109 protein-coding genes, 2 tRNA genes and 1 other RNA gene (2 of these 112 cut by a window edge) are annotated in these 115,343 nt (G+C 33.0%); 56 read left to right on the forward strand and 56 right to left on the reverse strand.

What is annotated here, in order from left to right; genetic code table 11:
• Both RM538_RS00530 and RM538_RS00535 read right to left on the reverse strand, forming a co-directional pair.
• Window positions 1-401, reverse strand: partial view of an amidohydrolase family protein gene (locus RM538_RS00530; RefSeq protein ID WP_311331437.1) — the 5' end (the start) only. The gene continues 2,551 nt to the left of window position 1, outside the view; the window shows 401 of its 2,952 coding nt (coding positions 1-401); the start codon lies at window positions 399-401; its stop codon lies beyond the left edge, outside the window.
• A gap of 164 nt (window positions 402-565) precedes the next feature.
• Complete coding sequence (locus RM538_RS00535) at window positions 566-1,633, reverse strand: DUF3810 domain-containing protein (protein WP_311331438.1); 1,068 nt, start codon at window positions 1,631-1,633, stop codon at window positions 566-568.
• Window positions 1,634-1,713: 80 nt separating this feature from the next.
• Between RM538_RS00535 and RM538_RS00540 the strand changes: the two genes are divergently transcribed.
• Window positions 1,714-3,171, forward strand: a complete 1,458-nt coding sequence (locus RM538_RS00540; protein ID WP_311331439.1) for an aminoacyl-histidine dipeptidase — start codon at window positions 1,714-1,716, stop codon at window positions 3,169-3,171.
• Between the two features lies 1 nt (window position 3,172).
• Here the strand turns inward: RM538_RS00540 and rlmH are convergent, their stop codons facing one another.
• Entirely contained in the window at window positions 3,173-3,646 is a 474-nt protein-coding gene (rlmH, locus tag RM538_RS00545; protein WP_311331440.1) for a 23S rRNA (pseudouridine(1915)-N(3))-methyltransferase RlmH, read from the reverse strand.
• 87 nt (window positions 3,647-3,733) lie between these two features.
• Between rlmH and nadC the strand changes: the two genes are divergently transcribed.
• The 4 genes from nadC to priA all read left to right on the forward strand — a co-directional run bounded on the left by nadC (window position 3,734) and on the right by priA (window position 8,529).
• Complete coding sequence (gene nadC / locus RM538_RS00550) at window positions 3,734-4,591, forward strand: carboxylating nicotinate-nucleotide diphosphorylase (protein ID WP_311331441.1); 858 nt, start codon at window positions 3,734-3,736, stop codon at window positions 4,589-4,591.
• On the forward strand, window positions 4,591-5,559 hold the full coding sequence (locus tag RM538_RS00555) for a YihY/virulence factor BrkB family protein (RefSeq protein ID WP_311331442.1): 969 nt from the start codon (window positions 4,591-4,593) through the stop codon (window positions 5,557-5,559). The genes nadC and RM538_RS00555 overlap by 1 nt, the downstream gene beginning before the upstream one ends.
• 16 nt (window positions 5,560-5,575) lie before the next feature.
• On the forward strand, window positions 5,576-6,004 hold the full coding sequence (locus RM538_RS00560) for a DUF2147 domain-containing protein (RefSeq protein ID WP_311331443.1): 429 nt from the start codon (window positions 5,576-5,578) through the stop codon (window positions 6,002-6,004).
• Window positions 6,005-6,081: 77 nt separating this feature from the next.
• On the forward strand, window positions 6,082-8,529 hold the full coding sequence (priA, locus tag RM538_RS00565; protein WP_311332150.1) for a replication restart helicase PriA: 2,448 nt from the start codon (window positions 6,082-6,084) through the stop codon (window positions 8,527-8,529).
• Here the strand turns inward: priA and RM538_RS00570 are convergent.
• Window positions 8,526-9,242: a LytR/AlgR family response regulator transcription factor gene (locus tag RM538_RS00570; protein ID WP_311331444.1), complete on the reverse strand. Its 717-nt coding sequence runs from the start codon at window positions 9,240-9,242 to the stop codon at window positions 8,526-8,528. The genes priA and RM538_RS00570 overlap by 4 nt on opposite strands.
• Before the next feature lie 230 nt (window positions 9,243-9,472).
• On the opposite strand from RM538_RS00570, the gene rpsF reads away from it, so the two are divergent.
• From rpsF to RM538_RS00590, 4 genes are all read left to right on the forward strand, one after another.
• Complete coding sequence (gene rpsF, locus RM538_RS00575) at window positions 9,473-9,814, forward strand: 30S ribosomal protein S6 (RefSeq protein ID WP_311331445.1); 342 nt, start codon at window positions 9,473-9,475, stop codon at window positions 9,812-9,814.
• A gap of 3 nt (window positions 9,815-9,817) precedes the next feature.
• On the forward strand, window positions 9,818-10,114 hold the full coding sequence (rpsR, locus tag RM538_RS00580; protein ID WP_311331446.1) for a 30S ribosomal protein S18: 297 nt from the start codon (window positions 9,818-9,820) through the stop codon (window positions 10,112-10,114).
• A gap of 13 nt (window positions 10,115-10,127) precedes the next feature.
• A complete protein-coding gene (gene rplI / locus RM538_RS00585) occupies window positions 10,128-10,583 on the forward strand; it encodes a 50S ribosomal protein L9 (RefSeq protein ID WP_311331447.1) in 456 nt (151 codons plus the stop codon).
• Window positions 10,584-10,665: 82 nt separating this feature from the next.
• Complete coding sequence (locus RM538_RS00590; RefSeq protein ID WP_311331448.1) at window positions 10,666-11,139, forward strand: DUF6495 family protein; 474 nt, start codon at window positions 10,666-10,668, stop codon at window positions 11,137-11,139.
• Here the strand turns inward: RM538_RS00590 and RM538_RS00595 are convergent, their stop codons facing one another.
• On the reverse strand, window positions 11,140-12,381 hold the full coding sequence (locus RM538_RS00595) for an ABC transporter permease (RefSeq protein WP_311331449.1): 1,242 nt from the start codon (window positions 12,379-12,381) through the stop codon (window positions 11,140-11,142).
• Window positions 12,382-12,480: 99 nt separating this feature from the next.
• On the opposite strand from RM538_RS00595, the gene hisS reads away from it, so the two are divergent.
• Window positions 12,481-13,851, forward strand: a complete 1,371-nt coding sequence (hisS, locus tag RM538_RS00600; protein ID WP_311331450.1) for a histidine--tRNA ligase — start codon at window positions 12,481-12,483, stop codon at window positions 13,849-13,851.
• 133 nt (window positions 13,852-13,984) lie between these two features.
• Here the strand turns inward: hisS and RM538_RS00605 are convergent, their stop codons facing one another.
• A complete protein-coding gene (locus tag RM538_RS00605) occupies window positions 13,985-15,004 on the reverse strand; it encodes a M28 family metallopeptidase (RefSeq protein ID WP_311331451.1) in 1,020 nt (339 codons plus the stop codon).
• 10 nt (window positions 15,005-15,014) lie between these two features.
• The gene (locus tag RM538_RS00610; protein ID WP_311331452.1) at window positions 15,015-15,347 is read right to left on the reverse strand and encodes a hypothetical protein; all 333 of its coding nucleotides are present in this window, start codon (window positions 15,345-15,347) and stop codon (window positions 15,015-15,017) included.
• A gap of 141 nt (window positions 15,348-15,488) precedes the next feature.
• On the opposite strand from RM538_RS00610, the gene RM538_RS00615 reads away from it, so the two are divergent.
• Entirely contained in the window at window positions 15,489-16,871 is a 1,383-nt protein-coding gene (locus RM538_RS00615) for an MBL fold metallo-hydrolase (protein WP_311331453.1), read from the forward strand.
• A gap of 59 nt (window positions 16,872-16,930) precedes the next feature.
• Here the strand turns inward: RM538_RS00615 and RM538_RS00620 are convergent, their stop codons facing one another.
• Both RM538_RS00620 and RM538_RS00625 read right to left on the reverse strand, forming a co-directional pair.
• Window positions 16,931-17,407 carry a ferritin-like domain-containing protein gene (locus RM538_RS00620; protein ID WP_311331454.1) on the reverse strand — a complete coding sequence of 159 codons (477 nt, stop codon included), beginning with the start codon at window positions 17,405-17,407 and terminating at the stop codon, window positions 16,931-16,933.
• A 168-nt stretch (window positions 17,408-17,575) separates the two neighbouring features.
• Window positions 17,576-20,116: a DUF5916 domain-containing protein gene (locus tag RM538_RS00625; protein WP_311331455.1), complete on the reverse strand. Its 2,541-nt coding sequence runs from the start codon at window positions 20,114-20,116 to the stop codon at window positions 17,576-17,578.
• Window positions 20,117-20,364: 248 nt separating this feature from the next.
• Here RM538_RS00625 and RM538_RS00630 point away from each other — a divergent pair.
• The 5 genes from RM538_RS00630 to RM538_RS00650 all read left to right on the forward strand — a co-directional run bounded on the left by RM538_RS00630 (window position 20,365) and on the right by RM538_RS00650 (window position 24,775).
• Window positions 20,365-20,449 (forward strand) — tRNA-Ser (locus RM538_RS00630).
• A gap of 241 nt (window positions 20,450-20,690) precedes the next feature.
• A complete protein-coding gene (locus RM538_RS00635; protein WP_311331456.1) occupies window positions 20,691-21,911 on the forward strand; it encodes a site-specific integrase in 1,221 nt (406 codons plus the stop codon).
• A gap of 37 nt (window positions 21,912-21,948) precedes the next feature.
• Window positions 21,949-22,950 carry a hypothetical protein gene (locus RM538_RS00640; RefSeq protein ID WP_311331457.1) on the forward strand — a complete coding sequence of 334 codons (1,002 nt, stop codon included), beginning with the start codon at window positions 21,949-21,951 and terminating at the stop codon, window positions 22,948-22,950.
• Between the two features lie 84 nt (window positions 22,951-23,034).
• Window positions 23,035-23,328, forward strand: coding sequence for a helix-turn-helix domain-containing protein (locus tag RM538_RS00645; RefSeq protein ID WP_311331458.1), 294 nt, complete (start codon window positions 23,035-23,037; stop codon window positions 23,326-23,328).
• Window position 23,329: 1 nt separating this feature from the next.
• A complete protein-coding gene (locus tag RM538_RS00650; RefSeq protein ID WP_311331459.1) occupies window positions 23,330-24,775 on the forward strand; it encodes a hypothetical protein in 1,446 nt (481 codons plus the stop codon).
• Window positions 24,776-24,991: 216 nt separating this feature from the next.
• On the opposite strand, the gene RM538_RS00655 is transcribed toward RM538_RS00650, so the two are convergent.
• Window positions 24,992-25,195: a hypothetical protein gene (locus RM538_RS00655; RefSeq protein WP_311331460.1), complete on the reverse strand. Its 204-nt coding sequence runs from the start codon at window positions 25,193-25,195 to the stop codon at window positions 24,992-24,994.
• Between the two features lie 112 nt (window positions 25,196-25,307).
• On the opposite strand from RM538_RS00655, the gene RM538_RS00660 reads away from it, so the two are divergent.
• The 3 genes from RM538_RS00660 (at window position 25,308) to RM538_RS00670 (ending at window position 30,627) form a co-directional block, all read left to right on the forward strand.
• Window positions 25,308-27,323: a DNA methyltransferase gene (locus RM538_RS00660; protein WP_311331461.1), complete on the forward strand. Its 2,016-nt coding sequence runs from the start codon at window positions 25,308-25,310 to the stop codon at window positions 27,321-27,323.
• 2 nt (window positions 27,324-27,325) lie between these two features.
• Window positions 27,326-29,866, forward strand: coding sequence for a DEAD/DEAH box helicase family protein (locus RM538_RS00665; protein ID WP_311331462.1), 2,541 nt, complete (start codon window positions 27,326-27,328; stop codon window positions 29,864-29,866).
• A 263-nt stretch (window positions 29,867-30,129) separates the two neighbouring features.
• Window positions 30,130-30,627, forward strand: coding sequence for a tyrosine-type recombinase/integrase (locus RM538_RS00670; protein WP_311331463.1), 498 nt, complete (start codon window positions 30,130-30,132; stop codon window positions 30,625-30,627).
• 65 nt (window positions 30,628-30,692) lie between these two features.
• Here RM538_RS00670 and RM538_RS00675 read toward each other — a convergent pair whose 3' ends face one another.
• From RM538_RS00675 to RM538_RS00725, 11 genes are all read right to left on the reverse strand, one after another.
• Window positions 30,693-30,902: a hypothetical protein gene (locus RM538_RS00675; protein ID WP_311331464.1), complete on the reverse strand. Its 210-nt coding sequence runs from the start codon at window positions 30,900-30,902 to the stop codon at window positions 30,693-30,695.
• A 318-nt stretch (window positions 30,903-31,220) separates the two neighbouring features.
• Window positions 31,221-32,126 carry a DUF5655 domain-containing protein gene (locus RM538_RS00680; protein WP_311331465.1) on the reverse strand — a complete coding sequence of 302 codons (906 nt, stop codon included), beginning with the start codon at window positions 32,124-32,126 and terminating at the stop codon, window positions 31,221-31,223.
• Entirely contained in the window at window positions 32,126-32,977 is an 852-nt protein-coding gene (locus RM538_RS00685; protein ID WP_311331466.1) for a DNA-methyltransferase, read from the reverse strand. The genes RM538_RS00680 and RM538_RS00685 overlap by 1 nt, the downstream gene beginning before the upstream one ends.
• 5 nt (window positions 32,978-32,982) lie before the next feature.
• The gene (locus RM538_RS00690; protein ID WP_311331467.1) at window positions 32,983-33,471 is read right to left on the reverse strand and encodes a DUF7004 family protein; all 489 of its coding nucleotides are present in this window, start codon (window positions 33,469-33,471) and stop codon (window positions 32,983-32,985) included.
• A 3-nt stretch (window positions 33,472-33,474) separates the two neighbouring features.
• The gene (locus RM538_RS00695) at window positions 33,475-34,005 is read right to left on the reverse strand and encodes a hypothetical protein (protein WP_311331468.1); all 531 of its coding nucleotides are present in this window, start codon (window positions 34,003-34,005) and stop codon (window positions 33,475-33,477) included.
• Between the two features lie 40 nt (window positions 34,006-34,045).
• Complete coding sequence (locus RM538_RS00700; protein ID WP_311331469.1) at window positions 34,046-35,128, reverse strand: hypothetical protein; 1,083 nt, start codon at window positions 35,126-35,128, stop codon at window positions 34,046-34,048.
• A gap of 1 nt (window position 35,129) precedes the next feature.
• Window positions 35,130-35,789, reverse strand: coding sequence for a hypothetical protein (locus RM538_RS00705; protein ID WP_311331470.1), 660 nt, complete (start codon window positions 35,787-35,789; stop codon window positions 35,130-35,132).
• 5 nt (window positions 35,790-35,794) lie between these two features.
• The gene (locus tag RM538_RS00710) at window positions 35,795-37,270 is read right to left on the reverse strand and encodes an ATP-binding protein (protein ID WP_311331471.1); all 1,476 of its coding nucleotides are present in this window, start codon (window positions 37,268-37,270) and stop codon (window positions 35,795-35,797) included.
• On the reverse strand, window positions 37,263-38,186 hold the full coding sequence (locus tag RM538_RS00715) for a type II restriction endonuclease (protein ID WP_311331472.1): 924 nt from the start codon (window positions 38,184-38,186) through the stop codon (window positions 37,263-37,265). The genes RM538_RS00710 and RM538_RS00715 overlap by 8 nt, the downstream gene beginning before the upstream one ends.
• Window positions 38,186-39,076 carry a DNA adenine methylase gene (locus RM538_RS00720; protein ID WP_311331473.1) on the reverse strand — a complete coding sequence of 297 codons (891 nt, stop codon included), beginning with the start codon at window positions 39,074-39,076 and terminating at the stop codon, window positions 38,186-38,188. The genes RM538_RS00715 and RM538_RS00720 overlap by 1 nt, the downstream gene beginning before the upstream one ends.
• Before the next feature lie 28 nt (window positions 39,077-39,104).
• A complete protein-coding gene (locus tag RM538_RS00725; RefSeq protein WP_311331474.1) occupies window positions 39,105-39,992 on the reverse strand; it encodes a protein rep in 888 nt (295 codons plus the stop codon).
• 122 nt (window positions 39,993-40,114) lie between these two features.
• Here RM538_RS00725 and RM538_RS00730 point away from each other — a divergent pair, with 122 nt between their 5' ends.
• The 15 genes from RM538_RS00730 (at window position 40,115) to RM538_RS00800 (ending at window position 59,391) form a co-directional block, all read left to right on the forward strand.
• Complete coding sequence (locus RM538_RS00730; protein ID WP_311331475.1) at window positions 40,115-40,519, forward strand: hypothetical protein; 405 nt, start codon at window positions 40,115-40,117, stop codon at window positions 40,517-40,519.
• A gap of 63 nt (window positions 40,520-40,582) precedes the next feature.
• Window positions 40,583-42,385 (forward strand): DUF6119 family protein, encoded by a 1,803-nt coding sequence (locus RM538_RS00735; protein WP_311331476.1) that lies wholly within the window; start codon window positions 40,583-40,585, stop codon window positions 42,383-42,385.
• Between the two features lie 104 nt (window positions 42,386-42,489).
• On the forward strand, window positions 42,490-42,810 hold the full coding sequence (locus RM538_RS00740) for a DUF6660 family protein (protein WP_311331477.1): 321 nt from the start codon (window positions 42,490-42,492) through the stop codon (window positions 42,808-42,810).
• A gap of 49 nt (window positions 42,811-42,859) precedes the next feature.
• Window positions 42,860-45,046 (forward strand): TonB-dependent receptor, encoded by a 2,187-nt coding sequence (locus RM538_RS00745; protein ID WP_311331478.1) that lies wholly within the window; start codon window positions 42,860-42,862, stop codon window positions 45,044-45,046.
• 2 nt (window positions 45,047-45,048) lie between these two features.
• The gene (locus RM538_RS00750) at window positions 45,049-45,462 is read left to right on the forward strand and encodes a Fur family transcriptional regulator (RefSeq protein ID WP_311331479.1); all 414 of its coding nucleotides are present in this window, start codon (window positions 45,049-45,051) and stop codon (window positions 45,460-45,462) included.
• 56 nt (window positions 45,463-45,518) lie between these two features.
• Window positions 45,519-45,881, forward strand: coding sequence for a DUF3703 domain-containing protein (locus RM538_RS00755; RefSeq protein WP_311331480.1), 363 nt, complete (start codon window positions 45,519-45,521; stop codon window positions 45,879-45,881).
• A complete protein-coding gene (locus tag RM538_RS00760) occupies window positions 45,878-47,830 on the forward strand; it encodes a heavy metal translocating P-type ATPase (RefSeq protein WP_311331481.1) in 1,953 nt (650 codons plus the stop codon). The genes RM538_RS00755 and RM538_RS00760 overlap by 4 nt, the downstream gene beginning before the upstream one ends.
• Before the next feature lie 71 nt (window positions 47,831-47,901).
• Window positions 47,902-48,315: an HYC_CC_PP family protein gene (locus RM538_RS00765; RefSeq protein ID WP_311331482.1), complete on the forward strand. Its 414-nt coding sequence runs from the start codon at window positions 47,902-47,904 to the stop codon at window positions 48,313-48,315.
• A 109-nt stretch (window positions 48,316-48,424) separates the two neighbouring features.
• The gene (locus tag RM538_RS00770) at window positions 48,425-52,141 is read left to right on the forward strand and encodes an efflux RND transporter permease subunit (protein ID WP_311331483.1); all 3,717 of its coding nucleotides are present in this window, start codon (window positions 48,425-48,427) and stop codon (window positions 52,139-52,141) included.
• Entirely contained in the window at window positions 52,138-53,355 is a 1,218-nt protein-coding gene (locus tag RM538_RS00775) for a TolC family protein (RefSeq protein ID WP_311331484.1), read from the forward strand. The genes RM538_RS00770 and RM538_RS00775 overlap by 4 nt, the downstream gene beginning before the upstream one ends.
• 4 nt (window positions 53,356-53,359) lie before the next feature.
• The gene (locus RM538_RS00780; protein WP_311331485.1) at window positions 53,360-55,864 is read left to right on the forward strand and encodes a heavy metal translocating P-type ATPase; all 2,505 of its coding nucleotides are present in this window, start codon (window positions 53,360-53,362) and stop codon (window positions 55,862-55,864) included.
• A gap of 17 nt (window positions 55,865-55,881) precedes the next feature.
• Complete coding sequence (locus tag RM538_RS00785) at window positions 55,882-56,364, forward strand: DUF305 domain-containing protein (protein ID WP_079738446.1); 483 nt, start codon at window positions 55,882-55,884, stop codon at window positions 56,362-56,364.
• Window positions 56,354-58,132 carry an efflux RND transporter periplasmic adaptor subunit gene (locus tag RM538_RS00790; protein WP_311331486.1) on the forward strand — a complete coding sequence of 593 codons (1,779 nt, stop codon included), beginning with the start codon at window positions 56,354-56,356 and terminating at the stop codon, window positions 58,130-58,132. Before RM538_RS00785 ends, RM538_RS00790 begins: the two co-directional genes overlap by 11 nt.
• Before the next feature lie 32 nt (window positions 58,133-58,164).
• A complete protein-coding gene (locus RM538_RS00795; RefSeq protein WP_260096168.1) occupies window positions 58,165-58,605 on the forward strand; it encodes a heavy-metal-associated domain-containing protein in 441 nt (146 codons plus the stop codon).
• A 498-nt stretch (window positions 58,606-59,103) separates the two neighbouring features.
• Window positions 59,104-59,391 carry a helix-turn-helix domain-containing protein gene (locus RM538_RS00800; RefSeq protein ID WP_311331487.1) on the forward strand — a complete coding sequence of 96 codons (288 nt, stop codon included), beginning with the start codon at window positions 59,104-59,106 and terminating at the stop codon, window positions 59,389-59,391.
• A 284-nt stretch (window positions 59,392-59,675) separates the two neighbouring features.
• Here the strand turns inward: RM538_RS00800 and RM538_RS00805 are convergent, their stop codons facing one another.
• Window positions 59,676-60,425 (reverse strand): hypothetical protein, encoded by a 750-nt coding sequence (locus RM538_RS00805; protein WP_311331488.1) that lies wholly within the window; start codon window positions 60,423-60,425, stop codon window positions 59,676-59,678.
• Window positions 60,426-60,634: 209 nt separating this feature from the next.
• Here RM538_RS00805 and RM538_RS00810 point away from each other — a divergent pair, with 209 nt between their 5' ends.
• Entirely contained in the window at window positions 60,635-60,823 is a 189-nt protein-coding gene (locus RM538_RS00810; RefSeq protein ID WP_035325018.1) for a hypothetical protein, read from the forward strand.
• A 254-nt stretch (window positions 60,824-61,077) separates the two neighbouring features.
• On the opposite strand, the gene RM538_RS00815 is transcribed toward RM538_RS00810, so the two are convergent.
• Both RM538_RS00815 and RM538_RS00820 read right to left on the reverse strand, forming a co-directional pair.
• On the reverse strand, window positions 61,078-61,305 hold the full coding sequence (locus RM538_RS00815; protein ID WP_311331489.1) for a hypothetical protein: 228 nt from the start codon (window positions 61,303-61,305) through the stop codon (window positions 61,078-61,080).
• A 104-nt stretch (window positions 61,306-61,409) separates the two neighbouring features.
• Window positions 61,410-61,796 (reverse strand): acyl-CoA thioesterase, encoded by a 387-nt coding sequence (locus RM538_RS00820; RefSeq protein WP_311331490.1) that lies wholly within the window; start codon window positions 61,794-61,796, stop codon window positions 61,410-61,412.
• 97 nt (window positions 61,797-61,893) lie between these two features.
• On the opposite strand from RM538_RS00820, the gene RM538_RS00825 reads away from it, so the two are divergent.
• A complete protein-coding gene (locus tag RM538_RS00825) occupies window positions 61,894-62,529 on the forward strand; it encodes an NAD(P)H-dependent oxidoreductase (RefSeq protein ID WP_311331491.1) in 636 nt (211 codons plus the stop codon).
• Between the two features lie 129 nt (window positions 62,530-62,658).
• Window positions 62,659-62,850 (forward strand): CsbD family protein, encoded by a 192-nt coding sequence (locus RM538_RS00830; protein ID WP_311331492.1) that lies wholly within the window; start codon window positions 62,659-62,661, stop codon window positions 62,848-62,850.
• Between the two features lie 77 nt (window positions 62,851-62,927).
• Here the strand turns inward: RM538_RS00830 and RM538_RS00835 are convergent, their stop codons facing one another.
• Both RM538_RS00835 and lysA read right to left on the reverse strand, forming a co-directional pair.
• On the reverse strand, window positions 62,928-63,119 hold the full coding sequence (locus tag RM538_RS00835) for a cold-shock protein (RefSeq protein ID WP_311331493.1): 192 nt from the start codon (window positions 63,117-63,119) through the stop codon (window positions 62,928-62,930).
• 71 nt (window positions 63,120-63,190) lie between these two features.
• Entirely contained in the window at window positions 63,191-64,396 is a 1,206-nt protein-coding gene (gene lysA, locus RM538_RS00840) for a diaminopimelate decarboxylase (RefSeq protein WP_311331494.1), read from the reverse strand.
• A 192-nt stretch (window positions 64,397-64,588) separates the two neighbouring features.
• On the opposite strand from lysA, the gene sucC reads away from it, so the two are divergent.
• A complete protein-coding gene (gene sucC / locus RM538_RS00845) occupies window positions 64,589-65,779 on the forward strand; it encodes an ADP-forming succinate--CoA ligase subunit beta (RefSeq protein ID WP_311331495.1) in 1,191 nt (396 codons plus the stop codon).
• 60 nt (window positions 65,780-65,839) lie between these two features.
• Here sucC and RM538_RS00850 read toward each other — a convergent pair.
• Window positions 65,840-65,913, reverse strand: a tRNA-Met gene (locus tag RM538_RS00850).
• Window positions 65,914-66,399: 486 nt separating this feature from the next.
• On the opposite strand from RM538_RS00850, the gene RM538_RS00855 reads away from it, so the two are divergent.
• Both RM538_RS00855 and RM538_RS00860 read left to right on the forward strand, forming a co-directional pair.
• Window positions 66,400-66,786 (forward strand): START-like domain-containing protein, encoded by a 387-nt coding sequence (locus RM538_RS00855; RefSeq protein WP_311331496.1) that lies wholly within the window; start codon window positions 66,400-66,402, stop codon window positions 66,784-66,786.
• 54 nt (window positions 66,787-66,840) lie between these two features.
• Window positions 66,841-67,686, forward strand: a complete 846-nt coding sequence (locus RM538_RS00860) for an aminotransferase class IV (protein ID WP_311331497.1) — start codon at window positions 66,841-66,843, stop codon at window positions 67,684-67,686.
• On the opposite strand, the gene RM538_RS00865 is transcribed toward RM538_RS00860, so the two are convergent.
• From RM538_RS00865 to RM538_RS00885, 5 genes are all read right to left on the reverse strand, one after another.
• Window positions 67,683-68,243, reverse strand: a complete 561-nt coding sequence (locus RM538_RS00865; RefSeq protein ID WP_311331498.1) for a YqgE/AlgH family protein — start codon at window positions 68,241-68,243, stop codon at window positions 67,683-67,685. The two genes, RM538_RS00860 and RM538_RS00865, sit on opposite strands and share 4 nt — an antisense overlap.
• A 98-nt stretch (window positions 68,244-68,341) precedes the next feature.
• Window positions 68,342-68,614, reverse strand: coding sequence for an HU family DNA-binding protein (locus tag RM538_RS00870; protein ID WP_311331499.1), 273 nt, complete (start codon window positions 68,612-68,614; stop codon window positions 68,342-68,344).
• Window positions 68,615-68,798: 184 nt separating this feature from the next.
• Window positions 68,799-69,722, reverse strand: coding sequence for a methionyl-tRNA formyltransferase (gene fmt, locus RM538_RS00875; RefSeq protein ID WP_311332151.1), 924 nt, complete (start codon window positions 69,720-69,722; stop codon window positions 68,799-68,801).
• A gap of 39 nt (window positions 69,723-69,761) precedes the next feature.
• Entirely contained in the window at window positions 69,762-71,660 is a 1,899-nt protein-coding gene (locus RM538_RS00880; protein ID WP_311331500.1) for a RecQ family ATP-dependent DNA helicase, read from the reverse strand.
• Window positions 71,657-72,202, reverse strand: coding sequence for an AAA family ATPase (locus RM538_RS00885; protein ID WP_311331501.1), 546 nt, complete (start codon window positions 72,200-72,202; stop codon window positions 71,657-71,659). Before RM538_RS00885 ends, RM538_RS00880 begins: the two co-directional genes overlap by 4 nt.
• A 72-nt stretch (window positions 72,203-72,274) precedes the next feature.
• On the opposite strand from RM538_RS00885, the gene RM538_RS00890 reads away from it, so the two are divergent.
• From RM538_RS00890 to murA, 3 genes are all read left to right on the forward strand, one after another.
• Window positions 72,275-72,565, forward strand: a complete 291-nt coding sequence (locus RM538_RS00890; RefSeq protein WP_311331502.1) for a DUF493 family protein — start codon at window positions 72,275-72,277, stop codon at window positions 72,563-72,565.
• A 95-nt stretch (window positions 72,566-72,660) separates the two neighbouring features.
• Window positions 72,661-73,296: a DUF4290 domain-containing protein gene (locus tag RM538_RS00895; protein WP_311331503.1), complete on the forward strand. Its 636-nt coding sequence runs from the start codon at window positions 72,661-72,663 to the stop codon at window positions 73,294-73,296.
• Between the two features lie 17 nt (window positions 73,297-73,313).
• Window positions 73,314-74,624, forward strand: a complete 1,311-nt coding sequence (murA, locus tag RM538_RS00900; RefSeq protein WP_311331504.1) for a UDP-N-acetylglucosamine 1-carboxyvinyltransferase — start codon at window positions 73,314-73,316, stop codon at window positions 74,622-74,624.
• Here the strand turns inward: murA and RM538_RS00905 are convergent.
• The 10 genes from RM538_RS00905 to RM538_RS00950 form a co-directional block, all read right to left on the reverse strand.
• Complete coding sequence (locus tag RM538_RS00905; RefSeq protein ID WP_311331505.1) at window positions 74,621-75,676, reverse strand: proline iminopeptidase-family hydrolase; 1,056 nt, start codon at window positions 75,674-75,676, stop codon at window positions 74,621-74,623. The two genes, murA and RM538_RS00905, sit on opposite strands and share 4 nt — an antisense overlap.
• A gap of 102 nt (window positions 75,677-75,778) precedes the next feature.
• Complete coding sequence (locus RM538_RS00910) at window positions 75,779-76,210, reverse strand: DUF3291 domain-containing protein (RefSeq protein ID WP_311331506.1); 432 nt, start codon at window positions 76,208-76,210, stop codon at window positions 75,779-75,781.
• A gap of 2 nt (window positions 76,211-76,212) precedes the next feature.
• The gene (locus RM538_RS00915; protein WP_311331507.1) at window positions 76,213-76,878 is read right to left on the reverse strand and encodes an ATP-binding cassette domain-containing protein; all 666 of its coding nucleotides are present in this window, start codon (window positions 76,876-76,878) and stop codon (window positions 76,213-76,215) included.
• 339 nt (window positions 76,879-77,217) lie between these two features.
• Window positions 77,218-77,613 carry a VOC family protein gene (locus RM538_RS00920; protein ID WP_311331508.1) on the reverse strand — a complete coding sequence of 132 codons (396 nt, stop codon included), beginning with the start codon at window positions 77,611-77,613 and terminating at the stop codon, window positions 77,218-77,220.
• A gap of 40 nt (window positions 77,614-77,653) precedes the next feature.
• A complete protein-coding gene (locus RM538_RS00925) occupies window positions 77,654-80,947 on the reverse strand; it encodes an amidohydrolase family protein (RefSeq protein WP_311331509.1) in 3,294 nt (1,097 codons plus the stop codon).
• Between the two features lie 97 nt (window positions 80,948-81,044).
• Complete coding sequence (locus RM538_RS00930; protein WP_311331510.1) at window positions 81,045-82,313, reverse strand: MFS transporter; 1,269 nt, start codon at window positions 82,311-82,313, stop codon at window positions 81,045-81,047.
• Window positions 82,313-82,882 carry a YdeI/OmpD-associated family protein gene (locus RM538_RS00935; protein ID WP_311331511.1) on the reverse strand — a complete coding sequence of 190 codons (570 nt, stop codon included), beginning with the start codon at window positions 82,880-82,882 and terminating at the stop codon, window positions 82,313-82,315. Before RM538_RS00935 ends, RM538_RS00930 begins: the two co-directional genes overlap by 1 nt.
• A complete protein-coding gene (locus tag RM538_RS00940; RefSeq protein ID WP_311331512.1) occupies window positions 82,882-84,531 on the reverse strand; it encodes a M1 family metallopeptidase in 1,650 nt (549 codons plus the stop codon). Before RM538_RS00940 ends, RM538_RS00935 begins: the two co-directional genes overlap by 1 nt.
• A gap of 5 nt (window positions 84,532-84,536) precedes the next feature.
• Window positions 84,537-85,868 (reverse strand): M28 family metallopeptidase, encoded by a 1,332-nt coding sequence (locus RM538_RS00945; RefSeq protein WP_311331513.1) that lies wholly within the window; start codon window positions 85,866-85,868, stop codon window positions 84,537-84,539.
• 43 nt (window positions 85,869-85,911) lie between these two features.
• Window positions 85,912-87,438, reverse strand: a complete 1,527-nt coding sequence (locus tag RM538_RS00950) for a nuclear transport factor 2 family protein (RefSeq protein WP_311331514.1) — start codon at window positions 87,436-87,438, stop codon at window positions 85,912-85,914.
• Between the two features lie 66 nt (window positions 87,439-87,504).
• On the opposite strand from RM538_RS00950, the gene RM538_RS00955 reads away from it, so the two are divergent.
• Complete coding sequence (locus RM538_RS00955) at window positions 87,505-87,951, forward strand: hypothetical protein (protein ID WP_311331515.1); 447 nt, start codon at window positions 87,505-87,507, stop codon at window positions 87,949-87,951.
• Here the strand turns inward: RM538_RS00955 and smpB are convergent.
• Both smpB and RM538_RS00965 read right to left on the reverse strand, forming a co-directional pair.
• Window positions 87,948-88,415 (reverse strand): SsrA-binding protein SmpB, encoded by a 468-nt coding sequence (smpB, locus tag RM538_RS00960; protein WP_311331516.1) that lies wholly within the window; start codon window positions 88,413-88,415, stop codon window positions 87,948-87,950. The genes RM538_RS00955 and smpB overlap by 4 nt on opposite strands.
• Before the next feature lie 96 nt (window positions 88,416-88,511).
• Entirely contained in the window at window positions 88,512-89,483 is a 972-nt protein-coding gene (locus tag RM538_RS00965; protein ID WP_311331517.1) for a peptidoglycan DD-metalloendopeptidase family protein, read from the reverse strand.
• Between the two features lie 79 nt (window positions 89,484-89,562).
• Here RM538_RS00965 and RM538_RS00970 point away from each other — a divergent pair, with 79 nt between their 5' ends.
• Window positions 89,563-90,303 (forward strand): DUF6503 family protein, encoded by a 741-nt coding sequence (locus tag RM538_RS00970; protein WP_311331518.1) that lies wholly within the window; start codon window positions 89,563-89,565, stop codon window positions 90,301-90,303.
• Here RM538_RS00970 and RM538_RS00975 read toward each other — a convergent pair.
• From RM538_RS00975 to clpB, 4 genes are all read right to left on the reverse strand, one after another.
• Complete coding sequence (locus RM538_RS00975; protein WP_311331519.1) at window positions 90,300-90,818, reverse strand: SixA phosphatase family protein; 519 nt, start codon at window positions 90,816-90,818, stop codon at window positions 90,300-90,302. The genes RM538_RS00970 and RM538_RS00975 overlap by 4 nt on opposite strands.
• 174 nt (window positions 90,819-90,992) lie before the next feature.
• The gene (locus RM538_RS00980; RefSeq protein WP_311331520.1) at window positions 90,993-91,130 is read right to left on the reverse strand and encodes a hypothetical protein; all 138 of its coding nucleotides are present in this window, start codon (window positions 91,128-91,130) and stop codon (window positions 90,993-90,995) included.
• A 72-nt stretch (window positions 91,131-91,202) separates the two neighbouring features.
• Window positions 91,203-92,954 (reverse strand): redoxin domain-containing protein, encoded by a 1,752-nt coding sequence (locus RM538_RS00985; protein WP_311331521.1) that lies wholly within the window; start codon window positions 92,952-92,954, stop codon window positions 91,203-91,205.
• 112 nt (window positions 92,955-93,066) lie between these two features.
• The gene (gene clpB, locus RM538_RS00990; RefSeq protein WP_311331522.1) at window positions 93,067-95,670 is read right to left on the reverse strand and encodes an ATP-dependent chaperone ClpB; all 2,604 of its coding nucleotides are present in this window, start codon (window positions 95,668-95,670) and stop codon (window positions 93,067-93,069) included.
• 185 nt (window positions 95,671-95,855) lie between these two features.
• Here clpB and ytxJ point away from each other — a divergent pair, with 185 nt between their 5' ends.
• Complete coding sequence (gene ytxJ, locus RM538_RS00995) at window positions 95,856-96,248, forward strand: bacillithiol system redox-active protein YtxJ (RefSeq protein WP_311331523.1); 393 nt, start codon at window positions 95,856-95,858, stop codon at window positions 96,246-96,248.
• 38 nt (window positions 96,249-96,286) lie between these two features.
• Here ytxJ and RM538_RS01000 read toward each other — a convergent pair whose 3' ends face one another.
• A complete protein-coding gene (locus tag RM538_RS01000) occupies window positions 96,287-97,453 on the reverse strand; it encodes a hypothetical protein (RefSeq protein ID WP_311331524.1) in 1,167 nt (388 codons plus the stop codon).
• 56 nt (window positions 97,454-97,509) lie between these two features.
• On the reverse strand, window positions 97,510-98,784 hold the full coding sequence (gene fahA, locus RM538_RS01005) for a fumarylacetoacetase (RefSeq protein WP_311331525.1): 1,275 nt from the start codon (window positions 98,782-98,784) through the stop codon (window positions 97,510-97,512).
• Between the two features lie 110 nt (window positions 98,785-98,894).
• On the opposite strand from fahA, the gene glyA reads away from it, so the two are divergent.
• On the forward strand, window positions 98,895-100,169 hold the full coding sequence (glyA, locus tag RM538_RS01010; RefSeq protein WP_311331526.1) for a serine hydroxymethyltransferase: 1,275 nt from the start codon (window positions 98,895-98,897) through the stop codon (window positions 100,167-100,169).
• Window positions 100,170-100,180: 11 nt separating this feature from the next.
• Window positions 100,181-100,684 (forward strand): GNAT family N-acetyltransferase, encoded by a 504-nt coding sequence (locus RM538_RS01015; protein ID WP_311331527.1) that lies wholly within the window; start codon window positions 100,181-100,183, stop codon window positions 100,682-100,684.
• Window positions 100,685-100,709: 25 nt separating this feature from the next.
• On the opposite strand, the gene RM538_RS01020 is transcribed toward RM538_RS01015, so the two are convergent.
• The 3 genes from RM538_RS01020 to RM538_RS01030 form a co-directional block, all read right to left on the reverse strand.
• Window positions 100,710-102,245 carry a hypothetical protein gene (locus RM538_RS01020; protein ID WP_311331528.1) on the reverse strand — a complete coding sequence of 512 codons (1,536 nt, stop codon included), beginning with the start codon at window positions 102,243-102,245 and terminating at the stop codon, window positions 100,710-100,712.
• 57 nt (window positions 102,246-102,302) lie between these two features.
• A complete protein-coding gene (locus RM538_RS01025; protein ID WP_311331529.1) occupies window positions 102,303-103,430 on the reverse strand; it encodes a carboxypeptidase-like regulatory domain-containing protein in 1,128 nt (375 codons plus the stop codon).
• Window positions 103,431-103,531: 101 nt separating this feature from the next.
• Window positions 103,532-104,584: a glutaminyl-peptide cyclotransferase gene (locus RM538_RS01030; protein WP_311331530.1), complete on the reverse strand. Its 1,053-nt coding sequence runs from the start codon at window positions 104,582-104,584 to the stop codon at window positions 103,532-103,534.
• 88 nt (window positions 104,585-104,672) lie between these two features.
• Here RM538_RS01030 and ffs point away from each other — a divergent pair.
• The 3 genes from ffs (at window position 104,673) to fsa (ending at window position 106,440) form a co-directional block, all read left to right on the forward strand.
• Window positions 104,673-104,771: signal recognition particle sRNA small type (ffs, locus tag RM538_RS01035), an RNA gene on the forward strand.
• A 74-nt stretch (window positions 104,772-104,845) separates the two neighbouring features.
• Window positions 104,846-105,655: an SDR family oxidoreductase gene (locus tag RM538_RS01040; RefSeq protein WP_311331531.1), complete on the forward strand. Its 810-nt coding sequence runs from the start codon at window positions 104,846-104,848 to the stop codon at window positions 105,653-105,655.
• 131 nt (window positions 105,656-105,786) lie between these two features.
• Complete coding sequence (gene fsa, locus RM538_RS01045) at window positions 105,787-106,440, forward strand: fructose-6-phosphate aldolase (RefSeq protein ID WP_311331532.1); 654 nt, start codon at window positions 105,787-105,789, stop codon at window positions 106,438-106,440.
• A 3-nt stretch (window positions 106,441-106,443) separates the two neighbouring features.
• Here the strand turns inward: fsa and RM538_RS01050 are convergent, their stop codons facing one another.
• Window positions 106,444-107,847: a TlpA family protein disulfide reductase gene (locus RM538_RS01050; RefSeq protein WP_311331533.1), complete on the reverse strand. Its 1,404-nt coding sequence runs from the start codon at window positions 107,845-107,847 to the stop codon at window positions 106,444-106,446.
• Between the two features lie 156 nt (window positions 107,848-108,003).
• Here RM538_RS01050 and RM538_RS01055 point away from each other — a divergent pair, with 156 nt between their 5' ends.
• From RM538_RS01055 to RM538_RS01070, 4 genes are all read left to right on the forward strand, one after another.
• On the forward strand, window positions 108,004-109,629 hold the full coding sequence (locus tag RM538_RS01055) for an ABC-F family ATP-binding cassette domain-containing protein (RefSeq protein WP_311331534.1): 1,626 nt from the start codon (window positions 108,004-108,006) through the stop codon (window positions 109,627-109,629).
• 339 nt (window positions 109,630-109,968) lie between these two features.
• Window positions 109,969-111,441 carry a potassium/proton antiporter gene (locus RM538_RS01060; protein ID WP_311331535.1) on the forward strand — a complete coding sequence of 491 codons (1,473 nt, stop codon included), beginning with the start codon at window positions 109,969-109,971 and terminating at the stop codon, window positions 111,439-111,441.
• A 179-nt stretch (window positions 111,442-111,620) separates the two neighbouring features.
• Complete coding sequence (locus RM538_RS01065) at window positions 111,621-112,148, forward strand: GNAT family N-acetyltransferase (protein WP_311331536.1); 528 nt, start codon at window positions 111,621-111,623, stop codon at window positions 112,146-112,148.
• A 75-nt stretch (window positions 112,149-112,223) separates the two neighbouring features.
• On the forward strand, window positions 112,224-112,622 hold the full coding sequence (locus RM538_RS01070; RefSeq protein WP_311331537.1) for a tellurite resistance TerB family protein: 399 nt from the start codon (window positions 112,224-112,226) through the stop codon (window positions 112,620-112,622).
• A 62-nt stretch (window positions 112,623-112,684) separates the two neighbouring features.
• On the opposite strand, the gene RM538_RS01075 is transcribed toward RM538_RS01070, so the two are convergent.
• Window positions 112,685-113,914, reverse strand: a complete 1,230-nt coding sequence (locus RM538_RS01075; protein ID WP_311331538.1) for a DUF2254 domain-containing protein — start codon at window positions 113,912-113,914, stop codon at window positions 112,685-112,687.
• A 163-nt stretch (window positions 113,915-114,077) separates the two neighbouring features.
• Here RM538_RS01075 and RM538_RS01080 point away from each other — a divergent pair, with 163 nt between their 5' ends.
• Entirely contained in the window at window positions 114,078-114,500 is a 423-nt protein-coding gene (locus RM538_RS01080; RefSeq protein ID WP_311331539.1) for an Hsp20/alpha crystallin family protein, read from the forward strand.
• Window positions 114,501-114,571: 71 nt separating this feature from the next.
• Here RM538_RS01080 and rluF read toward each other — a convergent pair whose 3' ends face one another.
• Window positions 114,572-115,343, reverse strand: partial view of a 23S rRNA pseudouridine(2604) synthase RluF gene (gene rluF / locus RM538_RS01085; RefSeq protein WP_311331540.1) — the 3' portion only. The gene runs 26 nt beyond the window's last position; 772 of the gene's 798 nt are visible here — the last part of the coding sequence; its start codon lies beyond the right edge, outside the window — the gene reads right to left on this strand; its stop codon occupies window positions 114,572-114,574.

Raw genomic sequence — 115,343 nt, forward strand, 5'->3', positions numbered from 1 at the left:
GCATTATTTTCTGGCATGATGTGATCGTTCCAGTAAAACCCCTCTCTAGAGGCTTCATATTGTGGGGATCTACCTTGTCCACTTGCACGTTTTGGTTTGTTAACACCAAAGCTGGTGTAGGCATCTATAAAAGAAGGGTAAATATGTTTCCCCTCAAGGTTAATAGTTACCGTGTTCTGCGGAATAGTAACCGATTTTCCAACACTCACCACTTTCCCATTTTGAATGAGAAGTGTCCCATTGTTGATAGTTTCGGTAGGAGTGACGTGGATAGTTGCGTTTGTAAATGCGGTGTAGTTGGTGTTTTTTTCTTTTATCCCATCATTTTTAGGGAAGTAGTCTTGCCCAAAAGCTAAGAGTCCACAAAAGAAAAACACTAATAGTAGTGTATTTTTTTTCATTTAGATTGATATTTATTTTATGTAGTCTTTAAAGATACATAGCCAAGCTTACTTTAGAAATAGAAATAGAGTTCTTTTAACAATTATTTAAGAGTGAGTGAGAAGTAAATAGTGAGTAAGAATTCTTACTTAAATCCTTATTTTATTTTCAAATTAGCTTCTAATTAGAATGGTTTATCCTCAAAATAATTTACTACAAGGGCTACCATATAACTATAACTCATAATTCCTTTAGATTGATTGTTAGCTTTTAAAAATTGATCCCAAAAAGCTTTAGAAATATTCTCAAACGGATTAGAATACGACTGCCAGAACTCACGCATTTCACGATAGCTTTCTAAAATTCCAAAGTTTACGGTTGGAAGTATTTCATGGTATAAGTCAATATCCCTACGAGCAATCTCATTAATGCAGTATCTTAATGCAAAAATATATCCTGAGTATTGAATATAGGAGTCCGGGTTATGTAACGTAGCTAGTGTGGCAATAAAATTGGCTTCGTTCTCTGCTGCATAGCCAATTTGGTGCGCTTGCTCATGACAACTTACCACAGGAAACTTATAGCTTTTAATAAGCCCATTAACTTGAGCTTCTCCAGAAAAAGGATTGTAATACCCACTATATCCCATATAAGTTAGACCTAAACTCCAAGTACTTTTTTTAATACTTTTAGGAGAGTAAGCTAATTCTGGAAATTCTTTTTCTAAGTTTTTATATCCCTCAATAGACTTTTCAAAAACTTCTTGTTGCGTGTAGGGTAAGTCTATTTTTACACTATCTGCGTAGCCCAATTGTCTATGCATTTCATTTGCTTTTGCAATAAGTCTGTGAGTTGTTCCAACCAACTGTTCTGTAGTGTAATCCCTCTCAAGCTCTAATGTTTTATGTAATGGTTCTCTGTAGTAGTTGAGCCCCCATAGCATAGTAAACATAAAATAAACTACAGAAACATTTGCTGCCATTGAAACTAATACCCAAAGTGGCTCGGTTTTAAACCTCGAAAAATTTTTTATAAACCATCTAATAACCATTATCCCAATTAGCAAATAAAAAATATCTCCTACTGAAAAGGGTATCCACCCAAATAGTATCCTAGAAATTTTTGAAATTATGGGGAACAGCCCTTGACTATATAAATTTTCTACTACCGAAGGGAAAAACTGTAAAACCTTTAAAAATATAAATTGTATGGGTAGCAAAATAGCTACGATGAGCTGGGTTTTTTTATTCATGTTTTGAAGAATAGAGTACACTAATCTTTTATAAAAATAGTAAAACCTTGTAACTTTACATTTTAATAAAATATCTATTTATGAACGAAGCAGTTAGAAGTCTAGAACCTAAAGAAGTATGGAATAAATTTGCAGATTTAAATGCAGTACCACGACCTTCTAAAAAAGAAGAACGTGTAATTGCGTTTATGAAAGACTTTGGTAAAAACCTTAACCTTGAAACAATTGAAGATGCTGTTGGGAACGTAATTATAAGAAAACCTGCTACCCCAGGAATGGAAGATAGAAAACCTATTGTAATGCAATCGCATTTGGATATGGTACATCAAAAAAATAACGATACTGTTTTTGATTTTGAAACGCAAGGAATCGATATGTATGTAGATGGTGACTGGGTGCGAGCAAAAGGAACAACTCTTGGTGCCGATAATGGCCTTGGTGTGGCTACAATTATGGCTATTTTAGAAAGTAAGACAATTGCGCATCCCTACCTAGAGGCCTTATTTACAATTGATGAAGAGACTGGAATGACAGGCGCTATGGGACTGAAAGGTGGGCTGCTTAAAGGTGATATTCTTTTAAATCTTGATACCGAAGAAGATGATGAAATAGGAGTTGGTTGTGCAGGTGGTGTAGATGTTACTGCAAAAAAGAATTACAGAGAGATGGATATTCCTGATGACGCAGAGCTTTTGACAATTACTGTAAAGGGATTGCAAGGAGGGCATAGCGGAATGGATATTATTAAAGGTTTAGGAAATGCCAATAAGATAATGAATAGGTTGTTGCATACAGCACACTCACTTATTCATATAGTAAGTATCCAAGGTGGGAGTTTGCGTAATGCTATCCCAAGAGAAAGTGTTGCTACTGTAGCAATACCTACTATAAATATGGAAGCTTTTACTTCAGAATTCCAAAAGGTAAAGCAAGAAATTATTACAGAGTTTACCTTACTTGAACCAGAACTAAATATTAGCGTAGCAAAAAGTACAGAGCAAGCTACAAAAGCAATGACTCAAAAGGAACAATCTATACTTATTAATACTTTGTATGGAATACACAATGGAGTGTATAGAATGAGTCCAGCCATTAAAGATTTGGTAGAAACTTCAAATAACATTGCAAAAGTAACAGTTAAAGATGCTTCTATAAAGATAGAGTGCTTAACCCGTTCATCTGTAGAGTCTTCCAAAGAAAATCTTGCAAATACATTACAAGCTGTATTTGAATTAGGAGGATTTGAAGTAACTTTCTCAGGAGCGTACCCTGGTTGGGCACCTAATATGGATAGCCCCATATTAAAAGTTCTTGATAGTCTATATGAAAAATTGAATGGAGAAAAAGCACATGTAGCTGCCTGCCATGCAGGATTAGAATGTGGAATTTTAGGACAAAATTATCCAGAGATGGATATGATTTCGTTTGGACCTACCATAAAAGGAGCGCATTCTCCAGATGAGCGAGCTAGTATTTCTTCAACAAAAAAATATTGGGAGTTTGTAATCGAGATTTTAAAGAACATCCCTAAGAAGTAACCTAGCGATGGTGGTAGGGTTCGTTTTTTAGTATTGTAAAACCTCTATATAATTGCTCCACAAAAAAGGGGCGTACCATCTGGTGAGAAAAAGTCATAGCAGATAGTGCAATTTTTCCATTTGCACGTTTATAGATGGCATCATCAAACCCATATGGCCCTCCAATAATAAAAACTAAGTTCTTTAATCCGCTATTCATTTTTTTTTGTAGAAAGTTACTGAAACCTTCAGAGGTATAATTTTTTCCTTTTTCATCGAGAAGTATTACAACATCACTTTTCAAAATTTTTGAAAGTAACGCATCACCCTCTGCCTTTTTTTGTTGGGCTTCAGACAGATTTTTAACTTTTTTGATATCTGGTATAATCTCAAAAGAAAAGGAAGTATAGTGTTGTAGCCTATCTACATACTTTTGAGTAAGTATTGTAAGGGTGGTGTCATCTGTTTTACCAATAGCGTAGAGGGTGATTTTCATAATTCAAAGATAGTAGAAGTTTAAAATACATAGCCTGCATTCTTATTACTGCACTAGTTTTTATAACTTAGCTTAAAAATAGCTTTTATGATTTCAGAAAAGAAATTTCAAAAAGAAATAGACCTAATTATTGCAAATGCCATTAGAGAAGATATTGGCGATGGAGACCACAGCTCGTTAGCTTGTATTCCAGAAGACGCCGTTGGTAAAGCAAAATTACTAGTAAAAGATGATGGGATTATTGCAGGAATAGATTTTGCAAAACAAGTGTTTGATTATGTAGATACAGGTCTAGAAATTGATGTAAAACTAGAAGATGGGACACCAGTTAAGTATGGCGATATAGCTTTTTATGTATCTGGGAGTTCACAGTCCATTTTAAAAGCTGAGCGTTTGGTGCTTAATGCAATGCAACGTATGAGTGCTATTGCTACTAAAACCAACACGTTTGTAAAAGAACTTGAAGGAACTAAAACAAAAATTTTAGACACTCGGAAAACTACTCCTGGAATTCGTGCACTAGAGAAATGGGCAGTTAAAATAGGCGGAGGTGAAAACCATAGATTTGCTTTATATGATATGATTATGCTTAAAGATAACCACATTGATTTTTGTGGTGGTATCACTAAAGCTATACAACAAACACAGAAATATCTTAAGGAACAAAGCCTTGGACTTAAAATAATTGTGGAAGCTAGAAATCTTAATGAAATTAAAGAGATATTAGAAAATGATGGAGTGTATAGAATTCTAATAGATAACTTTAATTATGAGGATACCAAAAAAGCAGTCGCTCTTATTGGTAATAAATGTCTTACTGAGTCTAGCGGAGGTATTACATTAGATACCGCAGCAAAGTATGCTGCATGTGGTGTAGATTACATAAGTAGTGGTGCCTTAACACATTCGGTTTATAATATGGACTTGAGTCTCAAAGCTGTTTAATGTCTAAAAGTGATACAACAGGAAAAATTTCATTACTTATAAAACGAATAATTCGTTTTGGAACTTCTGTTTTTAATTTTTTTGCGGGAATTTGTAAAAAAATAATCATTCCGGGTACTAATGGGTTGTCACTTTACGACCTATTGGAGATATATGGTACAGGAATTTTAAAGGGTACTTTTTCTTCTAGAGCAAGTTCTATTGCCTATAGTTTTTTTATGGCGCTTTTTCCTTTTCTACTCTTTATACTTTATTTAATACCGTACGTAGAATATTTTGTTGAAGGGTTTTCAACTCGTTTTATTGTTTTTATTGAAGGATTATTACCTGCGCAAACATCAGAATATTTCTACCCTATTATTGCAGATATTGCTGTAAATCAGCGTGGAGGAGGACTTCTTTCTTTTGTATTTATTTTTGCATTGTTTCTAGCTGCAAATGGTGTTAATGCAATCTTTAGTGCTTTTGAATACTCTTTTCACGTTACTATTAATCGTAATTTTTTTAGACAGTATTTAGTTGCTATCATAGTCTCAATCTTTTTGGCATTGTTGTTGCTTACTACGGTTGGATTGATATTGTATGGAGAATACATTATTATCACATTGAAGGGTAGATCTTATATTGAAAATGATTTATTTTGGATTTCTGTGCTTCAATTTGCGGTCTTTATCATCATGATTTATATTATAATTGCAACCTTGTATTACTATGGAACAAAAGAGGGTAAAGAGTCTCGATTTTTTTCAGTTGGGGCTTTACTAACCACACTATTGTTTATACTAACCACATACTTATTTGGAATTTATATTGATAATTTTTCAAATTATAATGAGTTATATGGTTCTATTGGGGCACTTTTAATCATGATGTTATATATTTGGATAAATTCAAATTTATTGTTGTTAGGATTTGAGCTCAATGTTTCCTTACAACGATTAAAGTTGAGAAACAATAATAAACACTAATTTAATTTTTAAAAAGATGAGAAAAGTAATTTTTACACTTGCATTGATTTTTACAGCGTCACTTACTGTATCTGCTCAGGACGTTATGGGAAAATGGAAAACAATAGATGATGAAACTGGTGAAGCAAAATCAATTGTCGAGATCTATCAAAGAGATGGGAAAGTTTATGGCAAAGTAGTTGAAATTTTAAATAAAGATCGACAAGATGCAAAATGTGAAGACTGTGAAGGAGAAGATAAGGATAAGCCTGTTTTAGGTCTTGAAATTATTAAAGGATTAGAAAAAGATGATGATGAGTATAATGGAGGTAAAATATTAGATCCTCAAAACGGAAAACTATACAAGTGTTACATTACCTTAGAAGAAGATGATAAATTAAAGGTACGTGGTTATATAGGATTTTCATTAATAGGTAGAACTCAATACTGGTACAGAGTTAAATAATATTTGTTTATAACTAAACACTAAGACCGTTTCTTTTGAATACGGTCTTTTTTATTTTTAAACAAAAAACATAATTTATCTATTATATAGACGTCATACTACCTATCCCTTTAAAACAGGCCTTTACTTACCAAGTAAATAAGGATGAGGCATTGTTCTTAAAAAAAGGGATGCGTGTGGCTGTTCCCTTTGGAAAATCTAAAGTATATACGGGTATTGTTTATGAAATTTATAACAATAGAGAGCCTGGTTATGAAACTAAGCCTATAGACCAAATACTAGATGAAACTCTTGTTATTACCAATATACAATTTAAACATTGGGAATGGATAGCGTCTTATTACCTATGTACCTTAGGTGAAGTTATTAGAGCTGCATTACCGAGTGCTTTTTTGTTAGAAAGTGAAACTATTATTTCTCTTACCAAAAAGGAAGTTGATGACGAGTCTATCTTTAGTGACGATGAATTTCTGGTTTTTGAAGCATTGCAACATCAATCTAGCCTCCATATTAATGATATACGCTCCATTTTAGATAAGAAAAATGTTGTAAAAGTAATTCAGAGTTTATTAGAGAAAGGTGTAATTGAAGTACAAGAGGAAGTATATGACCAGTATACTCCGAAAATGAAACGCTATGTGAAACTTGTAAGTAGTTATGCTGAAGAAGAAAAACTCAAAGAATTACTAGATAGTTTAACAAGAGCACCAAAACAACGAGAAGTGCTTATGAATCTTTTTGTGCTTTCTTCAAAAGAAAAAAACGTTGGAACTATACAACTTCAAAAAAAGAGTAATACCACAGCTTCAGTAATTAAAACATTGCTAGATAAGGGCATACTAGAAGAATATTACATTCAGAAAGATAGAGTAGTGTATGAAGGAGCCGATGGTGAAGCAATAAAAGAACTTTCAAAAGCACAAGAAAAGGCATATTCAGAAATAAAAACCGCGTTTAACGAACAAGATGTCGTATTACTTCACGGAGTAACATCTAGTGGTAAAACTGAAATTTATGTACGATTAATCGATGAGATACTCAAAACGGGTAAGCAAGTGCTATATATGCTTCCAGAAATTGCATTAACTACACAGCTTATAACACGATTGCAATATTATTTTGCAGATAAAGTAGCTGTGTATCATTCTAAATATTCGGTTAATGAGCGTGTTGAGGTTTGGAACAACGTACTTCAAAATAAACCTAAAGCGCAAATAGTAATTGGAGCTAGATCTTCTTTGTTTTTGCCTTTTTCAGACCTAGGATTGATATTAGTTGATGAAGAACACGAAACATCTTTTAAGCAATACAATCCCTCACCACGTTATCATGGAAGAGATGCAGCGTTGGTATTAGCAAACCTACACAATGCTAAAACGTTATTGGGTTCTGCTACGCCATCTTTAGAGAGCTATTATAATACAGAAAATGGAAAGTATGGATTGGTAACTTTAAAAGAGCGCTACGGAAAAGTTTTAATGCCTGAAATTGAATTGGTAGATATTAAAGAAGCGCATCGTAAAAAGAAGATGAAAGGCCATTTTAGTGAGCGATTATTAGAAGAAATTAATGAAGCTATAAAAAATAAAGAGCAAGTTATTCTGTTTCAAAACAGGAGAGGGTTTTCTCCTGTTGTAGAATGTACAACGTGTGGAGTTTCTCCTCAATGCCCTAACTGTGACGTAAGTTTAACGTATCATCAATATAGAAAAGAGATGCGCTGCCATTACTGTGGGTACCATACACAAATGTTAGCAGCTTGTTTTGCATGCGGAAGTGAAACTCTGGATACAAAAGGTTTTGGTACTGAACAAATTGAAACCGAATTGAAAACATTATTTCCAAACCATGTAGTTGCCAGAATGGATCAAGATACCACCAAAGGGAAACATGCCTATGGTAAATTAATTGAACGTTTAGAAAATGAAGAGATTTCAATTTTAGTTGGAACACAGATGCTCGCAAAAGGATTAGATTTTAGAAAGGTAAGTCTTGTAGGGGTAATGAATGCAGATAACTTGCTTAATTTTCCAGATTTTAGAGCGCATGAGCGCAGTTTTCAGCTATTACAGCAGGTTTCTGGTAGAGCAGGAAGAACTAAAAAACGCGGCAAAGTTTTAATTCAAACATACAACCCTTATCATCAAATCTTGCAACAAGTAAGTACTAATGATTTTGAAGGTATGTACAAGCAGCAATTAGAGGACAGATATCAATTTAAGTATCCTCCTTTTTATAGAACTATACGTATTACTTGTAGAGATAGGAACTATGATAAAATGCGAAAAGCAGCTACTTGGTTTGCTAGCGCATTACAACTTAAATTAGGAGAAAATGTATTAGGCCCAGAAGCACCTCCCGTAGGAAGGGTTAGAAATCTATTTATTACAAACATTTTAATAAAGATACCTAAGAAACAGTCAATTTCGGGTACAAAAACGGTTATTGAAAAAGTATCAAGAAGTTTTGCGGTAATTAAAGATTTTTCTTCGGTAAAAATTACAATAGATATAGATAATTACTAGCTACGCATATTAGCAGCAAGTGCTTCAACAAGTTGTGTTTTTCTATTTCTACTTAATGGCAGTTGTTCATCATCTTCAAGTTCGATAAACTTACTGTTGTATTTTTCAACCTTGTCAAGATTAATGATGTACGATTTGTGAATTCGTAAAAATCTATTTTCAGGAAGTAGTTTTTCAAAAGCTTTCATTGTAGAAAGTACTACTAGAGCATCGTGTTCTGTAACAAGTTTCACATAATCACCAAGAGCTTCGATGTAGCGTAATTCGTTTAAAAATACTTTACGCTTTTTAAGATTACTCTTTACAAAGATGAAATCTTCATCATCAAATCCATCATCATTTTTAAGACGATAGTTTGTTATTGCTTTGTGTACTGCATTTAAGAAACGTTCTTTAGATATAGGTTTTCTTAAATAATCTACAGCATCATAATTAAATGCTTTAAAGGCATATTTTGTTTTACCTGTTACAAATATAATTTGCGGCTTGTGTGTGAGATCATCTAGTAAGTCAAATCCAGAAAGAATTGGCATTTCAATGTCTAAAAAGATTAAATCAACAGCTGTATTCATTAATCCCATCTTTGCCTCAATGGCATTATTATACTCTGCAACTAAATTGAGAGATGGATGATTCTCAATTAATTTTATTATCGAAAGTCGCTGCAAGGTAGAGTCATCTACAATTGCACATTTTAAGATTGATTTATCCACGAGTAACTTGGTTATTGTTAAACAATATTAAGTAAATAATCGATGAATTACAACTTATTTTAACTTTTAGGGTCTAATATCTAAAAGTTTAACGTTTTTGAGTATTAAAATATCGATAAAACTAAACGTTTTTCTTTTCCAAAAATGTTTGTTTATAGTAAGAAATATAGTATTTTTGCACGCTCTTGGCAAGGTGCTAAGAGTATTTTAAACAATTATAATCGATTTTTATGAATCATTACGAAACTGTTTTCATCTTAAATCCCGTTTTATCTGAAGATCAGATAAAGGAAACAGTAAAGAAGTTTGAAGATATACTTACTTCTAATGGAGCTAAGATGATTTCCAAAGAAAATTGGGGGCTTAAAAAATTAGCATATCCAATTCACAACAAAAAAAGTGGTTTTTACCATTTGTTTGAGTACACCGTAAATGGTGAAGTTATTAATGAGCTTGAATTAACTTTTAGAAGAGACGAGCGTGTAATGCGTTACTTAACTGTTTCTTTAGACAAGCATGCAATTGCTTGGGCTGAAAAAAGAAGAGAGCGTAACAAAAAACAAAAAGCGTAAATCATGGCAACATTACAACAACAAGCAAAAGGAAAAAAGGATGGAGAGATTAGATATCTTACTCCTTTAAATATAGAGACTTCAAAAGCAAAGAAGTACTGTCGTTTTAAGAAATCTGGTATTAAGTATATAGATTACAAAGATCCAGATTGGTTACTATCTTTTGTAAACGAACAAGGTAAAATCTTACCAAGAAGATTAACAGGAACTTCTTTAAAGTACCAACGTAAAGTAGCTGTTGCTATTAAAAGAGCACGTCACTTAGCTTTAATGCCATACGTTACAGATTTATTAAAATAAAAGCAGATAGGATATGGAACTTATATTAAAGAAAGACGTAGAAAATTTAGGTTTTACAGATGACGTTGTTACTGTAAAAAATGGATACGGAAGAAACTTTTTGATCCCTCAAGGGTATGCTACCCTTGCTACTCCTTCTGCAAAGAAAGTACTTGCAGAAACTTTAAAGCAACGTGCATTTAAAGAAAAGAAAGTTATAGAAGATGCTCAAAAGCTAGCAGATAAATTAGCTACTATTTTAGAGCTTAAAATAACTGCAAAAACTGGAGAGAAAGATAAATTATTTGGTTCGGTAAGTAATGCAGACTTAGCAGACGCACTTGAAAAAGAAGGCGTTTCTATTGAGAAAAAATTTATCTCAATTGCTGGTGGACTTATTAAAAGAACTGGACAATACGAAGCAACTATTCGTTTTCACAGAGATGTGATTTCAAACTTTACGTTTGACGTAGTTGCTGAAGCAAAATAATTTTGCAACACATAATTTTAAAGACCTTTCTGAAAATGAAAGGTCTTTTTGTTTAGTATAAAATTTTGATAAATAGAATAGTATGAAATACGCTAGATTAACAAAAGAACAATTTGAAGAATTGCACCAAGAATTCATTAATTTTCTAGCAACACAATCTATTACTGCTCAAGAATGGGAAAATATAAAAACCAAGCAACCTGAAGTTGCAGAAGAGGAGCTAGATGTTTTTAGTGATTTAGTATGGGAAGGAGTCTTGAAAAAAGCAAAGTACCTTGAAAATATTGCGCCACAACAAATGTTCTTATTTAAGTTAGAAGATGTAAATATGTCTTTGATTGGTATAAAAGTGCTTGACCCTACTAAAAATATTAATACTAAAGAAGGCTATCGTTGGTTACAACAAAATTATATGACAGATAATGTGGAGTTTGTTACAGGAACTAAAAAATATAGCAACGACCCCCAAAAAGATATATTTAATTTAATTCAGCAAGGAGCCAGTATTACTAAAGGAGAACTTTATATTTTTTTTGATAAGTTAATTAATAGCTAATTATTCATATCGTAAACTCTCAATTGGATCTAGTTTTGCCGCTTTTGTAGCTGGATACGCACCAGCAATAACAGCTACTATAAATGTAATTATAGTTGCCCAAATCATAGGTGCCCAGGGTAATGAAAAGTCAAAGTTAAATATAGCTGCAAATGCTACTCCGGTAAGTACTCCTAGAAGTATTCCTAAAATACTTCCAAATTGCCCAATTACAATAGTCTCCATAAAAAACTGAGTAGAAATTGTAGAGCGCTTAGCACCTAATGCTTTTCTAACGCCAATCTCTCGAGTTCGTTCTGTTACAGATACCAGCATAATATTCATAAGTGCTATAGAAGAACCCAATATTGTGATAATACTTATTATCCAAGCAGCAACTTCAAGAACACCAGTAATACTTGTAATTCGGTTTATTAAATCTTCACTTCGTTCTATTCCAAAGTTATTTTCTTCAATTGGACTCAGGCCTCTAATATTTCTAAAAGTAATAATAGCTTCATCTTGAGCTGTTTGTAAGTATTGTTTGTCATCTACTTTAATACTAATAGTGTAGTTAATGTTTGGAGAAGTATACATTCCCCTAGCTACTTGAATAGGGATTAGTACTTTTAAATCTTGATTATTCCCAAAGGTAGATCCTTTAGACTCTAACACACCTACCACCTTAAATTTTACGCCACGTATGCTAAGTGTTTTGCCTACTGGGTTTACATCTTTAAAAAGCCCTTTTGTAAAGTCAGACCCAATTAAACATACCTTATTATTGTTCTTTATATCAAAGTAAGTAAACGCTCTTCCAGATTCAACTTCGGTACCTGTGTTTTGTAAATAGTTTTCATTTACGCCATACACTTGTATTTCAGGATCTGTTTTTTCGTTTTCAAATTTTACTTCAGCATTGCTTGTGCATCTAAATGAAACACTTGTGTAAGTGCCAGGAAATTCATACGTGTCCTCAAACTCCCTAATATTGTTGTAACTTATAATAGGATTTATTTTTTCACGTTCTCCGCCACCGCCTCTTTGTACGTTAAATTCATATCGTTGAATATTAAAGGTGTTAGCTCCCATTGAGGAAAAGTTAGTAGAGATTGTATTTTCTAAAGCTTTTACAGCACTCAAAATACCTACAAGTGCCCAAATACCAATTCCAATAATAACAACAGTTAAAATGGTTCTAAGTAATTGACTTCTAATAGAATCTAGTGCAATGCGAACATTCTCTCTAAAAAGTGAAAACATAGGGTGTTGGAATAGTGTTTTATCGTTAGACTATAAACCTTCTATAATGTTACAAGTTAGCTATTATTTTAAGATATTTGTAGCATAAAATTAGCAAACGTGTCAAAAAAACCAAGCATACCCAAAGGAACTCGTGATTTTTCTCCAGAAGAAGTAGTAAAACGTAATTATATTATGGATACCATTCGTAATTGCTTTACTAGCTATGGCTTTCAACCTATTGAAACCCCTTCTTTTGAGAATAGTGATACGCTTATGGGAAAATATGGAGAAGAAGGTGACCGGTTGATTTTTAAGATTTTGAATAGTGGTGATTTTTTGAAGAAAGTAGACGGTAGTGCCTATGCTGAAAAAGATAGCTTGAAAATGACTTCAAGTATTTCAGAAAAAGCTCTACGCTACGACCTTACTGTACCCTTTGCACGTTATGTGGTGCAACACCAAAACGATATTACCTTTCCCTTTAAACGCTATCAAATGCAACCCGTATGGCGTGCAGATAGACCTCAAAAAGGTCGTTTTAGAGAGTTTTACCAATGTGATGCAGATGTAGTGGGAAGTACCTCACTTTGGCAAGAAGTAGAGCTTGTACAATTATATGATACTGTTTTTACTAAACTAGGACTGGAGGGTGTTACTATTAAAATGAATAACCGTAAAATACTAAGTGGTATTGCCGAAGTAATTGACGCGCAAGATAAATTAATAGATTTTACAGTTGCTCTAGATAAGCTAGATAAAATAGGAGAGGAGAAAGTAAAAGATGAAATGCGAAGTAAAGGCATTCCAGATGCTGCTATTGCAAAAACACAACCTTTGTTTGATGCCAGCGGAAGTGCTTCAGAAAAGCTAACTATGCTTCGTGAATTGCTTGCTTCATCAGAAGTTGGAATGAAAGGAGTAGAGGAGCTTGAGTTTATTGTAAATACCATTTCAGAATTAAAACTACAATCGGCTACTTTAGAAATTGATGTTACACTTGCCCGAGGATTAAACTATTACACAGGCGCTATTTTTGAAGTTGCTGCTCCAGAAGGTGTTTCTATGGGAAGCATAGGTGGTGGAGGGCGTTATGATGATCTTACTGGGATTTTTGGTTTAAAAAATATGAGTGGAGTTGGTATCTCGTTTGGATTAGATAGAATTTACTTAGTTCTTGAAGAACTTGATAAATTTCCAACAACGGTTACTGCAAATACAAAAGTACTATTTATCAATTTTGGAGAAACTGAAAACTTGTATGCCATGAAGGCAATTACAAGATTACGTAGTAAAGGTGTTTCTGCAGAATTGTACCCAGATAGTGCTAAGATGGGAAAACAAATGGGGTATGCCGATAAAAGAGCAATTCCTTTTACCGTTCTTGCAGGAGATAAAGAGATGAACGCTCAAACGTATACACTTAAAAATATGAAAACAGGGGAGCAGGAATCGTGTTCTTTTGAGGAGTTGTTGAATAAACTAAATTAGGTTAAACAACTTATCTTGTCATTTCAAGTGTCTAGAACTTGCTTCAGGATGTAGTGAGAAATAAAAAGACGATTATTACAAACTAAAAAGACTGCTTTTTGAGCAGTCTTTTTAGTTATATCTATTTGAATTATTATAACTTATCAGCCGTAATACGCTCATCTCTATTGGCAACTTCCCAAGCTGTTTGGAAAATAAGTTGCGCACGTTTTGCCATTAAATCGTATTCAATTTTATCTGGCGTATCTGTTACTTTGTGGTAATCTTCGTGAACACCGTTAAAGTAAAAGATAATTGGAATATTGTTTTTTGCAAAGTTGTAATGATCGCTTCGGTAATAAAAACGATTTGGGTCATTTTCATCATTGTACGTATAATCTAACTCTAAGTTAATATACTTTGTATTCACTTCTTCTGAAACATTATGCAATGTCTGGCTTAGTTTATCACTACCAATTAAATAAACATAATTTGGGCTGTCCTTTTTGTCTGGGTCAATGCGCCCAATCATATCTGTATTTAGATTACAAACTGTATTTTCAAGTGGGAACAACGGATTATCTGTATAGTACTTAGATCCATACAGTCCAATTTCTTCTCCTGTTACATGTAAAAATAAAATAGAACGCTTAGGGCCATTGCCATCTTTTACTGCTTTTTGAAAGGCTTGAGCCATTTCTAACATAGAAACAGTACCACTACCATCATCATCTGCTCCATTATATACTTCTCCTTTATCGTTTGTACCAACATGATCGTAATGGGCAGAAAGCACAATAATCTCATCTGGTTTTTCTGAACCTTTTATAAAAGCCACTACATTTTCTGAAGCTTTTGGCTCACGGGCTCTTTTAAAATATTCAGCTGGGATATTTTGATAATATCCAGCTTCAGTAGGAGCATCAATCCCTTCTTTAGTGTAGAAGTCTTTTAAATAAGCTGCTGCTTTTTTCTGCCCTTCAGTACCTGTCATACGTCCTTGCATATCATCGCTAGCAAATGTATATAGGTGTTTTTTAAGGTCATCTGCAGTAATAGTATTTGCATAATCTACTCGAGACATAGAAGTCTTCGAAGTTTTGTTGCCCTTGTTTTGAGCAGAGTTGCATGCTACCATGCAAACAGTTAAGATTGATAAATAAAGATATTTCATGAGTGTATTTTTAGTTAAAAGATTTTAATTCGTAATCGTCTGGGGAGAGCCCGCCTTCTCCAATTTTTTCATATTCTAAGGTATGTGTTTTTACCACTTCATTCCCTTCACGATCTTGAGACTTTATGTTAAATGTTACAACATACACAGACTCAATTTTTTCTAATTCTGATTCTTTTTCAGAAACTTTTATGTCTTTTTCGTCAAATTTTGTTCCTTCAGGAAGTTGTAGTTGGATTTGTAAATCTTTGATGGCTAGTGCTCTTACGGTTTTAAGTTGTTGTTCTTCTTTAGAACATGCAAAGAACAAACAAACTGCCAAAAGTGTGATTATTTTTTTCATCTTGATATGTTTTATTTTGTAAATATAGAATTTGTTGTAAGGTATATTGTAAAAGTTATGTGAAAAATCTGATATTTAAATCTACATTTAGAAAGATACTCAAATCACTACAATTAGTATCTTTGCAGAAAAGATTATTACATGACTATAGAGCAAATTTACACAGGTTGTTTATCGCAAGGGGCATACTATATCGAAAGTAACGGTGAGGCTGCAGTAATAGACCCTTTAAGGGAAACAGCTCCTTATTTACAACGTGCTGAAAGAGATAATGCTACCATAAAATATATTTTTGAAACTCATTTTCATGCCGATTTTGTGAGTGGACACATTACGCTATCAGAAAAAACAGGAGCTCCTATCGTGTATGGTCCTAATGCCAATCCCTCTTTTGAAGCCACAATTGCAGCGGACGAACAAGAATTTAAAATTGGTGGTATCACAATTAAAGCTTTACATACTCCGGGACATACTATGGAGAGCACTACCTATCTTTTAGTTGATGAAGAAGGTAATAACAAAGCAATTTTTACAGGTGATACATTATTTCTTGGTGATGTTGGGCGTCCAGATTTGGCTCAAAAAGGAAGCGAAATAACACAAGAAGATTTAGCAGGAATACTTTTTGAAAGTTTACGTACTAAGATTATGCCACTAGAGGATCATATTACAGTTTATCCAGCTCATGGAGCAGGGTCTGCTTGTGGAAAGAATATGATGAAAGAAACTGTGGATACATTGGGTAACCAAAAGAGAATGAATTATGCTTTGCGTGCAGATATGACCAAAGAAGAGTTTATAAAAGAAGTTACAGATGGTTTAACACCACCCCCAGCGTATTTTCCGCTGAATGTTAAAATGAATAAGGAAGGGTATGCAGACATTGATGAAGTGGTTAAAAAAGGAACTAGAGTGCTAACTCCAGATGCTTTTGAAAATTTAGTAAACACAACAGGTGCATTAGTGCTAGACGTTAGACATCAATCTGAATTTATGAAAGCTCATATACCGCGTTCTATATTTATTGGGATTGATGGTGGGTTTGCACCTTGGGTAGGTAGTTTGATAAAAGATGTACAACAAGCTATTGTGTTAGTTACTCCAGAAGGTAGAGAAGAAGAGACTATTACACGTTTATCTCGCGTTGGGTTTGACAATACACTAGGATACTTAAAAGGAGGTATTGAAGCATGGAAGGCGGCAGGAAAAGAAATTGACAGTATGCAATCTGTATCTGCTTCAGTTTTAAAATCAGCACTTGAAGATGATGCCATTGTTATAGATGTACGCAAAGATGGAGAGTTTGAAACAGCGCATATCCCAAATGCAGTCCATGCCTCATTGGAGCATATTAATAGACATTTAGATAAAATGCCAGCAGATAAACCTTTTTATATTCATTGTGCAGGCGGGTATCGCTCGGTAATTGCAGCTTCAATTTTAAAAAGTAGAGGTATCCATACAGGTATTGATGTAGCTGGCGGCTTTAAAGCAATTAAGGAAGAAGGTATTGATATAATATAGCCTTACATAAAAAAAAGGAGCTATATAAGCTCCTCAATATTAAACTAATTTGTCACTAACTATGATACTACGCTCTCTAGTGACTTTACCATTGTTAATGATGCTTGGATATTAGACATCTGGTCTGTGATTGTTTGCTTTACTTCTTGTGGGAAACGATTATTTTCTAATGTTTCTTTATATTCCTCCAAGCTAGCTTTTTCTCCTCTAATGCATTCTTCTAAAATGGACTCATCTGTGTTCTGGCTTAGCAAAGATTTTACGTCCATCCAAGACCTATGCAAATCCCCTTTTACAGTCCCAGTAGCCTGTGGAGCTTCATTAAGGTTTCTTATTTTTTTGTCAAGTTCTGTTGCAAATTGAGCTCTTTTAGAAGCTTGAATTTTTAAAAACTCTTTTAGCTGCTCGTTTTTCACTTCTTTCATTGCTTTTGTATATCCTTTCTCAGCATCATAATTTTTTTCTAGTAGCCCCTGAAGGTTGTTTACTAGGTTATCATGAATATTTTGATCTGCAATTTCTTTTGTTGTTTTCATAGTCTTCATTTTAAAGTTTTTGATTCATCATTAAAATAAGAACTATAATTGGTAATTTATCTTAGTGTTTTCTTAATTGATAAAGGTTTAACGTAGTGTGTTAAAGGATTTGAAAATGATGTTTTAAGATGTTAATTGCGTCCAAAATGCAATTTATAAGGTGATTACTTAAATACTATAGTAAGCCCTGTTACTTTTATTAACACTCCCTTGCCCTATATTTGGAGCTCTATTTTTTCTTTTGAAAAGATTAGATATTTGATTGTAATCTATAAAGTATTGCAAACGCAATGAAAATATATGATTCATATCTTGACTAAATAAGTTATCTAAGCTTCTAAAGAAATCATCGTCCACATTTGTGCCACTTTCAAATAATTGATTTCTGTATAGTGCTGTTAAAAAACTACCAGGACCTACTTGCCAGGTATAATTTAAATCTAGATTCCATGTGTTAAAATTAACGTTTGAATCATCTAATCCAAGCTCCTCATATGTATTAGGTTGTATCTCAAGGCTACCGTCTTCTTGTAAGAAATAAGGTCTTGAGTCGTACACAACTTTTGTCCAAAAATGTCTAAGAGATAAAGAAACACTATGGAATGGATTAAATGTATAGCTACCTGATAAGTTATTCTCTATGGTAGTAATATCTCGTTCACCAAAAACTATTTCACCCTCAATATTATTTGAAGAATTTGCAAAGCCTCTACTACCTTTATTATTGTTATAATTAAAATTATATCCAAACCTAAGTTTGTCACTAGCCAATATAGAAGGTCCAACTCCAAGAAAATAACCAAACAAGTCTCTTTCACTATCAAAGGCATGAAATGTACCCAAGTTAGCGTTTAACGATAATGTTTTATTTGAGTTTGTTTCAATCCAGCCATTAATGTTCCCTATGTTTTTAAACACAAAAAAGCGTTTGTTTTCAAAATCACGAGGTTCAAAAAAATCAAATTGTTTTCCGGGTTCAAAATTAATGTTACCGCCAAACCACATAAGCTTTTTAGTTTGTCCGTTGAGCCAAAACCCAAAATTTGTTCCTGTAAATGTACTGGGTTTAAATAAGCGCCTGTAGTTTACAAAAGTTCCTGTTGAGAAATTATTTAGTTTTTCGGTAGGTTCAAAAATGGTATATGAGGCATCTATTCCAAAATCATTCAGGTTATTCCTAAAGTTTAACCCTAAATCATTTATGTTATAGTTTTCATTAGAAAAACTATGATCAAAACTATATCTAAATTTGCCATGTGCTTTTCGTATAAAAAAGAATGAACTAAACCCAGTTTCTAAATTTTCTGTTCCAGGAAGATTTCGGTTACTCATTTTAACATCTGCTCGAATATTATAAGTATTCCTTTTATTAGAAACATCGGTAACAAGTGCAGTTACGTTGGCATCTCTAAAACCACTTCCCTCGCGGGTTACATTTGTATTTACTAAGCTAATAGAAGAATTGCCATTAAATAGTTGATCTACGACTGCAATATTATAATTGGTAAAAGGTTCTACGACTTCTCTTCTATTAGTAATTATAGTTTCTGTTAGGTTTGAATCTGGATTGGTAAACTCTTCTGTTTTTCGAACAGTTACTTCAGTTTTTTCAGTAATGGCATTAAAAATTCCTATTCCAAGCCCTTTTTTGGTTCTACCAGAAAGCTTAATAGCGTTGAGTACTTTTACTTCATTTGGGAATTCTCCAACAACTTCTTCATTTTCTTCTAGATTTAAATTGCGACTAGGCCTACTACCCACACGTCTTGAGAAAAATAAGTTTCCTTTATTAAATAAATCTACTCCTTCTTTAAAAAATTGACGTTGTTCTCCAAAAGTTTGTTCAAAAGGGCCAAGGTTAAGTGTTAGGTTATCAAAGGCTGCTTGACTAAAATCTGGAATAAGTGTGGCATCTAATGTAAAGTTTTCTGTGAGACCATATTTTACATCTAACCCAATCTTGTAAGTAGGGTTATCAAAGTTATCAAATACCGTAGTGGTAAATGGGTAAAGGTTAAGTCGCACCGGTGGGTCAATATTTTTAATTCCATTTAGTTCACCATGATAGAGTCCAATATTACCTTTTGTCCTGTCAATTGCATTCCATGTATATTGTGTATTGTCTATTCTAAAACGTCTATGAAATTGTAACCCCCACGTTTCTACATCTTTAGAAAAACGAAGCGTTCTATAAGGAAGTTTCATTTCTACAATCCATCCATCATCTACAATTTTCACGGCACTATCCCATACGGCACTCCACCCAAAATCCTCCCCATTCCCAGGAGTTGCAATTGCATCTGCTTGTGTTCCAGAGGCAAAAACAAAAAACTCTACATCGTTTTGTGCATCGTTATTCGGATTTAAGACCACAAGGAAAAAATCTGATTGCCCAAAGTTATCTCTACTTGTAATTTGTTTCTGAATATCTTCAGGTTTGTCTTTTAGATATGCTGAAACATATATAGCATCATCATCGTAACACATTTTTACTAATGTTTTTTGATGCTCTTTAAGAGTAACTCCCATTTCGGGTCTAAATTGAATAAAATCTGTAGCAATTTCTGCATCTTGCCAAGCGGCATCATCTAATACTCCATCAATTTTTGGTGCTTTTGTAACTCTGTCAATGGAAAGTGATTTTTTTTCTTGTGCTGAAATTTGCAATACAAAGACTATTGCAAGTAGGGTTAGCAGTTGATTTTTCATGGATAGGTTTTTGATTGATATTAAAAAGACCTGAGAAATTGTAAAATGTTACACCCTCAAAAGAATGATTAGTTCTAGTCTTTATGGCTTAATCACCTATAACTAGTGGGCTTTTGGCATTAGTTATAGGATGGTTTTTAAGCTAACTTATATTAATAACTAAATAATTTGTGATTTATTTCAAGAAAATAAAAAAGCATCTTATATTTGCATCCGCATTTAAGCAAATAGCTTGATGAGGCACTCAAGGAGAAATGGCAGAGTGGTCGAATGCGGCAGTCTTGAAAACTGTTGAGGGTCACACCTCCGGGGGTTCGAATCCCTCTTTCTCCGCTGATAAAGTTGTCATTAGACACTTTAAAAATCAAAACCCTTTAAACTCAATGTTTAGAGGGTTTTTTAGTTTTTGACGATGTATCAAAATCCACCTTAAACGTCAAAACAGAGTTACCCTTTTGGTTACCCTACAAAATCACCTCATCACAGGGTAACTAAAATCTTAGGGAATCATAGGGAATCCCTAGCTATACCTAGTATTTACTGGCAATTTTGTAACAAATTAAAAAGTAATACTATGATTAGAACTTATTTTTACCTGAAAACTGACAAGGAAAATAGTAATGGTGAATCCGCTATTTATGCTAAAATCAAGTTACAAGGAAAAACCTCCACCCTAAGTACTGGAAAATATATTGATAAAGACCGTTGGGAAGCTACCAACAAACTAAAAAACACCTTACGTGTTACGAGTGAAAAAAACACCCGAACCACTTTAAAACTAATAGAATCGAAGATTGAATCCATTTATTTGGAATTAGTGAAGTTAGATTCAAATGTTACCCTAAACGACATAAAGAATCAGTTAAAAGGTAAAAAGCCTAAACCTTATGAATTGGATGTTCTGGAGCTTTTCCAGAAGCATAACGATTATTTTAAGCGCAAATACGAAGCAGGTGAACGAACAAAAGCATCATTACAGAAGTATAATCGAGCAAAAGACCTATTGTCCAATTTCTTGTATGAGAAATATAGAAAAAAGCACTTTTGCATCACAGAGATAGACAACACCTTTATATATGAATTAGAACATTTTTTAAAGTACGAATCCACATTTAAAAGTATAGTAGGTATCAATCACAATTCAGTTGTAAAATATTTCCAATGCTTTAAAACGATGTGCCGTTTTGGTGTAAGACGTGACCTCATCAATAAAAACCCTTTTTTGGTGTACGATGAAAAGCTAGTGATTAAGGATGCGGTTTTCTTAACGCTTGCAGAGTTACAACGCATAGAAAAGAAAGTATTTGAAACAGAACGATTAAACCGTGTTAAAGACATATTTCTGTTTTCCTGTTATACCAGTTACGCACCTGTTGATGTGGAAAATTTAACCATAAAGAACCTTATTGAAGATAATGAAGGTACATTATGGATTAAGACCAATAGGGCTAAAACAGCTATAAAATCTAATGTACCTGTATTACCACCAGTACAACGGATTATAAAAAAATACGCACATCTGGAAGGTGGTAAACTACTACCCACCATAAGCAATCAAAAAATTAACGAGTACTTAAAAGAAATTGCTATTTTGTGCAAGATAGACAAGAAGCTCACCCATTATGTAGCAAGACACACTTTTGCCACTACGGTAACGCTAGGAAACGGTGTGTCCATTGAAAATGTTTCATCTATGATGGGGCATTCAAAAATTACAATGACACAGCACTACGCAAAGGTTCTGGATAGTAGCGTAAAAAAGGAAATGGGTGTTTTGAGTGCAAAACTCATATAGATTTTTATCTTTATCTATTAAAATCTTATTCGCATTCATGAAGGACTTAAGAAAATTATCAGAAATTGACGCAGTCATAGAAAAGGCTATTAAACTTGATATTAGCTTTAATGCTTCAATTCAAAATTTCACATATAATGACTATTGGGTAAATGAGATACAACGTTCATATTTTGATAAGAGAATTACAAAACTTGATAAAAAAATAGAAAAAGTAATTGACAAAAACGATAAAGGGCATATAGCATATTTGCAAGGTATTACTCAAAATATCAAGACCAAACTAGAAGAATTGTCCGAGCTAAAATTAGATGACCTAAAAGACATAGACTATCAAAAACAGGGTTGGGATGTGTACTTAAACTATCCCCATAACCCACCAGAAGACAGTAGTTTGGAATTATGGTTACCACAACCAGAAACAGGAAAGGATGACCGACACGCTTATGTTTTACAGATAGTAGGTAGTTTTTATGAATTAAGCTACGATGAGGTTTCCACGAAGACACAAGAGGAATTAAATTCTATTTTGGTCGAAAAACACGATTTACAAGATGATGAATTACAGTTAGTTTACTCTAAAGCCCATCTAATATATATCATACAACTACACGGCAAACTGTTAAAAGAGTTATTTCAAAAATTTCAGAGTATTCTGAACTTGATATTTAAGCTTTCAAAATATGAGAATGGAGACTTTAGTTTAGGTAGTAACGAGGTCAGAAAAAAGAAAGGTAAGTTATTTTTTAAAGGCAGAAAGTATCAACTAGCATACATTTTTAAGTTTTTGTACGATTATGACTATATAAGTGGTAGCGTTAATCAGAATAAAGCAGATACACCGATTAAAGAGTTTATCAATGAAAGTGAAACGTATTATTTTGAGAATGATGAGCCTGTAAAAATTGAGAAGTTCGGTAAAGAGTGGTCTAAGGTTGGAAAGCACGCTGAAAACCACGTTTACAAAGAAATTGAGTTTATTGAAGAACTAATGGTTAATCTCGAAAAGCGTATTGAACATCTTAAAAACACAGACTAGAATCTTAGGGAATGTTAGGGAATCCCTAGTGATACCTAACTAAAACCCGAAAATTTGCATCATAATATTTTAAAACCAATAATTATGATGCAAAACGAATCACAGATTTCTATTATTCCATTTGGAGAGCTAAGAAAGCTTTTCTTACCATTACACGACAAGTTATCACAACTTGAAACTAAACTGGATAAAACAAGCCCTAATCCAGTAAAAAAGTACTATCGTAACAAAGATTTGAAGTTACTGTTTGGTATTTCTCAAAATACCATTATAAAGTATAGAAATAATGGTTACATACCATTTACTACCATTGGTGATGTGTACCTATATCCTGTTAAGGAAATTGATAAGATTTTATCTGATAATCTAATTGGGTAAAATGTCGTTAAAGCTCTTTTTACCTCAATTATTACTAGAACGTTTTCACGATAGATTAGATGATATTAAGCCTATCAAAAACATTATTAAGTCTTGGGATGATGAACTAGTACCATTAGAATACAAAGTAGAAAAGTTCTACTTGTTGTTAGCCATACTATTTGACCCAAAAGGTAACGGTTACAATGAAAAAAATATAAACGGTTTTACATTTGTACCACTATCATCAGAACATTTAACTGATATTATAGGGAACGACTATGCAAGCTATCTTAGATATTTACAAAATCAAGGTTTTGTTTTAAGTGATAATAATTATTTAGCTAATAAATGTAGATATTATCATTTGTACAATTCATATATAGATTATAATAGTAATAGTGTATTCTATTGTTATATAGATGAGGTGAACAATACAAGTAAAAGTCCTATAAACATTAGTATTATAACTGATAATAAAAAGGGGAAAGAAAGTAATTGTGTTGAAGTAACTATTACACCAAATTCTAGTTTGTTTAAAAGCAAAAAGAAGAAGTATGATTTACAAACTGATAGGAAGAAAAAGTTAGCAAAGCATATCAAGACTGATATGTGGAAGCATTACACTAAAACAATGGTTCTGGATATAGAGCGAGCAGAAAAGTATTGCTATGATTATCTTAGACAATGTACCGAAGTACTTGAAAGGAAATATCGTAAAAAAGAGATTGACCGCAATACGCTCATTAAAGCAAAAGCAATACTTCAAAATAAATACCTAAACAGGATTTCGTCAGTAAATAATTTAAAGAATCCCAAAAAAGATAAGTCTTGGTTATACAGTAGAAAAGGTAAAAACAGAAGACTAAACACAAACTTGACGATGATGGCAAGCGACCTAAGACCGTTTATCGTTGGTTATGAGAAAATGTCCTATTTAGACCTTTCTAACTCACAGCCTGTGCTTTTTAACGTAACGCTTCAACAACTAAAAGAAAAAGCATCAGAAACGCTTAAAATGGAGATTGACAGATACTTTGACATTACAATCAATGGTAGATGGTATGAAGAACTATGTGATATTTTCAAATGTGATAGAGAAACAGCAAAAAAGAATTGGATGTTAATAGCGTACTCAAAAAATGATGAATGTCTGCGCCTTAAAAGTAAATTCAAAAGGAGTTTTCCGGAGATATATGCAGTCATAGAGCTACAAAAACAAGTTGATTACACAAAATTTTCAATTGGATTACAGAAAATCGAAAGTCAAATTTTTATCGATGTAATATGTAAACGACTAGTGGAAAGTGATATACTACCGTTGTCAATTCACGATGGTGTTTTAGTTGATAAGAACGACACAGAAAAAACCTACCAGATAATGACCGATGCTTTATCTGAATATATTGGTGCTGTTCCTGTTATAGATATCAATGGTTTAAAACGTTATCCAATGATTGCAGGTTAAGAAGTATAATTTTGAAAAATATTCTTGTTTCATTCTTTACATAGAGTGTGAATACCAAAAACACCACTATTGATACCAATACAGCCGTTTTAAGCTCATTTGCAGGTCGAGTTTACCCGTACGTAGAAAATCTATACAAATATTTTTTACCACTCTAAGGACATGCAAAAAGGCATTTGTAATTAACCTATGTAAGAGCGGTGATGCGGTTAGGCTTCAATCTAGCCTTTTACGTTTGGGTTCAAAGTGTTCTATGATGCTGTTATGGATTCGCCAGACGTTATTCTGTTTGGATAATAACGATGGTTGACCCTTGTATTTCTTTTTAAGAGTAGCTAATCTGTAACGTAGTGTACGTTCTGAAATTTGATAATATTCCATCACCTCAACACCAGTATAGTGAGTTTTTAATTTTCGCATAGTTGTATATCTTTATTATAAATATGCAGGTGCATAATAGAAGACAATTAAAAACCACTATTTTTAAAGTTTATTTGAGTTAGAATACCAGCAACCAAGAAAGGACATATACATGAAACTATACCAACAACTAGAAAACCAACTAAAGCAAGAAAATGAATTTATTACCGATGAAGGCGAACTTAAAAAATGGGTAGTCATAAATAAAGCTCAAAACTTTGATGAAAAGCTTATTTCTTTACTACTAGAAGATGCAGAGATAAAAGAAACATTTTTCCTAAGTTTAAAAGATGTACTCGTTTTTAACCAGAATAAGTTTGTTCAGTTTCTAGAACAGAAAAATTATCTCAACGATAGCTACACTAAGTACCGTAACAAAGTAGGTTTAAACATTGATGGTAAGTTTTTGAAACAACGTAATGAGGTTTCACTAGTATGGCCCTTTAAAGATTGCGTTCTGGAAGGTGGTCAAAGTCGTGAGGAAGATAAACGAGAAGAAATTTTCTTTAACGAAATACTAGCACAGGACGAAATAACACAGCTATTAGAGCCAAAAGTATTAACTAACGCAAAAACTTTTGACAAAGATGGTGAACACAATTTTACAGGGTTTACCAGAAATGCAGAGATTAACAAAAAACGAGGTTTACCAGAAGATACCATTACAGATAACTTGATTATCAAAGGAAACAACTTATTAGCGTTGCACTCACTTAAAAAAGAGTTTGCAGGTAAAGTAAAACTTATCTACATCGACCCACCTTATAATACAGAAAATGATAGTTTTACTTATAACGATAGTTTCAACCACTCCACTTGGTTAACGTTTATGAAAAATAGGCTCGAAATTGCTAAACGATTATTGAAAAAAGATGGTGTGATTTTTATTAGTTGTGATGATAATGAATATACTTATTTGAAATCTGTTTGTGATGAAGTATTTGGAATTGAACGATTTGAAAATATTTTTCACGTTAAAGTACGACACGAAAATAGAATTCTAAGAAAAGATATAAGGTATCAAAAAGTTATTGAGCAGTTATTATCGTATGGTATGCCAAATTATAAACCAAATAGAATTTTCGTAGAAGATAATTCAGAAAGGCATTACAGATTTACTGTAAAAATTAATGAAAATGCAAAACCTAAAATTGTAAAAATTGGGAAATATGACGTTGAAATTTATAATGTCAATGAGTATGAATTGCTTAATGAGGACAATGGTGATTTGAAAGAGTATAATATTCGTGGCTCTCTAATTACTCAAAAAGGTTCAGCATCGGAGTATTACGAATTAAATCTAAGAGAAAGAAAAGAAGAAGATGGTTTAGGAGCGTTATATAGAGTTATTGGTATGGGGACGAGAGGTGATGGACTTGGTTACAGATACATTCGTCAACCCTTTGATACTTCTGGAAGTAACGGGTTTTATTATCAAGGCAAACCAATTTCACTAAAAGAGGATGTAGGAAATCCATACCCTAATTACTACGATTTTGAGAAGGAATTTAACTTAGTAGCCAGTGAAGGTGGTGTTACTTTCAAAAACGGAAAAAAACCTGAATTATTTTTAAAAAAGATTATGGAAATAGGTAACATATATCCAGAAGATATTCTGTTAGATTTCCATATTGGTAGTGGTAGCTCAATGGCTACTGCTCATAAGCTTGGTTTTCAATACATCGGTTGTGAACAAATGACAAGTCAAATAGATTTATCATTAGAAAGATTACAAAATGTGATTAATGGCGACACCACAGGTATTTCTAAAGAGGAAGATGTGAATTGGAAAGGTGGAGGTTCGTTTAAATATCTCGAACTTAGAAGATATAATCAAATCTTCGTTGACCAAATTAAAGATTCTAATGACACCAAAGAGCTATTGACTATCTGGGAGCAAATGAAAGCAAAATCTTTCCTTAATTACAACGTAGATATTAAGAAGCAGGATACACATATTGAGGATTTTAAGAAGCTAGACCTCGAACAACAAAAAAAGCATCTGGTTCGCATATTAGACAAAAATCAATTGTATGTAAATCTATCATCACTTAATGATAAAGAGATGAATTGTACGGATGAGGATAAGAAAGTAACGCAAGATTTTTACAAAATAAACAAGGCTTAAGAATGGCGTACTTATATAAAATATTTGATAACCCTTTTGCACGCAAAGCATTAGAACAGGTTGCTTTACCTAGTTTTATTTCAGATAATTTAAAATTTGATGTTAGACCTTATCAAGTCGAAGCGTTTAAACGTTACATCTATTTAGATAAGGAAGACTTTGACGAAAAACCAGATAAGCCGTATCACCTAATGTACAATATGGCAACAGGAAGCGGTAAAACTTTGGTAATGGCAGGTTTAATGCTTTACTTATATGAAAAAGGATATCGCAATTTTCTGTTTTTTGTAAATAGTAACAATATTATCCAGAAAACGAAGGAGAACTTTTTAAATCCATTTGCATCTAAGTACTTGTTCAAGGATAAAATTGTGGTTGATGGTAAAGAGGTACTAGTTAAGGAAGTAGATAATTTTGATGAAGCAGATGAGGTTAACATCAATATCAAATTTGTTTCCATACAAATGCTTACATCTGGACTATTGCTTAACGTGAGAGAAAATGGTTTAAGTTTTGAAGACTTTGAAGACCGTAAATTGGTGCTACTAGGTGATGAAGCACACCATAATAACGCTGATGTTTGGGGTGATTTGGTAGAGAAAATCCATAAGCTAAATTTTGAGAATATACTTTTAGAGTTTACAGCTACATTAGATTATGACAGTCAAGCCATAGCAGAAAAGTATCAGGATAAAGTAATATACAAATATGACCTTGCACAATTTAGGTTAGATAAATATTCTAAAGAGATTAATCTTATTAGGTCGATGTACGATGAGCAGGAACGCATTATTCAAGCGTTAATACTCAATTTATATAGACAAGAACTAGCTACATCAAGAGGTGTGAATCTAAAGCCTGTTATCCTTTTTAAAGCAAAACGTACCATTGCAGAATCAAAGGAAAATAAAGCGAAGTTTCATAAGTTGATAGAAGATTTTTCATCCAAAATGGTTGAAAATATAAGAGATACTTCAACTGTTGAGGTAGTGCAAAATGCGTTCACATTTTTTGCTGAAAATAATCTTACAGATACAGAAATTGCTAACCGTATCAAGTCTAATTTCAAAGAAGAAAACTGTTTAAGTGCTAATAATGATGCAGAAGCAGAACAAAATCAGATAAGATTAAATACCCTAGAGGATATTAATAATCCAATTCGTGCCGTTTTTGCAGTCCAGAAGTTGAACGAAGGTTGGGATGTACTTAACTTGTTTGACATCGTAAGATTATACGAAGGTCAAAACACAGGAGGTACAAATACAAGAGTTGGTAAAACAACACTTTCAGAAGCTCAACTTATCGGTAGAGGTGCGAGATACTATCCGTTCAAACTTGAAGAAGGACACGAAAAATATAAACGAAAATTTGATGATGACCTTACAAATGATTTTAAGGTACTCGAAGAACTATACTACCACACCAAAGACGAAAGCCGATATATTTCAGAGATAAAAAAGGCATTACAGGAATCTGGTGCAATGGAAAATGATGAAAATTCGGTACAACTTCAACTAACGTTAAAACCAGAGTTTAAAGAAACAGATTTTTATAAGACAGGTAAGGTTATCTACAATAAAAGACTAGAAAAGAGCTACGATAATATAAAGTCCTTCGCAGATTTAGGAGTTTCAAAACGTAATATACCGTTTACCTTATCATCTGGTATTGGAAGCAAGAGTGATGCTTTCGCAAAAGAGGAAAAGGAAATAAAGAAAGATAAGATTACAGCTAAAGACATAAAAGTTTCGGAGATACCAAAGCATATCATAAAATATGCTTTAACACAGAATCCATTTTACTACTTTGACAGTTTAGAACGATTTTTCCCAAATGTAAAATCTATGTCAAATTTTATAGATAGTAAGGAATATTTGGGAAGTTTGGAGATTGTGGTTTCTGGAATACAAAGCAGATTAGACAACATTACAAATGAAGATTATCTTTCGGCTATCCAGAAGTTATTACAAACCATTGAGATTGAGATAAAGTCTAATCTTACGGAGTATGAAGGTTCAGAATACATTAACGACTACGTTCACAAGGTTTTTAAGGATAAAGAAATTAGGACTTATAAAGATAATCCCCGAGCCGATGGTCAATTTGATGTAGTAAGTGAGCCTAGTTGGTATGTGTATAATGCAAACTACGGCACAAGTGAAGAAAAAGAATTTGTGAAGATGTTTGCTAGACGTTTTGAGCATCTGGAAAAACAGTTTAAGGACATTTACCTAATACGTAATGAAAGAGAAATCAAAATTATTGATAAACAAGGTCGAGCGTTTGAGCCAGACTTTGTGCTGTTCTGTAAACAAAAAACAGGTGAAGAACTGACCTATCAAATTTTTATTGAACCAAAAGGGAAACACCTTAAAGCTCACGACAAATGGAAGGAAGACTTTTTACAAAAGATAAGAGAAAGTAAAACCACCATCACCCTAAATTCTGACAAATACTTAATTACTGGTGTACCATTTTATAACAACGAGAGCGAAAACGAATTTAAAAAGACGTTGGAAGAAACGTTGGATATAGATTCGTAACCCAACATCATATAATGTAGAGTATAAAAGTTTCACTATTATTAGAAGTGAAACTTTTTATTTTATACTAAGTATTGATTACCAGTTACTTATGTGTTTTTTAATGTTCGCTACTATTATTTAGTTTCACTTTTGATTAAAATCATATAAAAGTGAAACAAATATTTATTATCTTTGAATAGTAAATTTTTAGAGATATGAGTATTAAAGGTTCTGTTACAACAAGTGATTATTTGAATTTTGATTCTACGCTTAATAAAGCGTTGAAACTTATTAAGAATGACAAAAATTACAAATTAGGATTTCTGGTAGTACTTGGGATAAATTCTGGATTACGTATATCTGACATCCTATCGTTGAAGTTTAGTGATTTGGAAGGTGATTCAATTACCTTACTAGAGAAAAAGACTAATAAAAAACGTATTATCAGAATTAACGATAATATCAAAGATGCGTTTGAGCTTTTAAAGACCAGAACAGAAAACCACGAAGGATATATTTTTACTTCAAACCAAAATACCGTTTACAGCAGACAATATGTAAACCGTAAACTCAAAGATTACTTTGGTACTAAAAAACTTTCAGTATCATCACACTCGCTAAGAAAGACTTTTGGTCGTCAAGTTTACCTAAACAACAATGAGACTGACAAAGCATTACTTTACTTGTCTGACTTATTTAACCATTCTTCACCTGCCATTACAAAGAGGTACTTAGGTATCAGACAAGAAGAACTAGACGATATTTATATGAGTCTTTAAATCCAAAGCTGTGAACTGAACACGGTTTATTATATCCAGTTCAAGGCTTTGGCTTCCATTTTATCCTATTCCCTACCCACGTAATAATTAGCTTGCTCTTCCGCTAGAAACAACTCATGTAGCCTATTCTCACGTTCTAACAATAACAGTTCTGCTCTCAAAGAATCGTAACTATAATCAGCATTTTCTTCATATTGAATTCTGATGTAATTAATTAATAATTCTCTAGTTAAAGGTGTTATACCTAAATCCATTAACTCTAAATTTTCATTCATAATATTAAATTTTATTAGTTATTATGATACAAAGGTTTCGTTTTTATCTAGGTATAGATAGGGATTCCCTAGCATTCCCTAAAACTTTGGGAGTATTGGATTTAAAATGTAACTTGCGGAGTATAATAGTGAATCTAGGTAAAGTTACCCTATAGGTTACCCTGTAAAACTGAACCTTTGTAAAGTACCGTAAACAATACGTTTAAAGATATAGGGGAAGAACCTCTTTCTCCGCAAAAAACCCTATAAGCTTAATGTTTATAGGGTTTTGTTTTTTTAGTTGACAGAATAGTTGACAATTCAACTGTTTTTAACTACTTAAATTGCTTGTTTTATTAAGCTCATAATGTATTCTATATTTTTGGTGTCTTTAACTGAAACCTCATAATCACCATTCCCCCAATGACCAGTTTTTGACACATCACGCATTAATCCTTTAGGATCGTCTAAAAGACCTTTAGATAAATTAATGAAGATTTTTAAACCTTTTTTAAGTGTAACTATATCAGCAATATTTTTACCTTTTTTAAATGCTATGTAATGTTTTTTTGGATCAATTTCTATATCGTCAGCAAGGGACAAAATACTATCTTTAAATTGTTCATATAGCTCTCTTGTACTATCAGGGTATGGATCTAAATGGAAATCTTCTGTATATACTTTTATTTCTTTTGTAACTGATTCTAATTGTGAATTTGAAGATGTAATAGGTTTTATACTTTCCGCAGATTTACTTTTCTTAACAGGATTAATACTTATTAAGTTGTTTTCGTATTTTTTTACTTCCCATAATTCAATAGCAATATCTTTAAAGTTAGTGGCAGTTTTTTGATTTTCAGTAAAACTTGATGAAACAAAAATTACTCTTGTTTGACTCCAATCTAAATCTGTACGCTTTAGGGTTGATTTTAAAGTTTCATTATATTCAACTATAAAATCTGCTTTATTTTCAAGCATTAAACTTAAATAGGTAAAACCTTGATCTACAACACTAATGTTTTTACTTCTCTTATATTCAATAATTATAAAAGCTTTAGATTGTGGATCATAAGCTAATGTATCTATTCTTTTATTTTTTATAGTAAATTCCGATTTAACTAAAACTAAACTTAATAACTCTTTTAAATTCTGTTCAAAAACATTTTGAATATCACGTTCAAGTCTAAAAGGGGTTTCCTTTATATGCTTAATAGCATTATTTTTATCTAAACTATATATATTCATTATGTTTTTTGTTTTTCTATAATTTCAAATAATTTGTGCTTTTCACTAAATCCTCTAATTTTACTGCAATACTGTTTTAAATTATCGATTTGGTCAAGTTCTTTTTTTCGTTCAATACCTAAATTTAAGAATTTATTTAATGTGTCTATACCAATAAATTTTCTACTTAAGAGATTTGCAGCTATACCAGTTGTGCTACTACCTGTAAATGGGTCTAATATCAAAGCATCTGGTTTTGTAGATGCTAATATTATTCTTGTTAGTACTGATAAGGGTTTTTGGGTAGGATGTTTTCCAAATTTTTTCTCCCAAGGTGCTATTGCAGGTAAAGTCCAAACATCCTTCATTTGCTTGCCATCGTTAATTTCTTTCATTAAATTATAATTGAAATAATGAGCTTTTTTTTCTTGTTTTCTTGCCCATATTATGACTTCTGTAGAATGTGTAAAATAGCGACAAGCTAAATGAGGAGGTGGATTTGTTTTTTGCCAAGTAACGGCATTTAATATTTTAAAATCTAAATCAGTTAGAATTTCGGCAATATTGAATATATTATGAAATGAACCACTAATCCACAGAGAAGCATCATTTTTCATTACATTTCTTACTTCACTTAACCATTTACGGTTAAAATTGCGCATAATTCTTTTTGTTGTGGTTCTATCCCATTTTCCTTTATCAACTTTCACAATTTTACCACTTTGAATTGTATCACCTCCATTTGATAAAAAATAAGGTGGGTCTGCAAAAACCAAATCAAATTGCTTGTCTAATTTTGGAATAACTTTACGACAATCACCTTTTATAAGTTTGAAATTTTCATCTTTTGATATATGATAGTATTGATTCATTAATATTAAAATCCTTTAGGTTTCATTACAGCATCTAACTCACGCCATTTTTTACCTTTACTGAAATTAGCTGCAATACTTGGAGATAAGTTTTCAATTAAAACTTGGTGCATCCCTAATCTTTTAACACGCTTTTTAAGTATAGCAAATTGTTTGTTTTCTTCTGCTATCATACCAGCATATAAAACTGTTAACCATTGTTCTATGATAATTTGATGTTGTTCTTGATATGTAATAACAATTTTATTAATTTGATTTATAACATTAGCATCAATGCTTTTTGTTGTTAAATTATATATCGTAACAAAATCATCATAAACTTTGTTGCCTATATAATGAGCAGATAATGTTTTTAAATCTGTAAAATAATCTATATCAAAAGGTGCTTTTCTACTTCCATTTTCTTCAACTACATATACACACCAATCATCAAATTTACCTGCATCAAAAACTACTTTCCTATTGTTTTTTAAACCTTTTATTAATCTTGCCATAAATTAAATATTTTGAATTGTTGAATGAAACATACCTCTACCTTGACCAGACCAATAAGTAATATCCTGCTCAATTAAAAACCACCTAATAGTTTTTAGTAATATTTCATAAGAATGACCATTTAGAACTGGTAAATTTTGAATGTACTGAATAGCAATATTATAAGTTTCACAATTATATATACTATTAATAGAATTAAGTAGAGAAGTCCATTCTGCTTGATTTAATAACTGTTTTTTTATTGTTAAATCATTTAAAATATAATTATGATCTGGTGGTCTATCATTACCATTATTCCATAAATGTGTATTTTCAATATATATAACAAAATCACACCCTTTATTTAGCCTTCCTGGTCTTTCTAAATAAATTCTATTACCATTTGCTAATGTTTCAACGAAATACCTGTATTTAGAACCTGAAGCCTCTTGAATCCAATTATTTAATAAAAAGTTACGAATGTCACTTTTGTTATTGAATTGTTCTATGTTATTTAAAATTATTGAAATTGAGTTGTCAGGTCTTATTGCCATTTTAAGCGCATTGTATTTTAAATTTTGATTAACATTAAATCTATATATATTCTAATTTCATTGACAATAATTTTTTTTCCATAACACCAAATTTAGTTTTAAAGTAATCTGTTTTTTCTCCATTAATAAGTTCAATATAGGATGCTTTTTGTATTGAACTCACTGATAAATCTTCGAGTGTTTTAGAACTTGTTAAATCTACTAATGATATGTCCAATAAAGACCAAGATAATGGTTCAGTAAATTGAATCTTTTGAGTTAAAATATCACAGAAGCCATTTTGTTTATTACTTTGTACTGGAATGGCGACATTATTAAAACTACCAACATTCTTACTGTTTGATAGTAACCTATTAGATTTAAATTGAACACCATCTATATTAGGTGTGTCTATAATCCACTGTAAAACCATTTGAGGAATAATATATTCAGGCTTAAAAACATCTTGCTTCTTACTAACATTATAAGAACAAGCAGCTAATAAAGGCCAGAAGCTCAAAAATTTTACAACAATATTTTCATTAACAATTTTGTCTTCTGAAATATACCTTTCTCTTATTTCTCGGGTGGAAGTGTTTAGAAAAAGTAAATTAAAATTCTTTTCTTTAAAATTAAACCTTGAAATATGAATATCATTAAAATTAGGTCTATTCATTTCCTCCCAAGCAGTGTATATAGAATCGGCTATATATAAACAAGGAAGACCTGGTATACTATATCTTTGTGTTGCAACTTTTTCTCTAATTTGAAAAGGAATATGAAATATATCTTTTCTGCTCAAATTATTATTGTTAGCATTTCTAATTCGATAAAAATCACCTTCAATATATCCAACCTCTAAAAATGAATTTTGATTTAAAAGCGTAAGACATTTAGAAATTTTTGAATAAGATTCACTTGTCTTCCCTTTAAAATATAATGTAACAGACTCTTTAATTAAATCTATTTCTTTTTCGATAAGAGGTAACTTAGAAGTAATTAATTTAGAGATATTACCTTTACATAGTTTAATTAATTTCAAATAGTCAGAATATAACTTATCGAGGTGATTTAAAAAATCATTATCCCCTCTATATGTAGGTAAGTTTAATATTTCTGAATTAAGTAAATCAACATTCTTCATATTAATTTTGAGTTTCTATAATTGTAATGATTTCTTTAAAAATTATGTAATCTTCAGGAAAATCTTTTTCAATTATTTCATTAGTAAAAACACTTAATGAGTGAATGTTAGAATGAGTTATAGCCCTAACAACCCAATCAAATTGTTTGTCTGAAACATACTCATCATTTTGAATCTTGCGTCCAATAGAGACTAATAGACCTCTAAAACCTTTATTAATAGTACCTTCTATTATTCCTACTTGTTTTAAATATTGAGCAATTTTAAAATAAGCTTGAGGCGTAATAGATTCTAATTTATCTCTAAATAAGGGTTCGTTATTGCCCTCAATAAAATTCCTTAATGCTTTTATTGGTTGAGTTGTATTTAAAATTATACTTGAATAGTTAGCATAGATATGTTCTCTAATATCCGACTCCTCTTTCAAAATTAGTACTAATGAATCTAAATCAATGTTGAGACTATCTATAGTGTTAAATTCATCAGGGTAGTCTAATTTTCCCATATCTGTATATGCTTCAACATAAGGTGTTGCAATTTCTAAATTTTGTGAAACTACTTGTAAGCTTATAGTTGAATTTTGGCTTTCCCATTCAAGATATTTGTCATACCTATTTAGTAATGGCACACTCTTATTTAAAAGGTCTAATTTATCTGCCATAACTATTAAGATTTGTAAAGTTTAGACAGAATATCATTTCTGATAATTAATGCTTCAGAATTTGAGTAATTATATTCTTTACTTAACAAGAAAAAAACAGAGTCAGAAATAGCCCAATTAGTTATACTACTTAATAAATTATCATCTAATCCTTTATTTTCCGCATCAATATATATAGGTGATGATGTATTAATTATTATTAATAATTCTGATGAAGCTTTTGAAAAATTATATATCCAAGGTGTATTATTCTCGTTAAGTTCTTTAAAAACAGGTGATACAATAGTAAACCATCTACCATCATTTAAGGTAAATGCATCTTCAGGTTTGTTTTTGTCTTCAATATGAGATTTGAGTTTCTCTGAAGCTTTTTTACTTGCTCTTTTATGTTTTTGAATTTTCTTAATGGTTTCAGCTGATTTCTCTTTATTGCTTTTCTTGTAATTTTGAGAAGCTTCCATTATTTTATTTATATGGGATTCAAGCAGTTTTTGAACTTGTGTCCATTCATCACTTGAATGATCGAACCCAACTTTATGAAAAGCAGGTGAACACATACTTAACTCTATTTCACCATACGTTCTTGAAACTTCGGCGTGAGGGTTTTTAGACATTAAACCACCTAATCTGATTGGGAGTTGATGAAAACGTTCAATTATTTGATTGTTTTTATAAAGATGCAAGCCCCAATTACCGCTTGGACTACTTACTTCCATTAAAGCTAACCAGCCTTTAATCTTTTCTTTTTCACCAGAATCAGTATTAGTTACATAAAGTTCAAGTTCGTCTAAATCTACTTTAGAATCTTCAATAATACCAACTTCTTTTCTTACACATTGTAATACTTCATCCCTGTTTTTGTCAATTATTTTGATTTCAATATTTTCAATACCTAATTCAGGCTTGAACACCTCTTGTAATGAATCTCTTACTGAAATCCCTATCAATGAATTATAGGTAAGATCTTCAATTCTTATTGAAGTACCGCTCTCGTAATTAGATAATGGCGAATCACTTGTTGGTTCTGAAGAAGACCCGTTAATATTGTTTCTATAATTTGAAACTTCATCATCTAACTTTCTTGTGTCTAATATTATTTTATGCTCAATATTATCTTCTTCAATGGATTTAGTTCTAAAAGTAATTTTCCATCCAAGTGTTAAGCAGGCTACTTTCATACCCATACCAAACATCCCTTTTCTAATTCTTAAATTAGGTCTTAATTCATCATTTGCAACAGATAACTTAATAGCATTTTTTAAATCATTTACTGTCATACCAACACCATTATCAGTAATATCAATAAATCCTTTACCTATAGTAATTGATATTTCAGTTTTAATCTTGTCAGTTCTACGCCAATCTAATGAGTTTGCAACTAATTCAGCTAAAGCTCTATTAGGATCCATACCTAATGCGCCTAACCCTTTTGGAGTCCAGAATTTGTCACCTGTAGTAAGGTCTATTTTAAAATTACTCATTGATTAATAAACTTTTTAAGATTCCATTTTTTAGCATTTCTAAATTCAATAAATATTCGGCTTTATCAAAATATTCTCTTAATGGTAAAATAGCACTTAACCAACCAGCACCATCCGTAATCCAAACAAAATAAATATTTTGGTTATTCCAATATTGATTCATATTTACATATTCTGTAGCAGTCGATTTTAATTTAGAGCCACCACCATTATAGAAATTTACTTCAAAGAAATAGAGATTTCCATTTTTATTGATAACATAGTCTAATCTTCTTGATGACTTGTCTAAAGTAATATCAATATTCCAAGCATTTTTTATTGCTTTTGCATTAGCTTCTTTTAGGTAAGATAAATTAAGTTCGTCGCATACTTCTTTTATGTAGACTTCAACAGCATCCTCCATTTGATGACCACCTCTGTTTTTTCTGCCATTACTATCTAAACCAACTTCTACCCCTGTGGCATAGTCAACTAAATTTTTAACCTTTTTATCCTTAACTAAATCACCTAAACCACAACCCACAAAGAAAGAAGCAATGTTTTCAGCTTCTAACTTATTAGGCACTTTTATAGATAAATCAAAATGATCGTATTCAAATGTTTTAAGGTCTGTTAAGATATTAATCTTTTGTTCTGCCTTATTTTTAAATCTGATAGCTAATAAAAGTGGTATAATATTAACTACCTTAGGATATTGTAATATTAAGTTGGTTAGTTCTTCTTCAATATTTTCCTTACCAATGAGTACGTTAAGTATGTTTAATTCTACTTCGTAAGGTTTAATATTATTATGAACCTTTTCCCATTTAACAAAATAATCCCATTGTGTTATTCCTTTTAATTTTAAGGTTGAGATTATGTAATCAAATAATTCATTATCAGAGCTAAAGTTTAATAATGTCGTTAGTTTTTTCATTAAAAAAGGTTGGTAATTAGTAGTTCGGTAAGATTTCCTCTTTTGTTTCCTTTAGAGTTAATACTCCTTCTTGCATTTACTCTAAAAATATTAAACTGTTCATATAAATCATCAAAGAAATTATCATCTGGATTTATATTTTTCATATCTGAATTACTTAATATCCATTGGTGACCTAAATCATTTAATTTTTCGCAAAATTCCTTTAACCTTATTTGTTGAGCATCATCAAATACATCTTTTGCATAAGAATTAAAACTTGATGTTTCGCTTAATGGTTTGTATGGTGGGTCAAAATAGAATAAGGTATTAGCATCCGCATATTCTAAAGTATTGGTGTAATCACCATTTAATATGATAGTTCTTTGTAAAATTTCTGAAACAGCTCTCAAATTCTCTTCATTACATATATTAGGTAAAGATTTTGATCTACCAATAGGAACATTGTATTGGTTTTTGCTGTTTACTCTATACAGCCCATTAAAACAAGTTTTGTTTAAAAAGATAAATAAAGCACTTTGGACTGTTCGGGTTGATTTACGAGTATTGAAAAGAGAACGCTTTTCATAATAATATTCTTTTGACTTTTCCTTATCATTAAAAATAGCGTGATATTCAGTTTTATACTTTGATAGAATATTAATTAAATCCTCTAAATCCTTTTTGATTGAAATATAGCAATCTGTTAAATCAGTATTTATATCGTTAATTACTGCCTTTTCAATATTTGGAAATTTATCCATCATCCAGAAAAAAACAGCTCCGCTACCAACAAAAGGCTCTATAAATGTGAATGGTCTATTATTTAAGTTTTCAGGTAAGTTATTCTTTATTTCATCTATAAGCTGTGTTTTACCACCTGCCCATTTAAGAAAGGGTTTTGCAGTCATTTATCTTTATTTTTTTACAATATACAAACTAAAGTATTTCTGAATCAATATTATTATCTAAAATAGCCTGCAAACGAGATGGTATTTTGTACTCTGTAAGTACTTCACCTGTTAGATTATTTATCCAATCGGAGCTTTCAATTCTAAATTCCCATTCATTGTAACTTGATAATAGTTTTGCAGGTGTGAACTTTGGTTTTATATGTTTGGGTGCATCAAAACCAAATCTATCAAAGATACGTTTACCTTTCATTGCCGTTAATATGGTATCTAAGGCTTTTAAGTATATATAAGCTGTATCGGTTTGTTTAGCTTTACTCTTAATGTCTGCTTCTGTAAAAATTTTACTCCCGTATTTAATAATCTCTATTAATCCAGATTCTAAATTTGTGATTGGTCTAATATCTTGACACCAATGAGCAGTATATCCTTTTTTACTTCTTTGCAACCATTCTTTTTTAATCACCTCAGCCATCCATTTATCTTTAACTATAATATGAAAGTGAGGATTATATGTTTTGGTTTTTGGATTGAAATTACTTTCTAAAGATTTAATGCCTATTAACTTTAATCCTGTACCTCTTTGATACCTTTTGCGGTGCTTCTCAGTAATCTTCTGGAAAGTTTTAAGCATAGCCCTTATGTATGCTTTTAATTGGTGAGCTTTACACGCTTTAACAGTCAAAGTAAGAAAGTAAGGTTCTTTCCACTTTTTTAGAATAGGATAGTACCTGTTAATCATATCTGCTTTGCGATTGGCACAGCAGAGTGTGCAAAATCTGTTCTTACAATATTTACTATATAACCTACCATCAGCTGTAAAAATATTTTGTTGGCAGTAATAGGTATTCCAATATGATTTTTCTAATTCGGGTTCTCCATTTTCTTGTGCTATTGAGATGAGATTTAGCATCATAATTTGAGTTATTGTCTTACGCTTTGCTCTTCCCTTTAAAGCCTCTTTTTTGCTGAGGTCTGAGCCATTTCCATTGACAATTATATTGTTTTGTCCTGTTTTGTTTGTCCTGTTATCTGCTAATGTATCAAGTGTTGTTTACATCCAACCAATTTAAGGGGCAAGCAGAAGCAGCACCCAAAAGGTTATTTGAACAAAAGTTTAAAGCGGTGTATGATGTATTTGCCAAAATAAAAAGTAAGGACAAATCTCTACTTCCAAGATTATTACAGAGCATAGAGAGTCATTTAATGATTAACGTCATAGCAAAGCGTGTTTCAGAAGAATATCCATTAGCACCTATATACACTATTCACGATAGTATATCTACTACTGAAGAATTTGTAGATGCAGTTGAACAGATTATGATGGAAGAGTTAACCAAAGCTATTGGTCACCCACCAACAATAAAACAAGAGGTATGGTGTAAAAGCAATATGGTAAAGCATCTTGAAAACTTAAAGGAGAAATCAAAGGTTGTAGCATAAATAATCCAAGATAACCCGAGACAACTAAAGTAGGTTGTATTGAGTTCGTATATCAAAAAACAAATGAGTATAGAAGATTTAAGATTGAGAGCAAACGGTGAATATGAAATCAAAATATTTCAAATTGATACTACGCATAGAGATATTAAAGGCTTAACTAATCATCAAATAGTCAATACCCTTGTAAAAAACCACAAAACAAGAATAGATGAAACAGAATCTATAAATGTAGAATTATTACCCAAGGTAATAGATGGTGTGCACTATTACGCGTACGTATATAACGAAAAAGAAAAAAAAGCGCATTGGGATAGTTTTTTACCTACGACATTATCAGAAAACCTTGACTTCACAGTTCTAAAAATATCATTTGTGTTGTTTGCTTGTATAGATAATAAAATATTTGCTGTTATTGGCGGAGGTGGTACAATGGTTATAAAGGCATTTCAAAATCATCGTTTTGGGTTGGAGTTTTATGAATATCTAACAACTCTTGATGAGGAAATTGTCTCACTTACAACAAGAGGTATTTCTGGAACATTAACTCAAAGTAATAGAATTTTTAAAGAAGGCCAACGATTAAGTGATGTTCTAAATTTTGTAAATATTCCGACGAGCATTAATTTAATTTTAAAAGATGCTATTAGAGATACATATTTTGATTTTATAGATTTTGGTGATAAAAATGTACAGTTAGAAATTGCTTCATATTTTCACATAAAACATAGAATCTCATTTGGAGAATTGCATTTACTATTTAAGAGAATTAATGAAATTATAGATACCCAAACAAGAAGACCATTAACATCATTTGTGGAAATTAAAGAAAGAGGTTTAACAGATAATGAATTTGTAAAAATCTTAATGATTGAGCTTCGTGATGATATGTTAAATAGATTTTCTCAAACAAGAGGGCAAAACCCTAAAAAAGCCGATATAGATTTTGTTCATCCATCTAAAATAAAGCAGTTCTATGAGTGCGATAGGTTTGAGATAAAGATGAAAGGGCAACGCAAAGACTTTTTAGAAGTTAAGGATAGAAATAAAATTTATGAGGATGGTCTAAAATATATTTTTAATCAACTTGATTTAAATGCAAGTCAATTGGATTTTAACAAACTAATGTGGGGATTAAAAGTTGAAGGATTTAAAGGAAATCAAAAAAAGAAATATGTATGGGCAAACTTTTGGCATTATGTAACCTGTGAACTACAGTATGAAAACAAGCCTATATTTCACATAGATTCTAAATGGTATTTTGTAAAAGATGATTTTACAGACTCTATGAATAAATTATGCAGTCAAATGATTAATAGACATCATTCTCAAAGAAATATTTTATTTAACTCTTGGATTTCAAGTAGTGAAGATGCCTATAATTCTCTTTACAGAAATGAGCCTAATTATTGGGTTTTTGATAAAGCGTTAGGTCAGAATATTGAGCTATGCGATATTATGTATGAAAGTGATGATACAATTTATCTTATTCATATTAAAACAGGTTTTGATGCTAAAATTCGTGATTTATGTAACCAAATAGTTATTTCGGCCAATAGGTTTATGATTTCTCGCAATTCTGGAGATAATGCATTTGTCAATGATGTAATAGATAGCTATAATAGAAGAGCTGATAATGTTGGTTATGAGATAGTAGATAAGGATTCATTTATTCAAAAATTTGCTACAGGAGGTAAAGAAATAGTATTTGTAATGGCATTTAAGTCAGATACACAACGTGTTCCTGTCATTAGAAATAATGTCGAAAAGTTAGAATCTAATATTGCTAAATTCTCTTTAATTCAATGTATCAGGGAAATGAGCACTTTTAATTATCCTATTGAAATAATAGAAATAAGTAATTCTTAATATGCATATGGTTCTAAAAAACTTAATAAGGAGAAAGCAAAGGTTGTCGCTTAAATAAAATAATTGCACAACCATTGCATCATTAAATTTTTATCTTTGTAATTGTGAAATTTGTAACAATCATATTATCATTAATTATACTATTGCTTTCAGCAAAGCCTTGTTCTGATGGGCAAAATATAGAAGACCAGCAGCATCAAGACGAGATAAGTACAAATCATAATCATCAAGAAGATAGCGACGATTCTTGTCCTGTAACTTGTATTTGTAATTGTTGCGGTATGACAATTACTTACGAACCCATCAAGACATTTGATTTAAAACTTAATATTGAAATCTCGACGGAGTTAATTTCTACATATCAACCTATTTACGGGTTTAATTTCCTTTCCAATATTTGGCATCCGCCACAAGTAATCAGCTAAAACAAATCGATTTTAAATCAATTATTTAGTTAATTACAAATACAATTCAATGAATAAATACCTATTGAGCATAAAGCTCATATTAATACTTTGCCTATCGTTACAGGCACAAACATCAGACATACAAATAAAAGTCCTAACAGAAGCTGAAAACGAGCCTTTATTGGGCGCAACAGTTTATTTTGAAGCATTAGAAAAAGGAGCAGTAACCGATTTTGATGGTATTGCAACTTTTACAGAAATACCAGATGGTCAGCATCAAATAATAATTTCCTTTTTAGGCTTTGAAGCATTAGAGACAACAATTCAAATTCCAAGTAATACAGCGTTAGTCTTTAAATTAAAAGAAGGTGGTAATCAATTAGATGCTGTAGTACTGCAATCTTCAAGAAGTACGAGAACCGTTAGAAAAATACCGACACGTATAGAGTTTATAGGTGCAGAGGAATTAGGAGAAAAAGCAATAATGAATCCTACTAATATTTCTATGGTGCTTCGAGAAAGCACAGGAATACAAATGCAACAAACATCATTAAGTAGTGGGAGTACCAATATTCGTATTCAAGGTTTAGATGGTAGGTACACACAGCTTTTAAGAGATGGATTTCCATTATATGGTGGTTTCTCAAGTGGGTTAAGTATTTTACAAATACCACCTTTAGACTTACAACAATTTGAAATTATTAAAGGAAGTTCGTCAACACTTTATGGTGGAGGTGCTATTGCAGGATTAGTAAATATGGTATCTAAAACACCAGATGAAGAACCTGCATTAGATATTATGCTAACTCAAACCCAAGCGTTAGGAAGTACTGCCAATGTATTTTATAGCAAACGAAATGAAAAATTCGGTGTATCACTTTATGGTTCTGGTCATTACCAAAAAGCATACGACCCAGAAGATGATGGCTTTAGTAACCTACCAAAAACAACATCAATTTCATTCAATCCAAAATTATTTTATTATCCATCAGATAAAACAACACTTTGGTTTGGATTAAACGGAACGTACGATGATAGAATTGGTGGAGATATTACCAAAATTGAAAGTGGTGAAGAAGGTATTCATCAATATACAGAAGAAAACAATTCAAAACGATTAAGCAGTCAATTGGTATATCAAACACAATTAGATTCCGTTAGTTCAGTAGAGTTTAAAAATAGTGTCTCTTTTTTCGATAGGAATTTAACCGTTCCGGATTTCAATTTTGATGGCAAACAAACAAATACGTTTACTGAAATCACATATAATACAGCATCAGAAAAAACGGATTGGATAGTTGGAGCTAATCTTTATACCTCAAATTTCGATGAAAATGATAACGCACCACTACAGAGAGACCAAAAAGATGTAACCTTTGGCGCATTTGCAAATAATATTTATGATTTATCAGATAATTGGATATTAGAAACAGGATTAAGAGCAGATTATAATACGGATTTCGGTTTCTTTCCACTTCCAAGAATTTCATTACTTTATAAAAACAATAGTGGATTTTCAAGTAGAATTGGTGGAGGTTTAGGGTATAAGATTCCTGATATTTTTACAGAAGAAGCAGAGTATATTAATTTTGAAAATGTCCTCGCCATAGATAAATCAACAATAGATGCAGAACGTTCTTATGGTGTTAATTTCGATGTAAACTATCAAACACGATTATCTGATGAGATTGGTTTTTCTATAAACCAATTATTCTATGTGACTGCAATAAATGATGGTCTACTTTTAAATTCTGTAGATAACGGTTTATTTCAGTTTGAAAATGCACCAGATGAAATCTTTAGCAAAGGAGCAGAAACCAATATTAAATTTACTTACAAAGACTTTAGATGGTTTTTAAACTATGCGCTTATTGATACCAAACTAAATTATTTACCTGGTAATCCACAGAAGCCATTAACCGCAAAACACAACGCAGGTAGTGTATTAATGTACGAATCTGAAAAATGGCGAATTGGTTACGAAACCTTTTATACAGGAAAACAGTTTTTATCTAATGGAACCGAAACTACAGACTTTGTAACTATGGGTTTATTGGTTATGCGTAACTTTAAATTAGGAAGTGTATTTGTAAATTTCGAAAACTTTACAGATAGAAGACAAAGCAGATTTTCACCTTTGGTTTTACCACCACACGACAATCCTGTTTTTCCAGAGATTTATGCACCTACAGATGGTTTTATATTTAGTGTAGGACTTATTATTAAACCATTTGGAAACGAAGACCACGATTAAATATGGAAACAATAGAACAAGTATTTGAGTCAAAAAATATTCGTGTTACAGCAATGCGTATGTTAATTTATAAGTTTCTTGCAGAAAAAGAGATAGCGGTAACATTAAGTGATATTGAAAATGCTTTTGAAAAAGCAGATAGAACTACCTTGTACAGAACTATTAAAACCTTTGAAGAAAAGGATATTGTGCATCAAATTGACGATGGTACAGGGATTACAAAATATGCTTTATGCGAAAAGGGATGTAATTGTGATATAAAAACCGATTTGCACTTACATTTCCATTGTAACAATTGCAATGAAACCGTATGCTTAACAGAACATAAAATACCGCAGATTAAAGTACCTGATGGTTTTGTGTCAGAGAATGTAAATTTGGTGGTAAAAGGTATTTGCGATAAGTGTAGTGGCTAATTATTGCACTTCCATTGCACTTGCTATTAAAGTACATTTATCCAAAATTAGAGGATATGAAGTTTAATACTAAAATACCTAAAAATCTAAAACAGGCGTATAACGAAGAATTAAAAAAACACAGTTCCTGTTTAGAAAATAAACAATTTGGTGATGCTTGGTATCATTTAGAACGCAGTCATATCATAGGTCAATCTTACCCAATAGAACATACCTATTCACATTGGTTAATGCTAAAATTTGGATTTAGACAAAAAGATACGAAAGAAGTAATAGGTCAAATAATTAGATTGCTTTTGGGTGGCTGGAAATCATTTATAAATCACGTTCCACTTGGTAATACAGGTGGAGCAAACGTGCCACCATTAAAACGTATGCCTATTCCAAATGACATTGAAATATTATTAGAAATTAAATGAAAAAAAAGAAAGTCAATTTAAGAGATTTAAAACCAAATTCAGAAGAACAACATTCTCACGATGATGGTCACGACCACGGAGATGGAAGTGCATTCAAAACATACATTCCTGCTATCATAAGTTTTGTAATGTTAATTGTAGGTATCGCTGTAGATTATTTTGATGCGATTCCTCAATTTGAAGGATGGATTCGAGTAGTTTGGTACACTTTGGCATATATTCCAGTTGGATTTCCAGTAATCAAAGAAGGATGGAAAAGTCTTATAAAAGGCGATGTTTTTACCGAGTTCTTTTTAATGTCTATTGCTACTATTGGTGCATTTGTAATTGGTGAATATCCCGAAGGTGTTGCAGTAATGCTATTTTATGCAGTAGGTGAATTATTTCAAAATGCAGCAGTAAACAGAGCAAAAGGAAATATTAAAGCCTTGTTAGATGTTAGACCAAAAGAAGCTAATGTGTTTCGTAATGATGACTATATAAGTGTGTCGCCCGAAGATGTGAATATAGGAGAGAAGATTCAAATAAGAGTAGGTGAAAAAATACCGTTAGATGGGGTTTTATTATCCGAAAAAGCAGCTCTAAACACCGCAGCTCTAACAGGCGAAAGCAAACCAACTTCCATCTTAACAGGAGAAAAAGTGTATGCAGGCACAATCAATTTAGAAAGTGTTATTGAGGTTGAGGTAACCAATAAGTTTGAAGATAGTTCTATTGCGAGAATATTAGACTTGGTTCAAAATGCGACAGCACGCAAATCTAAAACTGAGTTATTTATTAGACAGTTTGCTCGTATCTACACACCAATTGTAGTGTTTTTAGCTATTGGTGTTACTTTTATACCTTACTTTTTTGTAGATGATTATGTCTTTAGAGATTGGTTATACAGAGCATTAATTTTCTTGGTAATATCTTGTCCTTGTGCGTTAGTGATTTCAATTCCATTAGGATATTTCGGTGGATTGGGAGCAGCTTCAAAAAATGGAATCTTATTTAAAGGTGCTTCATTTTTAGATGCAATGACCAAGATAAATACTTTGGTAATGGACAAAACAGGAACCGTAACTAAAGGTGTTTTTAAAATCAAAGAAGTAAAAGCAATTGATTGGAAAGAAACCGAATTTATGCAATATTTAATGGCGATGGAAGAACAATCCACGCATCCAATTGCTAAAGCAATTTTAGAGTATAAATCAGAAGGAGAAGATTTTGAAGCTCAAGACGTTTCTGAAATTGCAGGTAAAGGATTAAAAGGAATTGTAAATAGTAAAACAGTTTTAGTAGGTAATAAAGCATTAATGATTGCGAATAATATTAATGTTCCATCTGAAACGGAATCTATTGTAGAATCGATAGTATTAGTTGCAATCGATAATCAATTTGCAGGTTATATAGTCATAGCAGATGAATTAAAGGAAGATGCAAAAGAAACTATTACATCATTACACAAAGTAGGTATCAAAAATATTATGATGCTTTCCGGTGATAAAGATTCCATCACGCAACAAGTCGCTAAAGAGTTGAATATCGAAAATGCTAAAGGTGGTTTACTTCCAGAAGATAAATTAAACGAAGTTGAAATTTTAAAGAAAAATCCTGAAAACAAAATAGCCTTTATAGGTGATGGTATAAACGACGCACCTGTTTTAGCAGCAAGTAACGTTGGTATTGCAATGGGTGGTTTAGGTAGTGATGTAGCTATTGAAACAGCAGATGTCATTATTCAAACAGACCAACCATCAAAAGTAGTGAGGGCTATTAGGATTAGTCGTTCTACACGTAAAATTGTTTGGCAGAATATCATTTTAGCATTTGGTGTTAAAGTTATTGTCTTGATTTTAGGAGCAGGTGGTTTAGCCACAATGTGGGAAGCTGTTTTTGCAGATGTAGGAGTAGCATTATTAGCAATTTTAAATGCAGTTCGATTACAACGAATGAGTTGGGATTAAGCAGATTAGTCAATTAAACTTCTGTTAAACAAAATCAATAGTTGTTAAAATTTCGTAACTTCGCAAACAGTATGAAGCAATTTTTCCATAAAATAATGTCTTTAGCAATGGCTTTTGTAGTGTTATTCTCTACAATGTCATTTACTGTGAATATGCATTATTGCGGAGAAACTTTAGTCGAAACTGCTATTTTTCAGAAGGCCAAAGGGTGCGGAATGGAAATGGAAAAGCCTTCAACCGAAGGATGTTCTATTACCAAGAAAAATTGTTGTGATGATGAACAATTATCAATTGAAGGTCAAGACGAATTACAATTGCAAGTTGATAAAATTACGATTGATCAACAACTATTTATAACTTCTTTTGTTTACACTTATAGTAACCTTTTTGAAGGGTTAAACACAAAAGTATCTTCATACGAAGCATACAAACCACCACTCGTCGTCAGGCAACTCTATAAGATTGACGAGACCTATTTAATTTGATTTTTAAACTATAGACTCTTTTATCCTATGACTGCAATGTTGTAAGGATAATTTGCTGTATTCGGTGTTTACCAAACATCAATGTCTAATTGTTTAATTATCAAAGCTCATGCTAAATAAAAGCATAAAATATTTAATAGAAAATAAGCTCGTTGCAGTTCTGCTACTCGTCCTTTTTGTAGGTTGGGGAACAGTCAACGCACCATTTAACTGGGACACAGGATTTTTACCAAGCAATCCTGTTGCTGTAGATGCCATACCAGATATAGGTGAAAACCAACAAATCGTATTCACCAAATGGGATGGTCGCTCACCGCAAGATATAGAAGACCAAATCACCTATCCTCTTACCACTTCCCTATTGGGAATTCCAGGAGTTAAAACCATTCGTAGTTCCTCTATGTTCGGCTTTTCAAGTATCTATATCATTTTTGAAGAAGACATAGAATTTTACTGGAGTCGAAGTCGTATTCTCGAAAAACTTAATTCATTACCAAGTGGCTTATTACCAGAAGGTGTTAATCCTGCGTTGGGTCCAGATGCTACAGGATTAGGTCAAATATTTTGGTATACGCTTGAAGGTCGTGATGAAAACGGAAATGTAACTGGTGGTTGGGATTTACACGAGTTACGCAGTATTCAAGATTACTATGTAAAGTATGCGCTATCGTCTGCAAGTGGTGTATCTGAAGTCGCTTCTATTGGTGGTTATGTTCAGGAATACCAAGTGGATGTGAATCCAGAATTAATGCGTCAATATAATATTGGATTGCATCACGTCGTAAAAGCGGTAAAGGAAAGCAACAAAGACATTGGTGCACAGACTTTGGAAATTAACCAAGCCGAATATTTAGTTCGTGGTTTGGGTTATGTAAAATCCATTTCCGACATCGAAAATGCAGTAGTCACTTCCGAAGATTATACAGCAATCAAAATCAAAGATATTGGAAAAGTCTCTTTAGGTCCTGCAACACGACGCGGTCTATTGGATAAAGAAGGTGCCGAAGTTGTTGGTGCTGTTGTGGTGGCTCGCTATGGTGCAAACCCAATGGAAGTCATTAATAACGTAAAGGAAAAAATTAATGAATTAAGTGCTGGATTACCTTCAAAAGTTTTGGCAGATGGAAGAACATCACAAGTTACCATAGTGCCTTTTTATGACAGAACAGAATTGATACAAGAAACTTTAGGTACACTCAATGAAGCCTTAACTCTTGAAATATTGATTACCATTTTGGTTATAATCATTATGGTGTTTAATCTTCGAGCTTCTGTCTTGATTTCAGGATTATTACCAGTTGCAGTTTTAATGGTATTTATTGCAATGAAACTCTTTGGTGTAGATGCCAACATTGTCGCATTATCTGGGATTGCAATTGCTATTGGTACAATGGTCGATGTTGGTGTCATACTATCAGAAAATATTATTCGGCATTTAGACGAGAATCGTTCCCACGAAAGTGGGAATCTCATCCCAATTAACACAGTAGTCTATAACGCAACAGCTGAAGTATCTGGCGCAATCGTAACCGCAGTTATGACAACTATTATCAGTTTCATTCCTGTATTTACAATGATTGGAGCGGAAGGAAAACTATTCAGACCATTAGCCTTCACAAAGACTTTTGCACTAACAGCCTCTATAATAGTAGCGTTATTTTTAATTCCGCCGTTTGCTGCATTTTTATTCAGAAAGAAAAACATTAAAAGCACTTTTAAATATGTTTTAAATGGTGTTTTAATAGCATTGGGAATCGTAGCCATAGTCTATGGGTATTGGTTAGGGTTGATATTAATAGCGTTTGGAATTACAGCACTTCTCAATCTTCAAAATAAGATAACAGACAAGCAAACTAATCTTATCAATATTATTATTTCGGTATCAGCTATTGTGTTCTTGTTAGCCGAATACTGGAGACCATTAGGCGTTGATAAAACCATTTTTTGGAATCTCATTTTTGTTAGTATTATTTGCTTTGGTTTATTGGGTGTTTTCTCATTATTTATAAAATATTACACACGTATTTTAAGGTGGTGTTTAGATAATAAACTATTGTTTTTATCTGTTCCGACTGCTATTGTCATCGCAGGATTTTTTATAATGAAGAATACAGGCAAAGAGTTTATGCCATCTTTAAATGAAGGCTCATTTCTACTAATGCCAACCTCGATGCCTCATTCTGGCGTAGAAGAAAACAAACGTGTTTTACAGCAATTAGATATGGCAGTAGCCAGTATTCCAGAGATTGAAACCGTAGTTGGTAAAGCAGGTAGAACAGAATCAGCTTTAGACCCAGCACCACTATCAATGTATGAAAACATCATTCAGTACAAACCAGAATATATGCTAAATGAAAATGGTCAACGCCAACGCTACAAAGTCAATGATGATGGTGAATATGTGTTAAAAAACGGAATGTCATTGCGAGCGGAACAGAGTGAAGCGTGGCAATCTCTTAAAGCAAAAGAACAACTCATTCCAGACGATGATGGCGAGTTCTACCGTAATTGGCGACCAGAAATACAGTCACCAGACGATATTTGGAATGAAATCGTAAGAGTTACAAAGTTACCAGGTGTTACTTCAGCACCCAAACTACAACCTATTGAAACCCGATTAGTGATGCTTCAAACAGGAATGCGAGCACCAATGGGAATTAAAGTAAAAGGTCAAGACCTAAAACAAATTGAAGCGTTTGGTGTGAAATTGGAAAACATCATCAAAGAAGCTAAAGGGGTTAAAAAGGAAGCTGTTTTTGCAGACCGTATCGTAGGGAAACCCTATTTGTTAATTGATATTGATAGAGAAAAAATTGCACGTTATGGTATTTCAATACAAGATGTACAAGATGTACTTAAAGTTGCAGTTGGCGGAATGGTATTAACCCAAACCGTTGAGGGTAGAGAACGCTATGGTGTGCGTGTACGATACCCAAGAGAATTAAGAGCAAACCCAACCGATTTACAACAGATTTATGTGCCTGTTGAAAAAGGTAGTCCTGTGCCATTAAGCGAATTGGCAACTATAAGATACGAACAAGGTCCGCAAGTAATTAAAAGTGAAGATACCTTTTTGGTAGGTTATGTCTTGTTTGATAAATTAGATGGCTTTGCAGAAGTAAGCGTTGTTGAAAATGCACAAGCATTGATTCAAGAAAAGATAGATTCTGGTGAGTTAATTGTACCAAAAGGAATCAACTATGCATTCACAGGAACTTACGAAAATCAATTAAGAGCAGAAAAAACCTTGTCGGTTGTTGTACCGTTAGCATTGGCAATCATTTTCTTAATTCTGTATTTCCAATTCCGTTCGGTTGGTACGTCCTTAATGGTATTCACAGGTATCGCAGTAGCGTTTGCAGGTGGTTTTATAATGATTTGGCTCTATGGTCAAGGTTGGTTTTTAAACTTCAATGTCTTTGGTGAAAACCTACGCGATTTATTCCAAATGCACCCAATCAATTTAAGTGTTGCAGTTTGGGTGGGCTTTATTGCTCTTTTCGGAATTGCAACGGATGATGGTGTAGTTATGGCAACGTATTTAACGCAAACTTTCGATAGAAACATACCAGATAATAAAAAGGAAGTAAGAGCATCTGTTGTAGAAGCAGGAGAAAAACGTATCAGACCTTGTTTAATGACTACTGCTACTACCATTTTGGCATTATTACCAGTATTAACCTCTACAGGACGAGGAAGCGATATTATGATTCCTATGGCAATACCAAGTTTTGGCGGAATGCTCATTGCCTTAATCACTTTGTTTGTTGTACCAGTATTGTACAGCTGGAAAGCCGAATTTCAACTTAAAAGAACATCAAAATGAAAAATATAATTCTAATAATCAGCATTTTGTTTGTTTCCGCTTTCGCGAAAGCACAAGAGCTTCAATCCTACATTCAAGAAGCAGAATCAAACAATCCAGAAATTCAAAAGTTTAAGTTGCAATATAAAAGAGCTTCAGAAAAAGTAAATGAAGTGAATACCATTCCGAATACCGAATTTGGAGTTGGTTATTTTGTGAGTGAGCCAGAAACACGAACAGGTGCACAACGCTTTAAAGTATATGCTAAACAAATGTTACCGTGGTTTGGGACTATTACTTCGAGAGAAAATTACGTGAGTTCATTGGCAGATGCTAAATACGAAGACATTGTCATCGCAAAGCGAAAACTAATGGCTTCGGTATCACAATCCTATTATAATCTATACGCTAACAAAGCAAAGCAAGAGGTTTTAACTGAAAACATCAAACTATTAGAAACTTATGAAACGTTGGCATTAACTTCTGTAGAGGTTGGTAAAGCATCCGCAGTAGATGTGTTGCGATTGCAAATGCGTCAGAACGAAATGCAACAAGTAAAAGATGTATTGCAACAACAGTTTTTAGCAGAACAAACTAACTTCAATAATCTATTGAATAGAGATAATGATGTTACCGTGAATGTGGTAGATAGTTTAGTTATTCCATCAGATGATTTTGAAGTTAATACTGAAAGTTTAGCATTACATCCTGAATTATTGAAATATGATAAACTATACCAATCCATAGAGCAATCAGAATTATTGAATCAAAAAGAAAGCAGTCCAATGATTGGTTTTGGATTAGATTATATCAATGTTGCTGAAAGACCAAATATGGATTTCAGCGATAACGGAAAGGATATTGTAATGCCAATGGTTTCGGTATCTATCCCAATTTTCAATAAGAAATATAAATCCCAAACCAAACAAAATGATTTGCAACAGCAGGAAATTACTGCTCAAAAACAGGAACGTTTAAATTCATTGGAAACTCTTTTAGACAAAGCGAATAACGAACGCATTTCTGCAAGAATAAGTTATGCTACCCAAACCAAAAACCTACAGCAAGCCAAAGATGCAGAAGACATTTTAATCAAAAGCTATGAAACAGGAACGATTGATTTTAATGATGTTTTGGATATTCAAGAGTTGCAGCTAAAGTTTCAAATGAACCAAATAGAATCTGTGAAGACCTACTATGTGCAAAGTACAATCATTAATTATTTAATTCAGTAAAACAATGACACACACATATCACATACACGGAATGACCTGCAACGGTTGTCGCAGTCACGTTGAGGAAACGCTCTCTAAAGTAGGAGGTGTTTCAAAAGCAACAGTCGATTTAGATAAGGCAGAAGTTACCATAGAAATGGAATCACACATACCTATAGAAACATTTCAAGAAGCCTTAAAAAAAGATAGTGATAGATACACTATCCATAATCAAGGTGAACATCATCATCATCATACCAAAGGTAAAAAGGAAAAGCAACAAAAAGGGAAAGGCACAGGCACATTTTATTGTCCTATGCATTGCGAAGGCGATAAAACTTATGATAAACCAGGCGATTGTCCTGTTTGCGGAATGGATTTGGTGGAAGAACAAAATCTATCAGCAACTTCAAAGGAACAATGGACGTGTCCTATGCATCCAGAAATTGTCAAAGACGAAGCAGGTTCGTGTCCTATTTGTGGGATGGATTTAGTGCCAATGGAAGCAGATAGTTCAGCAGAAGAAAAAACGTATAAAAAGCTATTAAAGAAATTTTGGATTGCCACAGCATTTACCTTGCCCATTTTCTTAATGGCTATGAGCGAAATGCTCAATAACAATCCGTTGTACGATATAATGGAACAGAAATATTGGAACTGGATTCAGTTTGTTTTATCCATTCCAGTTGTCTTTTACGCTACGTGGATGTTCTTTGAGCGTGCTTATAGAAGCATAAAAACGTGGAATCTCAATATGTTTACACTTATTGGAATCGGTGCAGGTGTGGCTTGGTTATTTAGTGTATTTGGGATGTTGTTTCCAGATGTATTTCCTGAACAATTTAAAACTGAATCAGGCGCAGTTCACGTCTATTTTGAAGCAGCAACAGTTATTCTAACGTTAGTGCTTTTAGGTCAGTTGTTAGAAGCTCGTGCCCATAGTAAAACCAATTCGGCAGTAAAAGAACTGTTGAAATTAGCACCTAATAAGGCCATAAAAATAGTAGATGGTGAAGAAGTTGAAGTCAGTATTGACGAGATAGAACTTAATGATATTCTAAAAGTGAAACCAGGTGATAAAATTCCTGTGGATGGTGTGATAACTGAAGGCGAAACAACTATTGACGAATCTATGATTACAGGAGAACCTATTCCTGTAAACAAAACTCAAGAAGATAAAGTAAGTAGCGGAACAATAAATGGCAATCAATCCTTTTTAATGAAAGCTGAAAAGGTAGGTAGTGACACTTTATTATCACAAATCATTCATATGGTGAATGATGCAAGTAGAAGTCGTGCACCTATTCAAAATTTAGCGGATAGAGTTTCGGGTTACTTCGTGCCAGTTGTAGTAATCATTTCGATAATCACATTTATAGTATGGTCTATTTGGGGACCAGAACCAGTTTATGTGTATGCGTTTGTGAATGCAATTGCAGTACTAATCATTGCGTGTCCTTGTGCTTTAGGTTTAGCAACACCAATGTCTGTAATGGTTGGTGTGGGTAAAGGTGCTCAAAATGGTGTATTGATTAAAAATGCTGAAGCTCTTGAAAAAATGGATAAGGTAAATACGCTTATCGTTGACAAGACAGGAACAATTACCGAAGGAAAACCAACAGTTGAAACCGTTGGAGCTTTTAATGATGCTTTAAGCGAAAAAGAAGTGTTACAATACATCGTGTCATTAAATACAAATAGCGAACATCCTTTGGCAGAAGCGACAGTTAAATATGGCAAAGAACACAACGCAGAAATTTTAAAGTCCGAAGATTTTAGTGCAGTCACAGGAAAAGGTGTTGAAGCGACCATAAAAGATAAAAAAGTAGCATTAGGTAATCCTAAAATGATGGAATATGTGAAAGCAGAAATTGCTTCTAAAATGAAAGACGAAGCGAAATCTTACCAAAAACAAGGCAAAACAGTTTCTTATTTGTCAATAGATGGAACCGTCGTTGGATATGTAGTTATAGGCGATAAGATAAAAGAAACAAGTGCTAAAGCCATTAAAGCACTTCAAGATAAAGGGATTGATGTAATAATGCTTACAGGCGATAATCACGATACCGCACAAGCAGTAGCATCAGAACTAAATCTTGCAGATTTTAAAGCCAGTATGTTACCAGAAGACAAACTCAAAGAAGTAGAGAAATTACAAGAAAACGGAAAAGTAGTTGCTATGGCAGGTGATGGTATTAACGATGCACCAGCATTGGCTAAAAGCGATGTTGGTATTGCTATGGGAACAGGAACAGACGTAGCAATTGAAAGCGCAATGATAACACTCGTAAAAGGCGATTTAAACGGAATTGTAAAAGCAAGAAATTTAAGCGATTCTGTAATGAGAAACATTAAGCAAAACCTATTTTTCGCGCTTATCTATAACACATTAGGTGTGCCTATTGCAGCAGGTGTGTTGTTCCCATTCTTCGGAATATTACTCTCGCCAATGATAGCGGCTTTAGCTATGAGTTTTAGTTCGGTTTCGGTTATTGGTAACGCACTACGATTAAGAACGATTAAAGTATAACTATAAATCAAATGATTATGGAAAATCCAAAAGAACACTCAAACAAAGGAAACTACAAAACCTTCTTTATAATGCTGGCTTGCTCATTTGTAGCAATGTACATCACAATGTATTTAAACACCTATTCCATAGACCACGTATGGTTTAGTCTAACACGTTTCTATATGACGTGTTTAGGAATTTCAACAATGGCAGTTATAATGTGGTTTTTTATGCGAAAAATGTATAATGATAAAAAGAAGAATATTGCCATACTTGCAGGTAGTTTTATTCTGTTTGTTGGTGCATTAGGATTGGTAAGAACACAAGCACCCATTATTGGTGATGTCCTTTGGATGAAAGCAATGATACCACATCATTCTATCGCTATTTTAACAAGTGAAAGAGCAGATATTCAAGACCCAGAAGTTAAGAAATTAGCAGAAGACATCATAAAAGCACAGCGTAAAGAAATAGAAGAAATGAAAGCAATGATAAAAAGATTAGAAAATGAAAAATAATAAAATTGTCATATACATAGGCTTACTCGTAGTAGGTGTGTTATTGGGGTGGTTGCTTTTTGGTGGCTCATCAAATAAAGAAACAGACCATAATCACAATGCGGTTGCAGAAACCAATCAAATGTGGACGTGTTCTATGCATCCACAGATTATGAAACCAGAACCAGGTGATTGTCCTATTTGTGGTATGGATTTAATTCCTGCGGAAAGCGGAAGCGATGGCTTAATGGCAGACCAGTTCAAACTAACAGAAAATGCGATGGCATTAGCCAATATTCAAACAACCGTTGTGGGTAAAGGCAATGCAGAAGGCAATACCATAAAACTATCTGGTAAAATTGCTGAAAACGAAGAAGCCAATGCAGTACAAGTAAGTTATTTCGCTGGAAGAATTGAGCGTTTGAATGTGAGTTTTACAGGCGAAGAAGTTCGTAAAGGTCAATTATTGGCAACCATTTATTCGCCAGAACTCTATGCAGCACAACAAGAATTAATTACAGCAGCATCTTTAAAAGAATCACAACCTGCTTTATACAAAGCAGTCCGTAATAAACTGAAATTATGGAAGCTCTCTGAATATCAAATCAATCAGATTGAAGAAACTGGAAAAGTGAAAGAAAACTTTCCTGTTTATGCAACCTTTTCGGGTACTGTTACAGAAAAATTGGTAGAGCAAGGCGATTACATTAAACAAGGTCAACCCTTATTAAAAATTGCCAATCTAAACACAGTTTGGGGAAATTTTGATGTGTATGAAAATCAGATTGACCGCTTTAAAAAAGGACAGGAAGTGATGATAACAACCAATGCTTATCCTAATAAAGAGTTTAAAGGTAAAGTAGATTTCATTGACCCAGTTTTAAACACGAAAACAAGAACAGTAACCTTGCGTGTGGTTCTAAACAACAAGGATGATGTATTTAAACCAGGAATGTTTGTAACCGCAAATATTGAAGGCAGTACAGCTAAAAATGACGAAGTATTAACAATTCCTACATCTTCTGTGTTATGGACAGGTGAACGTTCTGTGGTGTACCTTAAAACAAATCCAGACCAACCTATTTTTGAAATGCGTGAAATTAAATTAGGCAATCAAATTGGTAATGAATATGAAGTTGTAGAAGGTTTATTTGTTGGAAATGAAATAGTGACTAACGGAACATTTACAGTTGATGCAGCTGCACAATTACAAGGCAAAAAATCTATGATGAATAAAGATGGTGGTAAAGTAATGACTGGACACGAAGGACATTTAGGTATGGATAACAATGCATCCAACAAACAAACTGACCACACCAATATGAATGAGCGTTTGGAAGTATCAGAGAAATTTCAACAACAGTTAAATAGTGTTTACAATGAATATATCAATTTAAAAGATGCTTTAGTAAAAGAAGATTCAAAAAGTACTTCAACAAGCGCATCAACTTTACTAAACAATTTAACCAAAGTAAATATGAAATTGTTGTCAGATAATAAGGCGCATAACCATTGGATGTCATTAGAAAAGGAAATAAAATCTTCAGCGACCTCAATTTCTGAAACGTCAGATATAAAACTTCAAAGAAACCATTTCAAGCATTTGTCATCACATCTAATCAATGCTGTTCAACTATTTGGTGTAAATGAAAAAGTCTATTTAGAATTTTGTCCAATGGCAGATAACAACAATGGTGCGTTTTGGTTAAGCAAAGAAGAAAAAGTAATCAATCCATACTTTGGCGAAGCAATGCTAACCTGTGGTGAAGTAAAACAAATAATAGAATAATAAATCAAGTAATAACAATTAAATTTTAAACAATGAAGAAAGTAATTTTAAGTGTAGCTGTAATAGCAGCATTAGGTTTCACAAGTTGTAAAAACGAAACCAAAAAAGAAACAGAAACCACAACTACTGAAATGTCAAAAGATATGGCAATGACAGACCTGTCTTTTGGTGTAAGAGGAAATTGCGGAATGTGTAAAAACACTATCGAAAAAGCAGCTAACGGTGTTGAAGGTGTTGCAAGTGCTAATTGGGATGTCGATAAAAAGAAGATTGATGTATCTTTTGATGATACAAAAACCGATGCAATGGCAATCCATAAAGCAATCGCAGCTTCAGGTTATGATACCGAAAAAGTAGCAGGTGATGAAGAAGCATATGATGGTTTACCAGGTTGTTGTAAATACGACCACGAAATGATGATGAATCAATCAGGTGAAACAAAAAGTGATGACCATTCAAATCACGACCATTAAGCAATAATGAAAGAGTCTTTTTCGGAAGGCTCTTTTTTATTCCCCACAACCCAAAATCCAGTTTTTTCGTACCTCAAAATCCTCTGTCTTTTGTGTTGTTCCGCTCACCTAACAAGTTTAGCGTTTTTTTGTCTTTAAGGTAATAGCATATTACAGCTTTGGTTTTCATAAAATCAAACCAAACTGCAATAAGCTATTCTGTTATTATTATATCATAAAACCCTAAACTCACCCAAGCTATGTTACATAATACAAGTTATAGTAGCAAAAATCCTTTCAAGGGTTTGCTAACGCAGTATTCTTATATTTTCGTAGCTATAACTGGTATTATGTAAAATATCCGCTTATCCCACGCTCAAATTGGAACTTCAAAGAAAATGACGTTATCTCATTCAACTGCACAAAATCATCGTTAAGTCCAAGTATTCCTTACCTCAAATCTTTGTTTGCTTCATTTCGTTAACTTTCATTTTAGAACAACTTAACAAGTAATAAAGTATGATAACAAAGACAATACAAATTCAAGAAATTACAGTAGATGAATTGGCGGATAAAGTAGCAGACAAGCTATTAGATAAGATAAAACACTATTTAGATGATTTGCACACTAATGAAAGTGATGTATATCTAACAAGACAAGAAACAGCAGATTTTTTAAAAATTAATATTACTACACTTTGGCATTGGACAAACAAGGGTAAAATAAAAAGCTATGGTATAGGCAATAGAAGATATTACAACAAGCAAGAAATAATTGCATTACTAAAGAAGAATGAGTTGAGGTAATAAAATAAAAAAGAAAGCAAATATAGGTAGCTTCCATCAGCCAACGCTCAATACTGTAAAGGTCAAGCCCTACGGGTTTTGAATAAAACTTTTTTTAAGTAGCAATCGTAAAAGGTTTCAAGATTTTAGAGTAAAAAACTTTTACCCAAAAACCTTGACAGCATCATCCACGCTACCTTTAACATTGGCTGTCTTTTTTCTTTTCTTCAAAAAAATTATGGCAAAAGAAAAAGCCCTACAATAAAAACTATAGGACTCTTTCAGCTTCAAAGGTCAGAATGAAACTATGCTACTTCTACGATATTTAAAACGTTATATGCGCCATTTTTAAGCGGATACTGAACACCGTTAATCTCTTGGAAGAACTCAACTAATAAAACGAATATATCGTTTCCTGTGCCTGTTGGAACACCTGCAGGCGTTAGTGTTTGCGTTGCAGAAGTTGAATCAATCGGAATATTTACAGTTGGACTGTATGCGATTGCGTTATCTGTTGTGTCAAAGTCAACTTTTAGAAATGCTGAACTTAAACTTACGTGTGTTGCGCCACTTGGATAAGCAATATCATTTGCAGGCGTTAAATTTGGGATAGTAATTTCACCTGTTGCACCATCTACAGTAAACGGAGCGAATAAAACAGCACTTAAAATGGCTCTATTATTGAAATCCAAGCCTTTTAATGTGGCTTTACCTTCTGGTGTTGCTAATCCTGTAGCGACATTTCTTTGTCCTCTTACAGAGGTTGTATCAAAGTTTTTAATTTGTGTCATTTTTTGAGTAACACGACTTGAAACTCGATTGTCTTTTGCTCTAATCATTAAGTTTCTAACTGACGTTCTCAATAACTTACCAGATGATGCAGAACTTCCAAATTCTGAACCGTTTTCACGAGTACGTTCAAACGCAGGGTCATTTTGAATACGCTCTTTAGAAACACCGCCTTTAGTTTTTACTAAATAACCCTCTTTTGCTTTGTAAAAAGTTAGATTGTCTAACGTTCCTTCTAACTTGATAATACCTTTCAATTTTGCCATAACTAATACATTTTTTGATGATGAATATCAAATATACGAGCTATTGACTATCAATATATTAGAGTGCTTCCGTAGTGTTTATAAGTTGCCAAAACTTCCGTTTTAGTTAGTTTTTTCAATGGGATATTAGTCGTATATTGTATATAAGTGCTTTATAGCAACGGTATAGATAAAGTATAGTTAGAGTATTAATTTTAAATTTAAAGTGAATGAGTAGAATCTGTATTTACCCTAAAGACGTGCAGGTAGTAACAGGAAAGAGTGAGCGTTATGGCAGAACAATAATCAAAGCGATTAAAGAACGCCTTAACAAAGAAGCTCATCAGTTAGTTACTATCGATGAATTTTGCGACTTTATGGGCTTTGAAATCAGTAAAGTACAAGGATTAATCAAGTAAATTCCTTATCTTTACTACAAGGTTTAAAGGTGACCTATTAGGTGACCCAACAATGGTACAGGACTGAAACAGTAATAAATAAAGGCACTACGAAAGAGGTTCACTTACCTCTTTCTCCGCAAAAGAAACCCGTAACGAAAGTTGCGGGTTTTGTGTTTTTAAAACATTGCCAGCAAAAGTTTATAAAAAGAAATAAAAAAACACCCTAACACAGATAGCTGCGTAAGGGTGTTTTAATAAATATGTTTTTAAAATTATGTAGTTAACGGTGTGCCTTTTAACCGTTTTTCAATTTTCTTTTTCTTTTCGGTAAGGCGTTTCATCACGTCCATTAATTTAGCGTCTTTATTTTTCTTATAGAATTCATTAATAGCCAAAATAAGTCTTTTTGCTTCTCTAGAGGCAGCGACTCTATCGCTCGTGGACATGTGGCTCATTTTAGATTTCTCGAAAGCTGCGGCTTCTTTTAATAAAACTTCCATAGTAATTTTTGTTTAAATTTGCGCTAATCTAATTAAACATGACGATTTTTACAGCCATTTTATATTGATTTTAACAATACTATCATTATATAAATCTTTACCATTTATATAATAGGAATTGGCTTCTTGTTATCGTCTACCGCAACAAACGTAAAATATCCAGTAACCACCTTGTCTCGCTGCTTACTGTACATGTCTTCCATAAAGATTTCAACCTTTACAACACAACTTGTTCTACCTACTTTATCTACTCGTGCTACTAGCTCTACAATACTTCCTTGTGGGATAGGAGTGGAGAAGTCAATTTTATCTGTCGATACGGTTACTACTTTTTTTCGGCTAAAACGAGTAGCACAAATAAAAGAAGCCTCGTCCATCATATGCAAAGTTGTCCCACCAAATAGGGTGTCGTAATGATTAGTGGTGTTAGGAAAAACTGCCTTAAAGATTCGGGTTTCACTTTTATTCTTTAGTTGTTCAAGCGTTGCCATAGGTATTGCTTATTTCTATACAGGGTTTTATTATCTAATCTGAGACGTTATACCCCTAAACGATTTGTATTTTTGTATTTCCAAAAGTACAGCTAATATGAGTATAAATACTATTGAAAAACTAAAATGGCGTTATGCAACTAAGAAGTTTGACTCAGCTAAGCTACTCCCTGAAGCTAAAATAAACACCTTAAAGCAGGCTTTTAATCTTACTGCTACTTCCTATGGATTACAACCCCTAAAAATGATAGCGATACATAACAAAACGCTTCAAAAAGAATTGGTGCCACTTACTATGGAACAACAACAAGTAGCAGACGCTTCACATGTGTTGGTATTGTGTACAGAGACTAGTATTACATCAAACTATATCCAGTCTTACTTTAAAAAGGTGGCAGATACCAGAAAAACACCTAAAGAAATTTTAAACCCTTTTGAAACATTTCTAGTTGAAAGCTTTTCTGAAAAGCCAGATGCAGAAGTTAAAACATGGATGCAAAAACAAGCCTATATTGCATTAGGTAATTTACTTACTATTTGTGCTTTTGAAGAAATTGACGCTTGCCCAATTGAAGGTTTTGATCCACTTGCATATGATGAAAAACTACAACTTAAAGAAAAAGGACTAGAATCTGTGCTAGTGCTAGCAGTTGGGTATCGAGCTAAAGACGATACTTTTTCTAAAATGAAGAAAATTAGAAGAGGAGTAGATACTGTGGTTATTAATATGTAACAATAATTACTAACACTTTTTAAGAACATTTTTTAAAACTATAACATTTAAGGCTGTGCTTTTGTGATATCATTGTAAAAATCTAGCCTTTATATTGTATACATTTAAGTGAACTTAAAAATAATTAATATGAATACTACAGAATTAAAGGGAAAATGGAATCAAGTAAAAGGAAATGTTAAGCAAGAGTATGGTATCTCATTTAACGATGATGAAAGCTTTAGTGAAGGAAAATATGAAGAGATGGTAGGAAAAATCCAAGAGAAGACCGGAAAGGCTAAAGAGGATATAAAAAAAGAAATAGGTTCTTGGTTTAACTAAAAAATAATTAAATATCAACACAAATAAAAAGCCCGCAATGAAAATTGCGGGCTTTAATGGTTAAAATGGAATATATGTTATAGTACTTTTACGTTTATAGCGTTTAATCCTTTTCTTCCTTCTGTTAGATCGAATTCTACTGCATCACCTTCACGAACTTCGTCGATCAATCCAGAAATGTGTACAAAATGTTCTTTGTTTGTTTCGTCTTCAGTAATAAAACCAAAACCTTTGGTGTCATTGAAGAACTTTACTGTTCCTTTACTCATTGTAATAAATTAATTTAATTAAAGTGCAAAGGTACACTAATTTATACCAAATAGGCTATTTATCTTATTTATTATAAAGAAATTACAATTTGGTTGTTCAAGATATCATCTAACGTTTCCCTTTTTCTTATTAAATGTGCTGTCTCATTGTACCATAAAACCTCAGCTGGGCGATATCGAGAATTGTAGTTACTCGCCATAGTAAAACAGTATGCACCTGCATTAGAAAAAGAAATAATGTCACCTTCTCTAATTTCGGCAATACGTCTATTATTTGCAAACGTATCCGTCTCACAAATATACCCTACAACACTATAAAAACGTTCTCTTCCATTTGGATTAGAAATATTAGTAATATTATGTTGAGAGCCATATAGCATTGGCCGTATAAGATGATTAAACCCGCTATCTATTTGTGCAAATACGGTAGAAGTGGTTTGTTTTACTACATTAACTTTGGCAAGAAATTGCCCAGCCTCACTTACTAGAAACTTTCCAGGTTCAAAGGCAAGAGTTAGTTGTTTACCATATTCTTTACAGAAATCGTTAAAGCGTTTAGTTAGTTTTTTACCCATCTCCTCAACATTAGTTTCAATATCACCTTCTTTATAAGGTACTTTAAAACCACTACCAAAATCTATAAAATCTAAGTTTTTAAAATTCTTAGCTGCTTCAAACAAAATTTCAGAAGCGTATAAAAACACATCAATGTCCAGTATATCACTTCCAGTATGCATATGAATTCCATTAATATGCATGCCAGTATTCTCTACAATACGATTAATATGAGGTAATTGATGGATAGAAATTCCAAACTTGCTATCAATATGTCCAACCGAAATATTAGTATTACCACCCGCCATAACATGCGGATTTATTCTAATACAAACTGGGATGTTTGGGTGTTTAGTTCCAAACTGCTCTAGGATAGAGAGGTTGTCAATATTAATTTTTACCCCAAGTTTAGCGGCAACTTCAATTTCCTCAAGCGAAACTCCATTAGGGGTGTAAATAATATCCTTAGGATTTGCTCCCGCCTTTAGCCCTAATTGGACTTCTTGTATAGATACTGTATCTAATCCAGCTCCTTGTTTCAGTAATAATTTTAAAACCGAAATATTAGATAATGCCTTTACTGCATAATGAATTTTAACCTGTTTGACACCCTTAAAAGCATTTTGTAAACGTTTGTATTGTGCTTCAATTTTTGAAGCATCATAAACATAAACTGGGCTACCAAATTCTGTAGCAATTGCCAAAAGGTCTTTGCGTGTCATTACATTAAATTCTTTTAATTAAAAATAAGCGTCAAAAGTAATAGCTATTTCTTCATTCTTAATTAATAAAAACTTAAAATTTGTGTTTTCTTTTTTCTGAAAGAATTTTGAAGTGATTAATGCTAACAAATTCATTTTAATTACTAAAACATTTGTTATTTTTGTGCTTCTTAAAATTGAAATATTTCATATATGAACTTACACGAATATCAAGGAAAAGAAATACTAAATAGTTTTGGAGTAGAAATCCAACGCGGTATTGTTGCTACAACACCAGAAGAGGCTGTAAATGCAGCAAAAAAACTAACCGAAGATACAGGAACAGGATGGCACGTGATTAAAGCACAAGTACATGCTGGTGGGCGCGGAAAAGGTGGAGGAGTAAAACTCGCTAAGAGCCTTGAGGATGTAAAGAGCATTGCAAATGATATTATTGGAATGAACCTCATAACTCCCCAAACAAGTGCAGAAGGTAAAAAAGTACATCAAGTACTTGTTGCAGAAGATGTTTATTATCCAGGGGATAGTGAACCAGAAGAGTATTATATGAGTGTTTTATTAAACCGATCTACAGGTAGAAACATGATTATGTATTCTACTGAGGGAGGTATGGACATTGAAACAGTTGCTGAAGAAACACCACATTTAATCTTCCATGAAGAAATAGATCCAGCTACAGGTTTATTGCCTTTTCAGGCTAGACGTGTTGCATTTAACCTTGGATTAAGTGGGCAAGCATTTAAGCAAATGACAAAGTTTGTTATGGCATTATATAAGGCATATACAAATAGTGACTCTTCTTTATTTGAAATTAATCCAGTATTAAAAACAAGTGACGACCGTATTATAGCAGTAGACGCTAAAGTAAGTTTAGATGACAATGCGTTATTCCGTCATAAAGATTATGCAGCAATGCGTGATGAAAGGGAAGAGAATCCAGTTGAGGTTGAAGCTAAAGAAGTAGGTTTAAACTACGTAGATTTAGATGGTAATGTTGGATGTATGGTTAATGGAGCAGGATTAGCAATGGCAACTATGGATTTAATTAAGCAAGCTGGCGGAGAACCTGCAAACTTTTTGGATGTAGGAGGTACGGCAGATGCAGAACGAGTAGAAGCTGCTTTTAATCTTATTTTAAAAGACCCTAACGTAAAAGCAATCTTAGTAAATATTTTTGGTGGAATTGTGCGTTGTGATAGAGTAGCACAAGGAATTGTAGATGCCTATAAAAATATGGGGACTATAGAAGTACCTATTATCGTTAGGCTTCAAGGTACCAATGCAGATATCGCTAAAGACTTAATTGATAATAGTGGGCTTGATGTACAAAGTGCTATTGAGTTTCAAGAAGCAGCAGATAAAGTACAAGCTGTATTAGCTTAAGCAAGAGAAATAATAAAATAAAAAAAGCCTTACTATTATAGTAAGGCTTTTTTTATTTAGTAGCGTGGGGCGGGCACGATCCGCCGACCTCAGCATTATGAATGCTGCGCTCTAACCAGCTGAGCTACCACGCCAAAATTTCAAAAGTGCTAAAATGTGTTTTAGCGGCTGCAAATATAGAAACAATTATGCAGCTATCAAATGTGAAAAGTAAATTATTTTCTTTTTTTAAAATGCTTTTCATATGCTACTACAACTGAGGCTAACCAGACAATAAATATAACACCAGTTATAATTGAATATATTAAAATTATATCTTCCATTTAGCTTTTAAATTTGAAGTAATTCATAAAGCCAAGTATAGTTGGAGCCCATAACCCTAAGAACAGCGCATCAATCTTATTGCCTTGCAGAAACAAATATTCTGCAACGATTATTATTATGAGCACTACTACTAGCATGATAATATTGAAGATTCCTATTTCTTTAATAAACTTCATAAGTTGAAATACAAATTTTCTACAAGATAATTATTGTTATTTGTTTTAAGAAAAAAAGTTTACAGCTTTCTTTTTTCAATTTAGAATTATATCTATATTGTGAATAACTAACACCTTACTATGGAAGAAAAAGTTAAATACGAAATGGAGTTCCCAATACAGGCATCTCCATCATTATTATACCAATATATTTCTACCCCTTCTGGTATGGGAGAGTGGTATGCAGACAATGTAAACTCTAGAGGAGAGTTCTTTACCTTTATATGGGATGGAAGCGAAGAGAAGGCAAAACTACTCGGGAAAAAGAGTGGTGAGCGTATTAAATTTAGATGGATGGACGATGAAGATACCAATTACTATTTTGAACTGAGAATTCAAGTAGATGAAATTACTAAAGATGTTTCCTTAATGATTACAGATTATGCCGAAGAAGATGAAGTGGAAGAAGGTAAAATGTTGTGGGAAAACATGATTTCTGAATTAAAACAAATACTAGGCTCTACTTAAAAACAAGCCTATTATAGTATCTTTGCACCGTCTTACATTAAAGGCGGTTTTTTTATGATTAATAACAACGGGACACTCCAAGAACATTCAGAAAAAGCTTTATCACATTCTAATAGAGGGCTAGCATATGGTGATGCCTTATTTGAAACCATTAGATACTCTGGCGGAAAACTATTTTTTTGGGAAGACCACTACTTTAGACTTATGGCGTCTATGCGTATTATGCGTATGGAAATACCAATGAATTTTACAATGGAGTTTCTTGAGGAAGAAATTGTAAAAACCATTAAAGCTTCAAGTCAAGAAAACAATACGGTTAGAGTAAAAATGATTGTTTGGCGTACTGCTGAAGGAAAATATACTCCTACAACAAATGATATATCATACCTTATTTCTACTGAAATTTTAGAGACATCTTTTTATACTCTTGATGAAAATTTTTACGAAGTAGAACTCTTTAAAGACTTTTACATTAATGCAGGCTTATTATCAACTATTAAGTCTAATAACAAACTAATTAATGTATTGGGAAGTATCTATGCAAAGGAAAATGATTATAATAACTGTTTATTATTAAATGAAAAAAAGCAAGTTGTAGAGGCTTTAAATGGAAATCTGTTTCTTGTAAATGGGTATAAAATTAAAACTCCTCCACTTACAGATGGATGTCTTAATGGGGTTATGCGAAAACAATTAATTGCTATTATTGGTCAACTTCCAGATTATATACTAGAAGAAACTTCCATATCTCCTTTTGAGCTTCAAAAAGCAGATGAGTTATTTATTACTAATGTAATTACGGGATTGCAACCTATATCAAAATATAGAAAAAAGGAGTATGAAACTAAAGTAGCAACGGAGTTACTTTCTAAAATTAATGTAAAGGCAAGATTAGGCTAGTTAAGAGTTGGATTTTCAGGAGCATTAGACCATAGGAGGTAGTCTCCACCAAATTCTATCATTTTTTCTTTCCAGAAGTTAGTATTACTCTTACTTATAATTTCATTTTTGTATTCGTTAGGGGTAACCACCCAACTTTGCAATTCTAATTCTTGTTCTAATTGATTGTTTGCCCAACCAGAATACCCTAAGAAAAATCTAATTTCGTTATTAGTAAGCTCTTGGTTTTGTAACAAATCTAATATGGTTGTAAAGTCGCCACCCCAATAAATTCCGTTAGAAATTTCTATACTATTTGGGATTAAATGCGGAACTCTGTGAATAAAATATAGATTGTCTTGTTCTACAGGGCCTCCATTATATACCTTAAGGTTAGAACTAACTTCAGGCACAAAATCCTTTAATTCATACTCAAGTGGTTTGTTTAGAATAAAACCAACAGCACCATCCTCATTATATTCTGCTAACAAGACAACAGACCTATTAAAGGAAACATCTCCTATAATAGAAGGTTCTGCTACGAGAAGTACGCCTTTTTCAGGTTTTAGAGAAATCATGGAGTTAGTTTATTAATTTAAATCTAAGTATTAAATTTTACATAAACAAAAAACCCTACCAATTGGTAGGGTTTTATAATGCTTCTTATATAAAGAATTTAGTTTACGCTACTCTGTAAGTCAGATCCAGCTTTAAACTTCACTACATTTTTTGCAGCGATTTGAATAGTTTTTCCTGTTTGAGGGTTTCTTCCTTCTCTTGCAGCTCTTTTAGAAACTGACCAAGAGCCAAAACCTACTAAAGATACTCTGTTTCCTTTTTTAAGTGAACCTTCTACATTTCCTAAGAAAGATTCCAATGCTTTTTTAGCTGCTGCTTTTGTTACTCCAGCATCTTCTGCCATTGCGTCGATTAAATCTGATTTGTTCATAATTTAGAATTTTAAAATTATTGTTGGTTAAACTTCTGTTTAATTACTCTACAAATTTAAACGGATTATCGGTTCAGGCAAGTAATGACGGGCAAAATGCCTGTTTTTGTTAATAACTTGGCGGGTTTGTTAATAAACCAAGCTTAATTTTACGATATTTTGTAATATCAGCAACAATGGGTGTTCACAAGGCTTTTGCATTTTTAGCAAAAGTAAAGCCATTTAAAAAAGATGCTGCATCCATTTTTCGCTTGCCCGGAAATTGGAGAACCTTAATAATAAGGTATCCATTTTCTACAGCTATTTTAATAGTTTTTTTTGAAGTTACAATACTACCTATAGCTTCATCATGGTTTACTACCTCAAAATCTGATACATAAATTTTTACTTTATATATATCTTCTTCATTTTTAATTTTAGTCCAAGCTACGGGGTAGGGACTTAATCCTCTAACTAAGGCGTCAATTTTTTCTACTGGTTGTGACCAATCTATTCTTGTATTTTCTGGATGAAGCTTTGGTGCCTCTTTTAAATCTTTGGCATCTTTTTGTATGTGTGTAGTTACTGCATTATTTTCAATTAATTGAACAGTATCTAAAACTAGCTTACTTCCTAGTCCCATAAGTTTGTCATGTAGAGTACCAGCAGTTTCTCTTTCTTCAATAGGAATTTCTGCAGATAGTAGGATAGCACCTGTGTCTATTTTTTCATCAATAAAAAAAGTAGTTACACCCGATTTTTCTTCTTGATTAATAATTGCCCAATTAATTGGAGCAGCACCTCTGTACTCTGGAAGTAAGGATGCGTGTAAATTAAATGTGCCATATTCTGGCATTTGCCAAACTACTTTAGGAAGCATTCTAAAAGCGACTACAATCTGTAAATTAGCATTGAGGGATTCTAATTCTTTTAAAAAGTCTTCATTTTTTAAGTTTGTTGGTTGTAAAACCGTTAAGCCTTGTGATACTGCATAGTCTTTTACAGCAGACGTATTTAATTTTCTCCCTCTACCAGCTGGTCTATCTGGGGCGGTAATTACACCAACAACATTCACTTTTTCTTCTACTAATTTTGAGAGCACACCAACGGCAAAGCCTGGCGTACCCATAAAAACAACTCGTATTTCTCTCTTTTCTTTTTTCAAACTTTATACTTTGTAATACTGATTTTTAAAATTAATTGCGACAGTTCCTTTATCTACCAATAGTTTTAAAACAGTAAGAATTATTTTGTCGTCAAAGGTACTTTTTTCTGAAATTTCTCGTGAAGTCATTTCCCGTTCTTCAAGAAGATTTAAAATAGTGTCTGCTACTAAGTTTGTTTCTTTAGAACCTATGGAGGTATCTTTTTTAGTACACACCGAACAAATACCACATTGAGTAGCATTGTCTTCGCCAAAATAGCGTACTAATTGTAAACTTTTACACTCTTTATTGTTAGCTACATAACTTAGTACAGAAGCTACTTTCTTCTTTTTCTTTTCATTTTGTTGTTTAACATCTTTTGCAATACTATTTATGGTTTTGTCATCCTCCCGTGGGATTAAAAATGTAATAGAAGCATCGGTTGTTTTAAGTTGTAATAAAACAATCTCTTCTTTTTCCATTTTTTTTAATTCCGAAATAATTTCTGGGATTTTTACTCCTGTCTTTTTTGAAATAAGGTCAAGGTTAATTTTTGTTTTTATTTCAAAAATACCAGGATACAAGCGTAGCATGGTTTTTCCAATTACTGAAGCTTTTGTATTGGTTTTAAAATAGCGCAACAAAGCTTCAGAAGTAAGAAGAAACTGTGCTGTAGAATACCTGCCAAACTGTTGTGAAAGCTGTAGTACCCCAAGTCTGTCTAGAGTTTGTAGTCCATTGTAAGTGAGAAGTGTATTTCTTTTATAAGTTTCACAAAAATCAACAAAGTTAAAATTGTGTTCTGTATAGCTTCCTTCTCCATAGGGTATTTGAAAATAATTGTTTAGGTTTCTATATAACAGTTTTAAATCTTTAGGTGTGGCTAGTGAACTTACAAACTGTTTTTCAACTAATTTTTTATCATATTCACTATAGAGAATAATTGCTTTGGCGTACTGTCCATCACGTCCAGCTCGTCCAGCTTCCTGAAAATAACTTTCTAAGCTATCAGGGAGTTGTATATGTATTACAAAGCGTACGTTGGGTTGATCTATTCCCATTCCAAACGCGTTAGTTGCAATCATAGTTGGAACGCTCCCGTCTTTCCATAAGGCTAGTCGTTGAATTTTTTCTTCTTTAGTTATGCCTCCGTGGTAAAAAGTACTTTTTATTCCTAAACTATTAAGGTGTTTACTAGTTTCAATCGCAGCTGATCTACTTCTTACATATACAATAGCATTGCCAGTATTTGTTTTAAGTAATTGTTCTATATGATAAAGTTTATCTGTTACTTCTTGAATATGATAGGCGAGTAGGGGTCTTGTAAAAGAGTTTTTATATACTTTAGGTAATTCTAATTGTAACGAAACAATAGTGTCTTCTAATACTTCTGGTGTGGCTGTAGCTGTTAATGCTATAATGGGAGTTAAGGGGTGTTGTTCTCTTAAAATTGTGATATTCTTATACGCAGGTCTAAAATCATTTCCCCATTGTGAGATACAATGTGCTTCATCTACAGCTATGAGGCATACATTCATCTGTTTTATATAGTTCTGAACTATATCTTGCTGTAAGCGTTCTGGAGATAGGTATAAAAATTTATAATTTCCATAACTAGCATTGTCAAGAAGTGTATTTAATTCAGAAAAACTAACTCCACCTGTTATAGCAAGTGCTTTAATATCTTTTATTTTTAAACTTTTTACTTGATCATTCATCAAGGCAACTAGTGGGGAAACAACAATACAAATACCTTCTTGTGCTAAGGCAGGAACTTGAAAACAAATAGACTTTCCGCCTCCGGTAGGAAGTAATGCAACAGTATCTTTTCCATCCAACACGCTCTCTATAATTGACTCTTGAGAGGGTTTAAAAGAAGTGTAACCCCAATATTTTTCAAGTATTTGTAAGGGTGTTTTCAAGAAATTAGCTTCAAGGTATTTACTATAAACTTAGTTCGCTCTTCTACAGTACCAATAGGAACTTCTGTGATGGAATGTCCAAAAAGCTCATACTCTTCCTTTAAAAACTTTGTAATCAATTTTGCCTGCTCAAAGTTTTCATAGCGTTCGTCATCATTAGTATGTATGGCTTCCCAAGGCGGTAATAAAAAAATATGGTCATAAGTATGTTTCCTACAAACTGTATTAAAACTGTCAGGGTAAGAAACAGCGATATACTTCATATATGCAGTTACGTCTGGGAGACCTCTATCATAAAAAATAATTGTTTCGGTACTTTCTTTGGCAGCTTTGTGTTGTGCCAGTCTACCATCTAGTAGTTTAGAACTAAATAATACTGGGTCTTCTAAAAAAAGTTGTTCAATCCCTTCGGCTTGTGCTTGTTTAATAACTTCTCTGGAGATTTCGGGCATACAAAAATAACCTTGTTTGTCTAAACTTTCAATTAAGGTTGTTTTTCCAGAGGAAGGACCTCCAATAAGTACAATTCTTTTTGTTTTCAAACCTTGCATTTTAGGCAAATTACGTAAATATTATTGATACATAAGTGTATCTTTGCACCCTAATATAATAGTATGTCACAAGATTCAAAACCTGAAGCTTTTTACAAACGCCTCAAAGAACAATTGGAAGGGGATACTAATTGGCCTGCTCCTTATTTGTTTAAATTTATTGTCCCTGCTAGTAATGAAAAAATTGCAGAGATTGAGGCAATTTATGATGGTACAGATGCGTTGACTACTACTAGAGACTCTTCAAAAGGGACGTATACAAGTGTTTCAATAAAAGTAACGATGGATTCTCCAGATGCTGTTATTGAAAAATATCTGCAAGTTTCTAAGGTGAAAGGCGTGATTTCTTTATAAAATTAGTATTTTGCAATTCGATAATTATAAAACTTTTTTTAACGATTACTTCATAAGAGAGTTTGTAATTTTTACTTCATTAAATTTTTTACATTTTGATTGAAAATATAGAGTATAATACAGAGCGACCTCATTTAATTATTCCTGAGTACGGTCGTCATATTCAAAAAATGGTGGATCATGCAGTTTCCATCAAAGATAAAGAAGAGAGAAACAAAGTTGCAAAAAGCATTATTGCTGTAATGGGTAATATGAATCCTCATTTGCGTGATGTTCCAGATTTTCAGCATAAGTTATGGGATCAGTTATTTATTATTTCCAATTTTGAGTTGGATGTTGATTCTCCTTTTGAAAAACCTTCAAGAGAAGAAATCTACGCAAGACCAGATAGTTTAGAGTATCCGCAAAACTTTCCTAAATATCGTTTCTACGGAAATAATATAAAACGAATGATTGATGTAGCTAACAAATGGGAAGAAGGAGAGATGAAAGAAGGTCTTGTTCTTACTATAGCAAACCACATGAAAAAGTGTTTTTTAAATTGGAATAAGGACACAGTTGAAGATGATGTAATTTTTCAACATTTATATGAGCTATCTGATGGAAAAATAAATTTAAAAGATAGCAATGAAGATTTACGTGCTGCAGATAAACTATTAAAAAATAAAAAGCGTTTTAATACTAATTCTAAAAAAAGCCATAAAAACAATAGAGGGCGTAAGCGCTACTAAACTTATTTTCTTACCGCATGGGAACATTCCAAATTGAAGGTGGACACAAACTAAAAGGAGAAATCCGTCCACAAGGTGCAAAAAATGAAGCATTACAAATTTTATGCGCCGTACTGTTAACTCCAGAAGAAGTAATTATTGAAAACATTCCAGACATTGTAGATGTCAATAAACTTATTGGAATACTTGGTAATCTTGGCGTTAAGATTCAGAAATTAGGTAAAGGAAAATACGCTTTTAAAGCAGATGATATAAAATTAGAATATCTAGAGTCTGAACTTTTCAAGAAAGAAGGAAGTTCACTTCGTGGTTCTATAATGATTGTAGGACCGTTATTGGCACGTTTTGGTAAAGGGTATATTCCCCGTCCAGGAGGTGATAAAATAGGAAGAAGAAGATTAGACACCCATTTTGAAGGCTTTATAAAACTTGGCGCTACTTTTAGATATAATAAAGAAGAACGTTTCTATGGTGTAGATGCACCAGAAGGACTCACCGGCACTTATATGCTTTTAGATCAAGCATCAGTAACAGGTACTGCCAATATTGTGATGGCTGCTGTCTTAGCCAAAGGAACCACTACTATTTACAATGCAGCTTGCGAACCTTATTTACAGCAATTGTGTAAAATGCTTAACAGCATGGGAGCTAACATAAAAGGCGTAGGTTCTAATTTGTTAGTTATTGAGGGAGTAGAAAGTCTAGGAGGGTGTACACATCGTATTCTTCCAGATATGATTGAAATTGGAAGTTGGATTGGTCTTGCCGCTATGACGCATAGTGAGATTACCATTAAAGACGTTAGTTGGGATGATTTAGGAATTATCCCTGCAACTTTTAGAAAATTAGGAATCACATTAGAGAGAAAAGTTGATGATATTTACATCCCTTCTCAGGAAGGTTACGAAATACAAGGGTATATTGATGGTTCTACTTTAACCGTTGCCGATGCTCCTTGGCCAGGTTTTACTCCAGATTTATTAAGTATTGTATTAGTAGTCTGTACCCAAGCAAAAGGGAGTGTACTAATACACCAAAAAATGTTTGAAAGCCGCCTGTTTTTTGTAGATAAACTAATTGATATGGGTGCGCGTATAATCTTGTGCGACCCACATAGAGCAACTGTTATTGGACACAATTTTGAGTCACAATTAAAGGCGACTACTATGGTCTCTCCAGATATTAGAGCAGGAATCTCGTTACTTATTGCTGCCTTATCTGCAAAAGGAACAAGTATTATCCACAACATAGAACAAATAGACCGAGGTTACGAAAATATAGATGAACGCTTACGAGCGATTGGCGCTAAGATTACCAGATTGGATTAAGAATCCTTATCCACTTTTTTAATAAACTCAATAAGCCCCGGAAAAAAGTGTTCTTGATCATCATACTGTGATAAGTGACTCCCATTAGGACAATGTAAATATGTGCCATTTTGGACTTCGTTGGCAATCCATTCCATTTCTTTTGGGTTCATGGTATCGTATTGCGCTCCAATAGAAAGTGTTGGTATGGTAAGCTCTTTTAATCTATCTTTTACATCCCAGTTTTTTAAGGTAGCATCTCCTTTAACTCCAAACTCACTAGGACCTTGCATGGTTACATATACATCTGGATTTAAATGGCTAAACCCTCTATTAATAGAGTTAGGCCATTGGTCTGGAGGAATGCGTATTACATGTTTTGGGTAATAATGCTCTACAATTAAACCAAGATATTCTTCATTACTGTAGTCTTCTGCTTCTTCGTATTTCATGATTTTTGAAAGTACTTCTGGAGGAAGTTGAGGTGCTAGCACTTCTTCGTTGTATTTCATATAATCTGGGATAGAAGGTACCATATTGCTTATAATAAGCCCTTTTAAATTATCTTGATATTTTAAGGCATATTCCATTGCTAGAATACCACCCCAAGATTGCCCAAATAGATAAAAATTATCTTCATTAAGCCCTAAAGCTTTACGCACTTGTTCTACTTCTTCTACAAAACGAGCGGTGTCCCAAAGACTTAAGTCATCGGGTTGGTCGCTGTAGTAGCTTCCTAGTTGGTCATAATAGTAATATTCAATACCTTCTTGAGGAAAAAAACCATCAAAGCTTTCATAGATTTCATGCGTCATTCCTGGGCCACCATGTAATAGAAGCACTTTCATTTTAGGATTATTCCCAACACGTTTTGTCCAAACGTTAAATGTCCCTTTTGGAGTTTCAATTGGAATCATTTTTATACCCCCAGTTGCTTGGTCGTCACGTCCCTCAAAAGACCAATAGTCTTCAGTTTCTGCTATTTCAGAATCGGGTATATTGTTTTTTTCTGAAGGTTGGTTACAAGAACCTAATATAAGTATAGAGAGTATGAGTAGTGCTAGTTTTTTCATGAGTCTGTGTTTTTAAATTAGAAGAAATATACGCATTTACTTCGTCTTGTAGTATGTACGTTTATTATTTGATTAACTGCATTTATGATTTATTGTATTTACTTAAAACTTACTTTTAAAAGTAAATGCATACTCACTCTCACCATGGGTGTGTAAATGTTGTAAGTGTTCTTTAGCTTCTGTTATGGTTGGTATATGTCCTTCTTTTACATACCAAAGTACCATATGCATCCTAGGCATTTTATGAAACCACTCTTTTTTTCTTTTTAGGATTTCCACATGAGCAGTATTGTACACATAATCAAAGAGGCTTTCTCTGTCTTTCCAAACACTCATATTGGTAATGATAAAAGGTGAGTCCCATAACTCCATATCATAGGAGTCATTACTATCTTCACCTACTAGTCGCCATATAAATCCTGGATGTGCTTCTGCAAGAGCATTTATTCTGTCTGTATTAGCAACAAAATCTTTCATAGTTTCACTTTCCATATGATCCTTTGCTTCGGCAATATTTAGTTGTGCTATATGCATAATTAATTTTTTGAAAGATATTCAAACTCTTTTAAATTTTCAACAGAAGAAATAGTGAAGCTTTTTCCGTCCTTTAACACAATATTCTTACTAGTCATTTGCAATACATCATCGTAATAATGATCTGTAATAATAATGCCCTTTGTTTCTTTTCTCTGAAGTAAAAACTCTTTAATCAAATCCTTTTTAAGTGGGTCTATCATAGAAAAGGGTTCGTCTAAAAATAGAAACGGATGACTACCACTTCCTACTAAAATCACTTCAAAAAATTTACGTTCTCCTTCTGAAAGTTCTCCAACTCGTTTTGCTGTTAATTTATGAATACCTTTGGTATAAAACACTTTGTCTTGAGTTTCTTCATCTGGATAATACATAGGGATAATGTCTCTAACCTTAGGTTGCTTAGGGACAAATTCATGTTGTGGGACATACCCAATATGTTGTTGTAAAATGTTTTCTTTTGGATTGAAAATCTTTGAATCTATTGCTGCGCCAATACTTCCTCCTTGTTGTGTCCCAAAGAGCATTTTTAGTAAAGTAGATTTTCCAGACCCATTTCTGCCAAAAATACCCAGCACTTCTCCTGTTGAAAGCGTAAAAGAAACATTTTGTAATAGTTCCTTACTGCCAAATTTAATTTGGGCATTATATAACTGAAATGTTTTCAAATAAAAAAGAAATTAATAGGAACAATAAAAACACCAGAACTGCTACTACACAATTAATGATAAAAGTTTTTTTGTAGAGCATTTTCTTGGTAATACCAATGTTGTAATAGAAATATATTTCATTAGGTTTAAATAGCGACACAGCTTTAATACCTAGGACAAAAGAAAACGATAAAAAGATAAGTATGCCAATTACCAAATTGAACAGTATAAAAAAAAGCAAACTACTAGCTAAAATAAAAGGAAAACAGTCTTTGTAATAGTTCCAATAAGGACGGAGGGTCATGGTGATTAAATTTTCTGCTTAACAAACAATATCTGTTTTTGATTATTGTAGATTTATAATTCTTCTACAAGTTGAATGTTATTTCCACATGTATCATTAAAAATAGCAAATTTAACAGTACCCATTGTTGTTGGTTTTGTGCTAAATTCAACATCTAAATTTGTTAAGCGCTTATACTCTGCATCAACATTTTTAACATCAAATTGAGTGTAAGGGTATCCAGCTTCCATCAATGCATCTTGATATACTTTACACGGCTCAAAATGATTAGGAGCTGGCTCCAATAATAATTCTGGTCCATCCTTCCATTCTGAAGAAACTAGGGTAAGCCACCTATTTCCTCCACCTAATGGTTGATCTTTCTTCTTTATAAAACCTAACTTTTCTGTATAAAATTTTAAAGCTTTTTCTTGGTCTCTAACTGGAATGCTAATTAGTGTTACTTTCATCTTTATTTAATTATTGCTTCATATTTCAGTTTCTCTATCACTAATTATGTCCAATGTGGCAGCCACAACCACCTTTCATAAAACTTTCGGTTTCTTGATGCCAAGGAAATGCTTGATTATAATTATTTGCTTCCCACCAGAATTGCCCTCTTTTTTTAGGATTGTTTCCTATTTCATCCATAGTTTTAGCATTATATAATCTACCATTTACCATTACCATTTCTACGGTTTGTGTGTTTTCTATATCCTCAAGCGGATTCTTCTCTAAAATGATTAAATCTGCTAATTTTCCTTTTTCTAGTGAACCAATATCATCACCTGCTCCAATATATTCCGCAGCATTAATAGTAGCTGTTTTTAAAGCTTCTAGGTTACTCATTCCTCCTTGTGCCATCATCCAAGTTTCCCAATGTGCTCCAAGCCCTTGAAGTTGACCATGCGCTCCCATATTTACTTTCACACCAGCATCAGAAAGTTTCTTTGCTGTTTCAGAAACTAAAATATGTCCATTATCGTATTCTTCTTTAGGTACTTTAGTTCTATGTCTTGAGCGAGAGTCGACAATAGAACGAGGTGTAAAGGTGAGTAGTTTTTCATTTTCCCAAACATTATCACGTTGGTAGAAATAATATTCGCCATTCATTCCACCATAATTTACAATAAGTGTAGGTGTATATCCGGTACCACTTTTACCCCAAATTTCTAATACATCTTTATAGACAGGTGCTACAGGAATATTATGTTCTACACCAGTATGGCCATCTATTACCATTGTTATATTGTGATAAAAAGTTGAGCCGCCTTCAGGAACTACATTAATACCCATTTCTCTAGCAGCTTGCAATACCTGTTGGCGTTGATCGCGACGAGGTTGATTATAACTCTTAACACTTTTTGCTCCAAAGGCTTTAGTACGCCTAATGCTACTTCTGGCGTCTTCAAGACTATTAATAACGGCTTTAAAATCACCATCGGCTCCATATAAAATAAAACCAGTAGAGTAGAGGCGAGGTCCTACTAAAGCTCCTGACTTTTGTAATTCGGATAAAGAAAATACCGTTTCTGTATTTGCTGATGGGTCATGTGCTGTAGTAACTCCAAAAGCTAAATTTGCCATAAATTGCCAATTCTGTTGTGTTGTTAACCCATATCTAAAGGCTCCAATATGTGCATGTGCATCCACCAAACCTGGCATAATGGTTTTTCCTTTTGCATCATAAATTTTTGCACTTCTTGGAATTGAAATGTTTTTTCCAATGGCTTCAATTCTGTTGTCTTTTATTAATATATGTCCGTTATCAATTACTTCATCACCATCCATTGTGATAATTCTAGCATTCATAAAAGCAATACTTCCAGAAGGTTTATCAACTGGCGCTGTAAGTCCAATTTTGATACCTTCAGTGTTCATCTCTGGGGTTTCTTTTGGTGCATTTGGTAAAAATGTAAACCTGTTTTTTAATTCGTTACTAAAGTATTCGTCTCCTAAGGTCCACATTACTTGTTTACTGTCCTTAGACCAATGTATATTTATACCTGCGTCTTTTGCAATTTGTGAAACTGGTACATAACTCGATTTGTTGTCTAGGTCTATGGACTTTCCGTTAAGTACTAAAGGAGCTACAAATACTTTATGTAGATTAGTAAAGGCAATCCATTTATTATCTGGACTTGGGACCAATCTGTTTGCATACTTAGAGGAAACATGTTCTTTTTCATCATTTCCGTTGAGGTTTACACTAATTAGTTTTTTTGTTAAGTTTCCAAAGTAGGTACCTCCTGTTTGTAGTAAGATGCGTTTTCCATCTTGAGTAAATTGTGGATATTCTCCTTTACTAGTAACAAACTTTTCCTCTCCTGTAGCTAAGTTTAGAGTATAAATACCTGGTTTTTTTGTGTATGTAAATCCTTGGTCTGTATTCCCGCCTTCTTTTCTGTAAACTAGATAGCGAGAATCCTTTGAGTAGGAAGGTGTACGAAATATGCCTTTACTTGAAGAAAGTTTTATAGGAATTCCTCCTGAAGCAGGAACTTTAAAAATGGCACCTTTCTCAAGATCGTTCCAGCTGACGTAAACAATAGTGTTTCCATCTGGGGAGAATGAAGGTTCGAACTCAAAATCGGTGCCTTGTGTTAGCCTTTTAGGCGTATCATTTGGTAAATTCTTACGATATAAATATCCTAAGGAATTAAAAACTACAAAATCTTTAGTTGGTGAAGTTACTAAATGCCTAATTACTTTTGAGTTAAAATTTGTTTTTTCAATAGGAGTTTTTGTATGAACTGTTTCAGCAAGGTCAATATTTACATCTGCTGTAAAAGGTATATTAGTGACTGCAAGGTTTTTAATGTTTATTTTTTGGAACTTTCCACCACTCCAAAATACAAGTTCATTATTATTAGGTAGCCATGCAAAGTTTGGGTAAACTCCAAAAATTGCCCAAGCTTCTTGTTGGTCTTTGTCAAGGTTATCATAAATAGGAAGCTCTTCTCCAGTCTCTAAATCATGAATAAATAAAACCGACTTTGTTCTAACCCTTTTTACAAATGCTAACTTTTTTCCATCTGGAGAAACTGTTGGTCTTGCAGCACCGCCTGGCCCTCCTGTAACTGTTTCAGTCTTTCCAGTTTCAAAATTGTATCGTTTAATTACATATATCTGCTTGTTAGGGTCTTTATTATATTGAAAAAACCCGCCTGGGTACATATCTTCAGAATAATATAAATACTTCCCGTCATTACTAACAAAAGGCTCATTTACATCTTGTTGGTCGTTTTTACGTTTGGTAAGTTGTAACCCACTTCCTCCTGTAATATGATATTGCCACATCTCTCCAGCTCCAAGGCTTCTTCCAGATGTAAAGTGTTTTCTAGCAACTATATAATTCCCATCTGGCATCCAAACAGCATTGTTAAGAAGTCTAAAGCTTTCTTTTGTAAGCTGCTTTGCATTAGAGCCATCTCTATCCATAATCCAAATATTATCGCCTCCACCTGCATCACTCGTAAAGGATATTTTAGTACCATCTGGGTTAAAACGCGGCTGAATTTCAAACGGAATTCCAGTTCTTATAGCTTTTGCTTTTCCGCCAGTTATTGGTAAAGTATAGATGTCTCCAAGCATATCAAAAACAAGGGTTTGTCCATCTGGGCTTACATCCAGATTCATCCATGTTCCTTCATCTGTAGTAAAAGAATGAGTTTTGTAGTTAAAGTCTTTGCCCGGATTGGCTACGTCCCATTTAGTTTCTTCTTTTGTATTTTTTTCTTTCTTTTTCTGTGCTGAAAGCGTAAGTGTACACGCAATAAGTATAAATGATAGTATTTTTCTCATCTTGATTGAAATTATGATACAGACTTTAAAGATAATGATTTATTAGTCAGCAGTCATTGGTTAGTAGTGTGTAGCTAGAAGTATATTAACTTCTAGTTTAACTTGTCGTATTTTTTGAAATTCTTCTAAAGGCAATAGCGGCAATACCCCCTATAACCGAAAATATAGCCAAAGCACCAAAACTATATTGATGCCCTAATTCACCTGGATTATTATCAAGAAGATAACCCATCATAGGACCAGCAAAAATATCTGGTGTATACCCTATAAGTGACATCATTCCAACCGCTGTGCCTGTATATACTAGCGGTATATTCCCTTCCTTAAGAACTGCAAAATATAAAACTCTAATTGAGTACACTCCAAGAGCAGTACTTATCATTGCTATAAAGAAAATAAGAATTAGACTATCATTTAAAATCCCTGAAGCAAAAAAGCTACTTCCTAATGTCATCATTACGAATCCCCAAATAAGTACTTTGGAGGGTTTTGTGATATCTGCCAAAAAACCAATGGTAACCCCAACAATTGGTCTAATATAAAGCAATAGTGTTCCAATTTGAGCCGACTTTATTTGATCGTAGCCCATTACCTCATTGGCATACTGGGAAATAATATCGGTTGTTTTATAACCCGTATACCCGCATAGTATAATAATCATAAGCAACCAGACGGCTGGTAATTTTAAGACTTGTTTAATTGCTTTTAATGATTCAAAGCTTTTTATTTTTTCTTCTGAAATGCTTTTTGATGTATCCTTTAAAAAAAGGAATACCAAGATTGAAATGGCTATAATAATAGTTGAAGATACATAAATCACATACCTAAAAGCATCTTTTCTTTCAGTTAGAGGTGCTTCGGTAATTTCTGAAGTAATAAATAGAGAGAAAATAACCACGCCTACCAGCCCGAAACAGGCTCCAACTAAACCTCTTCCTCCATCTAAAAAACCAAATGCTTTTCCTTGCCGGTTGCTACCTCCCCAAATTCTAGTCGCTTTTATCATTGCTGCCCAGAAGAGTAGGATAGTGGTACAACCCCAATAACCATATAGGACTTTTAAAATAGTAAACGAAGGGAATGTTGCTAATACAAACCCACCTAAAGAAGTTAAAAAAAGCGCTGTAGCTAACAAAACACGTGGTTTAAATTTATCTGCCAACGGCCCTCCTAATAGATAGGATACAAGTGCAACTATTCCATAAATTGAAAAGCAATAGCCTAATTGTAAATTGCTTAGGTTAAAAACTTCTAAAAATGTGGGTCTAAAAACTCTAGCTAATACAAAGGGTAAAATAAAAACAGCTTCTCCTGCTAAAATAAGTAAGGTTAGATAATAGAAGGGAAGTTTTCTTTGAGATTGCATTAGCTTCTAGATTTTTTGTTCAATCCACAGAGTGTTATAATTTCTTGTATTCTTTTGTCTCTTGTTTCTTGCCGTTTTGCACTATGTAACCAACTTAAATAAGATTTTTTGTAGCTAGGGGCAAAGTTGTTATAATTAGTAAATGCTTTGTTATTTTTAGAAAAAGCTTTTTGTAAATCTGGTGGGATAATACCATTTTCAACATCGTCCATTTCGCTCCATTTTCCAGATTTTTTAGCTAGATTAATAAGTTTCCAGCCACTTTCGTGAATAAGTCCTTCTTTTTCTAATGCAATTATGTATTTTTTATTGAGAGTACTCCATGTGCTTTTAGGGTTTCTATGTGTAAACAATTGCCGTCTTTTGCCCCCACCAAGACTCTTTACTGTACTATCTATCCAGCCATAACATAGTGCTACTTTAACAGCTTCTTCCCAACGCATAGTAGGGACTTTTGTTTGGAGTTTGTAAAACTCTAGGTAAATTCCGTTTTGGTATTTAGTGTGATTACTATGGAGCCACTCACGCCATTCTATTGCTCTTGGAAAATATAGTTGCGGTCGCTCCATTAATTTATTAACTCACTATCTACATAAAAATCGTCCTTAATTTTTATAGTTTTTATGGGGTGTTCTAGTTTTTTTGTTTTCCAGTCTTTGGTAGGATAAATCCATTCTTCTTTTCCGTTAATAACCATTATTACGGGCATATCAAACCCTTCAATTATGTTGGAATACTTAAAGCTTAACTCTCTTCCTTTGTATTTGTATTCTACTTTTGGGACTTTAGTAGTACGTAAATATTGCTCCCAGAATTCGGTTAAATCAATACCTGATTCAGTACTAATAAAATCTTCAACTTGTTTACTGCTAACGGTTTGATGATAAAACTCTTTGTTTAATCCTGTTAGAATAGAACGCCATTTTTTATCATCCTCTACAAGTTGTCTAAGCGTATGCAGGATATTTGCTCCTTTGTAATACATATCGCTGCTTCCTTCATTATTTACCCCATAAACTCCAATGAGAGGCTTGTCGTTTTGTATCATTCTACGTGTACCAATTACATATTCACTTGCTGCAATGTCACTATAGTGGTAGTTTAAATATAAATTTTCTGAATAGGCTGTAAATCCCTCATGAATCCACATATCTGCAACATCAATATTGGTAATATTATTAGCAAACCACTCGTGACCTCCTTCGTGAATAATTATAAAATCAAATCGAAGTCCCCAACCTGTATTTGAAAGATCTCTACCTAAATATCCATTTTGATATCTATTTCCATAAGTAACACTACTTTGATGTTCCATGCCTAAGTATGGTACTTCCACAAGCTTAAAACTATCTTCATAAAATGGATATGGGCCAAACCAATACTCAAAAGCGCGTAACATCATACCTGCTTGTTTAAACTGCTCTTTTGCTTTTTGAAGATTGTCTTTTAGAACCCAATATTGGCAGTCTAATGGACCATTTAGACCTTCAAACTTTTCCTCAAAGCTCACATAATCTCCAATATTAATGTTAACACCATAATTGTTTATAGGATTCACTACTTCCCAATTCCATGTCTTAGTAGATCCGTTATCTACAGTATTTTTTAATCTCCCGTTTCCAACACCAACCAAATCACTAGGAGCAATAATAGCTATATTAAGACCCTTATCTGGCTCGTCATAACCATGGTCTTTATTAGGCCACCAGACACTTGCACCAATTCCCTGGTTTGAAGTGGCTATAAAATGTTTCCCATTGTTATCTTTTTTCCATGAAAAACCACCATCCCAAGGAGCATTTTTTGCAGCTCGTGGTTTCCCTGAAAAGTAAATGGTAAGTTTTTGCTCTGTTCCCTTTTGTTGTTTTTTCAACTTTAAATAGTGAACAGCTCCTTTCTTTTTTACAGATATCTTTTTTCCATTTTGTTCTACTTTGTCAATTTGCATAGGTTTTTGCAAATCTATTTGCATCACTTTTTCATTTTCTAAAACGGTATATGTTATTGTGTTAGTCCCTTTAATGGTTTTTGTTTCTGGGAATACTTCTACAGAAAGGTCATAATGTTGTAAATCCCACCAAGCACGCTCTGGAGTAATACTTCCTCTAAGCTTATCAGCTTCAGAAAACTTTTCTTTTTCTGAGAATAACCCAGTATTTTGAGAGATAGCTGGGGAATAGACTAGGAGAATTAGTATTGATACTATTATTTTTTTCATACTTTTTATCTAAAAATTGAATTTGGAAAAACTACGACACTTTCATGCCCATTTGCTCCTACAGCAGAAATACCGAAGAAATAATTATCGATTACGATTCCGTTTAAGGTAAATTCATTTATATCACCTACATATCTACTGTAATCCCAAGTTGGGGAGGTAGTGTCTCGCCAGTATATCTTGTAACCAACAGCTCCATCAACTTTTTTCCACTTAAATTTTGCTGAAGGTTCTACAATACCACCTATACTAACTTCCTCGGGTGCTGGAGGTGCCCAAGCCAAACTCGCCATTGTAATGGCATTGACAGCCGTTAGTTTCTTTACATATTCAAAGTTTACAAATTTAAGTTTATCTCCATATTCAATTCCATTTTCAGTTCTAATGTCTTGGTGTTGCTGGGTATAGTTTTCATGTGCTTCCATAATTCTAACACCGGCATATCCTAAATCATTAAACGGACGGTGATGTCCACCACGACCAAAACGATCTAAGCGATAAATCATCATAGGATTCATTTCTGGCATGTATGTTTTGGTAGTTTTATAAACATAACGTGCTAGTTGTCTTGAAATACCATCTACCTCACCACCATAAAAACGACGTGCTCTTCGTTGCCTTTCAGTTTCAGTTGGAGGAACAGGTTCACTAAAGATTCTAAAATCTACATTACTAATTACTCCATCTACTCCTTTAATATTTCCTATCATGTCATTGTTAAGTACCCCAATAATATCCCAGCCTTTTTCTTTTGCATAAGCAGCAAAACCAGCTCCACCAAATAGTCCTTGTTCTTCTCCGCTAAGTCCCAGATATACAATGCTGCTCTCGAACTGGTATTTTGAAAGAACCCTAGCAGCTTCTATAGCTCCTGCCATACCACTAGCATTGTCATTTGCTCCTGGAGCATCTTTTGTGAAATCACTTCCGTCACTATTACGAGAATCTATATCACCACTCATAATGATATAGCGATTGGGGTATTTTGTGCCCTTTTGAACTGCTGCTACATTTACAATCCATGTGTCTTTAGGTACGCGGCGGTTACCTTCGGCTTTTACAAAATCTTTTTGGTAGAATACATCGAGACAGTTGCCGCAGTCTTTTGAGATGTTTTCAAACTCGCTTTTTATCCAACGGCGTGCTGCTCCAATTCCTCTAGTATCGCTTATAGTGTCACTAAAAGTATTTCGGGTACCAAATCCCGCTAATATTGTAATGTCTGTCTCAATTCTTTCCGCAGAAACAGCATCTATTATTTCATAAATTTTAGGATTGGTTTGTGCTTGAATGCTTAGTGAAGTTCCAAAAAGCAAGAGGATAAAAAATCTATACATAGGATTATTTTTCTTTAAAAATACGAAAAGTGAATGAAGTAGTTTATCTAATAAAAGTAACCTTAGCTATAAGGCCATTTTCAATCTCATAAATAGCAACCGCACTAAAGTTTTGTCCATTAGCAGTAATATACTCTTCATCTATTACTTTATTTCCAATAACAATTCGATTTTTGATTTCGCAATGTAAGTCTGGAGTGCTGGAGAAAAAACCTTGGAAACTTTCTCTCATAGGTTCTTGACCTTTAGAAGATAAATTTTTTGGAAAATTATAGAGTTTGATATCTTGAGTATATGTTTTCATAAAAGCGTCTATGTCTCTATTATTATACGCCTCTAATTGTCTGTCTACAATAATTGTAGGGGTATCTGCATTTTTTTTGTTGTCTATAAAAGTCATAGACTTTATAAGATTATTACCTGTTTTATATACCGTTGCTTGTCTGTGTGATTTTGTATTTACAGTTACCAGCTCTTCATCGATGACATAGCCTTTATAAACAATACGATTTTTAACTTCAACATTTGCTTTCTCAACTCTTTCATAATATTTTTTATAATTAGACTTTAATGTATTTCTGCCTATGTACATTGTATCATTTGGGAAACGTCTTACTATAACATCAGTATCAAAAGTATTTGCAAAATCATCAAGTCTCCTTTCATTAAATGGTGCTATATGTGCATCAACTATATCTTCTGGTGAAGCTTCATCTATTTCTGCAACAAAAGCTATTTTTTCACCATTTGGACTTACAGCCAATCGGGTTATTTCTTTTAAACCTTTATCTGAAAGATTTGCTGCTTCTTCCCACTCACCATCACCAAACAAATCATAATAATATAGTTTTGCCCCACTTCCACAAAGAAGTGTAGTTTCGGTAAGCCATGCATGATCTTGGATACCTATGGGTAGTTCAGCAACAAAAAAGCTTTCTAAAGTATCCATATCCAATTGGTAAATGTCATGATTGCCATTTTCATTAATGGCTGTATAACTTACGGCTGTGTCATTATTTGGAATTTTATGAATAGAACGCCCACTTCCTTTTAAAAGTTTATAGGTCTTGTCTTCATTAAGTTTATAAACAATTAGGTCTAGTTTATTTTCTCCAAGAATTGACGCGACGAGTGTGTTTTCATCAAAAAATGTATAATAAGCAATTTCTTGATTTGAAATAGGTTTGGGTTCTTTGCCATCTTGATACCTGTAAAGTCGCTGTAAACCATTTGTATCTAGTCTAACAGCAGTAATATTATTATTAAATTGTTGTTGTGGAGAATACTCGCCTCCCGTAGTAGTTTTAAATAGCCAAGAGGTTTTTGCTAATTCTGTATTGTATTTAGCAATATCTGTTTGCCCATTTCTGGTTTTTGCAAAGAGTAGGGTTGTGTTGTCTATAAATGAAGGCTGATTGTCATAACCATCATTATTTGAAATATTTTTAAAGTTACTAACCTCAAGTTGGGTAGCCCCTTTAATATCTATAAGATATACTTCAGTATTAGGTTGGGCAAATAGAGTAGAGTATGCTAAGAAACCTGATAAAAATAGAATGTACTTTGTCATAAAATAAAGATACAGTTTCTTTTGAAATGGTTTTACTCTTTTTAAATAGTTCTAGTATATTTGAGTATGAAATTTCCTCTTCAAAATATCTTATTTATACTTTTAACATTATCATTTTTCAGATCTAATAGTCAAGAATCTAAGATTATCGAAACTTTTGATACTTCTTTTCAGGATAATTGGGAGTTTTTTGATTTAAAGGAAATTATTAAAGTAAAAGTTATAAAACATGTACCTGCTTATGCTTTTTGTGGTCCTATAGCAACTGCATCAATGACAATAGTCGAAAAGTCTGATGGAGAAGTGATTAGAGTATTAGATTTATGTAATATGGATGATAATTTCGAAGTAAACTCTTACATTTTTGTTCTACCTGAAAAGAAACCTGACTTTTATGTGTCACCTCCTTTTATGTGTATTCAAAACGAAAAGACCAATAGTTTTGAGTCTATTACAAAAGAGTTTGATACTAAGGTATTAGAAACTACTTATGGTTCAATCGTTACTAATTAATTATTAAACGCTTTTTTAAGTCGGCTTAAATCTCGTTTGGTATCACGTTCTTTAATACTTTCACGCTTGTCATATTGTTTTTTACCTCGAGCTAAAGCTATTTTAAGTTTAGCAAAACCTTTTTCGTTAGTAAAAAGTAGTAATGGTACAATAGTAAGCCCAGAGTTTTTAACCTCTTTTTCAAGTTTTTTAAGTTCGCTACGGTTTAAAAGTAATTTACGTTCTGTTTTTGGATTATGGCTATACGCACTTGCATGTGAGTATTCTTGCACTGTCATATTTATAACAAAGAGTTCACCGCGATCATTAAACTCACAAAAGCTTTCGGCTATAGAAGCTTTTCCTTCTCGAATGGCTTTTATTTCGGTACCTGCCAGTACAATTCCTGCAGTATACGTATCTAAAAATTCATACTCGAATTTTGCTTTTCGGTTTTTAATGTTTACGTTTTTTTGTAGTGCCATAGCATTGCAAAGATAGCCATAAAGAAATCGAAATTGAAATGGTTAACCTTGTATTAGTATATAAGAATTAGTGAATGTATGTATGCCTAAAATTATTTATTGCTTCGTTCTTGAGATTACATCATTCTTAACTGGCGAGTAGTCATTTTGTAATTCTCCATTTACTAATAGTTCTTCAAAAAAGAGCCTAGCGCCAGTTGCGTTAGCCATATCTTTGTCGTCTTGTAGGTGTATGTGTAAATGTGGTTCACTACTATTTCCAGAGTTTCCACAATTTCCAAGTAACTGGCCTTTTACTACTCTATCACCTTTTTTTACTTTTATAGTTCCTTTTTCAAAATGGGCATATACTACATATTCATTATTGGATGTTTTTAGGGTAAGGCTGTTTCCAAGTGCTTGTTTGGGATTCATGGTACCTGGTTTATTATCTTCTATACCAGTAATTACTTGTACTACCTCTGCATCACAAACAGCGTAAAGTGGTTTGCCAAAGGCGTAGTAATCTTCATTTCTAGTACCACTTCTCTCATAAGTTTTGTTATTACTATCTACAATTACAAAGTCAAAAGCTCCTCGTTGTGCTCTATTAATTACATGGTAGTTATCTCTTTTGTCTGTTCCGCCCCAAAAAGTAAACCAGTCTCCTTTAAAGGGGAGTTGCATGGTTGTTGTGTTACGATCAAACTTCCCAGGACTCCCATCATCTTCATAAGGTTTAAAAAGAAGACCATTTATTTTATTTTCAGAATTTAAAGAAAGTAAAATTGTAAGTTTTCCATTTTCAAAAACACCTGTGTAAGTCTCAAGCGTTTCTTTTCTTTCTTTAAAATGAAAGCTTTTAAAGTTACCATAATTAGTTTGAAAGGTAGTTACAATGTCTGTAGTCGTATTTAAATTTACTGATGCCTGCATTGTGGCATCAAACATATTGAAAATAGGTTCAGGATTATTGTTGTTATAATTTTCTTGAAAGCTTTTTAAAGCTGCTTCATAGTTAGGGCTTTGCGAAAAAATAAACCCAGAAAAAAATAAGGTTAGTGAGACTAGAACTGTTTTGATTGTCATATTAAACATTATTGTTAATTACTAAATTCTACTACTATTATACGTAGGGAAGTGCTTACATTTGTTACAAAACTTTACTATGCGCCTTTTATTATTACTTATAACAGTACTTTTTATCTTGTCATGTAAGGAATCATCAAAAAAACTAACCGCACAAGATATTATTGACAATGCTATAGACGTACATTGTAATGATAATTGTGAGGACGCCTTTATCTCTTTTACATTTCGGGATAAAGAATATAAAAGCATTAGAAAAGCAGGCAAGTACCAATACGAAAGGATTTTTAGTGATAGTATTGGGATAATAAAAGATGTGATAACCAATGAAGGCTATAGAAGATATATAAATGATAGCGTTATTAAAGTAGTAGATTCTATGGCTACAAAGTATGCTAATAGTGTAAATAGCGTACATTACTTTTCGCAACTACCTTACGGCTTAAATGCTCCAGCGGTTAAAAAGGAATTGTTAGGAGAAGCAACAATTAAGGGTAAAGAATATTACGAAATTGGTATTACTTTTACCGAAGAAGGAGGTGGAACCGATTTTGAAGATGAGTTTGTCTATTGGATAGAAAAAGAAGATTTTTCTTTAGACTATCTTGCCTATAGTTATACTGTAAATGGTGGGGGTATAAGGTTTAGAGAAGCTTTTAATAAACGAGTTGTAAACGGAATTACATTCTTAGATTATAACAATTACAAACCAGAAAGCTTAGATATTAAACTTACAACTCTAGATTCTTTATTTGAAAATGAAGAACTAGTGCTGCTTTCAAAGATTGAAAATGAGCAGATTGAAGTAAGTATAAACTAGTTTATATTTTCAACAGAAACCTCTGTTTCATTTCCTACTATCTTTACGATGTATAAACTACTGTTGTCATCTTCAGACATTGATGGGAAAGCATCTTTACCTATAATTAAATTAGTAAACTGTGGAGTAGTGTTACTGTGCCCTACTATTAATACATTTTTACCTTTGGTAGCTTTTTTAAAAGAATCGCTATACATAGCTCTTGGGTTATACTCTATTATATCAAGCTTTAAGCTATTAGCAGTAGGAAGAGCAGTTTCTTTGGTTCTATGATAGGGTGTAGAATAAACGGCATCTATATTTTTATCTTTAAAATATGCAGCCCAACGTGTTGCTCTAGCCATCCCCTTTTCAGTTAAATGCGGGTCTCTATTTTTAGCGTCACTTTTATCTTTTTCTGCATGCCTTATAAGGTAGTACGTTGTATTTTCTTTAGAAGCTTTCGTTTGTGCAAAACTAGATTGCGAAAAGAGTACTATAAATAAAACAAATAAGGACTTAACAATTACTTTCATCTATAAAAATTTTAATAAAGATACTTTTTTAAAACCAAAGAAACTTTATTTGCGTATATGTCATTGTTAGTTAGTATATAATTTGATTTTTGAATGTGAGGTTTAAAAATCATATAGCAAAATTGCTATGAAAAGAAAAGTCCTCCGTGTTTCCCCAAACAGGAGGATTTTTCTTTATAAATACGTTACTGCTGTTACTAGGCTATATGTAACTACTAGTGCCGAAACAAAAGCGATATACATTGCTAATAGTGTGTTTCTTTTTGGAGTTATTGTCCTCTCTCTTTCAAGTTGTTGTGCTTGCGTTTTCATACTGTTTGTATTTTTGATTGTTATACTAGTATGACGAACAAGAGTGCAATTTTGTTACAATTGAATTATAATTTATTCAGTAATAGTATACGAAAAGAATGCGCAAAGCATTTCATCATAGCTTTGCCTTCCATAAGAAACTGAAGAAGTAGGATCTGGATTTATTGGATTTTGGTATGTGTTGTCGTAAACTCCTTCTACAATTAATTTTGACCCAGCTGGAATATCCAGAGGTTCTTTTAGGATATAGTTTTGTTGCCAATTAAAATTATAATCAGGTACCGATAGTAATATTTTTTTTATGCCATTAGGATACATAACATATGTGCTTATGGAGGAACCTCTATAATGCATATGAGGAAATATTGAGTACAGCTTAATATTCTTTTTTATACTATCATAAACAATTTCTTTATGGTTTTGAGCGTGAGGTAGTATTTCAATTTTTGTATCAAAAGGAGTAATAACATAATGTTCTTTTGAAGGAATAGAGTCATGATAATATAAACCAATTTTAGTTTTATCCTTTTCTATTTTACCTGATGGTGTGTAATGTATTTGTACTATTATTTTATCTCCTTTTTTCAATAATTTTCCAGAATTGTTAGGGTAAAAAGTAATATCGTTTTGTCCATCACCGCTTACACCAAGTAGGTCATCAAGCCATTGTCTTGACTCTCTATTTAAAATAGGGTTACTTTTAGGTGTACTTGTGCTTGTAACAACTACATGATGTACTACTTTTTTATTATCTGTTTTAATTTCAATCCCTTTAAGCCATAAATCCATTTCTAAGTCCAAAGCTAACTCTTGAACACGATAGGGAATTAATTCTGAAGCAGGAATAGTCTCTTCTTTAATAGAAACAATTTTATCTGGAGTGCCTCCTTGCCATTCAATTGTGTCTTTTTGCGCTATACTTGTTAGTGTATCTTTCCCAATTCCAGGGTCTAAGCCTGCATCTATCCAATTTATAATTTTTCTTCTGTTGCTATCTGGAAGTATATTTACATTAGAAAACTCACCAATAGTAGGGTCAAGCTTTGTTGGAGGCATTCTTCTACTTAATAAGACTTCTTTTATCATCGCAGACCATCCTGCTACAGTTTGATAATCTTTCATAGACCAAGGAGCAATCCCATCATCTCTATGGCATTGTACACAGTTTTTTGCTAAAATAGGCGCAATGTCTTTTGTGTAGGTTAGTTTTTTATCTTTCTCTAATTCTGAAAGACGTGTCACCTTGCAGCCTCTCGTAACTTCTTGCTGACTAACTGGGGTCCTCTTTTTTACAATAGTAGAAAGCGCATCACGTAAATGGGTTTCGGTAGGCTTTGTTTTTTGAGCTTCATAATCTAACCTATTGTTTATGGGACCTCGATATAAAATTTCACGGGTAGTTGGGTGTAAAATAATAGCCTCAGCAGTTATAGTAATATCTAGTTCTTCGGCGATTAGTTGATACTTATCAAGTAAAACAGGGACTTTAAAATTAAATTCTGAAGCTTCTTTTTTTACAGTTTCTTTACTGTCCTGAATATTACTATTTAACATAAAAAAAGTAAACCCTTTTTCAGAAAAATCATTTACTATAGCGTGAAAATCTGTTAATGCATTACGCACAATTGGACAGCCGTTTCCTTGAACAAAAAGCACAATTGCTTTACTGTTATTATAACTTGAAAGTCTATGAAAACCTCCATCTGCATCATACAAAGCATAGTCATTTTGTCTGTTATCTGCAATAGGTTTTGGTGTATTATTACAACTGATAATTAGTGTAATAATAAATAAAAAAAATAGGTGTTTTTTTATTGAAAGCATATACTTGCGAAAGTACGTAATCTAAATAATAAAAATAAAAAACCGCTCCCAACATATTATGAGAGCGGCTAACCAACCAAATATATTCCTGAAATGATTTCAGGAACTATTTTTAACTAGAAACCAAGTCTGATTGATTTCTAAAAACTAATTTCTCATCAAAGCTATCTAGAAGGATAATACTATCTGTACTTACTTTTCCTGAAAGTATTTCTTTAGATAACTGATTCAACACTTCTTTTTGTATTACTCTTTTTACAGGTCTTGCACCATATTGAGGGTCAAAGCCTTTATTTGCTAAAAAGCTTATAGCTTCTTCTGTAGCATCCATAGTAATGCCTTGTTTCTCAAGCATTTTTGTTAGTCCCTTTAATTGTAGTCCTACAATTTGCTTTATATCCTGCTTGTTAAGCGGAGTAAACATAATGATATCGTCTATCCTGTTTAAAAATTCTGGTCTAACTGTTTGCTTTAATAATCCAAGAACTTCAACCTTTGCTCCTTCCATTGCTGTATCAGGGTCTTTTATAGCTTCAAACTTTTCTTGAATTATATGACTACCCATATTACTAGTCATAATTATAATTGCATTTTTAAAATCTGCAACACGTCCTTTGTTATCAGTTAACCTACCTTCATCAAGTACTTGTAAGAGGATATTAAAAGTATCTGGATGCGCTTTTTCAATTTCATCAAGTAGCACAACAGAGTAAGGTTTACGTCTTACTGCTTCAGTAAGTTGTCCTCCTTCATCATATCCTACATAACCTGGAGGTGCCCCAACAAGACGACTCACACTATGGCGTTCTTGGTACTCACTCATGTCAATGCGTGTCATAGCATTTTCGTCATCAAAAAGATATGTTGCAAGTGCTTTAGCTAACTCTGTTTTACCTACACCAGTTGTTCCTAAAAATAGGAAGGAACCAATTGGTTTTTGCACGTCTTGTAGGCCGGCACGGCTTCTACGTATAGCGTCACTAACTGCAACAATAGCTTCTTCTTGCCCTACAACTCGTTTATGAAGCTCATCTTCTAGCTTTAAAAGTTTTTCTCTATCGCTTTGTAACATTTTAGTTACTGGGATTCCAGTCCACTTTGCTACAACTTCTGCGATGTCTTCATTGTCTACTTCTTCTTTTATTAAAGAATTGGCGCTTTGGTTTTTAGCCAATTGCTTTTCTAGAGAACTTAACTTTTCTTGAGCTTCTTTAATTTTTCCGTATCTAATTTCTGCAACAGTACCAAAGTCCCCTTCTCGTTCAGCTTTTTCAGCCTGTAGCTTATATTCTTCAATTTCCTTTTTTAGGTTTTGAACTGAATCTACTACATCTTTTTCTGCTTTCCATTTTGCATTAAGTTCGTTGCGCTCTTCTTTAAGATTTGCAAGGTCTGCTCTTAAAGACTTGAGTTTAGACTCATCTTTTTCACGCTTTATTGCTTCAATTTCAATTTCGAGTTGCATTATCTTCCTGTCCAAAACATCTAGTTCTTCAGGTTTAGAATTAATTTCCATTCTCAATTTTGAAGCAGCCTCATCCATTAGGTCTATTGCTTTATCAGGCAAAAATCTATTAGTAATATAGCGTTGAGATAATTCTACTGCTGCGATAATTGCTTCATCTTTAATTCTAACTTTATGGTGTGTTTCATATTTTTCCTTAATACCTCTAAGTATAGAAATAGCACTTTCAGTATCTGGCTCATCAACTAGCACTTTTTGAAAACGTCTTTCTAATGCCTTGTCTTTCTCAAAATACTTTTGGTATTCATCTAAGGTAGTAGCGCCAATAGCCCTTAGCTCTCCTCTAGCTAGCGCAGGTTTCAGAATATTAGCTGCGTCCATGGCTCCTTGACCTCCTCCAGCACCTACTAGTGTGTGTATTTCATCAATAAACAATACAATATCACCATCACTAGTGGTTACTTCTTTGATAACTGCTTTTAAACGCTCTTCAAACTCACCTTTGTATTTTGCTCCTGCAATTAGTGCTCCCATATCTAGGGAATAAACAATTTTTGATTTTAAGTTTTCTGGTACATCACCATCTACAATTCTATGAGCTAAACCTTCGGCAATAGCTGTTTTACCAGTCCCTGGTTCTCCAACCAGCATAGGATTGTTTTTAGTTCGTCTTGACAGTATTTGAAGAATACGACGTATCTCTTCATTACGTCCTATCACAGGGTCTAACTTACCCGTGCTAGCTAATTCGTTAAGATTTCTTGCATACTTATTTAATGAATTATAGGTGTCTTCTGCACTTTGCGAGGTTACATTTTCACCTTTACGTAACTCTTCTATAGCTGCTTTTAGGTTTTTTTCGGTAACACCTTGGTCTTTTAAAGTTTGTGCAATACTGCTTTTAGATTTAAAAATGGCAATGAGTAGGTGTTCAATAGAAACATATTCATCATTCATTTTTTTTGCAATAATGCTTGCCTCATTAACTGCTTTTCCAGCTTCCCTAGATAGCATAATATCCCCGCCACTTACTTTTGGAAAACTTTCTAACTGTTTATTAAGTACTTGTTGTAAAAGTGATAAATTAACATTTAGTTTCTTTAAAATATAGGGCGTTACATTTTCATCAACATCAAAAATAGCTTTTAAAATATGCTCATTTTCAATTTGTTGATGTCCATAGCCTTGAGCAAGTTGTTGTGCTTGCTGTATAGCTTCTTGTGATTTTATTGTATAATTATTAAAATTCATTGTCTTTATATTTTAAGCTGATCGATGTTTTCCAAAGAATTGGAATTATCGAAATTTCATTTTTTTTAAAGTATATAACAAACAATGAACCAATTGTACAAAACGACAAAATGGCTGATTTTTGTAAGGAATATGCGGTCATTTTGACGTATAGAATGCTTAAATTTGTGATAAAATATATAAAAATGGGACTATTTGGTTTATTTGGAAATAAGGATGCTTCAGAAGAAAAAGAAAAAAGCGCTATTGCTTGGAAGCAGCTAACAACTATGGAGCAATTGGATGAAATTGTTGCTACTTCAAAATCAAAACCTATAGCTATTTTTAAACACTCTACGCGTTGTGGGATAAGTAGAATGGTATTACGAAATTTTGAAAACTCTTTTTCAATTTCTGAAGAACAGTTAGACTTATATTATCTAGATTTATTGAGTTATCGTGATATTTCTGATGCAGTTGGGCATCGTTTTCAAGTTTTACATCAAAGTCCCCAATTACTAGTTATTAAAAACGGTACTGCTGTGGCTCATGCCTCACACCATAGTATTCAAGCATCAGAATTAGAGAATTTTATATAAAAAAAACTCCCAATTTGGGAGTTTTTACATTGTAGGAGCTACCTAAAACTATTTTGTTCTAAGATTTCAGATAGTCTAATTTTAATATCTGTTCCTGCATCCAAAACCATTTGCTCATTGCTTGGAAATGGAATAAAATCATTTCTAAGTAACCTTTTGTCTTCTTCTGTTAAGGCTCTTTCATCTCCTCTATATCTAGCAAAGATGTTTTCGAAGATAAATTCGCTGCTTAAAGGGTGCCTGTCAATTACTTCTTTTCTTTCAAAATCACGGTAAACTACTGTGCCACCAACCAAGACAGACTTTACTTGCTCAGTATAGGTAACTCGGGCTTTTACAACTTTAATAATATCTACTTTAATATCATTTCCTAGACTGTCTTTCATTACATTTCCATTTCGGTCTAGTTTGTATTCCCATCCATCTTTAATTCGCTTAGTACGGTTATACTCTTTTTCTCGCACATGTTCTGGTGAAACACCAATTTGTTTAAAATTAAGTGAAACCCCATAACTGTATGGAATGCCATTTTGCTTTGCACCATGATATTCTGTCCAAAAATCATCAAGACCATAAGTATTAAAGTCTAATAACTCTTGCTCTAATCTTCTAGGGATAATCTGGTTACTTAAATTATTTATTTGTACCGAAACAAAATCGGTTCCTTGATAATGTGCTTCATTTAGGAGCTTATCTACTTCAAAATAATTAGGTTGTATATCTTTCAACTTTGAAAAATAGTGATGTGCTTCTCTTGCATCTAGAACGGTATTCCTATTTAAGTAGTTATTTCCTTCAGCAAACAAAAAATCTGCATAATCCTTTTTTGCTTGTACTATTTCATCTGTGTAGTCAACTATAGCAAACGAGCCATTTTTTAAAGGCAGGAGAGGTCTAATAAGTTGTTGTCTAGATTCTAATCCAGCATAGATATAGTATATTTCTCTTACGTTTTCTGGATTTGTATCCTTTTCTAAATACTTAATACGACGTAAATCTTGATCTACCACTTTAGCAAAAGCCTGTTCTAGCAAAGAGATATGCTCTTTACTTTTTTTACTGTCTTTGTCTTTTGCAATCTTCTTTACGGCTAGCTCAATTGCTTCATCATAATTTCCAAGAGCCAGAAACTTCTCGTTTCTTTTTACACTACTGCAGGCCGTCAACAATAGCACAATGCTCATTAAAGTAATAGTGTTTCTCATAATCTTGTATTTTAAGATGTATATATGAGATTACAATTGTGATGCCAAAGTTGTAACTATTTGGAAGGCAGCACCTTGCCTATACAATCGCCAAAACCAATGCGTACTTGGTCATTTTGAGCATGTGCTCTCATAATTACAGTATCATTATCTTGAATAAATTTACGCTGAGATCCGTTCTTAAGTGTAATTGGGTTTTGACCACGCCAAGTAAGCTCCAGCATAGAACCATAACTATCTTTTGTTGGACCAGATATAGTACCACTCCCCATCATGTCTCCGCTCCTTACGTTACAACCATTTACAGTATGGTGTGTAAGTTGTTGTGCCATAGACCAGTACATGTATTTAAAATTTGAATTTGCTACAATTGTTTCTACGCCATCTTTTGGTTTAATACCTACTTGTAGGTTAATGTCAAAATTCATTTTATCTCCTTGTTGAAGATAGGGTAGTGGTTTTGGATCTTGTTTAGGACCGTTAGTTCTAAATGGTTCGAGTGCGTCTAACGTTACGATCCAAGGTGAAATTGTAGAAGCAAAACTTTTTCCTAAGAAAGGGCCAAGCGGAACATATTCCCAAGCTTGTATATCTCTCGCACTCCAGTCATTAAAAAGAACTAAACCAAAAATATTATCTTCTGCTTCATCTATAGTAACTCGTTTTCCTAAATCGTTGGTAGCAGTTGTGATAAAGGCCATTTCTAGCTCAAAGTCAAGTAGTTTTGTTGGGCCAAAACCTGGTTTTCCATCATCTCCTGGCTTAGTTTGTCCCATGGGTCTAGTGATAGGAGTCCCTGATGGAATAATAGAAGAACTTCTTCCATGGTATCCTATTGGAATATGTAGCCAGTTAGGAAGTAATGCATTTTCCGGGTCTCTAAAAAGGGAGCCTACATTAGTAGCATGCTCTTTACTTGCATAAAAATCTGTATAATCTCCAACATCTACTGGAAGTAGCATTTCAATCTCATCTAATCTAAATAATACTTTTAAGCAATGCTCTTTATTTTTTCTTAGTTCGTCATTATCTTTTAAAAATAAATCTGAAATCCTATTACGTACTAGCCGCCATGTTTTGCGTCCGTCTGCAATAAAGTCGTTTAATGAATCTTGCAGAAAAATATCATCGGTAAGGTCAATCCCATTAAAATAACCTAATTGATGTAAAGCTCCAAGGTCTATAGCAGTATTACCAATACGAGTTCCTATAGTAATAATATCGTCGCGTGTTAAGAATACACCAAATGGAATATTTTGTATTGGAAAGTCTGAATTTTCTGGAACGTCTAACCAAGTTTTTCTTTTTGGGTCGTTTGCAGTTAATGGCATAGTAGGAATCTTTTTTTGTTCGTAAATTGTTAATCAAATATATAATTTATCCAACACTAACCAAGAGCTTTTACTATTTTTGATACTTATTAATTTTTCTGAATATTACTATGCAACGAGACGAACAAATTTTTGAATTAATTGAAGCTGAAAAGAAACGTCAAATCAATGGATTAGAGTTAATTGCTTCTGAAAATTTTGTAAGCCAACAAGTACTAGAAGCAGCTGGTTCTGTTCTAACTAACAAGTACGCTGAAGGATACCCCGGTAAACGATATTATGGCGGATGTGAAGTAGTGGATGAGGTTGAGACTATTGCGATTGAGAGAGCCAAAACATTATTTGGAGCCGAGTATGCAAACGTACAACCACATAGTGGTTCTCAAGCAAATACAGCAGTTTTTCACGCATGCTTAAAGCCAGGAGATAAATTTTTAGGTTTCGATTTATCACATGGTGGGCACCTTACTCATGGTAGCCCTGTAAATTTTTCAGGAAAATTATATAATCCAGTCTTTTACGGAGTAGAAGAAGCTACAGGAATGCTTGATTATGATAAAATTGAAGCAATTGCAGTTAAAGAACAGCCTAAAATGATTATCGCTGGTGCTTCGGCTTATTCTAGAGAAATAGATTACAAACGTTTTAGAGAAATAGCAGATAAAGTAGGTGCTATTTTACTAGCAGATATTGCACATCCAGCTGGACTTATTGCCAAGGGGATAATTAGCGATCCAATCCCGCATTGTCATGTAGTTACAACTACCACCCATAAGACCCTACGTGGTCCAAGAGGAGGAATGATTTTGATGGGTAAGGATTTTGAAAATCCATTCGGGATAACACTTAAAAATGGGAACTTACGTAAAATGTCTTCGTTGTTAGATAGCGGTATTTTTCCTGGTAATCAAGGGGGACCACTAGAACATATAATAGCAGCCAAGGCAATAGCCTTTGGAGAAGCTTTGACTGACGATTTTTTACACTATATGGTACAGGTTAAGAAAAATGCTTCAGTTATGGCTCAGGCTTTTGTAGAAAAAGGTTACAAGGTAATCTCTGAAGGAACTGATAATCACATGATGTTAATAGACCTTAGAAACAAAAATATTTCAGGAAAACAAGCTGAGGAAGCACTAGGTAAGGCAGAAATAACAGTTAACAAAAATATGGTGCCTTTTGATGATAAATCTCCATTTGTAACGAGCGGTATAAGAATAGGGACAGCAGCAGTAACTACACGAGGATTAAAAGAAGCAGAGATGCTTGATATTGTAAGTTTAATAGACGAGGCTATTATAAACTTTGAAGACGAAAGTCGTCTTGAGCAAGTTGGTAATAAAGTGAATGAGATGATGGAAGATAGACCTTTGTTTGTTGTTTAAATTAAGAAGTTATGAATGTACTAGAAACCGAAAGGTTAGCATTGCGCAAAATTGAAGTTTCTGATGCACCATTTATGTTGAAACTGCTTAACAGCCAAGGTTGGTTGGAGTATATAGGTGATAGAAAAGTCCATTCAGTTGTAGATGCAGAAATTTTTATAGAAAAATACTACATTCCAAGTTACACACAAAATGGATATGGTTCTTACCTAGTCTCCTTAAAAGAAAGTAGTATTGCCATAGGTGCCTGTGGTTTATATAAACGTGAGGACTTAGACAATCCAGATATTGGTTTTGCATTTTTACCAGATTATATTGGAAAGGGGTATGGGTATGAATCTGCAAAAGCAGTTTTAGACTTTGCTTTTTCAACCTTACAGCTACATAAAATTTTAGGCTTTACCGTAAAAGAGAATATTGCTTCTATAAAGCTTTTAGAAAAGTTAGGCTTAAAAGAAATTGGCACATATGATTACGATAGTAAAGAAGAATATTTGTTACTCTTCTCTACGTAATACTTCAACTCTAAATTAAGTTCTACTATCCTTCAGGATCTGGAAAAACTGTTGCTTCATAGGCACCAGCATCTGGTGGAGTAGCTCTAGGAGTTCCGTTTAAGTCTGTAGCAGGAGGGACACCATTGGCTCCAATACCTTGTGCAGCAGATGCTCCTTGTTCTATGTTAAAGTTGTTGTTTTCAGTATCTTGAAATAATGGGTCTTGATTAAAAATTGTATTAGGGTAAAATGCTGGGTCTGAATATAGAGGATTGTCTGCAAATTCTCCGTCTGGATCTTCAAAACGCATTAGTGAATTTGTAAAACTGAAATTAAATGGATCATTTCCTTCCCTTACAATTGCATACTCTCTTTGTTCGTTTCCAAAAACAATACAGTTATTAAAAGTAGCACTTAGTGGCATAGTCTCAAAAGTGGTTTCTCCAGTTTGTACAGAATTATCTAGAATTAGAGTAGGAAAGGAGCGAAAACTATTGGTCCAATAATTTGCAAACGTACAATGGTTAAAAGTGTAGGTTCCACCAAACCCTATATTTAGTGATACTAAACCAGAATTATTAATTACTACATTTTCACCGTAAATATTTCCTGTTAAGGTTTGTATTCCAAAGAAAGAACTATTGTAAATCTGAACATTAGATAATGACAAAGTTTCGTCACCATCATTACTATCCATTCTAATTCCAACAATGGCATTTTTAATGGTTACATAACTAAACTCATTATCTGTACTTCCAGCCGTGCACCAAATAGTTCCCCATTGCCCAGGGATATCACTAAAACCAGGCTCTAATCTATCACTTTCAAAAATAATTTCACCCTCCATGACTTCTGGATCTGAACTAGGTTGCCCATTGGCTTTTATGGAGCCAGTATTAGCTACAAGGATGCCACTATTTTCATGAAAATGAACTCTTGCACCAGGTTGTATCTCAAGCGTTTCTCCAGGCGGGACGGCTGCAAAACCATAAATTACATAGGGTTTTTCGTTTGTGAAAGTTAACTCTGTATTATCTAAGAAAAACCCTTCAATTAAGATATCGTTTCCTTCTTCGTCAGTACCTAGATTTAAGGTCTCAAACATACCATTGCCTAAGTCTTCAGGGAATAGAAATATTGCATCTTGAACAAGAGTAACAAGTTCAACTTTTTGTTCATTAGCACCTGAATCAAACACTATTTGGTCTGTGTATAAGAACTCTAGTTCATTGGTGGGAGCTACATCAAATGTAGTTTCAATAAAAATAAAAATACTGTCATTAGCACGTATTTGTACGTTTTCAAAAGTTTTTCCGGGTAAACCATCAACATTTAATCTATAATTAGAGTTTTCTCCATCGGCAAGCCCAACATTTGGTACACTTATATCTTCGTCACTACGATTATAAACTGTTAGATTATAAGTACTAGAACCAATATTAGTAAATATAGTATCTAAAAAAACAGTATCCCTAGAAAATTCCAAACTCCCTGTACTTGGTACTGTCTCAAAATCATTACGACAAGAACTCCATAAAACAAGACAACATAAAATTGCCAATCCGTATAAATACTTCACGTGCTATAAATTTTTAGTAAAAATATAACTTTATTATGAAGCATAATATTGTGTGTGCTATTTTTTCCCTTTTCTCTTTTTGTTTTTGCGTTTTAGTTGTCTTTCGGCTTTTTTTCTAGCTTGCTTAATACGTTTAAACTCAATTTCGTTTTCGTGTTGTTTTTTTAGCTTTTCTTTCCATGCTTTACGCTCAGGGTCTTCCCTAAAATCTGGTCTTGGAAATTGTTCTATATAACCATCGTCAGCTTCTGGTGTAATTATCAAGCCAACTATATATCCGCCTAAATAAGCTCCAGCTTCAAGACTAACATCTATTGTATTAGAAACATTTGAGGCAGTAATTTCTTGTGTTTCAAAACCTACGTAACTAAAAACTAATACTTGATTGGGTTCTATTTCTATGCTGTAGTTACCATCAAAATCGGTTTGCGTTCCAATGGCTGTTCCTTTTACAATCACATTAGCTCCTGGCAACGGCAGCCCAGCATCATCGGTTACATTCCCTGAAATTGTAATTTCTGTTTTAATAGTAGAAACCATTCTTCCCACAACTTGGGTTTCTTTAGAAGTGTTATACCCTTTTATGATAACCGTTTCATTAGACTCTAAAACAATGTTAAAAGAACCTTTTTCTGCTGAAATAGTAACTTCTTGCTTATGGTAGCCCTTATGTGTAATTAATAGTGTTTGACCAGCTTTTGCTCGTAATATATATTGGCCCTTTTCATTAGTAGTTGTGGTTACACCAGTTTCTTTAATTGTAATTGTAGCATTAGAGACAAGCGCTCCTTTATTATCTTTAATAAGCCCAGTTATGATTACTGTTTTAAGACTTCCAATTTCTAAAGATACATATTGTTTTTGTGGTGCTTTAGAATAATTACCTTGTTCCATAGCATTGGCTGCCATACTCAACGGTAGTAGAAGTGAAGCAGCATAGGGCACTAAACTATTTCTTGACTTTCTTTCTAGTTTTACTTCCCTGTCTAACTGTGATTTTTTAAATCTACCACATGTATTTGTGTTATTAGTTAGGTACTTTACTAAGTCTTCGTCTGTTTTGTTTGTAAAATCAACTACCTCTTTGGTACATACTTTACAATGTCTTCCTTTTTCGGTTGGAGTCATTTTTGCCCAATCTTCATGACAAGGCTCTGGAATTTTAATCGTGATGGCTTTTTTCATAATGTTATATTTATACACACAAATCACAATAAAATAGGAGTAAAAAAAAATAGCCATTGAGTGAATGGCTATTTTGAGTGAGGGAAAATAGTTTTTTGCTTTTAGTTCGCTATAATTTCAATTTTAAATAGCTTATCCCAGTTTTTTCCTGTGATATAAAGAATGTTAGGTTCACCTTTGTAAGCGATTCCGTTTAGGACATCTAGTTTAGGGTGTTGTGTAACTTGTTCTTTTAAAGACTTAAGGTTAATTACACCTTCTACAGCACCATTGTTTGGGTTTACAATAGCAATAGCATCTTTTTGATAGATATTTGCATAGATTTTTCCATCTACATATTCTAGTTCATTTACGCTATCTATCTTGCTTTTATTGGTGTAAATTTCTATATAATCTTCTTCGGCTAGTGTTTCCGCATTCAATGTCCATATTTTTTCTGTACCATCACTCTTATAGATTTTAGCTCCATCGTTAGCTAATCCCCAACCTTCTTTACTCTTACCATACACAAAAGTTCCTGTTCTCTCTAGGGTATTTAAGTTATAAATAAAACCTGTTTTTGCTTGCCATGTAAGTTGATATATTTTGTTATTAAGAATAGTAAGTCCTTCCCCAAAATATTGATCTTGTAAGGCTACTTTTTGTAGAACCTCTCCAGTTTTATATGCAATTTTTCTAAGAGAAGATTCTTTGCGTTGTCCTGTACTTTCATATAATGTATCACCTTTAAACTCTAGTCCTTGTGTGTAGGCATTATTATCGTGGGGGTAGGTCTCTAGTATTTTGTAACTATATAGCTTAGGACTTTTACTGGCAACAATAATGATATCTTTTGAAACTGTATACGATTTATCATCAACCACTACAGTAGCAATAACACTTCTTTTACCTAATTTTTTTTCTGAAAGCGATATTGTTTTGCTTTCTGAAGCATTAGCTGAAACACTAACATCGTCCAAATTGTAAGTAATAGTCGATATTTCTTTATTCTTTTTGTTTACAAGGCTAACTTCAATGCTTTCTTCAGTTGTATACTTCTTTTTTTGGTCTTTAATTGTAACAGAAAATAGATCATTTACATTAGTGACTTCTTCTTCACAAGAAGGGAATACAACCAGCAATGCTATGAGTGCGAATAGTTTATAAAATGACATTGTTTTTTTAAATTTTTCCGAAAGGTATTTATTATAATTGATAACTAAAAATACTTTGTACAAGCTTTAAAATATAGTATCTTTGCAGCGGCAAGTCCTACACAACCAGCTCCTGTTGAATCCCCCAGGGCGGGAACGCAGCAAGGGTAAACGGTCGTAGCGGTGTGATGTAGGTAGCTTGCCATTTTTTATGCGCTTTATTTTCATTTGGTTTTGAATTTTAGTATTGAAACCGCATCTTTGTCATAGCAACTAACAACCATGTCACAAGTAGTTTTAATTACAGGAGGTTCTTCAGGAATAGGGAAAGCCATAGGTACATACTTAGCTCAAAAAAATTATCGTGTCTATGGGACTAGTAGAAACCCTTCAAAATATTCAAAATCTACACCATTTCCTCTATTACAAGTAGATGTTACAAGCCCACAACAAATAGAAGCTGCAGTAACAAAAATTATTTCTGAAGAAAGTAGACTAGACGTTGTTATTAATAATGCTGGTATTGGTATTACGGGTCCAATAGAAGAAACCCCAACTGATGAAATTAGAAATGCTTTTGAAACTAATTTTTATGGACCTCTTGAAGTAATTAAAGCAGTACTTCCACAAATGCGTAAACAAAAAAGTGGTAAAATAGTAAACATTACCTCTATTGCAGGCTATATGGGGTTGCCGTACCGTGGTATATATTCTGCTACAAAATCTGCATTAGAAATCACCATTGAAGCCTACCGTATGGAAACCAAGCAGTTTGGTATTCTGATGACCAGCGTTGCACCAGGAGACTTTGCAACTAATATTGCTGCTGGACGATTTCATGCACCCGTTTTGGAAAGTTCTCCTTATCAAAAAGCCTATGGAGAAACACTTAAAACAATGAATGAGCATGTGGACGGTGGTGAGGACCCTATGATTATGGCAAGAGAAGTCTATAAAATTCTTCAGAAAAATCAACCAAAAGTTCACTATAGAGTAGGAGCATTTTTGCAAAAATTCTCAATTGTTTTAAAGAGAGTTCTCCCTGACAAGGTTTATGAGAGAATGTTGATGAATCATTATAAGCTGAAGTAAAAACTAAAATCTAAAATAGACACTTAGGTTGTTAACAAAACTCCTCAATAACTTTTTTAATTCAATAGTATTTCTACAATTTTTCTTGCCTATTTTTGAACCATTAGAAATAACTTAAAAGCGACCAACAAATGAAATTTTTTATTGATACCGCAAACCTAGATCAGATTAGAGAAGCTCAAAATTTGGGTGTTTTGGATGGTGTAACTACAAATCCTTCATTAATGGCAAAAGAAGGAATTACAGGTAGAGAAAACATCTTAAAGCACTATGTTGCTATTTGTGATATTGTAGATGGGGATGTTTCTGCTGAAGTGATTTCGACAGATTTTGATGGTATGATAAAAGAAGGTAAAGAGCTTGCTGCGCTACATGAGCAAATTGTAGTAAAGGTGCCTATGATTAAAGAAGGGGTAAAGGCAATTAAGTATTTTACAGATAAAGGAATAAGAACTAATTGTACTCTAGTATTTAGTGCCGGACAAGCATTGCTTGCTGCAAAAGCTGGTGCGACATATGTCTCTCCATTTATAGGAAGACTAGACGATATATCTACAGATGGGTTAAACCTCATTGCCGAAACACGCCTTATCTATGATAACTATGGCTTTGAAACACAAATTCTTGCAGCCTCTGTACGTCATACTATGCATGTATTAGAATGCGCTAAGATAGGTAGTGATGTAATGACTGGACCTTTATCTTCTATTGAAGGTTTATTAAAACACCCTCTTACAGATATAGGATTAGAGAAATTTCTTGCAGACTACAAAAAAGGGAATTAATTATTACTTATTGAGATGACCAAGGAGTAAGGTTTCAATATTTACAACAAAGATATTGGCATTATTTTCTAAAATTCTACCTTTGTGGTCTAGTATAATTGCCTTATTCATAGAGTTTAAAACTAGCTTACGCTCTGCATCGTCTAAATCATCAATTTGATACTCGTAAGACTTTGTATATCCATTATTATTAATGGTTTCTCTCCATTTTTTAAAGTGTGAGTCTGTATTAATTGCCACAAAATCATATTCAGGAAACCTGTCATGCAACTCGGCTGCACGGCTATGTATATCTCTATAATGTTTTATTGAGTTTGAAGACCAAAAATATAAAACAGTATGTTTTTTTATTACATCCCGTAAGCTTCGGTTGTTGTTGTTAGCATCTACCAGTAATACATTAGGTATTTTCTCTCCTGGTGTAAGTTTAATTGTTGCTTCAGCAAGTTTTGTAATTTCCTTTTTATAGGCTTCGTTTGTACTAAGACGTAAAAAGTATTCTTTTATATCGTTTTCTTTCTCAGCATTTTTTCCGTTTAACAAATAACGTCGAGCAGAAAGACGTAAAAGATTATTACGTAGTTCTTCATCTTTAACAATATCACCTATTAACTCCATTTTATGAAGATTATGAATATAGGATTTTCTGTCAAACCAATGGATGCCATTATACTCTTCATAGGCCATATTATCAAAGTATCTATTTAAGAATAGAAAATATGGATAATACGTCTTTAATTGATTGTTGTTAAAATCTATATCATCTCGGTAGCTATAAAATTTCTTAGGGAATTCTTCAGGACCACTAAAACGCTCTCTCGCATTATAAGCAGAAGCGTATAACTCTTTTTTTGAATAATAATCGTAATTTATACTTGCACTTACAATCTTGCTAAAATTTTCAGAAACAGTATTGTTTTTTTTGAATTCATTATAAAAAATAATTCTCTCCGTTTTCATAGAGTCTATTTTTTTCTGAAATTCAGCAGGTGGCAAAATGTATAATTTAGGCATCAATCTACTTTCGGCTTCATTATAAAGAAACATTTCGATAAGTAAATTATTTTTTTCAGCACCAACTCCTGTATAAGTAAGAGATTCATCAAAATCCATTGTGTTTACACGAAGCATAATACTATCGCCAGGTTCAAGATGCATCACTTGATACTCATTATGTCTAAAACTATAAAGTCCAGGCGTTAAGTTTTTAGAACTATATAAGAAAGTATTGTCCTTTTCTAGTTTAACTGAATCTACAATACAATCTCCTTTTGCAATTACTACATATTCTGATTTAGGGTTTACAATTTCACCACCAATAGAAATACCAGCGTTCTCTCCTTTGCGATTAGAATTGCAAGACAGTAAAAGAAGTATGAAAAAAAGAGAAAGTATTTTTTTAATCAAAGGCACAATTACATGGTTCTAAAAACAAAAATAGATTTATAGCTAGCTAGCTAGTGTTAATTACTCGTTAAAAGGAATTTTAAAACGTTAATGTTTCTTTAGTATAATGTAATTGGCTACTTTTGCCGAAAATTCACTAAAAACAGGAGTTAGAGTATGTTATCAGTTTCAAATTTATCGGTACAGTTTGGTAAAAGAGTGTTGTTTGATGAGGTAAACACCCAATTTGTTCAAGGCAATTGTTACGGAATTATTGGAGCTAATGGTGCAGGAAAATCTACTTTTTTAAAGATTTTGGCAGGTAAGCAAGACCCAACATCGGGTCATGTACATTTAGAGCCTGGCAAGAGGATGTCTGTATTGGAGCAAAATCACAACGCGTATGACGAGTATCAAGTACTAGAAACTGTAGTACGTGGTAATAAAGAGTTGTTTGCTATTAAATCTCAAATAGACAAACTGTACGAAGATTATACTGATGAGAATGCAGAGAAAATAGGGGAGTTGCAGGTTACTTTTGAAGAAATGAATGGCTGGAATGCAGATAGCGATGCGGCTGCAATGCTTTCAAACCTTGGAATAAACGAAAGTTTGCACTACAGCACAATGGGTGACTTGGATGGAAAACAAAAAGTACGTGTGTTATTAGCACAAGCACTTTTTGGAAGTCCAGATGTACTAATCATGGATGAGCCAACTAACGATTTGGATTACGAAACCATCTCGTGGCTTGAAACCTTCCTTGCTAACTATGATAACTGTGTAATTGTAGTATCACACGACCGTCACTTTTTAGATGCTGTATGTACACATATTAGCGATATAGATTTTGGAAAAATTAACCACTTTAGTGGAAACTATACTTTTTGGTACGAAAGTAGCCAGCTAGCGGCAAGACAGCGCGCACAGCAAAACAAAAAAGCTGAAGAGAAAAAGAAAGAGCTTGAAGAGTTTATTCGTCGTTTTTCTGCAAACGTTGCTAAGTCAAAGCAAGCTACAAGTAGAAAGAAAATGATTGAAAAATTAAATGTTTCAGACATTAAACCTTCTAGCCGTCGTTATCCAGCTATTATTTTTGAACGTGAACGAGAAGCTGGTGACCAAATTTTAAATGTAGAAAACCTATCTGCTTCTATAGATGGTGAATTATTGTTTAAAAATATTGATATCAACCTTGCTAAAGGAGATAAAGTAGTAGTCTTTTCTAAAGACTCTAGAGCAACGAGTGCTTTTTACGAAATTATAAATGATAAATTACAACCTGATTCTGGAGAATACAGTTGGGGTGTAACTACCAACCAGAGTTATTTACCATTAGATAATAGCCACTTTTTCAATAGCGATATGAATTTGGTAGATTGGCTACGCCAATGGGCAAAGACCGAAGAAGAGCGTGAAGAAGTTTATATCCGCGGCTTTTTAGGAAAAATGTTGTTTAGTGGAGAAGAAGCCCTTAAAAAATGTAATGTCTTATCTGGAGGAGAAAAAGTTCGTTGTATGCTAAGTCGTATGATGATGATGCGTGCTAATGTTGTAATGCTAGATGAACCTACTAATCACTTAGATTTAGAATCTATTACGGCGTTTAACAATTCTCTTAAAAACTTTAAGGGTACGGTATTATTAACCACACATGACCACGAGTTTGCACAAACTGTAGGTAATCGTGTGATTGAGCTTACCCCTAACGGAATTATAGATCGTTATATGACTTTTGATGAGTATATGAGCGATAAAAAAATAAAAGAACAACGTGAAAAAATGTATAGCGTTACCGCATAAATACTAACAACATTTATTATAACATTAAAAACTTCTCAAATTTGGGAAGTTTTTTTATGCATATTATTTTATACTATTACTATTCAGAGCTAAACTATAAGAGTCATTTTAATAGAATATAACTGGCCTATATTGTAAATAAGCAATAGCAATTAAAATGATAAAGAAAAATATAAAGTAACGACGAACATGCACAATGATGTTTGCTTTAACACACACAGCACTACTTAAATATATACTTTAATTTGAGACAGCAAAGTAAACCAATTGATTAACTTTGCGACTTAAAAATACTGGCATTTATGCCGCTTATTTAACAATAGAGGAACTGTATATTTTATGAATATTACCATCGAAAACATAGTTTTAGTTGGCTCAATACTACTTTTTATAAGCATTATTGTAGGTAAAACTTCATATAAGTTTGGCGTACCTACGTTGTTACTTTTCTTAGCAATAGGAATGTTGGCAGGTTCTGATGGGATTATAGGTATTAATTTTGACAATCCAGAAATCGCACAATTTATTGGTATTGTATCACTTAATTTCATCCTATTTTCTGGAGGATTAGACACCAATTGGAAATCTGTTAAACCCATTCTTAAAGAAGGAATTTTATTATCTACATTGGGCGTTTTATTAACTGCAACTTCTCTTGGAACCTTTGTGTGGTTTGTAACAGATTTTACAATTTATGAAAGTATGTTGCTGGGCTCTATTGTATCTTCTACAGATGCAGCAGCCGTATTTTCGATTCTTAGATCAAAAAGCCTTGCCTTAAAAACAAACCTTAGGCCCACATTAGAGTTAGAAAGCGGAAGTAACGACCCTATGGCGTATGTGTTAACTATTGCGTTTTTAACTTTAGTAATCAACCAAGACAAAAGCTTCCTATCTATAATTCCTCTGTTTTTACAACAAATGATTTTAGGGTGTGCCTTAGGTTTTGCTTTTGGTTTAATAAGTAAGTTTATAATCAACAAAATCAAACTTGATTTTGAAGGGCTTTATTCTGTTCTGGTAATCGCTCTCATGTTCATAACATTTTCGGCTACAAACTTTGTGGGAGGAAACGGGTTTCTCGCTATTTATATTTGTGCAGTTTATTTAGGTAATCAAGACTTAATACACAAAAAAACCATTTTAAAAATGTTTGATGGTTTGGCTTGGTTAATGCAAATTGTGTTATTCCTTACTTTAGGACTACTTGTTTTTCCTTCTCAAATTATTCCTTATTTCGGTATTGGATTACTTATTTCATTGTTTTTAATATTTATTGCTCGACCAGTAGGTGTTTTTCTCAGCTTAGTATTTTTCAAAATGAAAATGAGAAGGCGGTTTTATATTTCTTGGGTTGGTTTACGAGGGGCTGTTCCAATTGTTTTTGCAACGTATCCACTTTTGGCAGGAATAGAAAAAGCAAGTGTAATTTTCAATATCGTTTTTTTTATTTCGGTAACATCTGTACTCTTACAAGGCACAACACTTTCTATTGTGGCAAAATGGTTACATGTAGCTTTACCAGAAAAGACAAAACCTGTTGCAGCTAACGAACGCTATATTTTAAATTTGCCTAAATCTGCAATGAAAGAAGTTACAGTTCCGCCTGAAAGTTTTGCTGTTGACAAGCGTATTGTTGATTTGCATTTTCCGCAATCTGCATTTATAACAATGATAAAGCGAAACGGTAAATTTGTACGTCCAGGAGGGGCGACAATTATTGAAGCGAATGATGTTTTAGTGGTTTTACTGGACAATGAAGATAGTATAAACGAAGTAAATGAAGTCCTTTCTGGAAATAAAAACGATTAATTATTAATAGATAACTAAGAGTTGTCAAAGTACATATCCATAAGCCTTAGTTTGTAACCTTCAATTACTCAATTCTAGTTATATAACAATAAAAGGTCTATAAACTTTCTTTTATTAACTTAGTGCTAATCATCTAAAATGTATACTGAATTATGTTAGATGAAATAATAAACAATAAAATGAAACCTTTAATAGAAACTGAAAGATTATTGTTACAAAAAATTTCTCTTGATGATAAAGAAGAAATGCTTCGGTTGCATTCAAATCCAGAAGTACAAATGTACACAGGAGAACCTCCAGTAGCATCTATTGAAGAAATGGAAGCGGCGATACATGCTAGAATTAAAGACTACAAAAAGTATGGATACGGTAGGTGGGCTACTTTTATTAAAAATGAGATGCAATTTATTGGCTGGGCAGGTCTAGCGTATTTACCAGAATTTGATGAAATTGATCTTGGTTATAGGTTTCTACCAGAATATTGGGGTATGGGATTTGCAACAGAAGTTTCCCGTGCGATATTAAAATATGGGTTTGATACACTTAAATTAAAACGCATAATTGCCATTGCTATGAAAGAAAATGTGGCGTCTATTCGAGTAATGGAAAAAGTTGGGATGGAGTTTGATAAATTTGCGCCTTATGAGCCTGGTGGTGAAGATGTTGCTTGGTATTGGTCTAATAAAGAACTTATAGAAAGAAAATGAACATATCTAAAGCAATCAAGTTTATGTACATTATTTCTAATTTATGTAATATTCTATTTTTTGTATTTTTAAAGCATGAAACAAAACGAAAACCTTTCTCTTGTTAGTGATTTAATAGTACTCGCGAAAGCTGATGAAAAAATAACAGCTGGGGAGTATGACTTTATTTTGCGCCTTGCAAAACGTATGAATGTTACTCCAGAAGAGGTAGATGCGTTGTTTGAAAACCCTATTCCATCAAAGCCATTAGCTTCAGAAATGGAGCGAATTACACATTTCTACAAGCTTATTTTGGTTATGAATGTAGATGATGAGACGCACGAAAAAGAAATAGCACTTCTTAAAAACTTTGGTTTGCGAATGGGAATTCGTGCGGGAGTTATCACTCAAATTCTTCATAAAATGGAAGCTCACGATAATAAAATTATCCCTACTGAAGATTTGCTTAAGATTTTTCAGACATATTATAATTAAAAAATAACACCATCATTTTTAGTTTTAGATAATGTATTAAGTCTATTTATTGCTATAAAATGCTAGGATAGTTCCTTTTCTAATAAATTGATTTGATTCTTTAAAACCGAATAATATTCCTCTTTATATGCTTTTTGCTCTAAAAGATAGTTTATCATGTTCTTAATTTTTATTGCAAGAATTGGGTCTTGCATGCAGTAGGTTTTTAACGATGTTACTATATCTTCAATGAGTTTTTTAAAATTTAAAGTTTTTACCTCTAATAGAGTTTCATCATTAAATTTATGAATATCTGTATCGTTTTTTAGCATTCTTAATGAGAGTAACTCTGTTAAGTAGTCGATTGCGTTAATCGCAGTTCCAGGGTCATTTATACCAGGAGACATGGCTTTAACAGCAATCTCGGTAATCTGTTTAAAAGCTAACACATAGTTATCAGAGATAAGTTCTGTTTTTGAAAAATTAAAGTTATTTAAAATTTTATGTAGAATTTTTTCATCAATTTCTTTATCACTCATCAAAAAATCATCATTAGATAAAACAAAGAATCCTTTTGGAATTAAGATTTTAATTTTAGTATCATTTTCTTCGCATATTTTTAGAATGTTTTTTTGTGAAAAATTCTGAAAATACCCGCATCGATTAATTTTATATGTATTCCAATTTTTATTTACTTTTAGACTTCCTTCTTCATCATATTGCTTTTCAACCAAAACTTTTAACCTTTTTTTAGATTGATTAAAAATCTTTTCTAAGATATTTCCTATTTGAATACTTTGAGACATGTTGTGAATAAAGTATATAAAAGATCCTAAGCAAAATATAGTTATAAAAACACCTATTAAAATACTTAACGAGGGAATTGAGTTTTCACTAGCTTCAGGACGTATGGAGAATAGAATGAACATTAAATAAATAATAGCTCCTAAATAATATCCCAATATGTATTGATTTTTTTTGTCGCTTAATAAACCTGGAAGTATTCTTGGAGAAAAATTGCTTGAAGCTTGACTTAGCAATAGCATAACTACCGAAAAACTAAAAACCATAATTGATATTAAACCTCCAATACATACACTAATCATAGTTAAGGCAGTATCACCACTTTTAATTGACAAAGAAGTAAAGTTCTCTTGTAAAAAATTTGAAACAGAAGTTGTTTCTAAAGTTGTTATAATAATTGCAAGTAAAACCCCAGCTAGAGCTATAATAGAAGGGTAGAAGGCAATTTTACCCTGAATAATATTAAATATTGATTTTATTTTATTGAATGATTCATTTACTACTTTCATTTTATAAAGGTACAAATATCAAACTAACACTTTCTTTACTCCAAGCAGTCAAAAAGACAGTAAAAACCCTATGTTTTAAGACAAAGTGTCTTGATTTTAGTGATGGAATATTTATTGTTAATTACTAATCAAAAATTGAATTTAAACTTTAAATAATAAAAAGATGAAAGTAATTAATAGCACAAAAAATGGATGGTTTCCATCTATATTTGACGACATATTTATGGAGAACAGACTTGACATTCCGAATTATGAAAAATTTAGCAGTCCAGCCGTAAATATTTCAGAGAATTTTACGAACTTTATCATTGAAGTTGCAGCGCCTGGATTGGAGAAATCAGACTTTACCATAGAAGTAGAAGAAGATGTTTTAACCATTGCTGTGACTAAGGAAACTGAAAAAGAGAATGATACAAAATTCACTAGAAAAGAATTTGATTTTACAAACTTTAAAAGAACTTTTTCGCTTCCGGAAAGTAGTAATAAAGAAGAAATTAAGGCAACATACGTTAATGGATTGTTAACAGTTACCATTGAAAAAGTAGAGGAGCCTAAGAATATTAAGAGAATGGTTGAGATTTCATAATTGAAATTTAATTTGGTTAGTTAGTTGAAAATTACCACGTGCTACTCAATCGGTGCGTGGTTTTTTTATGTCTAATTTCTACCTCTTCTTCGTCTAGGACTTTTGCTTATGTTCTTTTTTTCTTGTACATCTACAAAAGCACTATTGTCTGAAGTTTCAACAGATTGTTTTAACTCCCTTAACTCTTTAGCTGTAAGGTCTCTCCACTTTCCTATTTCAAGGTTTCCTAATTCAATGTTCATAATGCGAACTCTTTTTAGTGTAACAACTTCATATCCCAAATAATCACACATTCTTCGTATTTGTCTATTTAGCCCTTGAATCAAAATTATTTTAAATACAAACCTGCTTATTTGTTCCACTTCACATTTTTTAGTTGTAGTTTCTAATTCGTGAAGCGGTATACCATTTCGCATACGAAGTATAAAATCCTTTGTAATAGGTCTATCTACTTTTACAATGTATTCTTTTTCATGCTTGTTTCCAGCCCTAAGAATCTTATTTACAATATCTCCATCATTAGTCATTAATAATAGACCTTCACTAGGTTTATCTAATCTTCCTACATGAAAAATACGTTCTTTATGATTTATAAAATCTACAACATTACCTTCTACACGTTGGTCTGTTGTACATGTTATTCCTACAGGTTTATTAAGCGCAATATAAACTAGATTATCGTTTTCAGTAATACGTTTTCCATTAACTGTAATAATATCGCCTGGCATTGCTCTATCACCAAGAGTTACTTTTTTACCATTAATTTTTACATCACCAGCCTCAATATGTTTATCGGCTTGGCGTCTAGAACAATATCCACTATCACTAATGGCTTTATTTATT

Origin of the sequence: Patiriisocius hiemis, from assembly GCF_031846325.1 — a bacterium.
GTDB lineage: Bacteria > Bacteroidota > Bacteroidia > Flavobacteriales > Flavobacteriaceae > Patiriisocius_A > Patiriisocius_A hiemis.

Excerpts from the sequence above, each read along its gene's own strand:
- RM538_RS00535 (WP_311331438.1), bottom strand. The coding sequence starts at position 1,633 with ATGAATAAAAAAACCCAGCTCATCGTAGCTATTTTGCTACCCATACAA.
- RM538_RS00540 (WP_311331439.1), top strand. The coding sequence starts at position 1,714 with ATGAACGAAGCAGTTAGAAGTCTAGAACCTAAAGAAGTATGGAATAAA.
- rlmH (WP_311331440.1), bottom strand. The coding sequence starts at position 3,646 with ATGAAAATCACCCTCTACGCTATTGGTAAAACAGATGACACCACCCTT.
- nadC (WP_311331441.1), top strand. The coding sequence starts at position 3,734 with ATGATTTCAGAAAAGAAATTTCAAAAAGAAATAGACCTAATTATTGCA.
- RM538_RS00555 (WP_311331442.1), top strand. The coding sequence starts at position 4,591 with ATGTCTAAAAGTGATACAACAGGAAAAATTTCATTACTTATAAAACGA.
- RM538_RS00560 (WP_311331443.1), top strand. The coding sequence starts at position 5,576 with ATGAGAAAAGTAATTTTTACACTTGCATTGATTTTTACAGCGTCACTT.
- rpsF (WP_311331445.1), top strand. The coding sequence starts at position 9,473 with ATGAATCATTACGAAACTGTTTTCATCTTAAATCCCGTTTTATCTGAA.
- rpsR (WP_311331446.1), top strand. The coding sequence starts at position 9,818 with ATGGCAACATTACAACAACAAGCAAAAGGAAAAAAGGATGGAGAGATT.
- rplI (WP_311331447.1), top strand. The coding sequence starts at position 10,128 with ATGGAACTTATATTAAAGAAAGACGTAGAAAATTTAGGTTTTACAGAT.
- RM538_RS00590 (WP_311331448.1), top strand. The coding sequence starts at position 10,666 with ATGAAATACGCTAGATTAACAAAAGAACAATTTGAAGAATTGCACCAA.
- RM538_RS00595 (WP_311331449.1), bottom strand. The coding sequence starts at position 12,381 with ATGTTTTCACTTTTTAGAGAGAATGTTCGCATTGCACTAGATTCTATT.
- RM538_RS00605 (WP_311331451.1), bottom strand. The coding sequence starts at position 15,004 with ATGAAATATCTTTATTTATCAATCTTAACTGTTTGCATGGTAGCATGC.
- RM538_RS00610 (WP_311331452.1), bottom strand. The coding sequence starts at position 15,347 with ATGAAAAAAATAATCACACTTTTGGCAGTTTGTTTGTTCTTTGCATGT.
- RM538_RS00615 (WP_311331453.1), top strand. The coding sequence starts at position 15,489 with ATGACTATAGAGCAAATTTACACAGGTTGTTTATCGCAAGGGGCATAC.
- RM538_RS00620 (WP_311331454.1), bottom strand. The coding sequence starts at position 17,407 with ATGAAAACAACAAAAGAAATTGCAGATCAAAATATTCATGATAACCTA.
- RM538_RS00625 (WP_311331455.1), bottom strand. The coding sequence starts at position 20,116 with ATGAAAAATCAACTGCTAACCCTACTTGCAATAGTCTTTGTATTGCAA.
- RM538_RS00635 (WP_311331456.1), top strand. The coding sequence starts at position 20,691 with ATGATTAGAACTTATTTTTACCTGAAAACTGACAAGGAAAATAGTAAT.
- RM538_RS00640 (WP_311331457.1), top strand. The coding sequence starts at position 21,949 with ATGAAGGACTTAAGAAAATTATCAGAAATTGACGCAGTCATAGAAAAG.
- RM538_RS00645 (WP_311331458.1), top strand. The coding sequence starts at position 23,035 with ATGATGCAAAACGAATCACAGATTTCTATTATTCCATTTGGAGAGCTA.
- RM538_RS00650 (WP_311331459.1), top strand. The coding sequence starts at position 23,330 with ATGTCGTTAAAGCTCTTTTTACCTCAATTATTACTAGAACGTTTTCAC.
- RM538_RS00655 (WP_311331460.1), bottom strand. The coding sequence starts at position 25,195 with ATGCGAAAATTAAAAACTCACTATACTGGTGTTGAGGTGATGGAATAT.
- RM538_RS00660 (WP_311331461.1), top strand. The coding sequence starts at position 25,308 with ATGAAACTATACCAACAACTAGAAAACCAACTAAAGCAAGAAAATGAA.
- RM538_RS00665 (WP_311331462.1), top strand. The coding sequence starts at position 27,326 with ATGGCGTACTTATATAAAATATTTGATAACCCTTTTGCACGCAAAGCA.
- RM538_RS00675 (WP_311331464.1), bottom strand. The coding sequence starts at position 30,902 with ATGAATGAAAATTTAGAGTTAATGGATTTAGGTATAACACCTTTAACT.
- RM538_RS00680 (WP_311331465.1), bottom strand. The coding sequence starts at position 32,126 with ATGAATATATATAGTTTAGATAAAAATAATGCTATTAAGCATATAAAG.
- RM538_RS00685 (WP_311331466.1), bottom strand. The coding sequence starts at position 32,977 with ATGAATCAATACTATCATATATCAAAAGATGAAAATTTCAAACTTATA.
- RM538_RS00690 (WP_311331467.1), bottom strand. The coding sequence starts at position 33,471 with ATGGCAAGATTAATAAAAGGTTTAAAAAACAATAGGAAAGTAGTTTTT.
- RM538_RS00695 (WP_311331468.1), bottom strand. The coding sequence starts at position 34,005 with ATGGCAATAAGACCTGACAACTCAATTTCAATAATTTTAAATAACATA.
- RM538_RS00700 (WP_311331469.1), bottom strand. The coding sequence starts at position 35,128 with ATGAAGAATGTTGATTTACTTAATTCAGAAATATTAAACTTACCTACA.
- RM538_RS00705 (WP_311331470.1), bottom strand. The coding sequence starts at position 35,789 with ATGGCAGATAAATTAGACCTTTTAAATAAGAGTGTGCCATTACTAAAT.
- RM538_RS00710 (WP_311331471.1), bottom strand. The coding sequence starts at position 37,270 with ATGAGTAATTTTAAAATAGACCTTACTACAGGTGACAAATTCTGGACT.
- RM538_RS00715 (WP_311331472.1), bottom strand. The coding sequence starts at position 38,186 with ATGAAAAAACTAACGACATTATTAAACTTTAGCTCTGATAATGAATTA.
- RM538_RS00720 (WP_311331473.1), bottom strand. The coding sequence starts at position 39,076 with ATGACTGCAAAACCCTTTCTTAAATGGGCAGGTGGTAAAACACAGCTT.
- RM538_RS00725 (WP_311331474.1), bottom strand. The coding sequence starts at position 39,992 with ATGATGCTAAATCTCATCTCAATAGCACAAGAAAATGGAGAACCCGAA.
- RM538_RS00730 (WP_311331475.1), top strand. The coding sequence starts at position 40,115 with ATGTATCAAGTGTTGTTTACATCCAACCAATTTAAGGGGCAAGCAGAA.
- RM538_RS00735 (WP_311331476.1), top strand. The coding sequence starts at position 40,583 with ATGAGTATAGAAGATTTAAGATTGAGAGCAAACGGTGAATATGAAATC.
- RM538_RS00745 (WP_311331478.1), top strand. The coding sequence starts at position 42,860 with ATGAATAAATACCTATTGAGCATAAAGCTCATATTAATACTTTGCCTA.
- RM538_RS00750 (WP_311331479.1), top strand. The coding sequence starts at position 45,049 with ATGGAAACAATAGAACAAGTATTTGAGTCAAAAAATATTCGTGTTACA.
- RM538_RS00755 (WP_311331480.1), top strand. The coding sequence starts at position 45,519 with ATGAAGTTTAATACTAAAATACCTAAAAATCTAAAACAGGCGTATAAC.
- RM538_RS00760 (WP_311331481.1), top strand. The coding sequence starts at position 45,878 with ATGAAAAAAAAGAAAGTCAATTTAAGAGATTTAAAACCAAATTCAGAA.
- RM538_RS00765 (WP_311331482.1), top strand. The coding sequence starts at position 47,902 with ATGAAGCAATTTTTCCATAAAATAATGTCTTTAGCAATGGCTTTTGTA.
- RM538_RS00770 (WP_311331483.1), top strand. The coding sequence starts at position 48,425 with ATGCTAAATAAAAGCATAAAATATTTAATAGAAAATAAGCTCGTTGCA.
- RM538_RS00775 (WP_311331484.1), top strand. The coding sequence starts at position 52,138 with ATGAAAAATATAATTCTAATAATCAGCATTTTGTTTGTTTCCGCTTTC.
- RM538_RS00780 (WP_311331485.1), top strand. The coding sequence starts at position 53,360 with ATGACACACACATATCACATACACGGAATGACCTGCAACGGTTGTCGC.
- RM538_RS00785 (WP_079738446.1), top strand. The coding sequence starts at position 55,882 with ATGGAAAATCCAAAAGAACACTCAAACAAAGGAAACTACAAAACCTTC.
- RM538_RS00790 (WP_311331486.1), top strand. The coding sequence starts at position 56,354 with ATGAAAAATAATAAAATTGTCATATACATAGGCTTACTCGTAGTAGGT.
- RM538_RS00795 (WP_260096168.1), top strand. The coding sequence starts at position 58,165 with ATGAAGAAAGTAATTTTAAGTGTAGCTGTAATAGCAGCATTAGGTTTC.
- RM538_RS00800 (WP_311331487.1), top strand. The coding sequence starts at position 59,104 with ATGATAACAAAGACAATACAAATTCAAGAAATTACAGTAGATGAATTG.
- RM538_RS00805 (WP_311331488.1), bottom strand. The coding sequence starts at position 60,425 with ATGGCAAAATTGAAAGGTATTATCAAGTTAGAAGGAACGTTAGACAAT.
- RM538_RS00810 (WP_035325018.1), top strand. The coding sequence starts at position 60,635 with ATGAGTAGAATCTGTATTTACCCTAAAGACGTGCAGGTAGTAACAGGA.
- RM538_RS00815 (WP_311331489.1), bottom strand. The coding sequence starts at position 61,305 with ATGGAAGTTTTATTAAAAGAAGCCGCAGCTTTCGAGAAATCTAAAATG.
- RM538_RS00820 (WP_311331490.1), bottom strand. The coding sequence starts at position 61,796 with ATGGCAACGCTTGAACAACTAAAGAATAAAAGTGAAACCCGAATCTTT.
- RM538_RS00825 (WP_311331491.1), top strand. The coding sequence starts at position 61,894 with ATGAGTATAAATACTATTGAAAAACTAAAATGGCGTTATGCAACTAAG.
- RM538_RS00830 (WP_311331492.1), top strand. The coding sequence starts at position 62,659 with ATGAATACTACAGAATTAAAGGGAAAATGGAATCAAGTAAAAGGAAAT.
- RM538_RS00835 (WP_311331493.1), bottom strand. The coding sequence starts at position 63,119 with ATGAGTAAAGGAACAGTAAAGTTCTTCAATGACACCAAAGGTTTTGGT.
- lysA (WP_311331494.1), bottom strand. The coding sequence starts at position 64,396 with ATGACACGCAAAGACCTTTTGGCAATTGCTACAGAATTTGGTAGCCCA.
- sucC (WP_311331495.1), top strand. The coding sequence starts at position 64,589 with ATGAACTTACACGAATATCAAGGAAAAGAAATACTAAATAGTTTTGGA.
- RM538_RS00855 (WP_311331496.1), top strand. The coding sequence starts at position 66,400 with ATGGAAGAAAAAGTTAAATACGAAATGGAGTTCCCAATACAGGCATCT.
- RM538_RS00860 (WP_311331497.1), top strand. The coding sequence starts at position 66,841 with ATGATTAATAACAACGGGACACTCCAAGAACATTCAGAAAAAGCTTTA.
- RM538_RS00865 (WP_311331498.1), bottom strand. The coding sequence starts at position 68,243 with ATGATTTCTCTAAAACCTGAAAAAGGCGTACTTCTCGTAGCAGAACCT.
- RM538_RS00870 (WP_311331499.1), bottom strand. The coding sequence starts at position 68,614 with ATGAACAAATCAGATTTAATCGACGCAATGGCAGAAGATGCTGGAGTA.
- fmt (WP_311332151.1), bottom strand. The coding sequence starts at position 69,722 with ATGGGTACGCCAGGCTTTGCCGTTGGTGTGCTCTCAAAATTAGTAGAA.
- RM538_RS00890 (WP_311331502.1), top strand. The coding sequence starts at position 72,275 with ATGTCACAAGATTCAAAACCTGAAGCTTTTTACAAACGCCTCAAAGAA.
- murA (WP_311331504.1), top strand. The coding sequence starts at position 73,314 with ATGGGAACATTCCAAATTGAAGGTGGACACAAACTAAAAGGAGAAATC.
- RM538_RS00905 (WP_311331505.1), bottom strand. The coding sequence starts at position 75,676 with ATGAAAAAACTAGCACTACTCATACTCTCTATACTTATATTAGGTTCT.
- RM538_RS00910 (WP_311331506.1), bottom strand. The coding sequence starts at position 76,210 with ATGCATATAGCACAACTAAATATTGCCGAAGCAAAGGATCATATGGAA.
- RM538_RS00920 (WP_311331508.1), bottom strand. The coding sequence starts at position 77,613 with ATGAAAGTAACACTAATTAGCATTCCAGTTAGAGACCAAGAAAAAGCT.
- RM538_RS00925 (WP_311331509.1), bottom strand. The coding sequence starts at position 80,947 with ATGAGAAAAATACTATCATTTATACTTATTGCGTGTACACTTACGCTT.
- RM538_RS00930 (WP_311331510.1), bottom strand. The coding sequence starts at position 82,313 with ATGCAATCTCAAAGAAAACTTCCCTTCTATTATCTAACCTTACTTATT.
- RM538_RS00935 (WP_311331511.1), bottom strand. The coding sequence starts at position 82,882 with ATGGAGCGACCGCAACTATATTTTCCAAGAGCAATAGAATGGCGTGAG.
- RM538_RS00940 (WP_311331512.1), bottom strand. The coding sequence starts at position 84,531 with ATGAAAAAAATAATAGTATCAATACTAATTCTCCTAGTCTATTCCCCA.
- RM538_RS00945 (WP_311331513.1), bottom strand. The coding sequence starts at position 85,868 with ATGTATAGATTTTTTATCCTCTTGCTTTTTGGAACTTCACTAAGCATT.
- RM538_RS00950 (WP_311331514.1), bottom strand. The coding sequence starts at position 87,438 with ATGACAAAGTACATTCTATTTTTATCAGGTTTCTTAGCATACTCTACT.
- RM538_RS00955 (WP_311331515.1), top strand. The coding sequence starts at position 87,505 with ATGAAATTTCCTCTTCAAAATATCTTATTTATACTTTTAACATTATCA.
- smpB (WP_311331516.1), bottom strand. The coding sequence starts at position 88,415 with ATGGCACTACAAAAAAACGTAAACATTAAAAACCGAAAAGCAAAATTC.
- RM538_RS00965 (WP_311331517.1), bottom strand. The coding sequence starts at position 89,483 with ATGACAATCAAAACAGTTCTAGTCTCACTAACCTTATTTTTTTCTGGG.
- RM538_RS00970 (WP_311331518.1), top strand. The coding sequence starts at position 89,563 with ATGCGCCTTTTATTATTACTTATAACAGTACTTTTTATCTTGTCATGT.
- RM538_RS00975 (WP_311331519.1), bottom strand. The coding sequence starts at position 90,818 with ATGAAAGTAATTGTTAAGTCCTTATTTGTTTTATTTATAGTACTCTTT.
- RM538_RS00980 (WP_311331520.1), bottom strand. The coding sequence starts at position 91,130 with ATGAAAACGCAAGCACAACAACTTGAAAGAGAGAGGACAATAACTCCA.
- RM538_RS00985 (WP_311331521.1), bottom strand. The coding sequence starts at position 92,954 with ATGCTTTCAATAAAAAAACACCTATTTTTTTTATTTATTATTACACTA.
- clpB (WP_311331522.1), bottom strand. The coding sequence starts at position 95,670 with ATGAATTTTAATAATTATACAATAAAATCACAAGAAGCTATACAGCAA.
- ytxJ (WP_311331523.1), top strand. The coding sequence starts at position 95,856 with ATGGGACTATTTGGTTTATTTGGAAATAAGGATGCTTCAGAAGAAAAA.
- RM538_RS01000 (WP_311331524.1), bottom strand. The coding sequence starts at position 97,453 with ATGAGAAACACTATTACTTTAATGAGCATTGTGCTATTGTTGACGGCC.
- fahA (WP_311331525.1), bottom strand. The coding sequence starts at position 98,784 with ATGCCATTAACTGCAAACGACCCAAAAAGAAAAACTTGGTTAGACGTT.
- glyA (WP_311331526.1), top strand. The coding sequence starts at position 98,895 with ATGCAACGAGACGAACAAATTTTTGAATTAATTGAAGCTGAAAAGAAA.
- RM538_RS01015 (WP_311331527.1), top strand. The coding sequence starts at position 100,181 with ATGAATGTACTAGAAACCGAAAGGTTAGCATTGCGCAAAATTGAAGTT.
- RM538_RS01025 (WP_311331529.1), bottom strand. The coding sequence starts at position 103,430 with ATGAAAAAAGCCATCACGATTAAAATTCCAGAGCCTTGTCATGAAGAT.
- RM538_RS01030 (WP_311331530.1), bottom strand. The coding sequence starts at position 104,584 with ATGTCATTTTATAAACTATTCGCACTCATAGCATTGCTGGTTGTATTC.
- RM538_RS01040 (WP_311331531.1), top strand. The coding sequence starts at position 104,846 with ATGTCACAAGTAGTTTTAATTACAGGAGGTTCTTCAGGAATAGGGAAA.
- fsa (WP_311331532.1), top strand. The coding sequence starts at position 105,787 with ATGAAATTTTTTATTGATACCGCAAACCTAGATCAGATTAGAGAAGCT.
- RM538_RS01055 (WP_311331534.1), top strand. The coding sequence starts at position 108,004 with ATGTTATCAGTTTCAAATTTATCGGTACAGTTTGGTAAAAGAGTGTTG.
- RM538_RS01060 (WP_311331535.1), top strand. The coding sequence starts at position 109,969 with ATGAATATTACCATCGAAAACATAGTTTTAGTTGGCTCAATACTACTT.
- RM538_RS01065 (WP_311331536.1), top strand. The coding sequence starts at position 111,621 with ATGAAACCTTTAATAGAAACTGAAAGATTATTGTTACAAAAAATTTCT.
- RM538_RS01070 (WP_311331537.1), top strand. The coding sequence starts at position 112,224 with ATGAAACAAAACGAAAACCTTTCTCTTGTTAGTGATTTAATAGTACTC.
- RM538_RS01075 (WP_311331538.1), bottom strand. The coding sequence starts at position 113,914 with ATGAAAGTAGTAAATGAATCATTCAATAAAATAAAATCAATATTTAAT.
- RM538_RS01080 (WP_311331539.1), top strand. The coding sequence starts at position 114,078 with ATGAAAGTAATTAATAGCACAAAAAATGGATGGTTTCCATCTATATTT.